Below are 113485 nucleotides of genomic sequence, written 5' to 3' on the forward strand. Positions count from 1 at the left end.
CAGACAACCTCGGCACCCAACGCCTCCAACTCCGCCGTCAATTCGGCGGCTCCGGGCGCCTCGGCACCCCGGCGACCGACCAGCAACAGATGACGCACACCCCGCTCAGCCACCAGATGCCGCGCGAACACCCCACCCAACTGACCACCAGCACCCGTCACCAACACCGTGCCCGTCGAAGACCATTCGACAACCGGCACCTCCGCCGGCGTCTCGGTCCGGACCAGCCGCGGCGCGCGCACACCCCGCGCATCGACCGACAGCTCGGGCTCCGGCACGGACAGCCACGCCGGATCGATCCCGGACACCGACTCATCCACATCCAGCAGCACGAACCGGCCCGGATTCTCCGACTGCGCCGACCGCACCAGACCACGCACCGCCGCACCCGCAAGACCACGCGTGACGACCACCAGACGCGACCCGGCGAACCGCTCCCCGGCCAGCCAGCCCTGCACCACAGCCAGCGCCCGCCGCACCGCCTCACGCACCACCCCGGCAGACACCACCCCACCACACGGCGTCAGCCCGTCCACCACCACCGTCCCCGGCACCACATCGAGCGCATCCAGGTCCTGGTGGTCGACCAGGGTCCATCCGCCGTCCGGCTCGGCACCCGACGGCACCGTGACCGGCGTCCACTCGACGCGGAAGAGGGACTCCGCCGCACCGTCCCCGGAGGCACGCAGCTGTTCCGGGGACACCGAGCGGAGGGCGAGGGAGTCGACCGAGGCCACCGGTGTCCCGGTCGTGTCGGCGAGTTGCAGGGTCACGGCATCCTGGCCGGCACGGCCGAGTCGTACCCGGACTGCGGTGGCGCCGACGGCGTGCAACGTCACACCCGACCACGAAAACGGCAACCGCCCCTGACCGGTGTCCGCCACCAGACCACCCAGCCCGATCGCATGCAACACCGCATCCAGAACAGCCGGATGCACACCAAAACCATCGGCCGCACCCCCACCGCCCTCCGGCAGGCTCACCTCCGCGAACACCTCGTCACCACGCCGCCACACCGCCCGCAGCCCCTGGAACACAGGACCGTAGACAAACCCCGAAGCCGCCAGCGACTCATACAGACCGGCCACCTCGACCGACTCCGCACCCCGAGGCGGCCACACCCCCAGATCAACCGGGAACACCTCACCCGCACCCTCCGCCAGCACACCCGTGGCATGCCGCACCCACGGCTCCTCCGCCGCGGTGCCTTCCGCTCGTGAATGGAGCGTCAGCGGGCGGCGGCCGTCGCCGTCATCGGCACCGACGGAGAGACGCAGCTGCACTCCGCCCTGTTCGGGCAGGACGAGCGGCGCCTGCAGAGTCAGCTCCTCGACGTGCCCACGGCCGACCTGTTCGCCGGCATGCAGTGCCATTTCGACGAACGCCGTGCCGGGCAGCAGCACCGCACCCATGACCGCGTGATCGGCCAGCCACGGCTGCGTCTCCACCGACAACCGGCCGGTGAACAGGAAGCCGTCCGTGTCGGGCAGTTCAACGGCGGCACCCAGCAGCGGATGATCGGCGGTCTCGAGACCCAGCCCGGCCGCGTCGGCGGGACCGCCCGCCGGGGCGGCCGAGTCCAGCCAGTACCACTGCCGCTGGAACGGGTAAGTGGGCAGTTCCACACGGCTGGCGTCGGTGGCGGCGAAGAAGGCCCGCCAGTCCAGTGGCACACCGCGGACGAACGCCATGGCCAGCGCGGACACCGGCGTCTCCGTCTCGGGACGTCCCTTGCGCAGCACGGGTGCGAACGCGCGGTCCTCGCCCGTGACGCACTCCTGGCCCATTGCCGACAGCACCCCGTCCGGGCCGAGTTCGAGGAATGTGGTGACACCCTCGGCCTCCAAGGCGCGTACGCCGTCGTGGAAGCGGACCGCCTCGCGCACGTGCCGCACCCAGAACTCCGGCTCGGTGATGTCCTCGGTGGTCACCACAGTGCCGGTCAGGTTCGACACGACCGCGATGCGCGCAGGGGCGTAGGACAGTCCCTCGGCGACCTTCCGGAAGTCGGCCAGCATCGGGTCCATGTGCGGGGAGTGGAAGGCGTGACTGACCGTCAGCCGCCTCGTCTTGCGCCCCTGCTCCTCGAAGGAAGCGGCGATGTCCAGTACGGCGTCCTCGTCACCGGCCACGACCACGGAGGCGGGGCCGTTGACCGCGGCGATGCTCACGGCGTCCGTCAGGAACGGCGCCACCTCGTCCTCGGTGGCCTGGACGGCCACCATCGCACCACCGGACGGCAGCTCCTGCATCAGCCGCCCGCGCGCCGCGACCAGCGTGCACGCGTCCTCCAGCGACAGCACACCCGCACAATGCGCGGCAGCGATCTCACCGATCGAATGACCGGAGACGAAGTCCGGCCTGATACCCCATGATTCGAGCAGCCGGAACAGCGCCACCTCGACCGCGAACAACGCGGGCTGCGTATACGCCGTCTGGTCGATCAGCTGAGCGTCATCGCCGAACACCGCTTCCTGCAGCGGCAGTTCGAACCGAGCGAAGACCTCGTCCAGCGCCTCGGCGAACACGGGGTAGGCGGCGTACAGCTCCCGGCCCATCCCCAGCCGCTGGCTGCCCTGACCGGTGAACAGGAAGGCCAGCTTGCCCGTGGTGGCCGTGGCGCGCACCAGGCCCGTGGCCGTCCCGTCCTCGGCGAGAGCCGTCAGGCCGGCGAGGAGGGTGTCCCGGTCGGTGCCGACGACCGCCGCGCGGTGGTCGAAGGCCGCCCGTCCGGTGGCCAGCGAGTAGCCGACGTCTACGGGCGAGAGGTCCGGGTCGGCCGCCATGCGGTCCCTCAGCCGCTGGGCCTGGGCGTGCAGCGCGTCGGCGGTCTTGGCGGTGAGTACCAGGGGTGTGGCCCGCGGTGCCGGCTCCGTCCGGACGGCAGGTGCCGGCTCGTCGGAGGGCGCCTGTTCGAGGATGGTGTGGGCGTTGGTGCCGCTGATACCGAAGGACGAGACCGCCGCCCGGCGGGGACGGCCGGTCTCCGGCCACTCCCGCGCCTCGGTCAGCAGCTCCACCGCACCCGCCGACCAGTCCACGTGCGGGGACGGCTCGTCCACGTGCAGGGTCCGCGGCAGCACACCGTGCCGCATCGCCATCACCATCTTGATGATCCCGGCGACACCGGCCGCGGCCTGCGTGTGACCGATGTTCGACTTCACCGACCCCAGCCACAACGGCGTGTCCTCGGCCCGGGCCTTGCCGTAGGTGGCCAGCAGCGCCTGCGCCTCGATCGGGTCGCCCAGCGTCGTACCCGTACCATGCGCCTCCACCACGTCGATCTGGTCGCCGGCCAGGCCCGCGCCCGCCAGTGCCTGCCGGATGACGCGCTGCTGGGACGGGCCGTTCGGCGCGGTGAGGCCGTTGCTCGCGCCGTCCTGATTGATGGCGCTGCCGCGTACGACGGCGAGGACCGGGTGGCCGTTCCTGCGGGCGTCGGAGAGCCGTTCCACGAGCAGCATGCCTGCGCCCTCCGACCAGCTGGTCCCGTCGGCGGCCGCCGCGAACGACTTGATGCGACCGTCGGCCGCGAGCCCGCGCTGGCGGCTGAACTCGGTGAAGGTGCCGGGAGTGGACATGACCGTCACACCGCCCGCGAGCGCCATCGAGCACTCGCCGCTGCGCAGCGCCTGGATCGCCCAGTGCAGGGCGACGAGCGACGACGAGCAGGCAGTGTCGACGGTTACCGCCGGGCCCTCGAGGCCGAAGGCGTAGGCGACGCGGCCGGAGGCGATGCTGCCGGAGTTGCCGGTGCCGAGGTAGCCCTCGACGCCGTCGGGCACAGAGGTGATCCGGGTGGCGTAGTCGTGGTACATGATGCCCGCGAAGACACCCGTCCGGCTGCCACGCATCGTGGCCGGATCGATCCCGGCGCGTTCGAACGCCTCCCAGGTGGTTTCCAGCAGCAGCCGCTGCTGCGGGTCCATCGCCACCGCCTCGCGCGGGCTGATGCCGAAGAACGCCGGGTCGAACTCGCCCGCGTCGTGCAGGAATCCGCCCTCGCGGGTATAGCTGGTTCCCTTGCCGTCCGGGTCCGGGTCGTACAGCGCCGCCAGGTCCCAGCCACGTCCCTGCGGGAACTCGCTGATGGCGTCGACGCCGCCCAGGACCAGGTTCCACAGGTCCTCCGGGGTCTGCACGCCGCCGGGGTAGCGGCAGCTCATGCCGACGATCGCTATCGGGTCGTCGTCGGTGATCGGGCCGGTGATGCCGCTCTCGGCCTGTTCGGCGTCGGTTGCGCCGCCCAGGAGCTCGGAGCGCAGGTACTCGGCCAGGGCGAGCGGAGTCGGGTGGTCGAAGACGAGGGTGGCGGGCAGCCGCTGCCCGATGGCCGTGCCGAGCCGGTTGCGCAGCTCGACGGAGGTCAGCGAGTCGAAGCCGAGTTCCTTGAAGGCCCGGCCGGCCTCGATCGTGTCCGGTGAGGGGTGTCCGAGGACCGCCGCCACTTGGCCGCGCACCAGTTCCAGCAAGGCCGCCTGCTGCTCCTCGGTGGGGCGTCCGGTGAGCTGCTGCGCCAGTTCGCCCGCGGCGGCCGTGTCCGCGGCCGCGGCCGTACGTCGGACCGGTACCCGCACCAGGCCGCGCAGCAGCGTCGGCAGCATCCCGGTGCTCGCCTGCGCCCGCAGCGCCGCCGGGTCCAGGGGGACGGGCACCAGCAGGGCGTCGGCGGCCTGTTGGGCGGACCGGCCGACCGCGCGGTCGAAGAGGGCAAGGCCCGTGTCGACGGTGAGTGCGGTGATGCCGCCCCGCTGGATGCGTTCGCGGTCGGTGCGGGCGAGTGCGCCGCCCATGCCGTCCGCGGTGTCCCACAGACCCCACGCCAGCGACACCGCCGGCAGACCCTCGGCCCTGCGATGCTCGGCCAGCGCGTCCAGGAACGCATTCGCCGCCGCGTAGCTGCCCTGACCCGCCGCACCGAACACACCGGCAGCCGAGGAGAACAACACGAACGCCGACAGATCCGCACCCCGGGTCAACTCATGCAGATTCCACGCCGCATCCACCTTCGGACGCAGCACCGCCTCCACACGCTCCGCACTCAGCGAACCGATCACACCATCGTCCAGCACACCCGCCGTATGCACCACACCGGCCAGCGGACGCTCCACCGGCACCGACGCCAGCACCGCCTCCAACGCCACCCGGTCGGCCACATCACACGCCGCCCAGACAACCTCGGCACCCAACCGCTCAAGCTCCGCCGTCAGTTCAGCAGCACCCGGACTCTCAGCACCCCGGCGACCGACCAGCAACAGATGACGCACACCCCGCTCAGCCACCAGATGCCGCGCGAACACCCCACCCAACTGACCACCAGCACCCGTCACCAACACCGTGCCCGTCGAAGACCATTCGACAACCGGCACCTCCGCCGGCGTCTCGGTCCGGGCCAGTCGCGGCACCCGTACCGCACCGTCGCGGATCAGGAGTTGGGGTTCCCCGGTGGCCAGTGCGGTGGTCAGCGCGTGCCAGGAGGTTTCGGTGCCGTCGAGGTCGGCGAGGACGAGCCGGCCGGGGTTCTCGGACTGGGCGGAGCGCACCAGGCCCCACAGCGGGGCGTGCGCCAGGTCCCGCGGGTCCGCATCCGCCACGGGTCCGATAGCTCCGTGGGTGATGAGGACCAGACGCGCGTCGGCGAAGCGGTCGTCGGCGAGCCAGGTCTGCAAGGTGTGCAGCGCGCGGGCGGTGGCGGCCCGTGCCGTCGCGGGGAGGTCCCCGGTGATGCCGGCGGGCAGGTCGAGCAGGACCGTGTGCGGTGTGGGTGCGCCCGCTTCCACAGCCCTGATCAGCGCGGACAGATCGATGTGGCGCTCGGCCCGCTCCGGACCGGCGGGACCGTCGCCGAGTACGGCCCACGGACCGTCGTCCGCCGTGCCGGCGGTGGCCGGTGTCAGCGGTGCCCAGTCGACGCGGAACAGCACGTCGTGGTGGGGGTCGCGAGCCGTGCCGAGCTGCTCCGGGGAGACCGTGCGCAGGGCGAGTCCCTCTACGACGGCGGCCGGGGTGCCGACCGTGTCGGCGATCTCCAGCGTCACCTCGCCGCTGCTCAGGGGCCGCAGCCGTACCCGGAGCGCGTCCGCGCCCGCGGCCGTGGCGGTGACGCCGCGGAAGGAGAACGGCAGCCGACCGGGCTCTCCGGTGCCGGCGGCGTCCAGCCCGAGGGGGTGCAGCGCGGCGTCGAGCAGGGCGGGGTGGAGGACGAACCGGGCGCCTTCGGTGGCGGCGTCCTCGGGGAGGCGCACCTCTGCGAAGACCTCCTCGCCCCGGCGCCATGCGGCTATCAGCCCCCGGAAGACGGGGCCGTAGCCGAATCCGGATGCGGCCAGGCCGTCGTACAGGCCCGTCACCCCGACCGGCTGGGCGCCCTCGGGGGGCCAGACGGAGAGGTCGAACGACGGGGCGGGGCCGCCCTGGGCCAGGACGCCGGTGGCGTGGCGGGACCAGGATTCGCCCGTCGCGTCCTCGGGGCGCGAGTGGAGGGTGAGCGTGCGGTGGCCCGAGCCGTCGGGGTCGCCGAGTGTCAGGCGCAGCTGCACTCCGCCGTGTTCCGGTACGACCAGCGGTGTTTCCAGGGTGAGTTCCTCGACGCGGTCGCATCCGACCTGGTCGCCGGCGCGCAGTGCCAGTTCGACGAAGGCGGTGCCGGGCAGCAGGACCGTGCCCAGGACGGCGTGGTCGGCGAGCCAGGGGTGGGTGCGCAGCGACAGCCGGCCGGTGAGCACCACCGCCCCCGATTCGGGCAGCTCCACCGCGGCGCCCAGCAGCGGGTGGTCGGCGGGGCCCAGGCCGGCCGCCGAGACGTCGCCCTGCGCGGAACCGGCGTCCAGCCAGAACGGCTGCCGCTGGAAGGGATAGGTCGGCAGGTCGGTGCGGTGTGCGCCGCTGCCGTCGAAGAGCGCCGTCCAGTCGGTGGCCGCCCCGCGGGCGAACGCCTGGGCCACGGCCGTGGTCAGCGTCGACGCCTCGGCGCGTCCCTCGCGCAGTGCGGGGACGAACACGGCGTCGTCGTGGGTGAGACAGTCCTGGGCCAGTGCGCACAGCACACCGTCCGGGCCGAGTTCGACGTAGGTGGTGACGCCCTGCGCGTCCAGGGTGCGGACGCTGTCGTGGAAGCGGACCGTCTCGCGAGCGTGCCGTACCCAGAAGTCGGGGCCGCTGATCTCCTCGGCGGAGGCGAGGGCGCCGGTGAGGCCCGGGACGAGCGGGATCCGCGGCGCGCGGTACGACAGCCCCTCGGCGACCTCGCGGAAGGCGTCCAGCATCGGGTCCATGTGCGGGGAGTGGAAGGCGTGGCTGACGGCGAGGCGCTTGGTGCGGCGGTCCTGCCGGTCGAAGGACGCGGCGATGTCCGTGACGGCGTCCTCGTCGCCGGCGATCACCACGGACCGCGGGCCGTTGACGGCGGCCACGCTCACACCCTCGGTGAGGAGGGGCGTGACCTCGTCCTCCGTGGCCTGCACGGCCACCATGGCACCGCCGCCGGGGAGTTCCTGCATCAGCCGGCCGCGCGCGGCGACCAGGGCACAGGCGTCCGCCAGCGACAGCACACCGGCACAGTGCGCCGCCGCCAGGTCGCCGATGGAGTGCCCGGCCAGCACGTCGGGTTCCAGGCCCCACGACCGGACCAGCCGGAACAGTGCCACCTCGACCGCGAACAGCGCGGGCTGGGTGCGGGCGGTCTCGTCCAGCAGGGCCTGGTCGCCGGCGAACAGGACGTCCTTCAGCGGCAGTTCGAAGTGGGCGCATACCTCGTCCAGGGCCTGCCGGAAGACCGGGTAGGCCGCGTAGAGGTCCCGGCCCATGCCGAGCCGCTGGCTGCCCTGGCCGGTGAACAGGAAGGCCACCTTGCCGTCGCCGGCCGCGCCGTGCACCACATGGGTGGTGGTGCCGTCCTCCGCCAGCGCCGTCAGGCCGCGCAGGGCCTCGTCCCGGTCCGCCGCGACGACCACCGCGCGGTGCTCGAAGAGGGCGCGGCCGGTGGCCAGGGAGTAGCCGACGTCGGCGGGTGAGAGGTCCGGACCGGCCGCCATACGGTCCCTGAGCCGCTCGGCCTGGGCGCGCAGTGCGGCAGGGGACTTCGCCGACAGCGGCAGCGGCACCGCCGGCAGCGGTCCGGCGTCGTGCGCCGCGCTGTCGTCCGCGGGCTGCGGGGGCTGCTCGACGATGGCGTGGGCGTTGGTGCCGCTCATGCCGAACGAGGAGACACCGGCGCGGCGCACCCGCCCGGTCTCCGGCCACGGCCTGGCCTCGGTGAGCAGTTCCACGGCGCCCGCCGACCAGTCGACGTGCGGGGTGGGGGCGTCCACGTGCAGCGTCTGCGGCAGGACACCGTGCCGCATCGCCATCACCATCTTGATGATCCCGGCCACGCCGGCGGCGGCCTGGGTGTGGCCGAAGTTGGACTTGACGGAGCCCAGCCACAGCGGGCGGTCGGCGGGGCGGTCCTGGCCGTAGGTGGCCAGCAGCGCCTGGGCCTCGATCGGGTCGCCCAGGGTGGTACCGGTGCCGTGGGCCTCGACCGCGTCGACGTCGGCGGCGGACAGCCCGGCGTTGGCCAGGGCCTGCCGGATGACGCGCTGCTGCGAGGGGCCGTTGGGCGCGGTCAGGCCGTTGCTGGCGCCGTCCTGGTTCACGGCCGTGCCGCGGACGACCGCCAGCACCCGGTGGCCGTTGCGCTCGGCGTCCGAGAGCCGTTCGACGAGGAGCATGCCGACACCCTCGCCCCACGCGGTGCCGTCGGCGGCGGCGGCGAAGGGCTTGCAGCGGCCGTCGGCGGCCAGGCCGCGCTGGCGGCTGAACTCGGTGAACACGTCCGGCGTGGTGATGATGGTGACACCGCCGGCCAGGGCCAGGGTGCATTCGCCGTTGCGCAGTGCCTGAACGGCCAGGTGCAGGGCGACCAGCGACGAGGAGCACGCCGTGTCGACGGTGACCGCCGGTCCCTCGAAACCGAAGGTGTAGGAGACACGGCCGGAGGCGATGCTGCTGGATCCGCCCGTGCCCAGGTAGCCCTCGACGCCTTCGGGCACCGTGTTCAGCCGGGACACGTAGTCGTTGTGCATCTGGCCGACGAACACTCCGACCTGGCCGCCACGCAGCGTCGCCGGGTCGATGCCCGCCCGCTCGAACGCCTCCCAGGAGGTTTCGAGCAGCAGCCGCTGCTGCGGGTCCATCGCCAGCGCCTCACGCGGATTGATCCCGAAGAAGGCGGGGTCGAAGTGGTGGGCGTCGTAGAAGAAGCCGCCTTCGCGGGCGTACGACGTTCCGGCGGTGTCCGGGTCGGGGTCGTAGAGGCCCTCCAGGTCCCAGCCGCGGTCCACGGGCAGGTGGGAGATGCCGTCCCGGCCCTCGGCGAGCAGGGTCCACAGGTCCTCGGGGCTGCGCACGTCGCCGGGGAACCGGCAGCTCATCGCGACGATGGCGATCGGGTCGTCCTGCGCGGCGGCGGTGGCGGCCCGGGTGGGCAGGGCGCTCGCGGCCTCGGCGCCGAGGAGTTCACCGCGCAGCCAGGCACCCAGCGCGGTGGGCGTCGGGTAGTCGAAGACCAGCGTGGCCGGCAGCCGCAGCCCGGCGGCCGCGCCGAGGCGGTTGCGGAATTCCACGCCGGTCAGCGAGTCGAACCCGAGGTCCTTGAACGCCCGGGTGGGCTCGATCGCTTCGGGCGAGGCGTGCCCGAGTACAGCGGCCACCTGGCTGCGCACCAGGTCGAGCAGGGCCTGGTCCCGCTCCGCCTCGGGCAGCCGCAGCAGCCGCTCCTTGAGCGAGGAACCGGCCGTGGTACCGCCGGCCTCGACCGCCCGGCGTGCCGGTGCGCGCACGAGGCCCCGCAGCAGCGCGGGCACGCTGCTCGCGTCGGCGTGTCGCAGCGGCGCGAGATCGAGCCGCATGGGGACCAGCAGGGCGTCACCGGCCCGGTGGGCGGCGTCGAGGAGGGCGAGGCCCTCGTCGTTCGCCAGGCCGAGCACGCCGGAGCGGGTCATGCGGGACTTGTCGGTCTCGTCCAGCTCGCCGGTCATGCCACTCGACTCGGCCCACAGGCCCCAGGCGAGGGAGGTGGCGGGCAGTCCCCGGGCCTGGCGGTGCTGGGCGAGGGCGTCCAGGAAGACGTTGGCGGCCGCGTAGTTGGCCTGCCCGGCCCCGCCGAAGGTGCCGGCGGCCGAGGAGAACAGCACGAACTCCGCAGGCTCCAGCTCACGGGTGAGCTCGTGCAGGTTGACCGCCGCGTCGACCTTGGGCCGCATGACGCGATCGAGCCTTTCCGGGCTCAGCGATCCGACGACACCGTCGTCGAGCACGCCCGCGGTGTGCACCACGGCGGTGAGCGGGTGTGCGGCCGGGATGCCGGCCAGCAGCGCGGACAGCGCGTCACGGTCGGCCGCGTCGCACGCGGCGACGGTGACCTCAGCGCCCAGTTCCGCCAGTTCGGCGGCCAGTTCCGCGGCGCCCGGCGCATCCATGCCGCGCCGGCTGGTCAGGAGCAGGTGACGGGCACCGCGTGCGGTGACCGCGTGCCGGGCGACGAGACCGCCCAGGGTCCCGGTGCCTCCGGTGATCAGCACGGTGCCGTCCGGGTCCCACTCGGCGGGAACGGTCAGAACGACCTTGCCGACGTGCCGCGCCTGACTCAGGTGGCGGAAGGCGTCGGGCGCCCGCCGCAGGTCCCAGGCGGTGATCGGCGGCGGGGTGAGCGCGCCGGCGGCGAACAGCTCCAGCAGCTCGGTGAGCATTTCCTGGATGCGGTCAAGGCCCGCCTCGACGAGGTCGAAGGCCTGGTAGGACACCCCGGGATGGGCGGCGGCCACCTCCTCGGGCGTCCGTACGTCGGTCTTGCCCATCTCGACGAAGCGGCCGCCGCGCGGCAGCAGCCGCAGTGACGCGTCGACGAACTCCCGGGCCAGCGAGTCCAGGACGACGTCGACGCCGCGGCCACCGGTGGCCTCGCGGAACGTCTCCTCGAAGTCCAGGGTGCGGGAAGAGGCGATCCGGTCCTCGGCCAGCCCGAGGCCGCGCAGCGTCTCCCACTTGCCCTCGCTCGCCGTGGCGTACACCTCGACGCCCCAGTGCCGGGCCAGCTGCACGGCGGCCATGCCCACACCGCCCGCGGCGGCGTGCACCAGCAGCGACTCCCCCGGCTGGAGGCCGGCGAGGTCACGCAGAGCGTAGTACGCCGTCATGAAGACGATCGGCACGGCCGCCGCCTCCGCGAACGTCCAGCCCTCGGGCATGGGCGCGATCATCCGCCGGTCGGCCACCACGAGCGGACCGAAGCCACCGGGCAGCATGCCCATGACCCGGTCGCCGGGGGCGAGATCGGTGACTCCGGGGCCGGTCTCCACGACGACACCGGCGCCCTCGCTGCCCATCAGGCCGGCGTCACCCGGGTACATGCCGAGGGCGTTGAGCACATCGCGGAAGTTCAGGCCGGCCGCCCGGACCGCGACCCGGACCTCGCCCGGACGCAGCGGCCCGGACGCCTCCGGACACGGGACGAACGTCAGGTTCTCCAGGGTGCCCTTGTCCCGGATGTCCATCCGCCAGGCGGGCACCCCGGCAGGGGGCACCAGGTTTCCGCCGGACGCCACCCTCGCCAGCCGTGGTGCGTGGACCGTGCCGCGCCGCACCGCGAACTGCGGCTCGCCGGACGCGAGGGCGCCGGGCAGCGCCTCGTACGATCCCGCCTCGGTGTCGAGGTCCGCCAGGACGAAGCGGTCGGGATTCTCCGACTGCGCCGAGCGGACCAGACCCCACACCGGGGCGTGCGCCACGTCCCGCACGCCGGCGTCGGACTGCGTCGCCACCGCCCCGTGGGTCACGAACACCAGGCGGGACGAGGCGAACCGCTCGTCCTCGAGCCACGCCTGGACCAGGCTCAGCGTCTCATGGGTGGTCCGGCGCGCGGCACCGGCCGTGTCATCGGCGGCGGATCCGCCCATGGGCACGAGGACGTACTCGGCAACGGCGGTGCCCGCGTCGGCCACCGCCCGCAGCGCGGTCAGGTCCGCGTAAGCGGCGTACGGCAGCGGCAGCGCGGAGTCGCCGAGTACGGCACAGTGCTCCGTGGCTTCGGGCGCCGCCTCGGGCAGCGGCACCGTGGCCCAGTCCAGGCGGAAGAGCGACTCGTGGTGCCCGGAGCGGGCACCGGCCAGCTGGTCGGCGGAGACCGGGCGCAGGGTCAGGCCGGCGACGGAGGCCACCGGCTCGCCGTTCATGTCCGCCAGTTCCAGCGTCACCGCGTCGGCGCCCGCCGGGGCGAGCCGGACCCGCAGCGCGCCCGCGCCGACGGCATGGAGGGACACGTCCCGCCAGGAGAACGGGAGACGGCCCTGTCCGTCGCCGCCGTCCTGCACGAAGGTGGCGTGCAGCGCGGCGTCGAGCAGTGCCGGGTGCAGGCCGAACAGTCCGGCGTCGGACTGCCGGTCCTCCGGCAGCCGGACCTCGGCGAAGACCTCGTCCCCGCGCCGCCAGGCCGCCCGCAGCCCCTGGAAGACCGGCCCGTAGCCGAATCCGCCTGCGGAGAGGTGTTCGTACAGGCCCGTGACGTCGACGGCTTCGGCGCCCGCCGGAGGCCATGCGGAAAGGTCGACGGAGGACCGCTGGGCGCCGGAGACGGCCAGCAGGCCGCCGGCGTGGCGCGTCCACGGCTGGTCCGCCGGCGCGTCCTGCGGCCGCGCGTACAGGTCCACCGGCCGTCGTCCGTCGTCGTCCGGCGCGCCGACCACCAGCTGCAGCTGTACGGCACCCCGCTCGGGCAGCACCAGCGGCGCCTCCAGCGTCAGCTCCTCCAGCCGGTCACAGCCGACCTGGTCCCCCGCCCGGACCGCCAGCTCCACGAACGCCGTACCCGGCAGCACCACCGCACCCATCACCGCGTGATCCGCCAGCCACGGCTGCGTGTCCAGGGACAACCGACCCGTGAACAACAACCCGTCGGAATCGGCCAGCGCCACCGCCGCACCCAGCAACGGATGCCCGGCCGCCTCCAACCCGGCCGACACCACATCACCCACCCAGCCCGCCGGCGCCTCCAACCAGAAACGCCGGTGCTGGAAGGCATACGTGGGCAGATCGACGCGTCGGGCGCCGGTGCCGGCGTAGTAGGCCTGCCAGTCCACCGCGATGCCCCGGGAGTGGGCCTGCCCGAGAACCGTGGTCAGGGTCTCCGGCTCCGGACGGCCCGCACGGAGCACCGCAACGAAGGCGTGGTCCTCGCCGGTGACGCAGTCCTGCGCCATCGCCGAGAGCACACCGTCGGGGCCGAGCTCGATGAACGTGGTGACGTTCTGGGCCTCGAGCGTGCCGATGCCGTCGTGGAAACGGACCGCCTCACGCACATGACGGACCCAGAAGCCGGGGTCGGTGATCTCCTCGGCGATCGCGAGAGCGCCGGTGAGGTTCGAGACGAGCGGAATACGGGGGGCCTCGTACGACAGACCCTCCGCGACCTCGCGGAAGGCCTCCAGCATCCCGTCCATGTGCGGGGAGTGAAAGGCGTGACTGACCGTCAGGCGCTTCGTCTTGCGGCCCTGCTCCTCGAAGCGGGCGGCGATCTCCAGTACGGCGTCCTCGTCACCCGCGACCACCACGGAGGCCGGACCGTTGACGGCCGCGATGCTCACGGCGTCGGTCAGGTACGGGGTGACCTCGTCCTCGGCGGCCTGGACGGCCACCATCGCACCACCGGCGGGCAGCTCCTGCATCAGCCGGCCACGCGCCGCGACCAGCGTGCACGCGTCCTCCAGCGACAGCACACCCGCACAATGCGCCGCCGCGATCTCACCGATGGAGTGACCGGATACGAAGTCCGGCCGGATGCCCCACGATTCGAGGAGGCGGAACAGCGCCACCTCGATCGCGAACAGGGCGGGCTGCGTGTAAGCCGTCCAGTCGATCAGCTGAGCGTCATCGCCGAACACCGCCTCACGCAGCGGCAGTTCGAACCGAGCAAAAACCTCGTCCAAGGCCTCGGCGAACACGGGATAGGCGTCGTACAGCTCCCGGCCCATCCCCAGCCGCTGGCTGCCCTGCCCGGTGAACAAGAACGCCGACTTGCCGCCGGCAGGGATGCCCTGCACGAGTCCGGTCGCGCCGCGCCCCTCGGCCAGCGCCTCAAGCCCCGCCAGCAGACCGTCACGGCCACCCGCCACGACCACCGCACGCCGCTCCAGAGCAGCCCGCGTCGTCGCCAACGAATACGCCACATCAACCGGTTCAAGACCACTGTCCTCGGCGACACGGTCAAGCAACCGCCGCGCCTGCGCCCGCAGCGCCTCCTCGGTCCGGCCCGACAGCACCCACGGCACCACCGGCAGCGGTACGAGGGCGTCCTGTGTCCGCTGGGCGGTGTCCGCCTCGGAAGGCTGCTCGATGATCGCGTGGGCGTTGGTACCGCTCACGCCGAAGGAGGAGACCGCGGCCCGGCGGGCCCGGTCGTTCTCCGGCCATTCCCGGCTCTCGGTCAGCAGCTCCACGGCGCCCGCCGACCACTCCACGTGAGTCGAAGGGGTGGCCACGTGCAGGGTCCGCGGCAGGACGCCGTGCCGCATCGCCATGACCATCTTGATGATGCCGGCGACACCCGCGGCGGCCTGGGTGTGGCCCAGGTTGGACTTGATGGAACCGAGCCACAGCGGCCGGTCCTCGGGACGCTCCTGCCCGTAGGTGGCGAGCAGTGCCTGCGCCTCGATCGGGTCGCCCAGGGTCGTACCGGTGCCGTGCGCCTCCACCGCGTCGACCTCCGCGGCCGACAGCCGGGCGTTGGCCAGCGCCTGCCGGATGACGCGCTGCTGGGACGGGCCGTTGGGCGCGGTCAGGCCGTTGCTCGCACCGTCCTGGTTCACCGCCGTACCGCGAACGATCGCGAGCACGGGGTGGCCGTTGCGGCGGGCGTCGGAGAGCCGCTCGACGAGGAGCATGCCGGCGCCCTCCGACCAGCCGGTGCCGTCGGCGTCGTCGGAGAAGGACTTGCAGCGGCCGTCGGACGCGAGGCCGCGCTGGCGGCTGAAGTCGACGAACGTGTCGGGCGCGGCCATGACGGTGACGCCGCCGGCCAGGGCGAGCGTGCACTCGCCGGTGCGCAGCGCCTGCGCGGCCAGGTGCAGGGCGACCAGCGACGAGGAGCAGGCCGTGTCGATGGTGACCGCGGGACCTTCCAGGCCGAGGGTGTAGGCGACTCGCCCGGAGGCGACGCTGCCCGCGGTGCCGGTGCCCAGATAGCCCTCCAGCCCCGCCGGTACGGCGGGCAGGCGGGTGAGGTAGTCGTGGTACATCACGCCGGCGAAGACACCGGTCCGGCTGCCGCGCACCGAGGCCGGGTCGATCCCGGCCCGCTCGAAGGCCTCCCAGGCGGTCTCCAGCAGCAGCCGCTGCTGCGGATCCATGGCGAGGGCTTCCCGCGGGTTGATACCGAAGAAGTCCGGATCGAAGTCGGCGGCGTTGTGCAGGAAGCCGCCCTCACGGGTGTAGCTGGTGCCCGCGCGTTCCGGGTCGTCGCTGTAGAGCGCGTCGAGGTCCCAGCCGCGGTCGGTGGGGAACGCGGAGACGGCGTCACCGCCGTCCAGGACCAGCCGCCACAGGTCTTCGGGCGTGCTGACGCCACCGGGGTAACGGCAGCTCATGCCGACGATCACGATCGGGTCGTCGTCCGCGGCGGTGGCCACCGCCGCACCGCGGGCCGCGCTGTCGGCGTCCGGGCCGAGGATCTCGGTGCGCAGGAAGGAGGCGAGGGCGACGGGCGTCGGGTAGTCGAAGACCAGGGTGGCCGGCAGGCGGACGCCGGTGGCCGTGCCGAGCCGGTTGCGCAGCTCCACCGCCGTCAGCGAGTCGAAGCCGAGCTCCTTGAACGCCCGGCTCGCATCGACCGCTTCCGGCCCCGGGTATCCCAGGACGGCGGCGACCTGGGCGCACACCAGGTCGGTCAGCAGGCGGTCGCGTTCTGTGGGGGCGAGGGCGAGCAGCCGCTCCGTGAGCCCGCCGACGGCGGTGGCGCCCGTGGCGCTCACGACGCGACGCGCCGGGGTGCGGACCAGGCCGCGCAGCATGGCGGGCACGGCCGCGGGGTCGGCGTCGCGCAGGGAGGCCAGGTCCAGATGCATCGGTACGAGCGACGCTTCGCCCACCGCGAGGGCGGTGTCGAGCAGTGCCAGGCCCTCGTCGGAGGAGAGTGCGGCGACACCGGCACGGGTGATGCGCTGCAGGTCGGTGTCGTCGAGGCCGCTGGTCATGCCGCTGCGTTCGGCCCACAGGCCCCAGGCGAGGGCGGTCGCCGGGCGGCCCTCGGCGCGGCGGCGCTGGGCAAGGGCGTCGAGGAAGGCGTTGGCGGCCGCGTAGTTGCTTTGGCCGGGGCCGCCGAGGGTGCCCGCGGCGGCGGAGAACAGCACGAACGCCGACAGGTCCAGGTCGCGGGTGAGGTCGTGCAGGTTGAGCGCCGCGTCGACCTTGGCGGGCAGGACCCGGTCGATGCGGTCCGGGGTGAGGGAGTCGACGACGCCGTCGTCGAGCACGCCGGCGGTGTGCACGACGGCCGTCAGCGGGTGGTCGGCGGGGACGCCGGCCAGCAGCTCCGCCAGGGCGGTGCGGTCGGCCGCGTCGCAGGCGGCCAGCGTGACCTCGGCGCCCAGTTCCCGCAGCCCGGCCACGAGGTCCGCGGCACCCTCGGCGTCGGGGCCGCGGCGGCTGGTCAGCAGCAGGTGCCGTACGCCGTGTCCGGTGACGAGGTGGCGGGCGACGAGGGCGCCGAGGGTGCCGGTGGCGCCGGTCACCAGTGCGGTGCCGTCCGGGTCCAGGGCGGGGGCGATGTGCGCGGGGTCGGCGGCGACCCGGGCGAGCCGTGGCACCGTCACGGACCCGTCCCTCAGGGCCAGTTGGGGTTCTCCCATGGCCAGGGCGGAGGGCAGGGCCAGTCGGGACGCTTCCGTGTCGTCGAGGTCGACGAGTACGAAGCGGTCCGGGTGCTCGGACTGGGCCGAGCGCAGCAGGCCCCACAGCGGTGCGTGCGCGAGGTCGGGCACGTCGCTGCCGGGCTGGGCGGCGATCGCGCCGCGGGTGACGAAGACCAGTCGGGAGTCGGTGAAGCGGTCGTCGGCGAGCCACGTCTGCACCAGGTCGAGGGCGCGGTGCAGCGCAGCGCGGACCGCGGCCGGCAGCGACTCGGGGGCGGCGGGCACCGGTTCGGTGGTGTCGGTCGTGAAGGGCACCACGACGGCCTCGGGCAGCGGCGCCCCGGCGTCCAGGGCCCGGCCGAGCGCGGTCAGGCCCGGGTGGGTGACGGCGGTCGGCAGCGCCTGGGCGAGCCCGGCGAGGAGTCCGTTGCCGGTGTCGGCGTCCGTGCCGGGCGCGGAGCCGCCGGTGTGGAGCAGCGCCCACTGGCCGGCTGCCACGGTTGTCGTGGTGGGCAGCCGCGCGTCGCTCCACTCTGCGCGGAACAGCGCGTCGTGGAAGGTGCCGCGCGCGGCGTGGGAGCGGACCTGGTCGGGCGAGACGGGGCGCAGCAGCAGCGAGTCGATGGAGGCCACCGGAGTGCCGCTGTCGTCGGCGAGGGTGACGGCGACGGTGTCGCGTCCGGCCGGCGACAGGCGGACGCGCAGGGACGCAGCCCCCACCGCATGAAGGCGGATGCCGCCCCAGGAGAAGGGCAGCCTGCCGTGTTCGGTCTCCGTCAGCAGGCTGCCGATGCCGACGGCGTGCAGGGCGGCGTCCAGCAGGGCCGGGTGGATACCGAACAGCGCGGCGTCCTGCCGGGCCTGCTCGGGAAGACCGACCTCGGCGAAGACCTCGTCGCCGCTCTGCCAGGCGGCCTTCAGGCCCTGGAAGACCGGCCCGTAGGCGAATCCGGAGTCGGTGAGGTGGTCGTAGAGTCCGTCGATCTGCACCTCGGTGGCGCCGCTCGGGGGCCACTGGGCGAGGTCGTCGGGGGCGGCCGGGGTGTCCTGGGTGAGCACACCGGTGGCGTGCCGGGTCCAGGTGGTCTCGGCCCAGGGGTCGTCGCCATCCTCCGGCCGCGAGTGCAGGGTCAGCCGGCGGCGGCCGGTCTCGTCCGGCGCCCCGACCGCGAGCTGCAGCTGGACGCCGCCGTGTGGCGGCAGCACCAGGGGGGCTTCGAGGGTGAGTTCCTCCAGCAGGTCGCAGCCCACGTGGTCGCCGGCGCGCAGCGCGAGCTCCACGAAGGCGGTTCCCGGGAGCAGCACGGTGTCCATGACGGCGTGGTCGGCCAGCCAGGGGTGGGTGCGCAGCGAGAGGCGGCCGGTGAACAGCAGCCCGTCGGCGTCGGCGAGGGCGACCGTCGCGCCGAGCAGCGGATGGTCGGCGGCGCCGAGTCCGGCGGAGGTGACGTCGCCCACCCAGGAGGCCGGCGGTTCCGGCCAGTACAGCTCGCGCTGGAAGGCGTACGTGGGCAGGTCGACGCGCCGGGCGCCGCGACCGGCGAAGACCGCGGCCCAGTCCACGCGCGTGCCCCGGACGTGTGCCTCGGCCACGGCGGTCGCCAGCGCCTGCGGCTCGGGGCGGTCCTTGCGCAGGGTGGGGGCGAAGGCGGCGCCCTCACGCGTCACGCAGTCCTGTGCCATGGCGGTCAGCACACCGCCCGGCCCGAGCTCCAGGTAGACGGTGACGTCCTGCTCCTCCAGGTACCGCACGCCGTCGAGGAAGCGGACCGCCTCGCGCACGTGCCGCACCCAGTAATCGGGCGCGCACATCTCCTCGGCGGACAGCGAGGCACCGATGAGGTTGGAGACGACCGGAATGACCGGGGGATGGAACGTGACACGCTCCGCGACCTCGCGGAACGCCTCCAGCATGCCGTCCATGTGCGGCGAGTGGAACGCGTGGCTGACCGTCAGGCGACGAGTCTTGCGCCCCTGCGCCTCGAAGCGGGCGGCGATCTCCAGTACGGCGTCCTCGTCACCGGCGACCACCACCGAGGCGGGGCCGTTGACGGCCGCGATGCTCACCCGGTCGGTCAGGTACGGGGTGACCTCATCCTCGGCCGCCTGCACCGCCACCATCGCACCACCGGACGGCAACTCCTGCATCAAACGGCCACGCGCCGCCACCAGCGTGCACGCGTCCTCCAGCGACAGCACACCCGCACAATGCGCCGCAGCGATCTCACCGATCGAATGACCGGAGACGAAGTCCGGCCTGACGCCCCACGATTCGAGGAGCCGGAACAGCGCCACCCCGATCGCGAACAGGGCGGGCTGCGTGTACGCCGTCTGGTCCAGGGTTCCGGGCTCATCGCCGAACATCGCATCGCGCAGCGGCAGTTCGAACCACGCGAGAACCTCGTCCAGGGCCTCGGCGAACGCCGGATACGTCTCGTACAGCTCACGGCCCATGCCCGCGCGCTGGCTGCCCTGACCCGAGAACAGGAACGCCACCTTGCCCTCGTCGGTGACGCCCTGGACGGCACCGGGCGGCGTGTCACCGGCGGCCAGGGTGCTCAGGTCACGCAGGAGGGCCTCGCGGTTCTCGCTGAAGAGGACCGTGCGATGGTCGAGGGCGGCGCGGGTGGTCGCGAGCGAGTGGCCGAGGTCCAGCAGGTCCAGCCCGGTGTCGTCCGCCGCGCGCCGGTGGAGCCGTTCGGCCTGGGCGGGCAGCGCCTCGGCACTGCGGGCGGACAGCAGCAGCGGCAGGGGCTGCCGGCGGGCGCCGGGCGCGGACGGCGCGCCGGCCGTGGCGGTGTCCTCGACGGCGTCTGTGGAGGCGTTCCCGACGGCGCCGGCCGCGGTGTCCTCGACGGGTGCCTGCTCGATGACGGTGTGCGCGTTGGTGCCGCTGACGCCGAAGGAGGAGACGCCAGCGCGGCGCGGCTGGCCGGTCTGCGGCCACGGCTGTGCCTCGGTCAGCAGCGCGACCTGTCCGGCCGTCCAGTCGACGTTGGCGGACGGCTGGTCGACGTGCAGGGTCGGCGGGAGCACTCCGTGCTCGATCGCCTTCACCATCTTGATGATTCCGGCGACGCCGGCGGCGGCCTGGGTGTGGCCGATGTTGGACTTGATCGAGCCCAGCCACAGCGGCCGGCCCTCGGGCCGGTTCTGTCCGTAGGTGGCGATCAGGGCCTGGGCCTCGATCGGGTCGCCCAGGGTGGTGCCCGTGCCGTGTGCCTCGACCGCGTCGACCTGGGCGGGGGTCAGCCCGGCGTTGGTCAGCGCCTGGCGGATGACGCGCTGCTGGGACGGACCGTTGGGTGCGGTCAGTCCGTTGCTCGCGCCGTCCTGGTTGATCGCCGATCCGCGGACCACCGCCAGCACGGGGTGGCCGTTCTTCCGGGCGTCCGAGAGCCGCTCCACCAGGAGTACGCCGACGCCCTCGCCCCAGCCGGTGCCGTCGGCGCCCTCGGCGAACGGCTTGCAGCGTCCGTCGGGGGCGAGGCCGCGCTGCCGGCTGAACTGGACGAACGAGCGGGGGCTGGCCATGACGGTCACGCCACCGGTCACGGCGAGGGTGCACTCGCCGTTGCGCAGCGCCTGGACGGCCAGGTGCAGGGCGACGAGCGAGGCGGAGCAGGCGGTGTCGACGGTGACCGCCGGGCCTTCCAGGCCGAAGGTGTAGGACAGCCGGCCGGAGACGACGCTGGCCGCGTTGCCCGTCATCAGGTAGCCCTCGACGCCCTTGGGCACCTGCTGCAGGATCTCCGGGTACGTCTGGCCGTTGGTGCCGATGAACACGCCGGCCCGGCTGCCGCGCAGGGTCCCCGGGTCGATCCCGGCCCGCTCGAACGCCTCCCAGGCGGTCTCCAGCAGCAATCGCTGCTGCGGGTCCATGCCCAGGGTCTCGCGCGGGCTGATGCCGAAGAACGCCGCGTCGAAACGTCCGGCGTCGGTGAGGAAACCGCCCTCACGGGTGTAGCTGGTGCCCTGCTGGTCGGGATCCTCGTCGTAGAGCGACTCGATGTCCCAGCCGCGGTCGGTCGGGAACCCGGATATCGCGTCGCCGCCGGAGGCCACGAGCTGCCACAGGTCCTCCGGAGACTCGACGCCTCCGGGGAACCTGCAGCTCATGGCAACGATCGCAATCGGCTCGGGTTCCCGCGACTCGACCTCGCGAAGGCGTTGCCGTGTCTGGTGCAGATCGGCCGTTACCCGCTTGAGGTAGTCGAGGATCTTGTCCTGATCCGCATCCGCCATTGGAAAAACCTCACCCATGCTTCTCGTCACGAACGACGCGCTGCCAGTGCGCGCACGCTGTAGTGCTAAATTCCGAGCTCGTTCTCGATGAAGGCGAAGACCTCGTCGGGCGTCGCCTCTTGGAGCCGGCCCGCCACCGCTTCGCCGTCCGGTGCGGACCCGGGCTCGGTCTCCTCCCACTTCGTGAGCAGGGCCCGCAGCCGCGCCGTGATGTCGGTCCGTGTCTCCGCGTCCGGGTCCAGCACCGACAGGGCGGACTCCAGCCGTTCCAGTTCAGTGATGCCGGGAGCCGCGGCCGCGCCGCCGTCCTGTGTGATCTCGGCGCGCAGGACGTCGGCGAGCGCCGCGGGGGTCGGGTGGTCGAAGACCAGGGTGGCCAGCAGGCGCAGTCCGGTCGCCGCGTTGAGCCGGTTGCGCAGTTCGAGCGCGATCAGGGAGTCGAAGCCGAGTTCCTTGAAGGCGCGTGACGCACCGACCTCGGCGGTCGAGGGGTGGCCGAGTGCCGCGGCGGCCTGCGTCCGGACCAGTTCGAGTACCACGAGGGACTGCTCCGCCCGGGACATTCCGGCGAGCCGCTGCCGGAGTGCCTCGGCCGCCGACGGCGCGCTTCCCGTGGCCTCGTCGGAGGCGCTGGTCCGCTCGAGCAGGCGTACCTCGGGCAGCTCACCGATGAACGGGCTGCGGCGTACGGCGGTGAAGCCGGGCGCGAAGCGGTCCCACTGGATGTCGGCCACGGCGACCGTGGTCTCGTCGTGGTCCAGCGCCTGCTGCAGCGCGCGGATCGCCAGCCGCGGGGTCATGGCCGGCACTCCGCCCCGGTCGAGCCGGTCGCCGATGGCGCCGTCGGCGGCCAGGCCGCCGTCGCCCCAGCGTCCCCAGGCGATCGAGGTGGCGGGCAGACCCGCGGCGCTGCGGTGCTCGGCGAGGGCGTCCAAGTAGGCGTTGGCCGCTGCGTAGTTGGCCTGTCCGGCGTCGCCGAGGGTGCCGGCCACACCGGAGAACAGCACGAACGCGGAGAGCTCGAGATCGCGGGTGAGCTCGTGCAGGTTGCGTGCAGCGTCCGCCTTCGGTCCGAGGACGGTGGCGAAGCGGTCCGGCGTGAGGGCCTCGAGGACACCGTCGTCGAGGACGCCGGCGGCGTGGACGACGGCGGTGAGCGGCCGGTCGGCGGGGACGGCGGCGAGGAGTCCGGTGAGGGCGGTGCGGTCGGCGACGTCGCAGGCCGCGACGGTCACTTCCGCGCCCAGAGCGGTGAGTTCCTCGCGCAGTTCGCCGGCGCCGGGGGCGTCGGGGCCACTGCGGCTGGTGAGCAGCAGATGCCCGGCACCGTTGCGGGCCAGCCACCGGGCCACGTGCGCGCCCAGCGCGCCGGTACCACCGGTGACCAGCACCGTACCCCCGGGCCGCCAGTTCCGGGCGGGTGCGGAGTCGGCCAAGGGGGCGCGGGCCAGGCGGCGGGCGAACACCCCGGTGGTGCGGACCGCGAGCTGATCCTCCCCGCCGTCGCCGGCCAGCACGGCGGTGAGCCGCGTCAGCGACCGCTCGTCGGGGGTCTCGGGCAGGTCGACCAGACCGCCCCAGCGTTCGGGGTGTTCCAGGGCCGCGGTGCGGCCGAATCCCCACAGCAGGGCCTGTTCGGGGTCCGTCACGGTGTCGCTGCCGCCCACGCCGACCGCGCCGTGCGTGGCGCACCACAGCGGGGCGTCGACGCCGGTGTCGCCCAGCGCCTGCAGCAGGGCGAGGGAGCCGTGCAGAGCCTGCGGGTGGGGAGCGGAGGCCAGCAGGGAGAGGACGCCCGAGACGCCGTCGACGGTCTCTTCGCCGAGCCGGTCGGCGAGCACCTTGCGTTCGGGGTGGGCCTCGGTCAGGACCAAGGTGCGTACCGTCGCTCCGCGTTCGGCGAGCGCGCGGCCCGCCGCCGCGGCCCACTGGCCGTCGGCCGCTGTCCCGGGCACCACCAGCAGCCAGGTGCCGGTCAGTCGTGCCGGACGCTCGTCGGCAAGCCGTGTCCAGGTGACCCGGTAGCGCCAGTTGTCGACCGTCGACCGGTCGCGGCTCTGCCGCCGCCAGGACGAGAGCGCGGGCAGTACGGGGCCGAGGGGCTCCGTGTCCGCGAGTTCCAGCGTGTCGGCCAGCGCCTGCAGGTCTTCGCGTTCGACCGCTTCCCAGAAGGCAGCGTCGGCCGGGTCGGCCGAGGCCACGGGAACCGTCTCCAGAGGGGAGGCCTCGGGCCAGTAGTTCTGGTGTTGGAAGGCGTAGGTGGGCAGGTCGACCCGGCGGGCACCGGTCCCGGCGAACACCGCCTTCCAGTCCACCGACACACCCTGCACGAACGCCTCACCCAACGACGCCAGGAAACGCTCCACGCCCCCGTCATCACGGCGCAGCGTCCCCACCACGGCAGCCTGTCGGCCCGCGTCCTCGACGCTCTCCTGCACCCCCATCGCCAGCACCGGATGCGCACTGCACTCCACGAACGCACCGAAACCCTGCTCCACCAGCACCCTTACAGCACCGTCGAGTTCCACCGTGCGACGCAGGTTGTCGAACCAATACCCCGCCGCGAGCTCCGGACCCTCCACCCACCGGCCGGTCACCGTGGACAGGAACGGCACCCGTGCGGGCCGCGGCACGATACCGTCCAGCAGCTGCAGCAACTCCTCACGCAGCAACTCCACCTGCGCGGAGTGGGAGGCGTAGTCCACCGGCACCCTGCGGGCCCGGATCCCTTCCGCCTCACACGCGGCCAGCAGCTCCTCCAGCGCCCGCGGCTCACCCGAGACCACCACCGACGACGGCCCGTTCACCGCCGCCACCGACACCCGCTCCTCACCCCAGACGGCGATCCTCTCCCGCACCGCCGCCACCGGCAGCGCCACCGACACCATCCCGCCACGCCCGGCCAAAACCCGGCCGATCGCCTGGCTGCGCAACGCCACCACCCGTGCGGCGTCCTCAAGACTCAAGATGCCCGCGACACAGGCGGCGGCGATCTCCCCCTGGGAATGGCCGAGCACGGCGGCGGGCTCCACACCCGCCGACCGCCACAACTCCGCCAGGGAGACCATCACCGCGAACAGGGCGGGCTGGACCACATCCACCCGCTCCAACGACGGCGCACCCGGCACCTGCCGCAGCACATCCACCAACGACCAGTCCGTGAGGGGGTCCAGCGCCGCCGCGCACTCATCGATCCGGGCAGCGAACACGGGTGAAGCGTCCAACAACGCGGAGGCCATGCCTACCCATTGCGACCCCTGTCCGGGGAACACGAACACCCCCTTGCTCCCCGTGCCCGACCCCTGCACGAGCCCGGGCAGTGCTCTCTCCTGGGTCAGTGCCTGCAGTCCGCTGACGAAGCCGGCTCGGTCGCGGCCGACCACCACGGCCCTGTGGTCGAGCACGGAACGGGTGAGCGCCAGGGAGGAACCGATGTCGGCGGGCTCCAGGTCGGTGTGCTCCTCCAGATGGTCCAGGAGCCGCTGCGCCTGGTCGCGCAGCGCCGTCTCGGTCCTGCCCGACAGCACCCACGGCAGCACCGTGCCGTCCGTGAGGGGCAGGGTGGTGTCGCCGTGCGGGTCGTCGGAGTGCTCCGCCTGGTCCTGCGGAGCTTCTTCGAGAACGGCGTGGGCGTTGGTGCCGCTGAAGCCGAAGGAGGAGACGGCGGCTCGGCGCGGCCGGCCGGTCTGCGGCCACTCGGTGCTCCGGGTGAGCAGCTCGACGGCTCCGGTGGACCAGTCGACGTGCGGGGTCGGCTCGCTGATGTGCAGGCTCGGCGGGAGCACACCGTGCCGCATCGCCAGCACCATCTTCATCACACCCGCCACACCCGCGGCCGCCTGGGCGTGTCCGATGTTGGACTTCACCGAGCCCAGCAGCAGCGGACGGTCCTCGGCACGGTCCTGCCCGTAGGTGGCGAGCAGCGCCTGGGCCTCGATCGGGTCGCCCAGGCTCGTACCGGTGCCGTGCGCCTCCACCGCGTCGACGTCCGCGGCCGACAGCCGGGCGTTGGCCAGCGCCTGCCGGATGACGCGCTGCTGGGAGGGGCCGTTGGGCGCGGTCAGGCCGTTGCTCGCACCGTCCTGGTTGATCGCCGATCCGCGGACCACCGCCAGCACGGGATGGCCGTTCTTACGGGCGTCCGACAGCCGCTCCACCACCAGCAGGCCGACGCCCTCGGCCGGGCTGAAGCCGTCGGCGTCGGCGGAGAACGCCTTGCAGCGGCCGTCCGCGGACAGTCCGCGCTGCCGGCTGAACTCGATGAAGGTGCCGGGTGTCGACATCACCGTGACGCCGCCGGCGAGCGCGAGGGAGCACTCGCCGTTGCGCAGCGCCTGCACCGCCAGGTGGAGGGCGACGAGCGAGGCCGAGCACGCGGTGTCCACCGTCACCGCCGGACCCTCCAGCCCGAACGTGTAGGCGACACGGCCGGAGACGACGCTGCCCGCCGTGCCCGTGGCCAGATGGCCCTCGTATCCGGTGTCGGAGGCCTGCATGACCATGGAGTAGTCGGAGCCGTTGGTTCCGACGAAGACACCGGCCTGGCTGCCGCGCAGCGTCACCGGGTCGATCCCCGCCCGCTCGAACGCCTCCCACGACGTCTCCAGCAGCAGCCGCTGCTGCGGATCCATCGCCAGCGCCTCACGCGGCGAAATCCCGAAGAACCCCGGATCGAAACGCGTCGCCTCCCGCAGGAAACCACCCTCACGCGTGTACGACGTCCCCTGCGCGTCCGGATCCGGATCGTACAACCCCTCCACGTCCCAACCCCGGTCCACCGGGAACCCCGACAACGCATCCCCACCCGAGACCAGCAACCGCCACAGATCCTCCGGCGACCGCACATCACCCGGGAAACGACAACTCATCGCCACAATGGCGACGGGCTCGTCGTCTGCGACGCCGGCCACGGCCGGCAGCGGGGCCGCGATCGCGCCGGTCGTACCGGACAGCTCGCGGCGCAGATGCCCGGCCAGAACGGTGGGGGTGGGGTAGTCGAAGATGAGGGTCGGCGGGAGCTTCAGCGCGGTGGCGGCCCCGAGGCGGTTGCGCAGTTCGACGGCGGTGAGCGAGTCGAAGCCGAGCTCCTTGAAGGCCCGGCCCGACTCGACCGCCTCCGGACCCGCGTAGCCGAGGACGGATGCCACGGCCGTGCGCACCAACTCCAGGATCGCGCGCTCCTGTTCGGCTTCCGGCCGGCCCGCGAGCTGCTGGAGCAGCGCGCTGCCGCCGGCCGCGTCGGCCTCGGTGTCCGCACGCATGCCGTCCATCACGGCGCGTGCCTCGGGCAGGTCGCCGAGCAGGGGGCGCGGCCGGCCGGAAGTGAAGGCGAGGACGAAGCGCTTCCACTCCATGTCGGCGACGGTCAGTGCCGTCTCGTCCCGGTCCAGGGCCTGGCCCAGGGCGGTGACCGCGAGTTCGGGCGCCATCTCGAGCACGCCGTGGCGGCGCATACGGTCGCCCACCGCGCCTTCGGCCATGCCGCCGTCGCCCCACGGTCCCCAGGCCACGGACGTCGCCGTGAGCCCGGCGTCGCGCCGGTACTGGGCGAAGGCGTCGAGGAAGGCGTTGCCGGGCGCGTAGTTGCCCTGGCCGGGGGCGCCGAAGGTGGCGGCGAAGGAGGAGAACAGCACGAACGCCGACAGGTCCAGGTCCCTGGTCAGTTCGTGCAGATGCCGGGTCGCCTCGACCTTGACCCGCAGGACCCGGTCCAGCTGGTCCGGCGTGAGTGCCTCGATGACACCGTCGTCGAGTACGGCCGCGGTGTGCACCACGGCCGTCAGCGGCCGGTCCTCCGGTATCGCGGCGAGCAGTTCACCGAGGGCGGTGCGGTCGGCGACGTCGCAGGCCGCGACGGTCACTTCCGTGCCCAGGGCGGTGAGTTCCGCACGCAGTTCGCCGGCGCCGGGGGCGTCGGGGCCACTGCGGCTGGTGAGCAGCAGATGCCCGGCACCGTTGCGGGCCAGCCACCGGGCCACATGCCCGCCCAGCGCGCCGGTACCACCGGTGACCAGCACCGTCCCCCCGGGCCGCCAGTCACGGACCGCCGGGGTGCGGTCCAGCGGGGCCCGCACCAGCCGTCGTACGAACACTCCCGCAGGCCGCAGCGCGAGCTGATCCTCGTCACCGGCCGCCGCGAGCACATCCGCCAGACGCTTCAGCGACCGTTCATCGGCCTCGCCCTCGCCACCGGCCGCGGACGGCAGGTCGAGCAGACCGCCCCACCGCTCACCGTGCTCCATCGATGCCACCCGGCCCAGGCCCCAGACCAGCGCCTGCTCCGGATCGTCGAGTGTGTCGCCCTTGTTGACGGAGACCGCGCCGCGGGTGGCGCACCACAGGGGTGCCGTGACCTCCGCGTCGCCGAGGGCCTGCACGAGGGCGAGGGAGTTGTGCAGGGGCTGCCCGGCGTCCAGGGCGAGCAGCGACAGCACACCGCTGACGGGCTCCCCCTCGCCGAGCTCCTCGCGCAGCAGGGCGGCCAGCGTTTCCCGGTCGGTCGTGACCGGCGTCAGCACCCGCACCGTGGCGCCGCGCGCGGTGAGGGTACGAGTGACGCCCGCCGGCCATGCACCGTCCGCGTCCGGCGCGACGACCAGCCAGGTTCCGGAGAGGCGTGGGGCCGTCGAGTTGTCCGGCAGCGGCTTCCAGGTGACCCGGTACCGCCACCCGTCGAGGGTCGACGTCTCACGGCTCTGCCGCCGCCAGGACGACAGCGCGGGCAGCACCTCGCTCAGCCGCTGATCCCCGTCGACCGCCAGCTCGGCAGCCAGCGTCTCCCAGTCCTCCCGCTCCACCGCCTCCCAGAAGCGGGTTTCGACGGAGTCGCTGGGGATGGTGTCCTGTGCGGCCGGGGCGGCTCCTGATTCAAGCCAGTAGTTCTGGTGTTGGAAGGCGTAGGTGGGCAGGTCGACCCGGCGGGCACCGGTCCCGGCGAACACCGCCTTCCAGTCCACCGACACACCCTGCACGAACGCCTCACCCAACGACGCCAGGAAACGCTCCACGCCCCCCTCGTCCCGGCGCAGCGTCCCCACCACAGCAGCCTGCCGGCCCGCGTCCTCGACGCTCTCCTGCACCCCCATCGCCAGCACCGGATGCGCACTGCACTCCACGAACGCACCGAAACCCTGCTCCACCAGCACCCTTACAGCACCGTCGAGTTCCACCGTGCGACGCAGGTTGTCGAACCAATACCCCGCCCCGAGCTCCGGACCCTCCACCCACCGGCCGGTCACCGTGGACAGGAACGGCACCCGCGCGGGCCGCGGCACGATACCGTCCAGCAGCCGCAGCAACTCCTCACGCAACAACTCCACCTGCGCGGAGTGGGAGGCGTAGTCCACCGGCACCCTGCGGGCCCGCACCCCATCCGCCTCACACGCGGCCAGCAGCTCCTCCAGCGCCCGCGGCTCGCCCGAGACCACCACCGACGACGGCCCGTTCACCGCCGCCACCGACACCCGCTCCTCACCCCAGACGGCGATCCTCTCCCGCACCGCCGCCACCGGCAGCGCCACCGACACCATCCCGCCACGCCCGGCCAAAACCCGGCCGATCGCCTGGCTGCGCAACGCCACCACCCGTGCGGCGTCCTCAAGACTCAAGATGCCCGCGACACAGGCGGCGGCGATCTCCCCCTGGGAATGGCCGAGCACGGCGGCGGGCTCCACACCCGCCGACCGCCACAACTCCGCCAGGGAGACCATCACCGCGAACAGGGCGGGCTGGACCACATCCACCCGCTCCAACGACGGCGCACCCGGCACCTGCCGCAGCACATCCACCAACGACCAGTCCGTGAGGGGGTCCAGCGCCGCCGCGCACTCATCGATCCGGGCAGCGAACACGGGTGAAGCGTCCAACAACGCGGAGGCCATGCCCGCCCACTGCGAACCCTGACCCGGGAAGACGAACACCGTCTTACCCCCCGCGCTCACCCCCTGCACCACACCCGGCGCCACCGAACCCGCCTGCACGGCAGCAAGCCCCGCACGCAACCGCGAAGCCTCACCACCCACCACCACCGCACGATGCTCCAGACCCGCACGGCCCACCGCCAGCGACACACCCACATCCACCGGACGCACACCCTCATGCGCGTCCACCCACGCCAGCAACCGCCCCGCCTGCTCCCGCAACGCCGCCGCACTCCTGCCCGACAACGCCCACACCACACACCCACCAGCCACCAGACCCGGCTCCCCCACCGACCCCGGCCCCGACCCCGACCCCGACCCCGACCCCGGCTCCAACCCCTCCTCCACCGGCGCCTGCTCCACCACCACATGCGCATTCGTCCCACTGAAACCGAAGGAGGAGACGGCGGCTCGGCGGGGTTCGCCGGTCTCCGGCCAGGGAACGGTGTCGGACAACAGTGAGACCGCGCCGGCCGACCAGTCGACATGGGGTGTCGGCTCGTCGATGTGGAGGGTCCTGGGGAGGACACCGTGGTGCATCGCCTGGATCATCTTGATGATTCCGGCGACACCCGCGGCGGCCTGCGTGTGGCCGATGTTCGACTTGATGGAGCCGAGCAGGAGCGGCCGGTCCGCGGGCCGGTCCTGGCCGTAGGTGGCCAGCAGCGCCTGGGCCTCGATCGGGTCGCCCAGCGTCGTACCCGTGCCGTGCGCCTCCACCGCGTCGACCTGGTCGGCCGACAGCCGGGCGTTGGTGAGTGCCTGGTGGATGACGCGCTGCTGCGAGGGACCGTTCGGCGCCGTCAGGCCGTTGCTCGCACCGTCCTGGTTGACGGCGCTGCCGCGCACCACCGCCAGCACCGGGTGGCCGTTGCGCCGGGCGTCCGACAGCCGCTCCACCAGCAGCATGCCCACGCCCTCGCCCCAGCCGGTGCCGTCGGCGGCGGCCGCGAACGGCTTGCAGCGACCGTCGGCGGCGAGGCCGCGCTGACGGCTGAACTCGGTGAAGGTGGCCGGGCTCGCCATGACCGTGACACCGCCGGCCAGCGCCAGATCGCACTCGCCGGCGCGCAGCGCCTGCACCGCCATGTGCAGGGTGACCAGCGACGACGAGCACGCGGTGTCCACCGTCACCGCCGGACCTTCGAGCCCGAAGGTGTAGGCGACGCGGCCGGAGGCGATGCTGCCGGAGCTTCCGGTGCCGAGGAAGCCCTCGACGCCTTCGGGGATCTCGTCCAGGCGGGCCGTGTAGTCGTGGTACATGACTCCGGCGAACACGGCCGTACGGCTGCCACGCAGCGATGTGGGGTCGACACCGGCCCGCTCGAACGCCTCCCACGACGTCTCCAGCAGCAGCCGCTGCTGCGGATCCATCGCCAGCGCCTCACGCGGCGAGATCCCGAAGAGGGCGGGGTCGAAGTGGCCGGCGTCGTAGAGGAATCCGCCTTCGCCGACGTAGCTGGAGCCCGCCTTGTCGGGGTCGGCGTCGTAGAGGGAGTCGACGTCCCAGCCCCGGTCGGTGGGGAACGGCCCGATGGCATCGGTGCCGTTCAGGACCAGCTGCCACAGGTCCTCCGGGGTGCGTACACCTCCCGGATAGCGGCAGCTCATCGCCACGACGGCGATGGGTTCCTGGTTGCGCTCCTCGACCTCGCGCAGCCGCCGGCGGGCCTGACGCAGGTCGGCAGTGGCCCGCTTGAGGTAGTCGCGGAGCTTGTCCTCGTTCGCCATCGCGTCGGGTCCTTTCTCAGGACGAGCCGAGCTCGTCGTCGAGCAGGTCGAAAAGCTCGTCATCTGTGGCTGTTTCAAGATCGTTGTCTGGGTCGGCGGCGTCGTCCGCCGGCCCCTGGGCGTCGTCCCACCTGGCCATCAGGGCCTGCAGGCGCATGGTGATCCGCGAACGGGTGACGCTGTCCGGTGCCGTCTCGCCGGAGCTCAGTCCGGCCAGTGCGGCTTCGAGACGGTCGAGGTCGCCGAACACGGACGGGGCACCATCCGGCTGCGGGAGCCGCGTGCGGAGGTGACCGGCCAGGGCGCCGGGCGTGGGGTAGTCGAAGACCAGGGTGGCGGCGAGCCGCAGTCCGGTGGCCCCGCTCAGGCGGTTGCGCAGTTCCACCGCGGTCAGCGAGTCGAAGCCGAGTTCCTTGAAGGCCGCGTCCGGCTCGACCGCGGCCGCCTGCTGGTGTCCGAGCACGGCGGCCACCTGGGTGCGTACCAGATCGAGCAGGATCCGGTCCCGTTCGGCCGCGGACAGTCCGGCGAGGCGTTCGGCGAAGGTCCGCGTGTCGGAGTCGCTCGTGCCCGCGGCCGTACGGCGCCGGGGGGCACGGACCAGTCCGCGCATCAGCGGCGGCACTGTCCCGGCGCCCCCGCCGGCCGCGGCCGGCGGACGGCCGAGGTCGAGGCGGGCGGCCACCAGCAGCCCCTCCTCCAGCGCACCGGCCAGGTCGAACAGCGCCAGGCCTTCGTCGGTGCCAAGGGCGGACATGCTGCCCCTGCTGATCCGCTGCCGGCCGACCTCGTCCAGCGTGGCCGCCATGCCGTCACCCTCGCCCCACAGCCCCCAGGCGACGGACACCGCCGGAAGACCCTGGGCACGGCGGTGCAGGGCGAGCGCGTCGAGGAAGGTGTTCGCCGCAGCGTAGTTGGCCTGCCCGGGGTTGCCGAAGACACCCGCTGCGGAGGAGAACAGCACGAACGCCGACAGGTCGTGACCGCGGGTCAGCTCGTGCAGGTTCCAGGCCGCGTCCACCTTGGGCCGCATGACGCGCTCGACGCGCTCGGAGGTGAGCGCTTCGACGACACCGTCGTCCAGCACGCCGGCGGAGTGCACGACGGCGGTGAGCGGATGCTCCTCCGGGATCGCGTCCAGGACGGCGGCCAGGGCCTCGCGGTCCGCCGTGTCACAGGCCGCCCAGGTCACCGTGGCTCCCGTCTCGCCCAGCTCGGCGGCCAGTTCACGGGCGCCGTCGGCCGCCGCGCCGCGCCGGCTGACCAGCAGCAGGTGCCGCACTCCGTGCGCGGTGACGAGGTGCCGGGCCAGCAGGCGGCCGAGCGTTCCGGTGGCGCCGGTGATCAGTACCGTCCCCTCGGGGTCGAGGTCCGGTCGCGGCCGGACCTCGGTGGACGGGACCCTGGCGAGCCGCGGCACGTGGACCGAACCGGCGCGCACGGCGAGCTGTGCCTCGTCGGACGCTCCGGTCAGGACGCCGGCCAGCGCCTGGAGCGGGCCGTCCTCGCCGTCGAGGTCGAGCAGCAGGAACCGGCCCGGATGTTCCGCCTGCGCCGACCTCACCAGTCCCCACAGGGCCGAGTGGACCAGGTCGTCGACGTCCTCGTCCGGGCCGGCGGCGACCGCGCCGCGCGTCACCAGGGCGAGCCGCGTGCCCGCCAACGGGCCCAAGGAGAAGCGGTCGTCGGCGAGCCACTCATGGACCAGCCCGAGCACCGCGCTGGTCGCCTCGCGGGCCGCGGCGGCGACACCGGCGGTGCGGGCCAGGTCGGGTACGCAGGAGGAGAACACGATCTCCGGTGCCGGATCCCCGTCGGCGACGGCGTCGGCGAGCGCCCGCAGGTCGTCGTACGCGGCGACCTGTCCGCCGGCTCGCTTCAGGGCGGCACCCAGCTTCAGGTCGTCGCCGCCCGCGACGGCCCACCTCGGCAGGCCGTCCGCGGCGGGCGCGTACGCCTCACCGGCTGCGGGCAGCGGCGTCCAGTCGAGGCGCCACAGGGCGTCATGGTGACCCCGACCGGCGTGGTCGGCGACGAGCGGGCGCAGCACGAGCGAGTCCACCGAGGCGACCGGTGCCCCGGTCTCGTCGGCCAACGTCAGGGAGACGGCGTCCGTACCGGCCGGCGACACCCTCACGCGCACCGCCGTCGCGCCCTCGGCGTGCAGCCGTACGCCTTCCCAGGCGAACGGCAGCCGGGCCGTGCGAGGTTCGGCCGTGTCCTCGTCCGCCGGGAAGAAGTCGCCCAGCCCGATGGCGTGCAGGGCCGCGTCGAACAGCGCCGGGTGGAGCCCGTAGGCACCGGCCTCGTCCCGCTGTTCCCCGGCGAGCGCCACCTCGGCGAACACTTCGCCGTCGGCCCGCCAGGCGGCGCGCAGACCCTGGAAGGCCGGGCCGTAGCCGAGTCCCAGGGCGGCGAGATCGTCGTACAGCCCGTCGACGTCGACGGTCTCGGCACCGGGTGGCGGCCACTCGGGTACCGCCTGCGCGATGGCAGGCTCCAGCGGGGCACCGGCCAGGACACCAGCGGCGTGCCGGGTCCACGGCTCGTCGGCGGACGCGTCCTGAGGGCGCGAATACAGCCCAAGGGAGCGGTGTTCGGACTGGTCCGGCTCCCCTACGGTCAACCGCAGCTGGAGCGCGCCCCGTTCGGGCAGCACCATGGGAGCTTCGAGGACGAGCTGTTCGACCAGGTCGCAGCCCACCTGATCCCCGGCGCACACTGCCAGCTCGACCATCGCGGCGCCCGGCAGCAGCACGGCACCCGACACCGTGTGCTCCGCGAGCCAGGGGGGCGTGTCGAGGGACAGCCGCCCGGTGAACACGAACCCTTCGCGGTCCGGCAGTTCCGCCGCGGCACCGAGCAACGGATGCCCGGCCGCCTCCAACCCGGCCGACACCACATCACCCACCCAGCCCGCCGGCGCCTCCAACCAGAAACGCCGGTGCTGGAAGGCATACGTGGGCAGGTCGACGCGTCGGGCGCCGGTGCCGGCGTAGTAGGCCTGCCAGTCGACCGCGATGCCCCGGGTGTGGGCGTGCGCGAGGGCCGTGGTCAGGGTTTCCGGCTCCGGACGGCCCGCGCGGAGCACCGGTACGAACGCGTGGTCCTCGCCGGTCACGCAGTCCTGCGCCATCGCCGACAGGACACCGTCGGGGCCGAGCTCGATGAACGTGGTGACGTTCTGGGCCTCCAGCTCCCGGACTCCGTCGTGGAAACGGACCGCCTCACGGACATGGCGGACCCAGAAGCCGGAGCTGGTGATCTCCTCCGCGGTCGCGAGAGCGCCGGTGAGGTTCGAGACGACCGGGATGCGCGGAGCCTCGTACGACAGGCCCTCGGCAACCCGGCGGAACGCCTCCAGCATGCCGTCCATGTGCGGCGAGTGGAAGGCGTGACTGACCGTCAGGCGCTTGGTCTTCCGGCCCTGCGCCTCGAAGGAAGCGGCGATGTCCAGTACGGCGTCCTCGTCACCGGCCACGACCACGGAGGTGGGGCCGTTGACGGCGGCGATGCTCACGGTGTCGGTCAGGTACGGCGTGACCTCGTCCTCGGTCGCCTGGACGGCCACCATCGCGCCACCGGCGGGCAGCTCCTGCATCAGCCGGCCGCGCGCAGCGACCAGGGTGCAGGCGTCCTCCAGCGAGAGCACACCCGCACAATGCGCCGCCGCGATCTCACCGATCGAATGACCGGAGACGAAGTCCGGCCTGATACGCCACGATTCCAGCAGCCGGAACAGCGCCACCTCCACCGCGAACAGGGCGGGCTGCGTATACGCCGTCTGGTCGATCAGCTGAGCGTCATCGCCGAACACCGCTTCCCGCAGCGGCAGTTCGAACCGCGCGAAGACCTCGTCCAGCGCATCGGCGAACACGGGGTAGGCGTCGTACAGCTCCCGGCCCATGCCGAGCCGCTGGCTGCCCTGCCCGGTGAACAGGAACGCCGTCTTGCCCGCCACCACGGACCCGGTCACCAGGCCGGCCGCCGCACCGCGTCCCTCGGCCAGAGCCCCAAGCCCCGCCAGCAGACCGTCACGGCCACCCGCCACGACCACCGCACGCCGGTCGAACGCGGCCCTGTGGGCCGCGAGCGAGTAGCCGACGTCCACGGGGGCATACTCCTCGCCGGCGTCGAGCAGGTGGGCGCGCAGTCGTTCCGCCTGGGCCCCGAGCGCGTCCTCGGTCCGGCCGGAGAGCACCCACGGCACCACCGGCGGTGCCGCCTCGGGAGCGGGCTTGTCCGTGGCCGCGGGCGGCTGCTCGATGATCGTGTGGGCGTTGGTGCCGCTGAAGCCGAACGAGGAGATGGCGGCCCGGCGCGGGCGGCCGGTCTCCGGCCAGTCCCGGGCCTCGGTCAGCAGCGACACCTCGCCCGCCGCCCAGTCCACGTGCGGCGTCGGCTCGTCCACGTGCAGGGTCCGCGGCAGCACACCGTGCCGCATCGCCATCACCATCTTGATGACGCCCGCCACGCCGGCCGCGGCCTGCGTGTGACCGATGTTCGACTTGATCGATCCCAGCCACAACGGCCGGTCCTCGCCACGCTCCTGCCCGTAGGTGGCCAGCAGCGCCTGCGCCTCGATCGGGTCACCCAGCGTCGTACCCGTACCGTGCGCCTCCACCGCGTCCACGTCCGACGCCGCCAGACCCGCCGACGCCAGCGCCTGCCGGATCACCCGCTGCTGCGACGGACCGTTCGGCGCCGTCAGACCATTGCTCGCACCATCCTGATTCACCGCCGAGCCGCGGACCACCGCCAGCACCGGGTGACCGTTACGGCGGGCATCCGACAGCCGCTCCACCAGCAACACACCCGCGCCTTCGGACCAGCCGGTGCCGTCCGCGTCCGCGCCGAACGCCTTGCAGCGGCCGTCCGCGGCGAGCCCGCGCTGCCGGCTGAACTCCACGAAGGGCGCCGGTGTCGCCATCACCGTGACACCGCCCGCCAGTGCGAGCGAGCATTCACCGTTGCGCAGCGCCTGGACCGCCAGGTGCAGGGCGACCAGCGACGAGGAGCAGGCCGTGTCGACCGTGACGGCCGGGCCCTCCAGGCCGAAGGTGTAGGCGAGCCGTCCGGAGACCACGCTAGCGGCGTTGCCCGTGCCCAGGAAGCCCTCGACTCCCTCGGGCAGGGCCGACAGCCGGGACGCGTAGTCGTGGTACATCACACCGGCGAACACACCGGTCCGGCTGCCGCGCAGCGAGGCCGGGTCGATCCCGGCCCGCTCGAAGGCCTCCCAGGAGGTTTCCAGGAGCAGCCGCTGCTGCGGGTCCATCGCCACGGCCTCGCGCGGGCTGATCCCGAAGAACGCGGCGTCGAAGTGCGCGGCGTCGTCGACGAAGCCACCGCGGAGGGTGTAGCTGGTGCCGGTGCGGTCGGGATCGGTGTGGTAGAGCGCGTCGAGGTCCCAGCCGCGGTCGTCCGGGAACTCCGCGATGGCGTCATGGCCCTCCGCCACCAGGCGCCACAGGTCCTCGGGGGTGCGTACTCCGCCCGGGTACCGGCAGGCGAGTCCGACGATGGCGATGGGGTCGCCGTCGCCGGAGGCGGTCGTCGCGGTGTCCGGCGTGGCCGTCGCGCGGGGGTCGGTGCCGAGCAGCTCTCCGTACAGGAACTCGGCGAGGACCACGGGCGTCGGGTGGTCGAACACCAGGGTGGCGGGCAGCCGCAGACCGGTGGCGCTGCCGATCCGGTTGCGCAGTTCGACCGCTGTCAGCGAGTCGAAGCCCAGCTCGCGGAAGGAGCGGTCCGTCTCGATCAGGTGTGCGGCGTCGTAGGCCAGCACGGCGGCGACCTGGGCTCGGACGAGGTCCAGCAGCACGCTGTGCCGTTCCTCGTCGGGCAGTCCGGCGAGCCGCTGGGCGAGCGAGCCTGCGCCGGGCTGTCCGGTGCTCTCCGTGCTGCGACGCGGGCGGGCCGGGACCAGGCCGCGCAGCAGCGGCGGTACGTCGTCCGCGTGTGCGCCAAGTGCGGCGGTGTCCAGCCGTATCGGAACGAGCAGCGGCTGCTCGCCCGGTGCGAGTGCGGCGTCGAGGAGGTCGAGTCCCTCCTCGGTGGTGAGGGCGGTGACGCCGCCGCGGCTCATCCGGTCCAGGTCGGCCCGGTCCAACTCGCCGGTCATCGCGCCGGGTTCGGCCCACAGCCCCCAGGCGAGGGAGACGGCCGGGAGACCCTGGGCGCGGCGGTGGTGGGCGAGGGCGTCGAGGAACGTGTTGGCGGCGGCGTAGTTCGCCTGGCCCGGGCTGCCGAACAGGCCGGCGGCCGAGGAGAACAGCACGAACGCCGACAGGTCGTGGTCGCAGGTGAGTTCGTGCAGGTTGAGGGCGGCGTCGGCCTTGGGGCGCAGGAGCCGTTCGACGCGTTCCGGGGTCAGCGATCCTATGGTCCCGTCGTCGAGCACCCCCGCGCAGTGGATCACCGCGGTGAGCGGATGCGCCGCGGGGACGGTGTGCAGCAGGGCGGCCAGCGCGTCCCGGTCGGCGGCGTCGCAGGCGACGAGCCGGACGGTGGCTGCGCCCGAGTCGTGCAGGTCGGCCAGGAGGTCTGTCGCCCCCTCGGCGTCGGTGCCGCGGCGGCTGGTCAGCAGCAGGTGCCGTACGCCGTGCTCGGCCACCAGGTGCCGGGCCACCAGGCGGCCCAGGGTGCCGGTGGCCCCGGTGAGCAGGACGGTGCCGTCCGGGTCGAGGCGGGAGGCGTCGGCCGTCGCGGTGGCGCGGGCCAGCCGGGGTGCCAGCAATCGGCCCTTGCGCAGGGCCAGTTGTGGTTCGTCCGTGGTGAGGGCGGCGGGCAGTGCGGGGTGGGCGAGGCCATCGGAGTCGATCAGCAGGAAACGGCCGGGGTGCTCCGACTGGGCCGATCGCACCAGGCCCCATACGGCGGCGTGCGTCAGGTCGGTGACGTCCTCGCCGGGCCCTGTGGCCACCGCGCCCCGGGTGACGAAGGCGAGGCGGGACGCGGCGAACCGCTCGTCGGCCAGCCAGAGGTGGACGGCGGCGAGGGCCGCGACGGCGGCGCCGCGCACGGCCTCGGCGCGGTCGGTACCGGCGGGGGCGGGAGGGGTCAGGGGGAGGATCACGGTCTCCGGCGCGGGTGCGCCGGAGGCGATGTCGGCCACCAGGGACGCGAGATCGGCGTGTACGGAGGCGTGGATGCCGAGGCTCCGCAGGTCGTCGTCGGTACCGACGACGGCCCGGTCCCCGGTGGACGAGGCCGCCGGCACGGCGACGGGTGTCCAGTCCAGGCGGAACAGCGACCGGCGGTGACCGGCGCGGATGCCCTCGGCCGGGAGCGTCCGGAGCACCAGGGAGCCGACGGACGCGACCGGCCGTCCGGTGCCGTCGGCCACGTCCAGGGCGACGCCGTCCGGGCCGGCCTTCGTCAGCCGCACCCGAAGCGTGGAGGCACCCCCCGCGTGCAGGGTCACACCGCTCCAGGAGAACGGCAGCCGTGCCGTGCCGTCCGCGTCGTCGGCGGTGAGGGAGCCGCCCAGTCCGACGGCGTGCAGCACCGCGTCCAGCAGCGCCGGGTGGACGCCGTAGTCGCCCGCCTGTGGCCGTTCGTCCTGCGGCAGTTCGACCTCGGCGAAGACGTCTTCGCCCCGCACCCACGCGGCCCGCAGCCCCTGGAACGCCGGGCCGTAGTGCAGACCGGCGGCGGCCAGGTCCGCGTACCGTCCCTCCAGCGCGACGGGGGTGGCGTGCGGCGGCGGCCACGCCGCCAGGTCGAAGGAGGCCGCGTCGGCGCCGGTGGCCAGGGTGCCGTCGGCGTGCCGGGTCCACGGCTCCTCGGCGGCCGCGCTCTCCGGGCGCGAGTGAACGGTGACCCGGCGCCGGCCGGTGTCGTCCGGGGCGCCCAGCACGAGCTGCACGTGCACCGCGCCGTGCTCCGGCAGGATCAGCGGTGCTTCGAGGACGAGTTCCTCCAGCCGGTCGCAGCCTACCTGGCCGCCGGCGTGGGTGACGAGTTCGACGAACGCCGTGCCCGGCAGCAGCACCGAGCCCGACACGACGTGGTCGGCGAGCCACGGGTGGGTGCGCGGCGACAGCCGGCCGGTGAACACCGTCCCGTCGTCGTCGGCGAGTTCCACCGCCGCGCCGAGCAGCGGGTGCCCGGCCGCCGCCAGTCCGAGCGCGGCCGGGTCGCCGCCGGCACGGCCGGCCGGCGACGGCCAGTACCTGCGGTGCTGGAAGGCGTAGGTGGGCAGATCGACGCGGTCGGCTCCGGTGCCCGCGAACACCGCCTCCCAGTCCGGCTGTGCGCCGTGCGTCTGGGCGAAGGCGAGTGCGGCCGTCAGGGTGCCGGTCTCCGGCCGGTCGCCGCGCAGGGTGGGGGCGCAGGCGGTGCCCTCGCCGGTGACGCACTCCTGCGCCAGCGCGGACAGTACACCGTCGGGCCCGAGTTCGACGAAGGTGGTGACGCCCTGGTCCTCGAGGGCCCGGACGGCGGCGCAGAAGCGGACCGTCTCGCGTACATGCCGCACCCAGTGGCCCGGGGTGCGGATCTCCTCCGCGGTGACGAGGGCGCCGTTGAGGGTGGACACGATGGGGATGCGCGGGGCATGGAACGTCAGGCCTTCGGCGACCTCGCGGAAGGCGTCCAGCATGCCGTCCATGTGCGGGGAGTGGAAGGCGTGACTGACCGTCAGCCGCTTGGTCTTGCGGTCCCGCTCCTCGAAGGCCGCGGCGATGCCGAGCACGGCGCCCTCGTCGCCGGAGACGACCACGGACGCGGGGCCGTTGACCGCGGCGATGCTCGCGGCGTCGGTCAGGTACGGGGTGATCTCGTCCTCGGTGGCCTGCACCGCCACCATCGCGCCGCCGGACGGCAGTTCCTGCATCAGCCGGCCACGGGCGGCGACCAGCGCGCAGGCGTCCTCCAGCGACAGCACCCCCGCACAGTGGGCGGCCGCCAGTTCGCCGATGGAGTGCCCGGCGAGGAAGTCGGGGGTGAGCCCCCACTCCTGGAGCCGGCGGAACAGTGCCACCTCCAGCGCGAAGAGTCCGGCCTGGCTGTACGCCGTCTGGTCCAGGGGTTCGCGTTCGGTGCCGAACAGGACGTCCTTCAGCGGGTGTTCCAGGTGCCGGTCCAGCTCCGCGCAGACCGCGTCCAGGGCTGCCGCGAAGGCGGGGTGGGCGGCATGCAGCTCGCGGCCCATACCGGGGCGCTGGCTTCCCTGGCCGGTGAACAGGAACGCGGTACGGCCGCCCGAGGCTGCGCGGCCGCGCAGCAGGCCCGCCGCCGGTGTGCCGTCGGCCAGCGCGGTCAGGCCCGCGAGCAGGGTGTCCCGGTCGTGGCCGACGACGGCGGCACGGTGTGCCAGTGCGGCGCGCCCGGCGGCCAGCGTGTATCCGACGTCGGCCGGCCGCAGCCCGGGATGGGCGGCCAGGTGGCCGCGCAGCCGGTCGGCCTGGGCGCGCAGGGCGTCCTCGGTCCCGGCCGACAGCGGCCAGATCAGGTCCGGTGCCCGGACGGGCTCCGGCTGGGGGTGTGCGCGCGCGACGGCCGCCGGGGCCTGCTCGATGATGGTGTGGGCGTTGGTACCGCTGATGCCGAAGGACGAGACCGCGGCGCGGCGGGGCCGGCCGGTCTCGGGCCACGGGCGGGCCTCGGTCAGCAGTTCCACCGCGCCCGCCCGCCAGTCCACGTGCGGCGAGGGTTCGTCGACGTGCAGGGTCCGCGGCAGGACGCCGTGCCGCATCGCCATGACCATCTTGATGATCCCGGCGACACCCGCGGCGGCCTGCGTGTGACCGAAGTTGGACTTGACGGAGCCCAGCCACAGCGGCCGGTCCTCGGCATGCTCCTGCCCGTAGGTGGCCAGGAGCGCCTGCGCCTCGATCGGGTCGCCAAGGCTCGTACCGGTGCCGTGCGCCTCCACCGCGTCGACGTCCGCGGCCGACAGCCGGGCATTGGCCAGCGCCTGCCGGATCACCCGCTGCTGCGACGGACCGTTCGGCGCGGTCAGGCCGTTGCTCGCACCGTCCTGATTCACCGCCGTACCGCGGACCACCGCCAGCACGGGATGGCCGTTCTTCCGGGCGTCCGACAGTCGCTCCACCAGTAGCAGGCCCACGCCCTCGGACCAGCCGGTGCCGTCCGCGCCCGCAGCGAAGGCCTTGCAGCGGCCGTCCGCGGCGAGGCCGCGCTGGCGGCTGAAGCCGACGAAGGTGCCGGGCGTCGCCATGACGGTGACGCCGCCGGCCAGGGCGAGCGTGCACTCGCCGGTGCGCAGCGCCTGGACGGCCAGGTGCAGGGCGACCAGCGACGACGAGCAGGCCGTGTCGATGGTGACCGCGGGGCCCTCCAGGCCGAAGGTGTAGGACACCCGGCCGGAGGCGATGCTGCCGGTGGCGCCCGAGCCGAGCGAGCCTTCGGCGACGCCGGGAGCCTGCTCCAGCAGCGAGGCGTAGTCGTGGTACATCACGCCGGCGAAGACGCCGGTCCGGCTGCCGCGCAGGGACGCCGGGTCGATGCCCGCGCGTTCGAACGCCTCCCAGGCGGTCTCCAGCAGCAGTCGCTGCTGCGGGTCGGTGGCGAGAGCCTCGCGCGGGCTGATGCCGAAGAGCGCGGGGTCGAAGTCGCCCGCGTCGTGCAGGAAGCCGCCCTCGCGGGTGTAACTGGTGCCGGGGTGGTCGGGGTCGGGGTGGTAGAGACCGTCGACGTCCCAGCCCCGGTCGGCCGGGAAGGGGGTGATCCCGTCGAGGCCGGCGGCGACCGCCTGCCACAGGTCCTCGGGGGTACGGACCCCGCCCGGGTAACGGCAGCTCATCGCGACGATCGCGATGGGCTCGTGGTCGTCGGCGACCACCGCGGCGGCCGTCTCGGCCGTGCGCGTGCCGATGATCTCGGCGTGCAGGTGCCGGGCGAGGACGGCGGAGGTGGGGTGGTCGAAGACCAGGGTGGCGGCGAGCCGCAGTCCGGTGGCCCCGCTCAGGCGGTTGCGCAGTTCCACCGCGGTCAGCGAGTCGAAGCCGAGTTCCTTGAAGGCCGCGTCGGGATCGACCGCGCGCGGGCCGTGGTGGCCGAGGGTCGCCGAGACATGCGTGCGCACCAGGTCCAGCAGAAGGCGTTCCTGCTCGGCCTCGCCGAGGCCGGCCAGGTCCTGCGCGAGCGAGGAGGCACCGGTGCCGGTGCCGTGGGGCTCGGCGGTCCGGCGGGCGGGGACCCGGACCAGGCCGCGCAGCAACGGCGGCACAGTGCCGGCGGCAGCGTCGGCGCGCAGCGCGGTCAGGTCGAGCCGGGCGGGAACCAGCAGGGCTTCGCAGGACGAGGCGGCCGCGTCCAGGAGCCGCAGGCCCTCGGCCGCGGGCAGGCCGCGCACCCCGCCGCGGTTCATCCGCTCGACGTCCGAGGCGTCCAGGCCGCCCGCCATGCCGCCGTCGGCGTCCCACAGCCCCCAGGCGAGCGACACCGCGGGCAGGCCCAGGGCGCGCCGGTGGTGGGCGAGGGCGTCCAGGAAGGTGTTGGCGGCGGCGTAGTTGGCCTGGCCGGGGCTGCCGAAGACGCCCGCGGCCGAGGAGAACAGCACGAACGACGACAGGTCCATCTCCTGTGTCAGCTCGTGCAGATGGAGTGCCGCGTGCACCTTGGGGCGCAACACGCGCCCAAGCCGCTCGGTGGTCAGCGAGCCGACGACACCGTCGTCCAGCACCCCGGCGGTGTGCAGGACGGCGGTCAGCGGATGTGCCTGGGGAACGCCGGCCAGTACGGCCGCAAGCGCGGCGCGGTCGGCGACGTCGCAGGCGGCCCAGGTGACCTGGGCGCCCGCCTGTTCCAGTGCGGCGGTCAGCCCGGTCGCGCCGGCGCCGCCGCGGCGGCTGACGAGCAGCAGGTGGCGTACCCCGTGCTCGGCCACCAGGTGGCGGGCGACGAGGCCGCCCAGTGTGCCGGTGGCGCCGGTGACGAGGACCGTGCCGTGGGGGTCGTAGGGCCGCGTGCTCGGGTCGGTGACGGCCGCGCGGGCCAGCCGCGGTGCCCGCAGCCCTCCCCCGCGCACGGCGATCTCCGGCTCGCCGCAGGCCAGGGCGGCCGGAAGCGCGGTGGAGGAACCGTCCAGGTCGACGAGGACGAAGCGCTCCGGGTGCTCCGACTGCGCCGAACGCACCAGCCCCCACAGGGCGGCGTGCGTCAGGTCGCCGGCCGTCTCGCCGCTGCCCGCGGCCACCGCGCCACGGGTGACGAAGACCAGCCGGGCGTCGGCGAACCGTTCGTCGGCCAGCCAGGACCGCAGCAGGCCCAGGGCGCGCCCGGTCGCCTCGGTCACCGCCTCGGCGCCGGTGTCCGCGTCCGGGGACGTGAACGTGGCCAGGACCGTGTCGGGCACGGTGGCCGAACCCGCGTCGAGGGCGGCTCGCAGGCCGTCCAGGTCCGCGTACCGATCCGCGTCGGCGACCGGTCCGGCCTCTCCGTCACCCAGTACGGCCCACCGGCCGGCGGGGATCACCGGGGGCACCGGGACGGCCGCCCACTCGATCCGGAAGAGCGACTCGTGGTGACCGGTGCGGACCTGATCCGGCGACACCGTGCGCAGCGTCAGCTCGTCGACGCGGGCGACGGGCCGGCCGACGGCGTCGGCGACGGTCACGGACACCGCGTCCGGCCGCCCGGTGCCCGCCAGCCGCACGCGTGCGGCCGACGCGCCGACGGCCTGCAGCGACACTCCGCTCCAGGAGAACGGCAGCCGGCCCGGGCCGTCGTCGGCCACCACTCCACCGAGCCCGAGGGCGTGCAGCGCCGAGTCCAGCAGGGCCGGGTGCAGCCCGTAGGAGCCGGCCTGCGGCCGCTGGCCGTCGCCCAGTTCGACCTCGGCGAAGATCTCCTCGCCGCGCCGCCAGGCGGCCCGCACGCCCTGGAAGTCGGGTCCGTACACGAGGCCCGCGTCGCTCAGCCCGTCGTACAGACCGTCGAGGGGCAGCGCGACCGCGCCTTCGGGGGGCCAGACCGTCAGGTCGGCGGTCCCGGCCGGCACGGTCCCCGTGGTCAGCACACCCGCGGCATGCCGGGTCCACGGCGCGTCGGCGGGCGCCTCCTCGGACCGCGAGTACACGGACAGCGAGCGCCGGCCCGACCCGTCCGGCGGGCCGACCCACAGCTGGATCTGGACCCCGGCCGTCGCGGGCAGGACCAGCGGCGCCTCGAGGGTGATCTCCTCCAGGTGGTCGCAGCCGACCTGGTCACCGGCGCGGAACGCCAGTTCCACGAAGGCAGAGCCGGGCAGCAGCACCGAGCCCATGACCGTGTGGTCGGCGAGCCACGGGTGGGTGTCGAGCGCCAGCCGGCCGGTGTAGAGGAAGCCGTCGGTGTCGGCGAGGGCGACGGCCGCCCCCAGCAGCGGGTGGTCGGCCGCGCCGAGCCCGGCCGAGGTCACGTCCCCGAGCGGGTAGCCGCTGTCCAGCCAGTACCTCTCGCGCTGGAAGGCGTAGGTCGGCAGCTCGACCTGGTGCCTCCCGGCCCCGGCGTACACCTCGCTCCACGCGATCGGCACACCTCGTACGTGGGCCTGGGCCAGAGCGGCGGCCGCACTCTCGGCCTCCGCCCGTCCCTGGCGCAGCACGGGGACGAAGGCGTGGCCGTCACCGCTGACGCAGTCCTGCGCCATCGCCGAGAGCACACCGTCCGGGCCGAGCTCGATGAAGGTGGTGACGTTCTGGGCTTCGAGCGTGCGGATGCCGTCGTGGAAACGGACCGCCTCACGGACGTGACGGACCCAGAAGTCGGGGCTGGTGAGCTCGTCCGGGGTCGCGAGGGCGCCGGTGAGGTTGGAGACGACCGGGATGCGCGGGGCCTCGTACGACAAGCCCTCGGCTACCCGGCGGAACGCCTCCAGCATCCCGTCCATGTGCGGCGAGTGGAACGCGTGACTGACCGTCAGGCGACGGGTCTTGCGCCCCTGCGCCTCGAAGCGGGCGGCGATCTCCAGTACGGCGTCCTCGTCACCGGCGACCACCACGGAGGCTGGACCGTTGACCGCCGCGATGCTCACGGCGTCCGTCAAGTACGGGGTGACCTCGTCCTCGGTCGCCTGCACCGCCACCATCGCACCACCGGACGGCAACTCCTGCATCAGCCGGCCCCGCGCGGCCACCAGCGTGCACGCGTCCTCCAGCGACAGCACACCCGCACAATGCGCCGCCGCGATCTCACCGATCGAGTGACCGGAGACGAAGTCCGGCTCGACACCCCACGATTCGAGGAGCCGGAACAGCGCCACCTCCACCGCGAACAGGGCGGGCTGCGTGTACGCCGTCCGGTCCAGAACTCCGGACTCATCGCCGAACACCGCTGCACGCAACGGCAGTTCGAACCGGGCGAAGACCTCGTCCAGCACCCGGGCGAACACGGGATGTGCGTCGTACAACTCCCGGCCCATCCCCAGCCGCTGACTGCCCTGCCCGGTGAACAGGAACGCCGTCTTCCCTGCCCTGGCCCGGCCGTGGGCCACGTTCGGGAGGGGTTGGCCGGCCACCAGTGCGTCGAGTCCGGCGAGAAGTGTGTCGAGGTCTCGGCCGACGACGACCGCGCGATGGTCGAAGGCCGCGCGGCCGGTCGCGAGGGTGCGGCCGATGTCGGCGGCGGTCGTGCCGTGGTGGGCGGTCAGGTGCGCGCGGAGCCGTTCGGCCTGGGCCCGCAGTGCCTCGGGCGTCCTGGCCGACAGCGGCCACAGGTGCGGTACGGAACCGCCGTCCGGCCGGTCCTGTACGGCGCTGTCGTCGGGCCGGTCCTCGGGAGCCTGTTCGAGCACCGTGTGGGCGTTGGTGCCGCTGATGCCGAACGAGGAGACCGCGGCCCTGCGCGGACGGCCGGTCTCCGGCCAGGTGCGCCGTTCGGTGAGCAGGGAGACCGCGCCCGCCGACCAGTCGACGTTGCGGGTCGGCTCGTCGACGTGGAGGGTCCGGGGCAGCACTCCGTGCCGCATCGCCATGACCATCTTGATGATCCCGGCGACGCCCGCGGCGGCCTGGGTGTGGCCGATGTTGGACTTGACGGAACCCAGCCACAGCGGGCGGCCGTCCTCCCGGCCCTGCCCGTAGGTGGCGAGCAGCGCCTGCGCCTCGATCGGGTCGCCGAGCGTCGTACCGGTGCCGTGCGCCTCCACGGCGTCGATGTGGGTGGGCGACAGCCGGGCGGCGGCCAGGGCCTGGCGGATGACGCGCTGCTGCGAGGGGCCGTTGGGCGCGGTAAGGCCGCTGCTCGCGCCGTCCTGGTTGACCGCGCTGCCCCGGACGAGGGCGAGCACCCGGTGGCCGTTGCGCTCGGCGTCGGACAGGCGCTCCAGGAGCAGCATGCCGGCGCCCTCGCCCCAGCCGGTGCCGTCGGCGGCGTCCGCGAAGGACTTGCAGCGGCCGTCGAGGGCGAGGCCGCGCTGACGGCTGAACTCGGTGAAGGTGCCGGGCGTCGACATGACGGTGACACCGCCGGCCAGCGCGAGCGTGCACTCGCCGGAGCGCAGCGCCTGCGCGGCCAGATGGACGGCGACGAGCGAGGAGGAACAGGCCGTGTCGATGGTGACGGCGGGGCCCTCGAGGCCGAAGGTGTAGGCCACCCGGCCCGACGCGATGCTGCCGGAGCTGCCGTTGCCCAGGAAGCCCTCGACCTCCTCCGGCACGGCGAACAGGCGGGCTCCGTAGTCGTGGTACATCACGCCGGCGAACACGCCGGTGCGGCTGCCGCGCAGTGTCGTCGGGTCGATCCCGGCCCGTTCGAACGCCTCCCAGGAGGTCTCCAGCAGCAGCCGCTGCTGCGGGTCCATCGCCAGCGCCTCACGCGGCGAGATGCCGAAGAACGCCGGGTCGAACTCGGCCGCGTCGTGCAGGAAGCCGCCCTCGCGGACGTACTCCCTGGGCCGGCCGTCGGTGTCCGGGTCCGGGTCGAAGAGGACGTCGGTGTCCCAGCCGCGGTCGGCGGGGTAGGCGGAGACCGCGTCGCCGCCGTGGGCGACGAGCTCCCACAGGTCCTCGGGGGTGTGCACCCCTCCGGGGTATCGGCAGCTCATCGCCACGATGGCGATCGGCTCGGCGTCCCGCTCCTCCACCTCGCGAAGCCGTCGTCGGGCCTCGCGCAGATCGGTCGTCGCCCGCTTGAGGTAATCGAGGTACTTCTCCTCGTTCACCATGTACGCCGTCCCCGTGGTGAGAGTGGTGGGATGTGTGCGAGCCGGAAAGCGCGGGCTCGGTGCGCGTGGGTCAGGAAAGGCCGAGCTCGTCGTCGAGCAGGTCGAAGATCTCGTCCGCGGTGGCGGAGTCGATGTCGCCGCTTCGGGTGCCGTCGGTTGCACTGTGCGTGTCGTTCCACTTGGACAGGAGCTCTCGCAGGCGGGCGTCGATGCCGGGTCGTTCGACGTCGTCGGGGCCGACCGCGGAGAGGATCGCCTCGAGCCTGTCGAGTTCGGCGTGCACGCCGTGGGCGGCCGGGGCGGCGCCGTCGCCCAGCTCTGCGCTGAGGTGACCGGCGAGCGCCGTGGGGGTCGGATAGTCGAAGATCAGCGTGACGGGCAGGCGGATGCCGGCGGCCGCGCCGAGTCGGTTGCGCAGGTCGACGGCGGTGAGCGAGTCGAAGCCCAGGTCGAGGAAGCCGCGGCCCGGGTCGACCGCGTCCGGCCCGGCGTGGCCGAGCACGGCGGCGACCTGGGCGCGCACCACGTCGAGCAGCAGGCGTTCGCGTTCGGTGCCCGTCAGTCCGGCCAGGCGCTGCTCCAGGGAGGCCGCCGTGGGTGCGCCGACCGTGCCCGGGCCGGCGGCGGCGCGCGCCGCCGGGGTGCGGACGAGTCCGCGCAGCAGCGGAGACAGGGTGCCTGCGGCGGCCTGGGCGCGCAGTCCGGCGGCGTCGGTGCGCATCGGCACGAGCAGCGGGTCCGGACGCGTGCCGGCCGCGTCGAACAGGGCGAGGCCCTCGGCCACGGCCAGTGGCGCGACGCCGGCGCGAGCCATCCTGGTCAGATCGGCCTCCGTCAGGGCGCCCGCCATGCCGTCGTCGGTGGCCCACACGCCCCAGGCGAGCGAGGTGGCCGGCAGGCCCTGGGCCACGCGGTGCTGGGCGAGCGCGTCGAGGAAGGTGTTCGCCGCCGCGTAGTTGCCCTGCCCGGCGGCGCCGAACAGGCCGGCGACGGAGGAGAAGAGGACGAACGCGGTCAGGTCCAGGTCGCGGGTGAGTTCGTGCAGGTTCCATGCCGCGTCGGTCTTGGGACGCAGTACCCGGTCGATGCGGTCCTCGGTGAGGGAGTCGAGGACCCCGTCGTCGAGGACACCGGCAGTGTGGACCACCGCGGTCAGCGGGTGTTCGCCCGGTATCGCCGCGAGCAGCCCGGCCAGCGCCTCCCGGTCCGCGGCGTCGCACGCGGCCCACGTGACGCGGGCGCCCGACGCCGCCAGTTCGGAGGTGAGTTCCGCGGCGCCTTCGGTGGCCTCGCCGCGACGGCTGGCCAGCAGCAGGTGTCGTACGCCGCGTTCGGCCACCAGGTGCCGGGCGACCAGCCGGCCGAGGGTGCCGGCCCCGGTGATGAGGACGGTGCCGGACGGGTCGAGTTCAGCGGCGGCGGTCTCCGCGGTCACCGCGGCGCGGGCCAGGCGGCAGGCGTGCGCGGTGCCGGAGCGCAGGGCGAGTTGGGGTTCGCCCGAGGCCAGGGCGGCGGCCAGCACCCGGCGTGAGGCGTCGGTGCCGTCGGTGTCGAGCAGCGTGAACCGGCCGGGGTTCTCCGACTGCGCGGCGCGGACCAGACCCCACACCGGTGCATGGACGAGGTCGGTCACGTCCTCCGTCGGCCGGGTTCCGGTCGCACCGGTGGTGACGAACACCAGGTGTGCCCGGCCGAGGCGGGCGTCGGCCAGCCAGGTCTGAACCGTCCGCAGGGCCTCGCGGGTGGCGGCCCTTGCGGCCTCGGCGGTACCGCCGGTCCCGTTCCCGGTCCCGTCGCCGGCGGGCAGCGGGACGAGCACCACATCGGGTACGTCGTCGGCGGCGGCGAGCGCGGGCAGGTCGGGGTAGTGGACGAGTCGTTCGCCGCAGAGGGTGTCCGCGTCCTCGGGGCGGCCCAGCACGGCCCAGCGTTCGCCGGCCGGAATGCCCTCGGCCGGCACCGGTACCGGGGTCCACTCGACCCGGAACAGCGAGTCGTGGCCGGCGCCGCGGGACGCGGCGAGCTGTCCGGCGTTCACGGGGCGCAGGATCAGCTCGTCGACGGAGGCGACCGGGAGTCCGGTCGCGTCGGCGACCTGCAGCGCGACACCGCCGGAGGCGCCCGGGGCGAGACGCACCCGCAGCGAGTCGGCGCCGGCGGCGTGCAGCCGGACACCGGTCCAGGCGAACGGCAGGCGGGGGCCGCCCGCGGTGCCGTCCTGGTCCGGGAGGCGTCCGCCCAGTCCGATGCCGTGCAGGGCGGAGTCGAGCAGTGCCGGGTGCAGCCCGAAGGCGGTCGCGTCGATTCCGGGGCCGTCGGGCGGCCCGATCTCGGCGAACAGGTCGTCGCCGCGCCGCCATACGGCTCGCAGGCCCTGGAAGACGGGGCCGTAGCCGAGTCCGGACGCGGCGGCGGCCTCGTACAGGCCGTCGGTGCGGACCTCGACGGCGCCCTCGGGCGGCCAGACGGCCAGGTCGAACGGTTCGCCTGCGGGCGCGGTGGCCAGCAGGCCGGCCGCGTGCCGCAGCCACGGCTGTGCGTCGGCCGCGTCCTCGGGGCGGGAGTGCACGGCGAGGGTGCGCCGGCCCGAGTCGTCCGCCGGTCCGACGGTCAGACGCAGGTGGAGTCCGCCGTGGTCGGGCAGGACCAGAGGTGTTTCGAGGGTGAGTTCCTCGACGGTGTCGCAGCCGCTCTGTGCGGCGGCGCGCAGCGCGAGTTCGACGAAGGCGGTGCCGGGCAGCAGCACGGTGTCCATGACGGTGTGGTCGGCGAGCCACTGCTGGGTCTGCAGGGACAGTCGGCCGGTGAGGACGAGGCCGCCGGACTCGGGCAGTTCGACCGTCGCGCCCAGCAGGGGGTGGTCCGCCGCGTCGAGGCCGGCCGCCATCACGTCCTCGGCGGAGAAACCGACGTCGAGCCAGTAGCGCTGCCGCTGGAAGGGGTAGGTCGGCAGCTCGACGCCGCGCGCGCCGGTGGCCGCGAAGAACGCCGTCCAGTCCACCGCCGTGCCGCGCACGTGCAGCCCGGCGAGCGCCGTCGTCACCGACTCGGCTTCCGCCCGGCCGCCGCGCAGCAGGGGCAGGAACGCGCCGTCGGTGACGCTCTCCTGTGCCAGCGCGGAGAGCACCGCGTCGGGTCCGAGCTCCACGTAGGTGGTGACACCCTGCTCCTCGAGCGCGCGTACGCCGTCGGCGAAGCGGACGGTGTCGCGCACGTGCCGCACCCAGAAGTCGGGCAGCGTCACGTCCGTCCCGGTCAGGGGGGCACCGGTGAGGCAGGAGACGACCGGGATGCGCGGCGCGTGGCAGGTGAGGCCCTCGGCGACCTTCCTGAAGTCGGCCAGCATGCCGTCCATGTGCGGGGAGTGGAAGGCGTGGCTGACGGTCAGCCGGCGCGTCTTGCGTCCCCGCACCGCGAAGGCGGCCGCGATGTCCAGTACCGCGTCCTCGTCGCCGGAGATCACCACGGACTGCGGTCCGTTGACTGCCGCGACGGCGACACCGTCGGGAAGGGTGATCTCCTCCTGCGTGGCCTGGATCGCCACCATCGCGCCACGCTCCGGAAGGTCCCGCATCAGCCGGCCGCGGGCGGCCACCAGGGTGCAGGCGTCCGCGAGCGACAGCACACCGGCACAGTGCGCGGCGGCCAGCTCGCCGACGGAATGACCGCACAGCACGTCGGGACGTACGCCCCATGCCTCGACCAGCCGGAACAGCGCGACCTCGAGGGCGAACAGGGCGGGCTGGGTGTAGTCGGTACGGTCCAGCAGTTCGCCGTCCGCCGCGAAGAGCACGTCCTTGAGCGGTTCGTCCAGGTGGCGGTCGAACTCGGCGCAGACCGCGTCCAGGGCCTGCGCGAACGCCGGGTACGCGGCGTACAGTTCGCGGCCCATGCCGGCACGCTGGCTGCCCTGCCCGGTGAAGAGGAAGGCGGTCGTGCCGTCCGTGGCCGTGCCGCGCAGCGCCGTACCCTGCGCCTCGCCGCGCGCCAGCGCCTCCAGGCCGCGCAGCGCCTGGTCGCGGTCGGCGGCGAGCAGGGCCGCCCGGTCGTCGAGGGCGGCACGGGTCGTGGCCAGGGAGAAGCCGAGGTCGGTGAGGCTGCCGTCGGGGTGGGCGAGCAGGTGGGAGCGCAGCCGGTACGCCTGGGCCTGCAGGGCGTCCGTGCCCCGTGCGGACAGCAGCAGCGGGACGACCGGCAACCCGGTGTCCGGCGCGGTGCCCGTCGGCTCCGTGGTGGCGGGAGCCTGCTCGAGGATGACGTGTGCGTTGGTGCCGCTGATCCCGAAGGACGACACGCCCGCCCGGCGCGGTCCGGACCCGGCCGGCCAGGCGCGGCCCTCGGTGAGCAGTTCCACCGAGCCCGCCGCCCAGTCGACGTGCGGGGTCGGCTCGTCCACGTTCAGGGTCGGCGGCAGCATGCCGTGCCGCATCGCCAGCACCATCTTGATGATGCCCGCGACGCCTGCGGCGGCCTGCGTGTGGCCGATGTTCGACTTGATCGACCCCAGCCACAGCGGGCGGCCCGCGGGCCGTCCCTGGCCGTAGGTCGCGATGACCGCCTGCGCCTCGATCGGGTCGCCCAGCGTCGTTCCGGTGCCGTGGGCCTCGACCACGTCGACCTGCGAGGAGGAGACGCGCGCGTTGGCGAGGGCCTGGCGGATGACCCGCTGCTGCGAGGGGCCGTTGGGGGCGGTCAGGCCGTTGCTCGCACCGTCCTGGTTGACGGCGCTGCCGGCGACGAGCGCCAGCACCCGATGGCCGTTGCGGCGGGCGTCGGAGAGCCGCTCCAGGAGCAGCATGCCGGCGCCCTCGCCCCAGCCCGTGCCGTCGGCGGCGGCCGCGAAGGACTTGCAGCGGCCGTCGGCGGCGAGCCCCCGCTGCCGGCTGAACTCGATGAACGTGCCCGGTGTGAACATCACGGTGACACCGCCGGCCAGGGCCAGCGAACACTCCCCGTTGCGCAGCGCCTGCGCGGCCAGGTGCAGGGCCACCAGGGACGAGGAACAGGCCGTGTCGACGGTGACCGCCGGCCCTTCCAGGCCGAAGGTGTAGGCCACACGGCCCGACACCACGCTGCTGGAGCTGCCGGTGCCCAGATAGCCCTCCACCTCGTCGGGGACGGCGTGCAGCCGGGCTCCGTAGTCGTGGTACATCACGCCGGCGAACACCCCGGTCCTGCTGCCGCGCAGGGACAGCGGGTCGATCCCGGCCCGCTCGAAGGCCTCCCAGGAGGTCTCCAGCAGCAGCCGCTGCTGCGGGTCCATGGCCAGCGCCTCGCGCGGGTTGATCCCGAAGAACGCCGGGTCGAACTCCGCGGCGTCGTGGAGGAACCCGCCTTCCCGGGCGTACGAGGTGCCCTGGTGGTCCGGGTCCGGGTGGTAGAGGGCGTCGAGGTCCCAGCCGCGGTCGGCTGGGAAGGCCGAGACGCCGTCAGCGCCCGCGGCGAGCAGCCCCCACAGGTCCTCGGGGGTGCGCACACCGCCCGGATAGCGGCAGCTCATCGCAACGATGGCGACGGGCTCGTCGTGGCCCGCCGCGGCAACGGGCGCCGGGACGACGGCGGAGTTCGCGGTGCCGGTCAGCTCGGAGCGCAGATGGCGGGCGAGCACGGTCGGATCGGGGTAGTCGAAGATCAGCGTGGCGGGCAGGCGCAGCCCGGTCGCCGCGTTCAGCCGGTTGCGCAGCTCGACCGCGGTGAGCGAGTCGAAGCCGAGCTCCTTGAAGGCCCGGCCCGACTCGACGGCCTCCGGGCCCGCGTGGCCGAGTACGGCGGCCACCTGGGCGCAGACCAGGGCGAGCAGCGTCCGGTCCTGCTCTTCGGCTGGGCGCCCGGAAAGCCGCTCGGCCAGGGCCTCTTCGGCACCGGCGGCGGCCGCCTCGGCCACCCGGCGCACGGGGGTGCGGACCAGGCCGCGCAGCAGCGGCGCCAGGGTGCCGGTGGCCGCCTGGGCGCGCAGGGCAGCGGGGTCCACCCGCATCGGCACCAGGGCCGGCTCGCCGAGCGTCCGGGCGGTGTCGAACAGCGCCAGCCCGTCCTCGACGGTCAGCGGCGGCAGGCCCGCGCGCCGCATCCGGGCGACGTCGGTCTCGTCCAGGCCGCCGGCCATGCCGTCCGCGACCGCCCACAGGCCCCAGGCCAGCGAGGTGGCGGGCAGTCCCTGGTCCGCGCGGTGCCGGGCGAGTGCGTCGAGGAAGGCGTTGGCCGCCGCGTAGTTGCCCTGACCCGGGCCGCCGAAGACGCCGGACGACGACGAGAACAGGACGAAGGCGGACAGGTCGAGGTCGCGGGTCAACTCGTGCAGATGCAGCGCCGCATACGCCTTCGGACGCAGCACCTCCTCCAACCGCTGCCCGGTCAGGGACCCGATGACGCCGTCGTCGAGCACACCGGCGGCGTGCACGACGGCGGTCAGCGGATGCTCGGCGGGCACGGCGGCGAGCACCGCCTCGAGTGCCTCGCGGTCCGCGACGTCGCAGGCGGCCCAGGTGACCTGGGCACCGAGCGCGCCGAGTTCGGCGGCGAGTTCCGCCGCCCCCTCGGCCGCGTCGCCGCGCCGGCCGACCAGCAGCAGCCTCCGTACGCTCGCCTCGGCCACCAGGTGACGGGCCATCAGTCGTCCCAGGGCTCCGGTGGCGCCGGTGATCAGCACGGTGCCCGCGGGGTCGTACGGCCGCGTCTGCGGCTCGGCCCCGACGGCGGCCCGGGCCAGCCGCAGCGCCCGTACGGTGCCCCGGCGGACCGCCAGTTGCGGCTCACCGCACTCCAGCGCCGCCGGCAGGGTCTGCCACGAGCCGTCTTCGTCGTCCGTGTCGAGCAGGACGAACCGGTCCGGGTTCTCGGTCTGCGCGGAGCGGATCAGACCCCACAGCGCGGCGTGCGCCGGGTCGTCCACCGTCTCGCCGGGCTCGGCGGCCACCGTCCCACGTGTGACGAAGACGAGCCGGGACGCGGCAAACCGCTCGTCCGCGAGCCAGGCCTGGGCGGCGTCGAGGGCCGCGACCGCGGCCCGGCGCACCCCGTCCTCGGTCGGGTCGCCGGCCGGCGAGCAGGGCAGCAGGACCACGTCCGGGACCTGGGCGCCGGCGTCCACGGCGGCCGTCAGCGCGGCCAGGTCCGGGTACGCGTCGGCGCGGAGACCGCCCGGTACTCGTCCGGCCGCCTCGCCGTCCGTGCCGAGCACCGCCCACCGTCCGGCGGTGTCGCCCGCGGTCGTCGGCGCGGCGGGCAGCGGGGTCCACTCCTGCCGGAACAGCGCCTCGTGGTAGGTGCCGCGGGCCTGGCGGAGCGCATCGTCCGAGACCGGACGGAGCCCGAGTGCCTCGACGGCGGCGACGGGCGCGCCGGTCACGTCGGCGATCTCCAGCCGGACCGCCTCGGCGCCCGCCGCGACGAGCCGGACGCGGACCGCGGCGGCGCCGCCGGCGTGCAGCGACACTCCCGTCCATGCGAACGGCAGCCTGCCCCGTCCGTCGGAGGCGCCCAGTCCGTCGAGTCCGATGGCGTGCAGGGCGGAGTCGAGCAGCGCGGGGTGCAGGCCGAACCGGCCCGCCTCCGCCTCGGCGTCGCCCGCCAGACTCACCTCGGCGAAGAGCTCGCCGTCCCGCCGCCAGACCCTGCGCAGCCCCTGGAAGGCGGGCCCGTAGGCGAAGCCGATGGCGCCGAGCTGCTCGTAGCGGCCCTCGACGTCCACCTCGGTGGCACCGGCGGGCGGCCACACAGCCAGGTCGAAGGAGGCCGCCGGCCGGCCGCCCGAAGCCAGCACACCGCCGGCGTGCCGGGTCCACGGCTCCTCGGCGGGCGCGTCCTCGGTCCGTGAGTGCAGGGCGAGCGGCCGGCGCCCCGCGCTGTCGGCCGCGCCGACAACCAGCCGCAGCTGAAGCCCGCCGTGTTCCGGCAGGATCAGCGGCGCCTCCAGCGTCAGCTCCTCCAGGTAGTCGCAGCCGGCCTGGTCGCCCGCGTGCAGCGCCAGCTCCAGGAAGGCGGTGCCGGGCAGCAGGACCGAACCGCCGACCGCGTGGTCCGCGAGCCACGGGTGGCTGTGCAGCGACAGCCGCCCGGTGAGCAGCAGCCCGTCCGAGTCGGGCAGCTCCGCGCAGGCACCCAGCAGGGGATGTCCCGTCTCCTCCAGTCCGATGGCGGCGACGTCACCCGCCAGGTAGGGGGGCAACTGGGGCCAGTAGCGCCGGTGCTGGAAGGCGTAGGTGGGCAGGTCGACGCGTCGGGCGCCGGCGCCGGCGTAGTACGCCTGCCAGTCCACCGCGATGCCCCGGGTGTGGGCGTGCGCGAGGGCCGTGGTCAGGGTTTCCGGCTCCGGACGGCCAGCGCGGAGCACCGGTACGAACGCATGGTCCTCGCCGGTGACGCAGTCCTGGCCCATCGCCGAGAGCACACCGTCCGGGCCCAGCTCGATGAACGTGCTGACGTTCTGGGCTTCCAGGGCGCGGATGCCGTCGTGGAAGCGGACCGCCTCACGGACGTGACGGACCCAGAAGTCAGGGTTGGTGATCTCGTCCGGGGTCGCGAGGGCGCCGCTGAGATTGGAGACGAGCGGGATGCGCGGGGCCTCGTACGACAGACCGTCGGCGACCTCCCGGAAGGCCTCCAGCATGCCGTCCATGTGCGGCGAGTGGAACGCATGGCTGACCGCCAGGCGCTTGATCTTCCGCCCCTGCGCCTCGAAGGAAGCGGCAATGTCCAGTACGGCGTCCTCGTCACCGGCCACGACCACGGAGGCCGGACCGTTGACCGCGGCGATGCTCACCGCGTCCGACAGGTACGGGGTGACCTCGTCCTCGGTCGCCTGCACCGCCACCATCGCACCACCGGACGGCAGCTCCTGCATCAGCCGGCCCCGCGCGGCGACCAGCGTGCACGCGTCCTCCAGCGACAGCACACCCGCACAATGCGCCGCCGCGATCTCACCGATCGAATGACCGGAGACGAAGTCCGGCCTGACGCCCCACGATTCGAGGAGCCGGAACAGCGCCACCTCCACCGCGAACAACGCGGGCTGGGTGTACGCCGTCCGGTCGAGCAGCTCGGTGCCGTCGCCGAACATGACGTCCAGGAGCGGCCGTTGCAGGTCTCGGTCGAGGTAGGCGCAGGCGCCGTCCAGTGCCTCCGCGAAGACCGGGTACGCCTCGTACAGCTCCCGGCCCATCCCCGGCCGCTGGCTGCCCTGCCCGGTGAACAGGAACGCCGGCTTCCCGGCGACGGGGGTGCCCTCGACCAGTGCGGCAGTGGCCTGTCCCTGAGCCAGGGTCTCCAGCTCCGCCAGGAGCCTGTCGCGGTCAGCGGTGATCAGTGCGGCGCGGCGCTCGAAGTGGGAGCGTCCGGTGGCGAGCGAGAACGCCACGTCCGCGAGGTCGAGCGAGGGGTGGCGGGACAGGTGGGAGCGCAGGCGTCCGGCCTGGTCGCGCAGGCCGTCCGCGGTCTTCGCGGAGAGCAGCAGCGGGGCCGCCGCGGCCGGTCGTGCCGGGCGGACCGCGTTCTCGTCCGCGGCGGCCTCGGGGGCCTGCTCGAGGATGGTGTGCGCGTTGGTGCCGCTGATGCCGAACGAGGAGATACCGGCCCGCCGGGGACGGCCCTCGACCGGCGTCCACTCCTGGGAGTCCGTGAGGAGGGCGACCGCGCCGCTCGCCCAGTCGACGTGCGGGGTCGGCTCGTCCACGTGCAGGGTCGGCGGCAGGATGCCGTGCCGCATCGCCATGACCATCTTGATGATCCCGGCCACGCCGGCCGCGGCCTGGGTGTGGCCCAGATTGGACTTGACGGAGCCCAGCCACAACGGCCGTCCCTCCGGGCGCTCCTGCCCATAGGTGGCGAGCAGCGCCTGCGCCTCGATCGGGTCGCCGAGCGTCGTACCCGTACCGTGCGCCTCCACCGCGTCGACGTCGGCGGCGGACAGCCCGGCACTCGCCAGCGCCTGCCGGATGACGCGCTGCTGGGAGGGGCCGTTGGGCGCGGTCAGGCCGTTGCTGGCGCCGTCCTGGTTGATGGCGCTGCCGCGGACCAGGGCGAGGACGGGGTGGCCGTTGCGGCGGGCGTCGGACAGCCGCTCGACGAGCAGCACGCCCACCCCCTCGCCCCAGCCGGTGCCGTCCGCGGCCGCGGCGAACGCCTTGATGCGTCCGTCGGCGGCCAGGCCGCGCTGCCGGCTGAAGTCGACGAATGACGCGGGAGTGGACATCACCGTGACACCGCCGGCCAGCGCCATGGTGCACTCCCCGGCGCGCAGCGCCTGGATCGCCCAGTGCAGCGCGACGAGCGAGGAGGAGCATGCCGTGTCGACGGTGACCGCGGGGCCTTCGAGGCCGAGGACGTAGGAGACACGGCCGGACAGGACGCTGGCGGCGTTGCCGGTGCCGAGGAAGCCCTCGACGCCCTCCGGGGCGGCCAGCATCAGGGACAGGTAGTCCTGCCCGTTGGTGCCGGCGAAGACGCCGACGCGCTCTCGGCGCAGCGTCGTCGGGTCGATCCCGGCCCGCTCGAACGCCTCCCAGGAGGTCTCCAGCAGCAGCCGCTGCTGCGGGTCCATCGCCAGCGCCTCACGCGGCGAGATGCCGAAGAACGCCGGGTCGAACTCGGCGGCGCCGGCGAGGAATCCGCCGTCGCGTACGTAGGTGGTGTTCTCGCCCCGGCCCTCCGGGTCGTGGAGGGCGTCGACGTCCCAGCCGCGGTCGGCCGGGAAGCCGGTGATCGCGTCCTGCCCGGCCGCCAGCAGTTCCCACAGGTCTTCGGGGGCGCGCACTCCGCCGGGGAAGCGGCAGCTCATCGCCACGATGGCGATGGGGTCGTCGGCGTCGTCGGCGGAGGTGCGGCGGGCCGGTCCCGTGGTGTCCGGGGCAGGCGCGCCGAGCAGGGCGCCGCGCAGGAAGTCGGCCAGGGCGAGCGCGTTGGGGTGGTCGAACACGAGGGTCGCGGGCAGCCGCAGCCCGGTGAGCGACCCAAGCAGGTTGCGGATCTCGACGGCGGTCAGCGAGTCGAAGCCGAGGTCGCGGAAGGCGCGTCCGGGCTCGACGGCTTCCGGCCCGGGGTGGTTGAGGACGGCCGCGACCTGGGTGCGGACGAAGTCCAGGACGAGCCGCTCCCGTTCGCCTTCCGGTGCGTCCGTGAGGCGGCGCCGGAAGGACGACGGGTCACCCGAGGCGCCGTCGGTGCCGACGACACCTTCCAGGGCGCGCCGTGCCTCGGGCAGGCCGGTGATGAACGGGTTGGGGCGCACGGCGGTGAGTCCGGGTGCGAGCCGCGCCCAGTCGATGTCGGCGACGAGCGAGAACGTCTCGTCGAGCGCGAGCGCCTTGTCCAGTGCGGTGAGTGCCAGCTCGGGGTCCATCGGTGCCAGCCCGGCCTGGCGGAGCCGCTGGGACACCACCTGGTCGGTGGCCATGCCGGCCTCGGCCCAGGCGCCCCAGGCGAGCACGGTGGCGGGCAGGCCCTGGGCCCTGCGGTGTTCCGCCAGCGCGTCGAGGCAGGCGTTGGCCGCGGCGTAGTTGCCCTGGCCGGCACCGCCGAAGGTGCCCGCGAACGAGGAGAAGAGCACGAACGCGGACAGGTCGAGGTCGCGGGTCAACTCGTGCAGCACCGTCGCGGCGGCCGACTTGGGCCGCAGGACGGTGGCGAGCCGCTGCGGGCTCTGGGCGTCCAGCACTCCGTCGTCGAGCACACCTGCGGCGTGTACGACGGCGGTCAGCGGGTGCCGCTCGGGAACCGTGGCCAGCAGCCGTGCCAGGGCGGCGCGGTCGGCGACGTCGCAGGCCGCGACGGTCACCTCGGCACCCAGTGCGGTGAGTTCGGCACGCAGTTCGGCGGCACCGGGAGCGTCCGCGCCGCGGCGGCCGACCAGCAACAGGTGTGCGGCGCCGTCGCGGGCCAGCCGGCGGGCGACCCGGGCGCCGAGCGCGCCGGTCCCGCCGGTGATCAGGGTGGTTCCGGTGCGGGGCCAGGGGTGCGCCGTCGTGTCGGTCGGGTCCGTCTGCCCGGCGCGGGCGAGGCGTCGTACGAAGATGCCCTGAGAGCGTACGGCGAGCTGGTCCTCGTCGCCGAAGCCGCCCGGGTTCGCCGGGGTGCCCATGCCACCGAGGATGTCGGCGAGCCGGGCGAGCGCGCGCTCGTCGGGCGTCTCCGGCAGGTCGATCAGTCCGCCCCACCGCTCCGGGTACTCCTGGGCGGCCGACCGGCCCAGCCCCCACACGTGTGCCTGGCCCGGGCTGCGCAGCAGGTCGGAGCGGCCCACGCTGACCGCTGTCCGGGTGACACACCACAGCGGCCCCTCGACGCCCGCGTCGCCGAGGGCCTGTACGAGCGCGGTGGTCGCCGCCAGGCCCGCCGGCACCGCCTCGTGGGCGGCGTGCGGCCGCTCGTCGAAAGCGAGCAGGGACAGCACGCCGCTGACGTCCGCGGTGGGGCCGTCGAGTGCGGCGCGGATCCGCTCGGCGATCGCCGAACGGTCGTCGGCCGCGGTGTCGAGCGCGCAGTGCCGTACGGTCACACCGCTGTCGGCGAGCATGCGTCCGGCCGCGCTCACCCAGGCGTCGTCGGCGAGCCCGGCGGGCGTGACCAGCAGCCAGGTGCCGGTCAGCGGCCGGTGCACGGTCTGTGTCAAGGGCTGCCAGGTCACGCGGTAGCGCCAGCTGTCGACCGTGTTGCGGTCGCGGTTGCGCCGGTGCCAGGCGGACAGCACGGGCAGGACGTCGCTGAGCGGCTGGCCGGCGTCGACCCCGAGGGTTTGCGTGAGCGCCGCGAGGTCCTCGCTGTCCACGACCTCCCAGAACCGCGCGCTCACCGCGTCGAGGGCCTCGGCGGAGAGGGCCTCCGGCTGGGAGAACGGGTCACGTGGCCAGTACACCTGACGCCGGAAGGCATACGTGGGCAGGTCGACGCGCCGGGCACCGGTGCCGGAGAAGAAGGCCTCCCAGTCGACCGCGACACCGCGGGCGTGCAGCCGTGCGGCGGCGGTCGCCACCGCCTGCGGCTCGGGGCGGTCCTTGCGCAGGGTGGGGGCGAAGGCGGCGCCCTCGCGCGTCACGCAGTCCTGTGCCATGGCGGTCAGCACACCGCCCGGCCCGAGCTCCAGGTAGACGGTGACGTCCTGCCCTTCCAGGTACCGCATGCCGTCGAGGAAGCGGACCGCCTCGCGCACGTGCCGCACCCAGAACTCCGGCGAGCACACCTCGTCGCGGGCCACGATCGTGCCCGTGAGGTTGGAGACGAGCGGGATGTGCGGGGCCTCGTACGACAGGCCCTCGGCAACCCGGCGGAACGCCTCCAGCATCCCGTCCATGTGCGGCGAGTGGAACGCATGGCTGACCGTCAGGCGCCTCGTCTTGCGGCCCTGCTCCTCGAAGCGGGCGGCGATCTCCAGTACGACGTCCTCGTCACCGGCGACCACCACGGAGGCCGGGCCGTTGACGGCCGCGATGCTCACCCGGTCGGTCAGGTACGGGGTGACCTCGTCCTCGCTCGCCTGCACCGCCACCATCGCACCACCGGACGGCAGCTCCTGCATCAAACGGCCACGCGCGGCGACCAGCGTGCACGCGTCCTCCAGCGACAGCACACCCGCACAATGCGCCGCCGCGATCTCACCGATCGAATGACCGGAGACGAAGTCCGGCCTGATGCCCCACGATTCGAGCAGCCGGAACAGCGCCACCTCCACCGCGAACAGGGCGGGCTGCGTGTAAGCCGTCTGGTCCAGGGTTCCGGACTCGTCGCCGAACATCGCCTCGCGCAGCGGCAGTTCGAACCGCGCGAGAACCTCGTCCAGAGCCTCGGCGAACGCCGGATACGTCTCGTACAGCTCACGGCCCATGCCCGCGCGCTGGCTGCCCTGACCCGAGAACAGGAACGCCACCTTGCCCTCGGTGGCCGCTTCCGATGCGCTCGTCATCTCTCCGGCGGCCAGCGCGGCGAGACCGGTCAGCAGTTCCTCGCGGTCGCTCGCGACGAGCACGGCCCGGCGGTCGAGCGCGGGGCGGCTGACGGCCTGGGAGTAGGCGATGTCGGTGAGAGGCACTTCCGGCCGGGTTGCCAGGTGAGCGCGGAGCCGGCCGGCCTGAGCGCGCAGCGCCGCCTCGTCCTTGCCGGACAGCACCACCGGTACGTGCGGCAGGCGCCCCGCCCCATCGGCGGCCGGCGCCGCGGTCCCGGTGGTCTCCTCGGCCTCTTCCAGAATGGTGTGGGCGTTGGTGCCGCTCATGCCGAACGACGAGACGCCGATGCGCCGCGGGCGGTCGGTGCGCGGCCACTCCCGCGCCTCGGACAGCAGCGACACCTCGCCCGCGGACCAGTCGACGTGCGGCGTCGGCTCGTTCAGGTGGAGCGTCCTGGGCAGCACGCCGTTGCGCAGTGCCATGACCGACTTGATGACACCGGCGACGCCGGCGGCGGCCTGCGCGTGCCCGATGTTGGTCTTCAGTGAGCCGAGCCAGAGCGGCTGGTCCTGCGGCCGGTCCTGGCCGTAGGTGGCAATCAGGGCCTGGGCCTCGATCGGGTCGCCGAGTGCGGTGCCGGTGCCGTGCGCCTCGACGGCGTCGACCTCCTGCGGGGTGAGCCGTGCGTTGGCCAGGGCCTGCAGGATGACCCGCTGCTGGGACGGACCGTTGGGTGCCGTAAGCCCGTTGCTGGCACCGTCCTGGTTGACAGCGGTGCCGCGAACCACGGCCAGCACCGGATGCCCCTTGCGGCGGGCGTCGGAGAGCCGTTCGACCAGCAGGATGCCCACGCCCTCGGCGAGGCAGAAGCCGTCGGCTGCGGAGGAGAAGGCCTTGCAGCGGCCGTCCATGGCCAGGCCACGCTGCTTGCTGTAGTCGATGAAGGTGCCCGGCGCCGACATCAGGGTCGCGCCGCCGGCCAGCGCCATCGAGCACTCGCCGTTGCGCAGCGCCTGGACGGCCAGGTGCAGGGCGACCAGCGACGAGGAGCAGGCGGTGTCGACGGTGAGGGCCGGCCCCTCGAGCCCGAAGGCGTACGACAGCCGGCCGGAGGCGACGCTGGCGGCGTTGCCGGTACCCAGGTAGCCCTCGAGATCCTCGGACGAGCTCAGCAGCGCGGTCAGGTAGTCGTGGCTGCTGGTGCCGACGAACACGCCGACCTGCTTGCCGCGCAGGGTCGTCGGGTCGATGCCGGCGCGTTCGAACGCCTCCCACGACGTCTCCAGCAGCAGCCGCTGCTGGGGGTCCATGGACAGCGCCTCACGCGGACTGATGCCGAAGGGACTGGGGTCGAACCCGGCGATGTCGCGGACGAACCCGCCCTGCTTGACGTAGCTGGTGCCCGGGTGCTCGGGATCGGGGTGGTAGACGGTGTCGAGGTCCCAGCCGCGGTCGGCGGGAAACTCCGTGACGACGTCCACTTCTTCGGTCACCAGCTGCCACAGGTCCTCGGGAGAGGTGACCCCGCCGGGGTAGCGGCAGCTCATCGCCACGACGGCGATGGGGTCCTGGTTCTTCGCCTCGGCCTCACGCAGGCGCTGACGGGTCTGATGCAGATCCGCCGTCACCAGCTTGAGGTAGTCCCGCAGCGTCTCTTCATTCGCCATTTAAACGCAACCCATTTACGGCAGACGGCATCGGAAAAAGGAACCAGAAATAAATCGGACCGAGAAGTGATTCAACCCGCTTCTCGTGGGCAGGCTATGGTCGCCCAAATGCCCTCGACAACCCCTGACCGCCCCCTACCCACCCCTGAGCGACCGGAGGTGAACAGGGGGGAGGGCATGAGGTACCGGCCCGCGGGAGGGTCGGGAAAAGAACCGCGGGATCAATTTCACCGCGGTTCTCGACCGAGAAGTCTGACGGACACCGAGGAAATCCGTCAATGCTCACGGGCCATACTTGGTGAAAGGCGAGTCACGCCCTGCCGAGGCCCTCGTTGATGAACGCGATGAGTTCTTCGTCGCTCGCCGCCTCAAGCTGTGACACGTCATTGATGCCACCGCCCTGCGCGGACGGGGCCTCGGCGGCCGGCGCGTCGGTGCCGTTCCACTTCCCCAGCAGCGACTGCAGACGCATGGTGATACGGGCCCTGGTCACGCTGTCCGGGCTGGCGCCGGCGAGCAGCGACTCAAGCCGGTCGAGCTCTTCCAGCACCGGTGTGCCGCCGTCCGCCTCCGGCACCACCTCGCCGCGCAGGTATCCGGCCACCGCGGACGGCGTCGGGTGGTCGAAGATCAGGGTGGGCGGCAGTTTCAGCCCGGTCGCGGCGCCGAGCCGGTTGCGCAGTTCGACTGCGGTGAGCGAGTCGAAGCCGAGTTCCTTGAAGGCCCGGTTGGCCTCCACCGCGTCGATGCCGGCATGTCCCAGTACGGCGGCGACGGCGCCGCGCACCAGGTCCAGCAGCAGGCGTTCCTGCTCGGTGGCCGACAGCCCCGCGAGCTGCTTGGTGAGCGGAACCGTACCCGTGGGGTCGTCCGCGTGGTCGGGTTGGGCGTTCTCGATGACTTCCCGAGCCTCCGGCAGGTCGTCCAGCAGGGGACGCGACCGGTCCGCGGTGAAGGCCAGCGCGAAGCGCTTCCACTCCATGTCGATGACGGTCAGTGCCGTCTCGTCCCGATCGAGGGCGTGGCCCAGGGCGGTGACCGCGAGGTCGGGCGCCATCTCCAGGATGCCGTGCCGGCGCATACGGTCGCCCACCGGGCCGGCGACCGCACTGCCGTCGCCCCACGGTCCCCAGGCAAGCGTGGTGGCCGTCAGTCCGTCCGCCCGCCGCTGCTCGGCCACTGCCTCCAGGAAGGCGTTGCCCGGTGCCTGGTTGCCCTGGCCGGGGGCGCCGAAGGTGGCGGCGAAGGAGGAGAACAGCACGAACGCCGACAGGTCCAGGTCCCTGGTCAGTTCGTGCAGATGCCGGGTCGCCTCGACCTTGACCCGCAGGACCCGGTCCAGCTGGTCCGGCGTGAGTGCCTCGATGACACCGTCGTCGAGTACGGCCGCGGTGTGCACCACGGCCGTCAGCGGCCGGTCCTCCGGTATCGCGGCGAGCAGTTCACCGAGGGCGGTGCGGTCGGCGACGTCACAGGCCGCGACGGTCACTTCCGTGCCCAGGGCGGTGAGTTCCGCACGCAGTTCGCCGGCGCCGGGGGCGTCGGGGCCACTGCGGCTGGTGAGCAGCAGATGCCCGGCACCGTTGCGGGCCAGCCACCGGGCCACATGCCCGCCCAGCGCGCCGGTACCGCCGGTGACCAGCACCGTCCCCCCGGGCCGCCAGTCACGGACCGCCGGGGTGCGGTCCAGCGGGGCCCGCACCAGCCGTCGTACGAACACTCCCGCGGGCCGCAGCGCGAGCTGATCCTCGTCACCGGCCGCCGCGAGCACATCCGCCAGACGCTTCAGCGACCGTTCATCGGCCTCGCCCTCGTCACCGGCCGCGGACGGCAGGTCGAGCAGACCGCCCCACCGCTCACCGTGCTCCATCGATGCCACCCGGCCCAGGCCCCAGACCAGCGCCTGCTCCGGGTTCTGCAGCCGCTCGGAGGGGCTGACGGAGACCGCGCCGCGGGTGGCGCACCACAGGGGTGCCGTGACCTCCGCGTCGCCGAGGGCCTGCACGAGGGCGAGGGAGTTGTGCAGGGGCTGCCCGGCGTCCAGGGCGAGCAGCGACAGCACACCGCTGACGGGCTCCCCCTCGCCGAGCTCCTCGCGCAGCAGGGCGGCCAGTGCTTCCCGGTCGGCGGACTTGACCACCAAGTGGTGTACGTCAGCGCCTCGTTCGGTGAGGGCCTGGGCCGTGCCGGTCGCCAGTGATCCCTGGCTGTCCGGGGACGTCAGCAGCAGCCAGGTTCCGGAGAGAGTCGGTACCGCCGAGCTGTCGGGCAGTGGTTTCCAGGTGACCCGGTACCGCCACCCGTCGAGGGTCGACGTCTCACGGCTCTGCCGCCGCCAGGACGACAGTGCGGGCAGCACCTCGCTCAGCCGCTGATCCCCGTCGACCGCCAGCTCGGCAGCCAGCGTCTCCCAGTCCTCCCGCTCCACCGCCTCCCAGAACACGGCGTCCGTACGGTCCGTCGGCGATGCGGGCAGTGCCGCACGGGCAGCGGGCTCGGGCCAGTAGTTCTGGTGTTGGAAGGCGTAGGTGGGCAGGTCGACCCGGCGGGCACCGGTCCCGGCGAACACCGCCTTCCAGTCCACCGACACACCCTGCACGAACGCCTCACCCAACGACGCCAGGAAACGCTCCACTCCCCCCTCGTCCCGGCGCAGCGTCCCCACCACAGCAGCCTGTCGGCCCGCGTCCTCGACGCTCTCCTGCACCCCCATCGCCAGCACCGGATGCGCACTGCACTCCACGAACGCACCGAAACCCTGCTCCACCAGCACCCTTACAGCACCGTCGAGTTCCACCGTGCGACGCAGGTTGTCGAACCAATACCCCGCCGCGAGCTCCGGACCCTCCACCCACCGGCCGGTCACCGTGGACAGGAACGGCACCCGTGCGGGCCGCGGCACGATACCGTCCAGCAGCCGCAGCAACTCCTCACGCAGCAACTCCACCTGCGCGGAATGCGACGCGTAGTCCACCGGCACCCTGCGGGCCCGCACCCCATCCGCCTCACACGCGGCCAGCAGCTCCTCCAGCGCCCGCGGCTCACCCGAGACCACCACCGACGACGGCCCGTTCACCGCCGCCACCGACACCCGCTCCTCACCCCAGACGGCGATCCTCTCCCGCACCGCCGCCACCGGCAGCGCCACCGACACCATCCCACCGAGCCCGGCCAAAACCCGGCCGATCGCCTGGCTGCGCAACGCCACCACCCGCGCCGCATCCCCAAGACTCAAGACGCCCGCAACACAGGCGGCGGCGATCTCCCCCTGGGAATGGCCGAGCACGGCAGCGGGCTCCACACCCGCCGACCGCCACAACTCCGCCAGGGAGACCATCACCGCGAACAGGGCGGGCTGGACCACATCCACCCGCTCCAGCGACGGCGCACCCGGCACCTGCCGCAGCACATCCACCAACGACCAGTCCGTGAACGACTCCAGCGCCGCCGCGCACTCACCGATCCGGGCAGCGAACACCGGCGACACATCCAGAAGCTGCGCGGCCATGCCCGCCCACTGCGAACCCTGACCCGGGAAGACGAACACCGTCTTACCCCCCGCGCTCACCCCCTGCACCACACCCGGCGCCACCGAACCCGCCTGCACGGCAGCAAGCCCCGCACGCAACCGCGAAGCCTCACCACCCACCACCACCGCACGATGCTCCAGACCCGCACGACCCACCGCCAGCGACACACCCACATCCACCGGACGCACACCCTCATGCGCGTCCACCCACGCCAGCAACCGCCCCGCCTGCTCCCGCAACGCCGCCGCACTCCTGCCCGACAACGCCCACACCACACACCCACCAGCCACCAGACCCGGCTCCCCCACCGACCCCGGCCCCGACCCCGACCCCGGCTCCAACCCCTCCTCCACCGGCGCCTGCTCCACCACCACATGCGCATTCGTCCCACTGAAACCGAACGCGGACACACCGGCCCGCCGAGCGTGACCGGTCTGCGGCCAGTCGGTGGGCCGGGTGAGCAGCTCGACGGCTCCGGTGGACCAGTCGACGTGCGGGGTCGGCTCGCTGATGTGCAGGCTCGGCGGGAGCACACCGTGCCGCATCGCCAGCACCATCTTCATCACACCCGCCACACCCGCGGCCGCCTGCGTATGCCCGATGTTGGACTTCACCGAGCCCAGCAGCAGCGGACGGTCCTCCGCCCGCCCCTGGCCGTAGGTGGCCAGGAGCGCCTGCGCCTCGATCGGGTCGCCCAGGCTCGTACCGGTGCCGTGCGCCTCCACCGCGTCGACGTCCGCGGCCGACAGCCGGGCATTGGCCAGCGCCTGCCGGATGACGCGCTGCTGGGAGGGGCCGTTGGGCGCGGTCAGACCGTTGCTCGCACCGTCCTGGTTGACGGCGCTGCCGCGCACCACCGCCAGCACCGGGTGGCCGTTGCGCCGGGCGTCCGACAGCCGCTCCACCAGCAGCATGCCCACGCCCTCAGCCGGGCCAAAGCCGTCGGCGTCGGCGGAGAACGCCTTGCAGCGGCCGTCCGCGGACAGTCCGCGCTGCCGGCTGAACTCCACGAACAGGCCGGGCGTGGCCATCACATGGGCGCCGCCGACGAGCGCGAGGGAGCACTCGCCGTTGCGCAGCGCCTGCACCGCCAGGTGGAGGGCGACGAGCGAGGCCGAGCACGCGGTGTCCACCGTCACCGCCGGACCCTCCAGCCCGAACGTGTAGGAGATACGTCCGGACATCACACTGGCGGCGTTGCCGGTCCCCAGGTGGCCGGCGAAGTCGTCGTCGGCTTCCAGCAGGGCGGAGAGGTAGTCGGAGCCGTTGACGCCGACGAAGACACCGGCCTGGCTGCCGCGCAGCGTCACCGGGTCGATCCCCGCCCGCTCGAACGCCTCCCACGACGTCTCCAGCAGCAGCCGCTGCTGCGGATCCATCGCCAGCGCCTCACGCGGCGAAATCCCGAAGAACCCCGGATCGAAACGCGTCGCCTCCCGCAGGAAACCACCCTCACGCGTGTACGACGTCCCCTGCGCGTCCGGATCCGGATCGTACAGCCCCTCCACGTCCCAACCCCGGTCCACCGGGAACCCCGACAACGCATCCCCACCCGAGACCAGCAACCGCCACAGATCCTCCGGCGACCGCACATCACCCGGGAAACGACAACTCATCGCCACAATGGCGATGGGCTCCCGGGCCCGGTCCTCGATGTCCCGCAGCCGCCCGTACGCCTCGTCGAGATCCGTCGTGACTTTCTTGAGGTATTCGCGGAGCTTTGCTTCGTTCGCCATGGGCGCTTCACCTATTCGGATGGTCGTCGAGATCGTGGCGGTGGTGGGTGCGATGCGATGGCCGGCTCATGGCTTCAGCTCGCGCCGAACCGCTTGTCGATGAAGTCGAACAGCTCGTCGTCGCTGGCGTCTTCGAGGACCGCCGTGGTCTCACCGCCGCCCTGGCCACGGCGTGCGTCGTTCCACTGCGCCAGAAGCGACTGCAGGCGTACCGCGACCCGGGCGTGTGCCGCGTCGTCGGCCATCAGCGCCGCCAGGCCGTCGGTCGCCGGCGAAGAGAACGCGTTCTCCAGCCGGTTCAGCTCGTCCAGCACGGATACCTCCGGCTCGGCCGCCTCGGGCGCGACCTGCCCGAGCAGGTGCTGCGCGAGTGCGGCCGGTGTCGGATAGTCGTAGACGAGCGTGGCCTGCAGGCGCAGCCCCGTCGCCGTGTTGAGCCGGTTGCGCAGTTCGACCGCGGTCAGGGAGTCGAAGCCCAGTTCGCGGAACGCCCGTCCGGAGCCCACCTCGTCGTGCGAGGTGTGCCCCAGGACGGCGGCCACTTGCCCGCGTACCAGATCGAGCACCGTCTGTTCCCGCTCGGCCGCCGACAGCCGCGCCAGCCGCTGCGCCAGTCCCTCGGCGCCGTCTCCGCCGCCGGTGTGGCCGTCGCCGGAGCGGCGGCGGACCGTCGTGCGCACCAGGCCGCGGAACATCGGCAGGAGGTCGCCGCTCACCGCGGCGGCGCGCAAGGTACCGAAGTCGAGCCCGAGCGGCACCAGGACGGCCTCGCCGGACGCGGTGCTCGCCTGGCAGGCGGCGTCGAACAGGGCGAGTCCCTGGTCCGCCGACAGCGGCAGAACGCCTCCGAGTGCCGCACGGGAGCGGTCGGCGGCGGCCAGCCTGCCCGCCATGCCGCGTTCCTCGGCCCACATGCCCCACACCAGGGACAGAGCGGTCAGTCCGCGGGCGCGGCGGTGGCGGGCCAGCGCGTCGAGGAAGACGTTGGCCGCCGCGTAGTTGGCCTGCCCGGCGGCGCCGAGCGTGCCGGCCGCCGCCGAGAACAGCACGAACGCCGACAGATCCAGGTCCTGGGTCAGGTCGTGCAGATTGAGCGCCGCGTCGACCTTCGCCCGCAGCACCCGGGCGACACGCTCGGGCGTGAGCTTGTCGACGACACCGTCGTCCAGTACGGCCGCGGTGTGCACGACGGCCGTCAGCGGATGCTCCGCCGGCACCGTCGCGAGGAGTTCGGCGAACGCCGCGCGGTCGGCCACGTCGCAGGCCGCCACCGTGACCTGCGTCCCCCACCGGCCGAGTTCCTCCCGGAGTTCGGCCATGCCCTCCGCGGCGGGTCCGCTCCGGCTGACCAGCAGCAGACGGCGGGCACCGTGCTCCACCGCCAGATGCCGTGCGAGCAGCCGCCCCAGCCCACCGGTGGCCCCGGTGATCAGGACGGTCCCCTCAGGATCGAACGCCGGAGCCGTCCGCTCGACGACCCGCGCCGTACGGGCAAGGCGCGGCACGTACGCGGAACCGGACCGCAGGACGAGTTCCGGCTCCCCGGACATGACGGCCCCCGCAAGAGCACCGTAGGAGGCATCGGTCCCGTCGGTGTCGAGCAGGACGATCCGGTCGGGGTTCTCCGACTGCGCGGACCGCACCAGGCCCCACACCGCCGCGTGCGCCAGGTCCGCGACGTCCTCTCCCGGGCCGGTGGCGACCGCGCCGGCGGTGAGGACCACCAGCCGGGTGCCGGCGAAGCGGTCACCGGCCAGCCAGGACTGCAGGGCGCCGAGTACCCGGGTGACGGAAGCACCGACCTGCGCGGCCAAGCGGGGCCTGTCGCCGTGGTGGCCGTCACCGCCGTCAGCGCCGTCACCGCCGTCGCCGTGCCCGCCGTGCTCGCCGTGCCCGCCGTGCCCGCCGTGAGCGGCGCGCGGTCCGGATACGCACGGCAGCAGGATCACGTCCGGAACAGCACGGCCCGCGTCGACGGCCGTCTCCAGCGACGACACGTCGTCGAAGACCTCGGCCCGGATGCCCGCCGACATGAGCGACGCCGTCACTCCTGCGTCGTCCAGTGCGCCGATGACGGCGTAGCCACCGCTCTCGGATCCGGCGACGGATGCGACGGGCGTGCGCAGCCACTCGAGGCGGAACAGCGAGTCGTGGTGGGCACTGCGGTCGCCCATCGCCGCTACGGTGGCGGCCACCTGCTCGGCGGTGAAGGGGCGCAGGACCACGGACTGTGCCGTCACCACCGGGGCACCGGCGGAATCCGTCGCGGTCAACGCCACGGAACCGTCGCCCGCGGAACCGATCCGCACCCGCAGCACGGAGGGAGCCGGGGCGTGCAGCACCACCTCCCGCCAGGCGAGGGCCAGATCACCCGCCCTGACACCGCTCGGAGCACACCGGTGAGCCGCCAGGAGCGCCGCGTCGAGCAGCGCGGGAGGCAGGGTGAACCGCTCAGCGATTCCTCGCTGGCCGCCTTCCCCCCGGTCGCCCTCCTCGTGGTCCGGAGCGAGTCGCACCTCGGCGAAGACCACTCCGTCGCGCACCCACACCTGCTGCAGCGTCCGGAAGGATGCGCCGTGCACGACCCCCGCGGCAGCCGACGCCTCGTACAGCGTGTCGACCGGCACCGCTTCGGCACCGGCAGGCGGCCAGACCGCCAACTCGGCCGCGCCGGGGAGGGTGTCTCCGGCACCCGGGGCAGCGGTGAGCGTGGCGCTCGCGTTGCGGGTCCACGGGAGGTCCGGCCGGATGCCGTCACCGGCACCGGAAGTCGCCCGCTCGGGCCGCGAGTACACCGTCAAGGTGCGGCGGTCCGACCGGTCCCGCGTGCCGTCCTCAGGTCCGGACTCGCCCAACTGCACCCGCAGTTGGACGCCACCGTGCTCCGGCAACACCAGCGGCGTGTGCACGTCCAGTTCGACCGGCACCGGACAGCCGACCTGGTCGCCGGCGTGGATCGCCAGCTCCACGAACGCCGACGCGGGCAACACCACCTGCCCCATGACCGTGTGATCGGCCAGCCATGGATGTGTCTGCAACGACAGCCGCCCCGTGAACAGGCAACCGTCCGAGTCGGGCAGCTCCACGGCGGCACCCAGCAACGGATGGTCCGCCGAGCCGATGCCGATGGACGTCACGTCGTCGGAGCCGGTGAAGACGTCGACCCAGTAGTGCCGGTGCTGGAAGGCGTAGGTGGGCAGGTCGACGCGTCGGGCGCCGGTGCCGGCGTAGTACGCCTGCCAGTCCACCGCGATGCCCCGGGTGTGGGCGTGCGCGAGGGCCGTGGTCAGGGTTTCCGGCTCCGGACGGCCCGCGCGGAGCACCGGTACGAACGCGTGGTCCTCGCCGGTGACGCAGTCCTGGCCCATCGCCGAGAGCACACCGTCCGGGCCCAGCTCGATGAACGTGCTGACGTTCTGGGCTTCCAGGGCGCGGATGCCGTCGTGGAAACGGACCGCCTCACGGACGTGACGGACCCAGAAGTCAGGGTTGGTGAGCTCGTCCGGGGTCGCGAGGGCGCCGGTGAGATTGGAGACGAGCGGGATGCGCGGGGTCTCGTAGGTCAGGCCCTCGGCGACCTTGCGGAAGGCGTCCAGCATGCCGTCCATGTGCGGCGAGTGGAACGCATGGCTGACCGTCAGGCGCTTGATCTTCCGCCCCTGCGCCTCGAAGGAAGCGGCAATGTCCAGTACGGCGTCCTCGTCACCGGCCACGACCACGGAGGCCGGACCGTTGACCGCGGCGATGCTCACCGCGTCCGACAGGTACGGGGTGACCTCGTCCTCGCTCGCCTGCACCGCCACCATCGCACCACCGGACGGCAACTCCTGCATCAAACGGCCACGCGCCGCGACCAGCGTGCACGCGTCCTCCAGCGACATCACACCCGCACAATGCGCCGCCGCGATCTCACCGATGGAGTGACCGGAGACGAAGTCCGGCCTGACGCCCCACGATTCGAGCAGCCGGAACAGCGCCACCTCCACGGCGAACAACGCGGGCTGCGTATAAGCCGTCCGGTCCAGAACTCCGGACTCATCGCCGAACACCGCCTCACGCAACGGCAGTTCGAACCGCTCGAAGATCTCGTCCAGGGCCTGGGCGAACACGGGGTAGGTGTCGTACAGCTCCCGGCCCATCCCCAGCCGCTGGCTGCCCTGCCCGGTGAACAGGAACGCCGTGCGGCCCTCACCGACCGTTCCCCGGACCACCTGCGACCCCGGCTCCCCCGCCGCCAGTGCGGCGAGCCCGGCCAGCAGGACGTCGCGGTCCCCACCGACCACCGCCGCCCGTCGCTCCAGCGCGGCCCGCGAGGTGGCCAGCGAATAGGCGACATCTGCCGGCCTCGCATCGCCGTCTGAGGCGATCCGCGCCCACAGGCGCTCGGCCTGAGCCCGCAGCGCCCCGTCGGACTTGGCGGAGAGAACCCACATGGTGCTCAACGGTGCGGCCTGGTACGGAAGGGTCTCCGTCCGGTCCGCATCTTCTGCCGGTGGCTGCTCGAGCACGGTGTGGGCGTTGGTGCCGCTCACACCGAAGGACGAGACGCCCGCCCGGCGAGGGCGGCCGGTCTCCGGCCACTCCCGGGCCTCGGTCAGCAACTCCACCGCGCCCGCCGACCAGTCCACGTGCGGCGTCGGCTCGTCCACGTGCAGGGTCCGCGGCAGCACGCCGTGCCGCATCGCCATCACCATCTTGATCACACCGGCCACGCCGGCAGCCGCCTGCGTGTGACCGATGTTCGACTTGATCGAGCCCAGCCACAGCGGCCGGTCCTCGGCACGCTCCTTGCCGTAGGTGGCCAGCAGCGCCTGCGCCTCGATCGGGTCACCCAGCGTCGTACCCGTACCGTGCGCCTCCACCGCGTCCACGTCGGCGGCGGACAGCCCGGCACTCGCCAGCGCCTGCCGGATCACCCGCTGCTGCGACGGACCGTTCGGCGCCGTCAAACCATTGCTCGCACCATCCTGGTTCACCGCCGAGCCGCGGACCACCGCCAGCACCGGGTGACCGTTACGGCGGGCATCGGACAGCCGCTCCACCAGCAGCATGCCCACACCCTCACCCCAGCCGGTGCCGTCCGCACCCGCCGCGAACGCCTTCACCCGGCCATCGGCAGCAAGACCACGCTGCCGGCTGAACTCGATGAACGCGCCGGGTGTCGACATCACGGTCACACCGCCGGCCAGCGCCAGCTCGCACTCACCACTGCGCAGCGCCTGGGCGGCCAGATGCAGGGCGACCAGCGACGAGGAGCAGGCCGTGTCCACCGTCACGGCAGGCCCTTCGACACCGAAGGTGTAGGCGAGACGCCCGGAGACGACGCTGGCCGAGTTGCCGGTGCTCATGAAGCCGTCCGTGGCCTCGGGCGAGTTGAGGACCAGGGACAGGTAGTCCTGACCGTTGGTCCCGATGAACACGCCCGCCTGGCTGCCGCGTACGGACGACGGATCGATTCCGGCGCGTTCGAACGCCTCCCACGACGTCTCCAGCAGCAGCCGCTGCTGCGGGTCCATGGCGAGCGCCTCGCGCGGGCTGATCCCGAAGAACGCCGGGTCGAACTCGGCCGCGTCGTAGAGGAAGCCGCCCTCATGCGCGTACGACGTGTTCGTCGTACCGGAAGCGGGAGAGCCCGTGGTGGGAAACGCGTCCGACCGGGAGCCGTACAGCGAGTCGAGGTCCCAGCCGCGGTCGGTGGGGAAGACGGAGATCGCGTCCCGCCCGGAGGCGAGGAGCTGCCAGAGGTCTTCCGGCGACCGTACGCCACCGGGGAAGCGGCAGCTCATGCCGACGATCGCAATCGGGTCGTCCGTCGCCTCCGCCGACCGCGCCACCGGGCCGCCGGACACCGCCTGCGTGCCGAGCAGTTCCGTCCACAGGTGATCGGCCAGCGCGGACGGAGTCGGGTAGTCGTAGATCAGCGTGGCGGGCAGCCGCAGCTCTCCTGCGGCCCCCAGGCGGTTGCGGAGCTCGACCGCCGTCAGCGAATCGAAGCCGAGCTCCTTGAACGCGCGGTTGGCGCCGACGGTCTCGGGACCGGCGTGGCCGAGCACGGCCGCGACGGTCTCACGTACCAGATCCAGCAGCAGGCGCCGCTGCTCCGTCTCGGGGAGACGGGACATGCGCTGTGCGAAGGAGGACGCGGGGACCTTGTCCGTGCCGGAATCGGCGGCGGATTCGGCGGGTGCCAGGGCGTCGCGTGCTTCGGGGAGTTCCGCCAGCAGGGGGCTTCGGCGCACGGCGGTGAAGCCGGGTGCGAACCGCTGCCAGTCGACGTCCGCGACGGCCACCACCGTGTCGTGCGAGTCCAGTGCGTGCTGCAGCGCGTCGATCGCGGCCGAGGTGGTCATGGGCGGTACGCCGCCGGCCCGCATCCGCTGCGCGAGGGTCTCGTCGGCGGCCATGCCGCCCTCGGCCCAGGGGCCCCAGGCGATCGAGGTGGCGGGCAGTCCGTCGGCGCGCCGCTGCTCGGCGAGCGCGTCGAGGTGGGCGTTGGCCGCTGCGTAGTTGGCCTGACCCGCGGTTCCCCATACGCCACTCACCGAGGAGAAGAGCACGAAGGCCGACAGGTCCATGTACCGGGTGAGTTCATCCAGATGCACCGCGGAGACCGCCTTCGCCCGCAGCACCGCCTCGAACCGCTCCGGAGTCAGCGAGTCCAGCACCCCGTCGTCCAGCACACCGGCCGTGTGCACGACCGCCGACAACGGAAACTCCTCCGGCACCGACTCCAGAAGCCGGCCCAACGCCTCCCGGTCCCCCACATCACACGCCGCCACCGTCACCCGGGCACCCAACGACCCGAGCTCCGCCTCCAGCTCCACCGCCCCCGGCGCCCCCGAACCACGACGACTGACCAACAGCACATGATCAGCACCCCGACGCGCAAGCCACCGCGCCACCTCGGCACCCAACGCACCCGTACCACCCGTCACCAGCACCGTGCCGCGCGGGGTCCAGGCGTCCTCGTGCTCGGGGCCCTGCGGTGCCCGCAGCAGCCGGCGTCCGAAGAGGGCCGAGGAGCGTACCGCGACCTGGTCCTCGTGGCCGCTGCCGGCCAGCACGCCGGCCAGCCGGGACAGTGCCCGCTCGTCCGGCGTCCGCGGCAGGTCGACCAGTCCGCCCCAGCGTCCCGGGTGCTCCAGGGCGGCCACCCGTCCCAGACCCCAGATCTGTGCCTGCACGGCATCGTGCACCGGCTCGGAGGCTGCCGTGGCGACCGCGCCACGGGTGACACACCACAGGGGTGCCGTGACACCGGCGTCGCCCAGTGCCTGGACCAGCAAGGCGGTCAGAGCGGCGCCCGTGCCGGCGTTCGGCAGCCACAGCACGCCTTCGAGCTCCGGCGCGTCGCCGACGACGTCCCGGATCAGCGCGGCCAGCGAGTGCCGGTCGGCGCCTTCGACGGGGAAGGTCAGTTGCCGGAGGCCGGCCCCGTGCCGGGCCAGTCCCTCGATGACGTCTGCCGCGGCTCCGGCGCGTGGCACCACCGTCAGCCACTCCCCGGGCAGCCGGGTCGCACCGCTCTCACGCAGCGGCTGCCAGACCACCCGGTAGCGCCACCCCGCGTCCGCCGACGGCAGGGAAGTCCGCGGCCAGTAGCGCCGGTGCTGGAACGCATAGGTGGGCAGGTCGACGCGGCGGGCTCCCCCATCGCCGAAGAACGCCCGCCAGTCCACCGCGACACCGCGCACATGGGCCTGTCCGAGCCCCGTCACCAGCGTCTCCGGCTCGGCGCGTCCCCTGCGCAGCACGGGCACGAACATCCGGTCCTCGCCGGTCACGCACTCCTGCCCCATCGCCGACAACACACCGTCGGGTCCGAGTTCGACGAAAGTCGTCACGTTGTGTGCTTCGAGGGCACGGATGCCGTCGTGGAAGCGCACGGCCTCGCGGACGTGACGGACCCAGAAGTCAGGGTTGGTGAGCTCGTCCGGGGTTGTGATCGTGCCGGTGAGGTTGGAGACGAGCGGGATGCGCGGGGCCTCGTACGACAACCCCTCGGCGACCTTGCGGAAGTCGGCCAGCATGCCGTCCATGTGCGGGGAATGGAAGGCGTGACTGACCGTCAGGCGACGGGTCTTGCGGCCCAGTTCCCCGAAGCGGGCCGCGATCTCCAGTACGACGTCCTCGTCACCGGCCACGACCACGGAGGTGGGGCCGTTGACGGCCGCGATGCTCGCGGCGTCGGTCAGGTACGGGGTGATCTCGTCCTCGGTGGCCTGGACGGCCACCATCGCACCACCGGCGGGCAGCTCCTGCATCAGCCGGCCACGCGCCGCCACCAGGGTGCAGGCGTCCTCCAGCGACAGCACACCCGCACAATGCGCCGCAGCGATCTCACCGATCGAATGACCGGAGACGAAGTCCGGCCTCATACCCCACGACTCCAGAAGCCGGAACAGCGCCACCTCCACCGCGAACAACGCGGGCTGGGTATACGCCGTCTGGTCGATCAGCCCGGCATCGTCCCCGAACATCACCTCGCGCAGCGGGATTTCGAAGTGGGCGAAGATCTCGTCCAGTGCCCGGGTGAAGGCGGGGTGGGCGTCGTACAGCTCCCGGCCCATCCCCAGCCGCTGGCTGCCCTGACCGGTGAACAGGAACGCCGACTTGCCCCGGCTGGCTGTGCTGCCGCGGATGACTCGGGGCGACGGGCTGCCCAGGGCCAGGGCCTGAAGGCCGGCCACCGCAGAGTCGTGCTCCGATGCCACGACCACCGCGCGCTCTTCGAAGGACGAGCGGCCCACGGCCAGTGAGTACCCGATGTCCGCCAGGTCCAGTTCGGGGCGCGCCGTCAGATGCGACCACAACCTGTCGGCCTGCGCCGGCAGAGCGTCGGCGTCCATCGCCGACACGAGCAGCGGCACGACCGTGGCGGCGGGGTACGACCGCGTCCGGGGAGCGTCGGTCACGTCGCCTTCGGGTGCCTCTTCGAGGATGGTGTGGGCGTTGGTGCCGCTGAAACCGAAGGACGACACACCCGCCCGGCGAGGGCGGCCGGTCTCCGGCCACTCCCGGGCCTCGGTCAGCAACTCCACCGCGCCCGCCGACCAGTCCACGTGCGGCGTCGGCTCGTCCACGTGCAGGGTCCGCGGCAGCACACCGTGCCGCATCGCCATCACCATCTTGATGACGCCCGCGACACCGGCGGCCGCCTGCGTGTGACCGATGTTCGACTTGATCGATCCCAGCCACAGCGGCCGGTCCTCGCCACGCTCCTGCCCGTAGGTGGCCAGCAGCGCCTGCGCCTCGATCGGGTCGCCCAGCGTCGTACCCGTACCGTGCGCCTCCACCGCGTCGACATCGGCGGCGGACAGCCCGGCACTCGCCAGCGCCTGCCGGATCACCCGCTGTTGCGACGGACCGTTCGGCGCCGTCAGACCATTGCTCGCACCATCCTGGTTCACCGCCGAGCCGCGGACCACCGCCAGCACGGGGTGGCCGTTGCGGCGGGCATCGGACAGCCGCTCGACCAGCAGCATGCCCACACCCTCACCCCAGCCGGTGCCGTCCGCACCCGCCGCGAACGCCTTCACCCGGCCGTCGGCAGCAAGACCACGCTGCCGGCTGAAGTCGATGAAGGTGCCCGGTGTCGACATCACGGTCACGCCGCCGGCCAGGGCCAGCTCGCACTCACCGCTGCGCAGCGCCTGGATCGCCCAGTGCAGGGCGACCAGGGAGGACGAGCAGGCCGTGTCCACCGTCACGGCGGGGCCTTCGAGCCCGAAGACGTAGGCGAGCCGTCCGGAGACCACGCTCGCCGCGTTGCCCGTGCCCAGGTGTCCCTCGAGCCCCTCGGGGTCCTCCAGGAGGAGCGAGAGGTAGTCCTGGCCGTTGGTGCCCACGAACACGCCGGCCTGGCTGCCGCGCACGGTCGCCGGGTCGATCCCGGCCCGTTCGAACGCCTCCCAGGTGGTCTCCAGCAGCAGCCGCTGCTGCGGGTCCATGGCGAGCGCCTCGCGCGGGCTGATCCCGAAGAACCCCGGGTCGAAGTCGCCCGCGTCGTAGAGGAATCCGCCCTCACGTGCGTACGAGGTGCCGGGTGCGTCGGGGTCCGGGTCGTAGAGGCGTTCGACGTTCCAGCCGCGGTCGAGGGGAAGACCGGAGACGGCGTCCGCGCCTGAGACGAGGAGCTGCCACAAGTCCTCCGGCGACCGTACGCCGCCCGGGAAGCGACAGCTCATCGCCACGATCGCGATGGGGTCGTCCGCCGGCTGCCCCGCTCGCGGCACCGGGCCGTGGGCCACGGCCCGGGTGCCGACCAGTTCGGTCCACAGGTGATCGGCCAGCGCGGACGGAGTCGGATGGTCGAACACCAGCGTCGTCGGGAGCCGCAGGTCGCTCGCGGCGCCCAGTCGGTTGCGCAGCTCGACCGCCGTCAGCGAGTCGAAGCCAAGCTCCTTGAACGCCCGCCCGGCGTCGACGTCGGCGGCGTCCGCGTGGCCGAGTACCTGGGCGACATGCGTGAGGACCAGGTCGAGGAGGAGCTGTTTCTGTTCCGCCTCGGCGAGCCCGGCGAGCCGCTGGGCCGCCGAGGACCGGGGGGCCGCGCCAGGTGCGGGGGCCGCGGCCTGTTCGGTCCGCGCCTCGGGCAGGTCGGCCAGCAGGGGGCTGGGCCGCACGGCGGTGAACCCGGTGGCGTAGCGCTGCCAGTCGACGTCCGCGACGGTCATCACGGTCTCGTCCTGGTCCAGCATCCGCTGCAGCGCGGAGATCGCCGCGTCGCCGGCCATGGGCGGGACTCCGCCGAGCGCCATGCGCTTCGCCAGCGCCTCGTCGGACGCCATGCCGGCCGCCCAGGCTCCCCAGGCGATCGAGGTGGCGGGCAGTCCGTCGGCGCGCCGCTGCTCGGCGAGCGCGTCGAGGTGGGCGTTGGCCGCTGCGTAGTTGGCCTGACCTGGAGCGCCGAGCGTGCCGCTCATGGAGGAGAAGAGCACGAAGGCCGACAGGTCCATGTGCCGGGTGAGTTCATGCAGATGCACCGCGGAGACCGCCTTCGCCCGCAGCACCGCCTCGAACCGCTCCGGAGTCAGCGAGTCCAGCACCCCGTCGTCCAGCACACCGGCCGTGTGCACGACCGCCGACAACGGAAACTCCTCCGGCACCGACTCCAGAAGCCGGCCCAACGCCTCCCGGTCCCCCACATCACACGCCGCCACCGTCACCCGGGCACCCAACGACCCGAGCTCCGCCTCCAGCTCCACCGCCCCCGGCGCCCCCGAACCACGACGACTGACCAACAGCACATGATCAGCACCCCGACGCGCAAGCCACCGCGCCACCTCGGCACCCAACGCACCCGTACCACCCGTCACCAGCACCGTGCCCTCGGGCTTCCACGTCCGTGCCGGCGGGGCACCGGCCGCGGAGGCGCGGACCAGCCTGCGGGCGAGCAGGCCGGAGGGGCGGATGGCGATCTGGTCCTCGTCGGCCGCGCCGGAACCGGCCGTCCGGGACAGGGTGCCGGCCGCACGGGACAAGGTGCCGGCCAGTCGGGACAGCGCCTGGGCGTCCACGGTCTCTGGCAGGTCGATCAACCCGCCCCAGCGTTCCGGATGCTCCAGGGCGGCCACCCGGCCAAGGCCCCAGACCGCCGCCTGTGCCGGGTCCCGGGGCCGGTCTCCGACGGCGGTCGACATCGCGCCACGGGTGACACACCACAGGGGGGCCGTGACCTGGGCGTCGCCCAGCGCCTGCACCAGTACGGCGGTCGACGTCACCGCCAGGGGGCCGTCCAGCAGCGAGATGACGCCCGTGACCGCGGACGCCTCGGTGGTGAGCCGTTCGGCCAGTGCGGCACGGTTGTCCGCGTCGGCCTGCGTCAGCAGGAACTCATGGACGTCCGCACCGCGTTCGGCCAGCCCGCCGCAGATGTCCGCGGCGGCTCCCGTCTCCGGCACGACCACCAGCCATCGGCCGGACAGCCGTGTGCCGGAGGCATCGGCCAGCGGCTTCCACACGGTGCGGTAGCACCAGCCATCCACTGTCGACCGCTCATCGCGCCGACGCCGCCAGGAGGACAGGGCGGGCAGCATGCCGTCGAGCCACGTGTCCTGCTCGACCTCGAGTTCGGCGGCGACGGCCGCCAGGTCCTGGCGCTCCACGGCCTGCCAGAACCGCGCTTCCACGGAGGCGTCGCCCACCGCGGCGGGCCGGGAAGCGGTGCCCGCGTGCTCGGGCCAGAAGCGGTGACGCTGGAACGCGTAGGTGGGCAGGTCGACGCTGCGTGCACCGGTGCCGGCGAAGAATGCCCGCCAGTCCACCGCGACACCCCGGACGTGGACCTGCGCCAGCGCCCTGACCAGCGCCTCCGTTTCGGAGCGCCCCTTGCGCAGCACGGGTTCGAACGCTTGGTCGTCGCCGGTGATGCACTCCTGACCCATCGCCGACAGCACACCGTCGGGCCCGAGTTCGACATACGTCGTCACCCCTTCGGCTTCGAGCGTGCGGATGCCGTCGTGGAAGCGCACGGCCTCGCGGACGTGGCGCACCCAGAAGTCGGGGCCGGTGATCTCCTCGGCGGTCGCGAGAGCACCGGTGAGGTTCGAGACGACCGGGATACGCGGGGCCTCGTACGACAACCCCTCCGCTACCTTGCGGAAGTCGGCCAGCATGCCGTCCATGTGCGGGGAATGGAAGGCGTGACTGACCGTCAGGCGACGGGTCTTGCGGCCCAGCTCCCCGAAGCGGGCCGCGATCCCCAGTACGACGTCCTCGTCACCGGCCACGACCACGGAGGTGGGGCCGTTGACGGCCGCGATGCTCACGGCGTCGGTCAGGTACGGGGTGACCTCGTCCTCGGTCGCCTGCACCGCCACCATCGCACCACCGGACGGCAACTCCTGCATCAGCCGGCCCCGCGCCGCGACCAGCGTGCACGCGTCCTCCAGCGACAGCACACCCGCACAATGCGCCGCCGCGATCTCACCGATCGAATGACCGGAGACGAAGTCCGGCCGGATGCCCCACGATTCGAGGAGCCGGAACAGCGCCACCTCCACCGCGAACAGGGCAGGCTGCGTGTAAGCCGTCTGGTCGATCAGCCCGGCATCGTCCCCGAACAGCGCCTCACGCAGCGGCAGTTCGAACCGCGCGAAGACCTCGTCCAGCGCCCGGGCGAACACGGGATAGGCGTCGTACAGCTCCCGGCCCATCCCCAGCCGCTGACTGCCCTGACCGGTGAACAAGAACGCCGACTTGCCACCGGCAGGAGTGCCCTGCACGAGTCCGGTGGTACTGCTTCCTTCGGACAGCGCGGTCAGCCCGGACACGAGACCGTCGCGGTCGTCCGCGACGACGACGGCGCGTACGTCGAACGCCGAGCGTCCGGTGGCGAGCGAACAGGCGACGTCGAGCGGCTCCGGCCCGGTGTGCGTGCCGAGGTGGGACAGCAGTCGGTCGGCCTGGGCACGGAGAGCGTCACTGGAGCGGCCCGACAGCAGGTAGGGCAGCACGGGCGGCGCCGGAGGGACGGTCGGCCGCTCCGGCTCTTCCGTGGGCGCCTGTTCGAGGACAACGTGTGCGTTGGTTCCGCTGTATCCGAACGAGGAGACACCCGCACGGCGCGGCCGGCCCGTCCGGGGCCATTCCCTGGACTCGGTGAGCAGTTCTATCGCCCCCGACGACCAGTCCACGTGCGGGGTCGGCTCGTCCACGTGCAGGGTCCGCGGAAGCAGGTCGTGCCGCATCGCCAGGATCATCTTGATCACACCGGCGGCGCCCGCGACGGCCTGGGTATGGCCGATGTTCGACTTCACCGAGCCCAGCCACAGCGGGCGGTCGGCGGGGCGGTCCTGGCCGTAGGTGGCCAGCAGCGCCTGGGCCTCGATCGGGTCGCCCAGGGTGGTACCGGTGCCGTGGGCCTCGACCGCGTCGACGTCGGCGGCGGACAGCCCGGCGTTGGCCAGGGCCTGCCGGATGACACGCTGCTGCGAGGGACCGTTGGGCGCCGTCAGGCCGTTGCTCGCACCGTCCTGGTTGACGGCGCTGCCGCGCAGTACGGCCAGCACGGGGTGGCCGTTGCGGCGGGCGTCCGACAGGCGTTCCACGAGCAGCATGGCGACGCCCTCGGACCAGCTGGTGCCGTCGGCGGCAGCCGCGAACGCCTTGATCCGGCCGTCGGCGGCCAGGCCGCGCTGCCGGCTGAACTCGGTGAACGCACCCGGCGTGGACATGAGCGTCACGGCTCCGGCGAGGGCCAGTGAGCACTCGCCGCTGCGCAGTGCCTGCGCGGCCAGATGCAGTGTGACCAGCGAGGAGGAGCAGGCGGTGTCGACGGTGATCGCGGGGCCCTCGAGGCCGAACGTGTAGGAGAGGCGGCCGGAGGCGACGCTGGCCGCGTTGCCGGTGCCCAGGTGTCCTTCGAGGCCGTCGGCGTCCCGCAGCCACAGGGTCAGGTAGTCCTGTTCGTTGGAGCCGACGAAGACACCGGTCCTGCTGCCACGTAGCGTGGCCGGGTCGATCCCGGCCCGTTCGAAGGCCTCCCAGGAGGTTTCCAGCAGCAGCCGCTGCTGCGGGTCCATCGCCAGCGCCTCGCGCGGCGAGATCCCGAAGAAGTCCGCGTCGAAGTACGCGGCGTCGTGCAGGAAGCCACCCTCGCGCGTGTAGCTGGTGCCCTCACGGTCGGGGTCGTCGCTGTACAGGGCATCCAGGTCCCAGCCCCGGTCGGTCGGGAAGCCCGTGATGCCGTCCCGGCCGGACACCAGCAGCTGCCACAGCTCCTCGGGGGTGCGGACCCCGCCGGGGAAACGGCAGCTCATCGCCACGATCGCGATGGGGTCGTCGGCCGCGGCACCTGTCACCGGCACCACGGCGGTCTCGGCCTGCCGGCCGAGGAGCTCACCGCGCAGGTGCGTCGCGAGCGCGGCCGAGGTCGGATAGTCGAAGACGAGCGTGGGTGGCAGCCGCAGGCCGGTCGCGTCGCCGAGGAGGTTGCGCAGTTCGACGGCGGTGAGCGAGTCGAACCCGAGCTCCTTGAACGCGCGTGCGGGTTCCACCGCCGCGGGTCCGGCGTGCCCGAGCGCGTTCGCGACCTGGGTCCGTACCAGATCCAGCATGATCCGGTCCTGCTCGGGTGCCGTCCGGCCGGTCAGCCGTTCGAGCAGGTGCGAGGCGCCGCCCGCCGCGGAGCCGACGGTGCCGGCCGCCCGGCGCCGCGGAGCACGCACCAGCCCTCGCAGCAACGGTGACATGGCGCCCGCCGCCTGGCCGCGCAGGGTAGGCACGTCGACACGCATCAGGACGAGAGCCGCCTCGTCGGTGTCCTGGGCGAGGTCGAACAGCGTACGTCCCTCGGCGGCCGACAGCGGAGGCAGACCGGCGCGGCGCAGACGGCGGATGTCCGTCTCGTCCAGTGTGCTCGCCATGCCGCCGGACTCGCCCCACAGGCCCCAGGCCAGCGAACTGGCCGGCAGCCCCTGGGCTCGCCGGTGCGCGGCCAGCGCGTCGAGAAACGCGTTGGCCGCCGCGTAGTTGGCCTGTCCGGGGCCGCCGAAGACACCGGAGGACGACGAGAACAGCACGAACGCCGACAGGTCCGCGTCGCGCGTCAGCTCGTGCAGGTGCAGGGCGCCGTCGACCTTGGGCCCGAAGACACGGTCGACACGGTTCGGCGACTGGGAAGCGACCACGCCGTCGTCCAGCACTCCGGCGGTGTGCACGACGGCGGCCAGCGGATGGTCGGCCGGGACGGATGCGATGACCTCGGCGAGCGCCTCTCGGTCGGCCACGTCACAGGCCGCCCAGGTGACGTGCGCACCGAGCGCGCCGAGTTCTGCCGTGAGTTCGTCCGCACCCGCTGCCTCGGCGCCGCGTCGGCTGACCAGCAGCAGACGCCGGACCCCGTGCTCCGTCGCCAGATGCCGGGCGAACAACCCGCCCAGCATCCCCGAAGCACCCGTCAGCAGCACCGTTCCCTCGGGGTCGTACGCCCTGGGACTCTCGATGGCGGCCCCTGCCGCGACCCGGGCCAGGCGCGGCACCAGAAGTTCCCCCGCGCGTACCGCCAGCTGCGGTTCGTCCGCGGCCAGTGCGGTGGGCAGGACACGCCAGGACGCCTCCTCCCCGTCGCAGTCGACGAGGACGAAACGGTCCGGATTCTCCGACACGGCCGAGCGCAGCAACCCCCATACGGCCGCCAGGGCCGGATCGACGTCCGCGTCCCGTTCGGCCGCCGCGACCGCACCACGCGTCACCACGACCAGCCGCGCCCCCGCGAACCGGGTGTCGGCCAGCCACGCCTGCGCCAGCTCCAGCGCCTCCACCACCGCGGCACGCACAGCGGCACCGGAGAGGGCACCCGTCGCACCGATGTGGACGAACACCTCGTCCGGCACCGGAGCGCCCAGGTCCACGGCGGCCGACAGCGCCGTCAGGTCCGCGTGAAGTCCGCTCGTCCCTTCCAGGAGGCTCGCCGGGACGCCCGCCGGGAACGAGGCCCAGCTGCCGAGCACGGCTCGACGGACACCGGCCACGGCCGCGGATTCGGTCGCCGCGGCGGCCTGGTCCCGGCCGGCCGGGAGGTTCACCCACTCCACTCGCAGGACCGACTCGTGGTACGCGACGCGTGCGGCCTGCACCTGGTCCTTGGAGACAGCGCGCAGAACGAGCGACTCCACGGTCGCCACGGGCGCCCCCGCGGCGTCCGCGACCGCCAGCCGCACAGCGTCCCCACCCGTCGGTGCGAGGTGCACGCGCAATGCCGACGCACCGCCGGCGTGCAGCGACACCCCGCTCCAGGCGAAGGGCAGCCGCCCGCCACCGGAGTCGTCCAGCACGCCCAGCCCCAGCGCGTGCAGCGCGGCATCGAGCAGGGCGGGGTGCAGCCCGAACCGTCCCGCCCCGTCCACGGCCGTCTCGGGCAGGGCGACCTCGGCGAAGACCTCCTCGCCACGCCGCCAGGCCGCCCGCAGCCCCTGGAAGACCGGCCCGTAGCGCAGGCCGGTCTCGGCCAGCTCCTCGTACAGGTTGGCCACCTCGACCGGTTCCGCACCCGCCGGAGGCCATGCGGAAAGGTCGACGGAGGACCGCTGGGCGCCGGAGACGGCCAGCAGGCCGGTGGCATGCCGGGTCCACTCCTGCTCGGTTCGGGCGTCCTGCGGTCGCGAGGCGACAGTGAGCGGCCGTCGTCCGTCGTCGTCCGGCGCGCCGACCACCAGCTGCAGCTGTACGGCACCCCGCTCGGGCAGCACCAGCGGCGCCTCCAGCGTCAGCTCCTCCAGCCGGTCACAGCCGACCTGGTCCCCCGCCCGGACCGCCAGCTCCACGAACGCCGTACCCGGCAGCACCACCGCACCCATCACCGCGTGATCCGCCAGCCACGGCTGCGTGTCCAGGGACAACCGACCCGTGAACAACAACCCGTCGGAATCGGCCAGCGCCACCGCCGCACCCAGCAACGGATGCCCGGCCGCCTCCAACCCGGCCGACACCACATCACCCACCCAGCCCGCCGGCGCCTCCAACCAGAAACGCCGGTGCTGGAAGGCATACGTGGGCAGATCGACGCGTCGGGCGCCGGTGCCGGCGTAGTAGGCCTGCCAGTCCACCGCGATGCCCCGGATATGGGCCTGCCCGAGAACCGTGGTCAGGGTCTCCGGTTCCGGACGGCCCGCACGGAGCACCGCAACGAAGGCGTGGTCCTCGCCGGTGACGCAGTCCTGCGCCATCGCCGAGAGCACACCGTCGGGGCCGAGCTCGATGAACGTGGTGACGTTCTGGGCCTCGAGGGTGCGGATGCCGTCGTGGAAGCGGACCGCCTCACGCACATGACGGACCCAGAAGCCGGGGTCGGTGATCTCCTCGGCGATCGCGAGAGCGCCGGTGAGGTTCGAGACGAGCGGAATACGCGGGGCCTCGTACGACAAGCCCTCGGCGACCTGACGGAAGGCCTCCATCATCCCGTCCATGTGCGGGGAATGGAACGCGTGACTGACCGTCAGGCGCTTCGTCTTGCGGCCCTGCTCCTCGAAGCGGGCGGCGATCTCCAGTACGGCGTCCTCGTCACCCGCGACAACCGCCGAAGCGGGGCCGTTGACGGCGGCGATGCTCACCGCGTCGGTCAGGTACGGGGTGACCTCGTCCTCGGTCGCCTGCACCGCCACCATCGCACCACCGGACGGCAACTCCTGCATCAGCCGACCACGGGCCGCGACCAGCGTGCACGCGTCCTCCAGCGACAGCACACCCGCACAATGCGCCGCCGCGATCTCACCGATCGAATGACCGGAGACGAAGTCCGGCCTGACGCCCCACGATTCCAGCAGCCGGAACAGCGCCACCTCCACCGCGAACAACGCGGGCTGCGTATACGCCGTCCGGTCCAGAACTCCGGACTCATCGCCGAACACCGCCTCACGCAACGGCAGTTCGAACCGAGCCAAAACCTCGTCCAAGGCCTGGGCGAACACGGGGTAGGCGTCGTACAGCTCCCGGCCCATCCCCAGCCGCTGGCTGCCCTGCCCGGTGAACAAGAACGCCGACTTGCCCGCCACCACCGACCCGGTCACCAGGCCGGCCGCCGCACCGCGCCCCTCGGCCAGAGCCTCAAGCCCCGCCAGCAGACCGTCACGGCCACCCGCCACGACCACCGCACGCCGCTCCAGAGCAGCCCGCGTCGTCGCCAACGAATACGCCACATCAACCGGTTCAAGACCACTGTCCTCGGCGACACGGTCAAGCAACCGCCGCGCCTGCGCCCGCAGGGCATCCTCGGTCCGGCCCGACAGCACCCACGGCACCACCGGCAGTGCCGTCGCAGTCACCGGCGTGTCATCGACCGTGGGCGCCTGCTCGATGATCGTGTGCGCGTTGGTGCCGCTCACGCCGAAGGCCGAGACCGCGGCCCGGCGCGGCCGACCGGTCTCCGGCCACTCACGGGGCCCGGTCAGCAGTCGCACCGTACCCGCCGACCAGTCGACGTCCGGCGTCGGCTCGTCCACATGCAACGTCCTCGGCAGCACACCGTGGCGGATCGCCATCACCATCTTGATGATTCCGGCGACGCCCGCGGCGTTCTGGGTGTGTCCGATGTTGGACTTCAGCGAGCCCAGCCAGAGCGGCCGGTCCTCGGGACGCTCCTGCCCGTAGGTGGCCAGCAGCGCCTGCGCCTCGATCGGGTCGCCCAACCGGGTTCCGGTGCCGTGCGCCTCGACCGCGTCGATCTGGTCGGCCGTCAGGCGGGCGTTCTCCAGTGCCTGGCGGATGACTCGCTGCTGTGCGGGTCCGTTGGGGGCCGTCAGGCCGTTGCTGGCGCCGTCCTGGTTGACGGCGCTGCCGGCGACGAGCGCCAGCACCCGGTGGCCGTTGCGGCGGGCGTCGGACAGTCGCTCGACGAGCAGCACGCCCACGCCCTCGGACCAGCCGGTCCCGTCCGCCGCCGCGGCGAACGACTTGCAGCGGCCGTCGGCGGACAGCCCCCGCTGCCGGCTGAACTCCACGAACACATCGGGGGTTGCCAGTACGGTCACGCCGCCGGCGAGCGCCAGGGAGCACTCGTTCTGGCGCAGTGCCTGCACGGCGAGGTGGAGGGCGACGGAGGACGACGAGCAGGCGGTGTCGATGGTGGCCGCCGGTCCCTCCAGGCCGAAGGCGTAGGCGATGCGGCCGGAGACAACGCTGGACGCGGTGCCGGTGAGGAGGTGGCCCTCGACGCCGTCCGGCAGCTCGTACTGGCCGGCGCCGTAGGCCTGGGAGGACGCGCCGATGAACACGCCGGTCCTGCTGCCCCGCGCGGCGGAGGGGTCGATGCCGGCGCTTTCGAACACCTCCCAGGACGCCTCCAGCAGGATCCGCTGCTGCGGGTCCATGGCCAGCGCCTCGCGCGGCGAGATCCCGAAGAAGTCCGGATCGAACTGGGCGGCGTCGTGCAGGAAGCCGCCCTCGCGCGCGTAGGAGGTGCCTTCGTGCTCGGGGTCGGGGTCGTACAGCGACTCGACGTCCCAGCCGCGATCCGAGGGGAAGCCGGAGACGGCGTCCTGGCCGTCGGCCACCAGCCGCCACAGCTCCTCCGGCGACCGTACCCCTCCGGGGAACCGGCAGCTCATGCCGACGATCGCGATCGGTTCCCGGGATGCCGCGGTGAGCTGCTGGTTCTGTCGACGCAACCGCTCGGTTTCCTTGAGCGAGGCCCGTAGCGCTTCAACGATCTTTTCGTTGGGGGTTGTCATCTTGTACTCCGCACTTCGGGCGCGTCAGGGCTGGTTGCTGTCGAGCGCCATATCGATCAGATGCTGCACGTCCAGCCCGTCGATGTCGTCGGGGGACAACCCCTGATCGCCGTCGTCGGTGGCTGGGGTCGGCTGGGGGTCGGCGAGTTCCAGCAGTGCCTCCAGCAGGCCCGCCTCTCGGATGCGGCTGAGCGGGAGGGCCGCGAGCCTCCTGCGCAGCTCGGCCTCCTGCGGGTCGCCGTCCGGCGCGGGGCCGGTGTCGCCGTCGGGCAGCAGCGCGGCCAGCAGGTGCCGGGCGAGCGCGGCGGGGTTCGGGTAGTCGAACACCAGGGTGGCGGGCAGGGAGAGTCCGGTGGCGGTCCTGAGCCGGTCGCGGAGCTCGACGGCGGTCAGGGAGTCGAAACCCAGTTCCTTGAAGGCGCGGCCGGCCTCGACGGCATCGGGCGAATCGTGCCCCAGGGCGAACGCCGCATGTGTGCGTACCAGGTCGAGCAGCAGCGTCGTACGGTCGTTCGTGTCGAGCCCGGCCAACTGCTCGCGCAGAGCTGGGGCTTCGCCCGCCGGGTCGCGGGGTGTGCCGTCGCCGTCGCCGCGCAGGGCCGCGCGTACCTCCGGCAGGTCCGCGATGAGGGGGCGGGGACGTGCGGCGGTGAAGGCTGGTGCGAAGCGTGTCCAGTCCACGTCGGCGACGGTCACGGTGGCCTCGGGGGCGCCGACGGCCTCCCGCAGTGCCGCCAGGTTGGTCTCCGGTGCCATGGGCGGCAGTCCTCGGCGGCGCAGCTGTTCCTCCGCGTCCCCTTCGGCGGCCATGCCGCCGTCCGCCCAGGGGCCCCAGGCGATGGCGGTCGCCGCCAGTCCGCGCGCCCGGCGCTGCTCGGCGAGCGCGTCGAGGAAGGCGTTGGCCGCGGCGTAGGCGCCCTGTCCACCGCTGCCCCACACGCCGGCGATCGACGAGAACAGCACGAAGGCGTCCAGCGTGTCGTCCTGGAAGAGGGCGTCCAGGTGTACGGCGCCGGTGGTCTTGGCGGCGACCACCTCCGCGAACTCCGGCAGGGCCGTCGCGGTGCCCGGGGGCTGCGACACGCCCGCGGCGTGCACGACCGCCCGCACCGGCGTGCCGTCCGCGGCGAGCTTGCCGACGAGGTCCTGGAGCGCGGACCGGTCGGCCACGTCGCAGGCCGCGATCGTCACCTCGGCACCCAGGCCGGACAGTTCGGCGGTCAGCCGGGTCGCGCCCGGGGCGTCGGCTCCGCGGCGGCTGAGCAGCACCAGCCGGTCGGCGCCGTTGCGGGCCAGCCAGCGGGCGACGTGGGCACCGAGTGCGCCCGTGCCGCCCGTGACCAGCACCGTGCCGCGCGGTGTCCAGGAGCCGGCGGGACCGGTGGTGTCCTGGGGTGCGCGTTCGAGTCGGCGCAGGTAGGTGCCGGAGGGCCGGACCGCCACCTGGTCCTCACCGCCGCCGGCGGTGAGGACGCCGACCAGCCGGTCGGCGGTCCGCTCGTCGACGGTCTCCGGGAGGTCGACCAGTCCGCCCCAGTGCTCGGGCTCCTCCAGCGCCGTCACCCGGCCCAGACCGGCGACCTGGGCCTGGAGGGCGCTGAGCAGCGGGTCGTCGGCGTCCACCGAGACCGCGCCGCGGGTGACGCACCACAGCGGCGCGCCGATGCCGGCCGACGGGAGGGCCTGTGTCACGGCGGCGGTCAGCGCCAGTCCGGCAGGGACTGCGGGGTGCCGGGGATGCGGCTGCTCGTCCAGCGCGAGCAGGGACAGCACACCGGTGACGGGTGCGGCGTCGGGCACCTCGGCGGCCGCCCGCCGCAGCCGCTCGGCCAGCGCCCCGGCGTCCTCGTCCGGCACGCCGACGGGGACACGCACGATGCCGGCCCCGGCGCGCTCCAGTGCGCTGGTGAGGCTGCCGATCCAGGGGGCGTCGGACGGTGCGGTCGGCACGATGGTCAGCCAGGTCCCGGCCATGCGCGGGGCCGCTGACTCAGGATGCTCCTGCGTCTCCGACCGCCGCTTCCACACGACGCGGTAGCGACGCTCGGCCACGGTCGAGCGTTCGCGCTGCTGGCGGTGCCACGACGCCAGCGCCGGGAGTACGGCGCGGAGCGGCTGGTCCGCGTCCACGGCCAGTTCGGCGCCGAGTTCGCTCAGGTCTTCGCGTTCGACCGCCGCCCAGAAACGCTCGTCCACGGCGTCCGGCGCGCCCCCGTCCGGCGTTCCCACGGCCGCTTCGGGCCCTTCGGACGCTTCGGGCGCCTCGGGCCAGAACCGCCGGCGCTGGAAGGCGTAGGTGGGCAGGTCGACGCGGCGGGCGCCGGTCCCCGCGAAGTACGCCTGCCAGTCGAGGTGTGCGCCGCGCGCGTGGGCGCGGCCCAGTGCGGTGGTCAGCGTCCGGGCCTCCGGCCGTCCCCTGCGCAGGACAGGCAGGCACACGGCGTCGGAGCCGTCGAGGCAGTCCTGGACCAGCGCCGAGAGCACCCCGTCCGGGCCGAGTTCGACGAACGTGGTGACCTGCTGCGCCCGGAGCGCCCGCACGCCGTCCAGGAACCGCACCGCCTCGCGGACATGCCGAACCCAGAACTCCGGTGTGTCCATTTCGCCGGGGCCCACCACGGCTCCGGTGAGACACGAGACGACCGGCGTGGCCGGCGGGCGGTAGCCGAGTCCCTCGGCGACCTTCCGGAAGTCGGCCAGCATGCCCTCCATGAGCGGCGAGTGGAACGCGTGGCTGACCGCGAGGCGCTTGGTCTTCACGCCATGTCCGGCGAGAGCGGACGCGATCCGCGACACCTCACTCTCCTCGCCCGCGACGACCACCGAAGTGGGGCCGTTGACGGCCGCGATGCCGACCTGGTCGGTCAGATACGGCGTGACCTGGTCCTCGGTGGCCTGGACGGCCACCATGGCACCACGGTCGGGCAGTTGCTGCATCAGGCGCGCCCGCGCGGACACCAGAGTGCAGGCGTCCTCCAGGGACAGCACACCGGCGCAGTGCGCCGCGGCCAGCTCGCCGATGGAATGGCCCGCCAGAAAGTCCGGCTGCAGACCCCAGGCCTGCAGCAACCGGAAGAGTGCGACCTCGATCGCGAACAGGGCCGGCTGTGCGTATGCCGTCTGGTCGAGCAGGTCGCCCTGCTCACCGAAGAGTACGTCCTTCAGGGCGGGGTCAAGCCACTGGCACACCTCGTCGAACGCCTGGGCGAAGACCGGGTAGGTGTCGTGGAGTTCCCGGCCCATGCCCAGGCGCTGGCTGCCCTGGCCGGTGAACAGGAACGCCAGTTTGCCCTCCGTCGGCACATCCTGCGCGGTGCCGGCCGGCGGCTCGCCGTCGGCCAGGGCGCGCAGTTGCCGCGCGAGCACGTCCTCGTGATCGGCATCGACGACCAGTACGGCCCGCTGCTCCAGCGCGGCACGACCCGTCGCCAGGGAATAGGCGACGTCCAGGGGGCGCAGCCCCGGCTGTGCGGCAAGCTGCCCGTGCAGCCGCTCGGCCTGCTCACGCAGTGCCCGCCCGCTGCCGGCCGACAGCGCGAAGGGCAGGACCGGCAACACCGCACCCGGAACCGCCCCGTCCTCCCCCTCCACCTCGGGCGCCTGCTCAATGATCGTGTGGGCGTTGGTGCCGCTGATACCGAAGGACGACACACCCGCCCGGCGGGGACGACCGGTCTCCGGCCACTCCCGCGCCTCCGTCAGCAGCTCCACCTCGCCCGCCGCCCAGTCCACGTGCGGCGTCGGCTCGTCGACGTGCAGGGTCCGCGGCAGCACACCGTGCCGCATCGCCATCACCATCTTGATGATGCCCGCGACACCCGCCGCGGCCTGCGTGTGACCGATGTTCGACTTGATCGAGCCCAGCCACAACGGCCGGTCCTCGCCACGCTCCTGCCCGTACGTCGCGAGCAGCGCCTGCGCCTCGATCGGGTCACCCAGCGTCGTACCCGTACCGTGCGCCTCCACCGCGTCCACGTCCGACGCCGCCAGACCCGCCGACGCCAGCGCCTGCCGGATCACCCGCTGCTGCGACGGACCGTTCGGCGCCGTCAGACCATTGCTCGCACCATCCTGGTTCACCGCCGAGCCGCGGACCACCGCCAGCACCGGGTGACCGTTACGGCGGGCATCCGACAGCCGCTCCACCAGCAGCATCCCCACACCCTCACCCCAGCCCGTACCATCCGCACCCGCCGCGAACGCCTTGCAGCGGCCGTCGGCCGACAGGCCACCCTGACGGCTGAACTCGGTGAAGGTGCCGGGCGTCGACATCACGGTGACGCCGCCGGCCAGGGCGAGCGCGCACTCGCCGTTGCGCAGGGCCTGGATCGCCCAGTGCAGGGCGACCAGCGAGGAGGAGCACGCCGTGTCCACCGTCACCGCGGGGCCTTCGAGGCCGAGGACGTAGGCGACCCGGCCGGATATGACGCTGCTCGCATTGCCGGTCATCACGTGACCGGCGACGGTGTCCGCCATGTCGTCGAGTCCGGTGTCGTAACCGCTGTACGCGGCGCCGACGAACACTCCGGTGCGGGAGCCCCGCAGCGCGCCCGGGTCGATCCCGGCGCGTTCGAAGGCCTCCCAGGAGGTCTCGAGGAGCAGCCGCTGCTGCGGGTCCATCGCCAGTGCCTCGCGAGGGCTGATGCCGAAGAACGCCGCGTCGAACCGGTCCGCGTCGTGGAGGAAGCCTCCCGCCCGGGCGGGGCCGCCGTCCGGCGCGTACGAAGCCGCGCCCGCGTCCCAGCCGCGGTCGACGGGGAAGCCGGAGATGGCGTCGCTCCCCGACTCCAGCAGCTGCCAGAGCTCTTCGGGCGAGGCCACGCCACCGGGGTAGCGACAGCTCATGGCCACGACAGCGATGGGATCGTCGCCACCGGCACGGCCCCCGAGCGGTACGGCCTCGACAGCGGCGCCGGTCGCGTTCCCGGTGCCGAGGAGCGTGTCGCGCAGATGGCGGGCGAGCGCCGAGGCGTTGGGGTAGTCGAAGACGAGCGTGGTCGGCAGACGCAGTCCGGTCGCCGTGTTCAGCCGGTTGCGCAGGTCCACGCCGGTGAGGGAGTCGAAGCCCACATCCTTGAACGCCCGTGCCGGCTCCACCGACTCCGGTCCGGAGTGGCCCAGCACGGCCGCCACATGGGTGCGCACGAGCTCCAGCAGAGTCCGCTCCTGGTCGGCGGGGAGCAGTCCACGCAGCCGGCCGGCCAGCGCCGAGCCGCCGTCGGCCGCCGTCCCGGCACCACGCCGCCGAGGGGCGCGGATCAGCGTACGGAACACCGGGGGGACCGATCCGGTGCCGGCCGCTGCGTCGCGTATCGCCGCGAGGTCCAGGCGGGCGGGGAGGAGAACGGATCGCTCACTGCGCAGGGCCCTGTCGAACAGGGCCATGCCCTCCGCCGAGGAGAGCGCGCCCATGCCGGCCCGTGCCATGCGCCGCAGGTCGGCCTCGTCCAGACCGCCGGTGATTCCGCTGGCCTCGGCCCACAGGCCCCAGGCCAGCGAGATCGCCGTCCGGCCCTGGGCGCTCCGGTGCCGGGCCAGCGCGTCGAGGTACGCGTTGGCCGCGGCGTAGTTGGCCTGTCCAGGGCTGCCGAGGACTCCGGCGGCCGCCGAGAACAGCACGAACGCCGACAGGTCCAGGTCGCGGGTGAGGTCGTGCAGGTGCCAGGCGGCGTCCACCTTGGGCCGCAGCACTCGCTCGAGGCGATCGGGCGTCAGCGACGGGAGCACGCCGTCGTCGAGCACGCCCGCGGTGTGCACCACGGCGGTCAACGGGTGCTCGACGGGTACGGACGCCAGCAGGGCAGCCAGCGCCTCACGGTCGGCCGCGTCGCAGGCGGCCACGTTCACCTCGGCACCCAACTCGGCGAGCTCGGCGGCCAGTTCCTCGACGCCGTCGGCAGCGAGCCCCCGTCGGCCGGCCAGCAGCAGATGCCGTACGCCGTGTTCCGTCAGCAGGTGCCGGGCGCACAGCGCACCGAGCGTGCCGGTTCCGCCCGTCACCAGCACCGTGCCCTGCGGGTCGATCGGGCGGGGCTGCCGCTCCGCTCCGGCCGCCACACGGATCAGCCGCGGGGCGAGCAGTCTGCCGCCGCGCACGGCCAGTTCCGGCTCCGTGCACATCAGCGCCTCGGCGGGCACGGTGCCCGCGGGGTCCTCGGCGTCCAGGTCGACCAGGAGGAACCGTCCGGGGTTCTCGGTCTCCGCGGAGCGCACCAGGCCCCAGACACAGGCACCGGCCAGGTCGGTGACGTCCTCGTCGGCCGTGGCCACGGCGCCGCGCGTGACGAAGGCCAGGCGCGAGCCGGCGAAGCGTTCGTCCGCCAGCCACGCCTGGGCCAGGGCGAGCGCCCACTGGGCCGCGGCGTGCGCGGCATGCGGGGCTTGTGCCGCCTGCGTGGTGTGCGCCGCCTGCGGCTGCGGACCGCCGGATGCCGGGGCCGGGCAGGACACGAGGATCACGTCCGGGACGGTCATGCCCGCGTCGGCGGCCGCGGTGAGCGCGGCCAGATCGTCGTACCGCTCCATGGCCGGGTCGGCCGTTTCGAGCGGGTGTGCCGCAACCAGCGCGGTGGTGACCGGCTCGGCGTCGGGGGCGACGGCCTCGGACCAGACCGGCTCGAACAGGGGCGCCAGGCCGGTGGCACGCGCGCCGTCGGCCGGGACGATTTCCGCCGCCGGACGCAGGGTGAGGCGGTCGACGCGGGCCACCGGCGCCCCGGTGGCATCGGCCGCCTCCAGCAGGAAGGTGCCGCTCGCTGCGGGTGTGAGCCGCATCCGCACCTCCGTGGCGCCCACCGCGTACAGCGCGACGCCGTGCCAGACCGCCGGTACGAGCGGGGCGCCGGAGCCGCACGCCGCGGCGAGGTGCGCGGCTGCCTCCAGCAGCGCGGGGTGCAGGGCGAAGCCGGTCGTGTCCGCGCCCTCGGGAAGCCGCACGTCGGCGCAGAGCTCGTCCCCGCGCCGCCAGACGGCACGCACCGCTTGGTACAGCGGTCCGCACTCGAGGCCGGCCGCCTCGTAATCCTCGTACAGAGCGCCGACCTCGACGCCCTGTGCATCGGCCGGCGGCCATTCCGTCAGCGTGAACGCCGGCCCCGGCGCCGCCGTGTCGAGTACGCCGGTGGCATGGCGCCGCCACGGTGCGTCCCCGTCCTCGTCGAGCCCTCCGGCGTGCGAGGAAACGGCGAAAGTCCGCCGTCCGCCCTCACCGGCGGAGTCCACCACGACCTGGACCCGCACCGCACCCTGCGCCGGCACGATCAGCGGTTCGTGGAGCGTCAGCGCCACCAGGTGGTCGCAACCGGCCTGGTCGCCTGCGTGGAGGGCCAGTTCGGCGTACGCCGCACCGGGCAGCACGGCGTTCCCGGCGAGCCTGTACTGGTTCAGCGAAGGATGGGTCTGCGGGGACAACCGGCCGGTGAACACATACGCGTCGGCACCGGCCACGGGTACCGCGGCACTCAGCAGCGCGTGACCGGCCTTCTCCAGACCGGCGGCGGTCACGTCACCGGCTCGGGAACCGGGTGCCAGCCAGTAGTGCCGGTGCTGGAAAGCGTACGTCGGCAGCTCCACCCGCCCTGCGCCAGTACCCGAGAAATAGGCCTCCCAGTCGATGCCGACACCACGCACCTGCGCCTGGGCCAGGGCCCGCGTCAGCGCCTCGGCCTCGGGACGGTTCGCCCGGAGGGTCGGCACGAAGGCGTGGTCACCGTCGCCGGTGACGCAGTCCTGCGCCATCGCCGACAGGACACCGTCGGGGCCGAGCTCGATGAACGTGGTGACGTTCTGGGCCTCGAGCGTGTGGATGCCGTCGTGGAAACGGACCGCCTCACGCACATGGCGGACCCAGAAGCCGGGGCTGGTGAGCTCGTCCGGGGTCGCGAGAGCGCCGGTGAGGTTCGAGACGACCGGGATGCGCGGGGCCTCGTACGACAAGCCCTCGGCGACCTGACGGAAGGCCTCCAGCATCCCGTCCATGTGCGGGGAATGGAAGGCGTGACTGACCGTCAGGCGCTTCGTCTTGCGGCCCTCTTCCTCGAAGCGGGCGGCGATCTCCAGTACGGCGTCCTCGTCACCCGCGACCACCACGGAGGCCGGACCGTTGACCGCGGCGATGCTCACCGCGTCGGTCAGGTACGCGGTGACCTCGTGCTCGGTCGCCTGCACCGCCACCATCGCACCACCGGCGGGCAGCTCCTGCATCAGCCGGCCACGCGCGGCCACCAGCGTGCACGCGTCCTCCAGCGACAGCACACCCGCACAATGCGCCGCCGCGATCTCACCGATGGAGTGACCGGATACGAAGTCCGGCCTCACGCCCCACGATTCCAGCAGCCGGAACAGCGCCACCTCCACGGCGAACAACGCGGACTGCGTATACGCCGTCTGGTCGATCAGCCCGGCATCGTCACCGAACACCGCCTCACGCAGCGGCAGTTCGAACCGCTCAAGGACCTCGTCCAGCGCCCGGGCGAACACGGGGTAGGCGTCGTACAGCTCCCGGCCCATCCCCAGCCGCTGACTGCCTTGCCCGGTGAACAGGAACGCCGTCTTGCCCGCCACCACCGACCCGGTCACCAGGCCGGCCGCCGCACCGCGCCCCTCGGCCAGAGCCCCAAGCCCCGCCAGCAACCCCTCACGGCCACCCGCCACGACCACCGTACGCCGCTCCAGAGCAGCCCGCGTCGTCGCCAACGAGTACGCCACATCAACCGGTTCAAGACCACTGTCCTCGGCGACACGGTCAAGCAACCGCCGCGCCTGCGCCCGCAGCGCCTCCTCGGTCCGGCCCGACAGCACCCACGGCACCACCGGCAGTGCCGTCGCAGTCACCGGCGTGTCATCGACCGTGGGCGCCTGCTCGATGATCGTGTGCGCGTTGGTGCCGCTCACGCCGAAGGCCGAGACCGCGGCCCGGCGCGGCCGACCGGTCTCCGGCCACTCACGGGCCCCGGTCAGCAGTCGCACCGTACCCGCCGACCAGTCGACGTCCGGCGTCGGCTCGTCCACATGCAACGTCCTCGGCAGCACACCGTGACGGATCGCCATCACCATCTTGATGACGCCGCCCACGCCGGCCGCCGCCTGGGTGTGTCCGATGTTGGACTTCAGCGAGCCCAGCCAGAGCGGCCGGTCCTCGGGACGCTCCTGCCCGTAGGTGGCCAGCAGCGCCTGCGCCTCGATCGGGTCGCCCAGCCGGGTTCCGGTGCCGTGCGCCTCGACCGCGTCGACTTCGCCGGCCGACAGTTGCGCGCCGGCCAGCGCCTGCCGGATGACACGCTGCTGCGAGGGACCGTTGGGGGCGGTCAGGCCGTTGCTGGCGCCGTCCTGGTTGACGGCGCTGCCCCGCACCACGGCCAGTACCTCGTGCCCGTTCTTCCGGGCGTCGGACAGCCGCTCGACGAGCAGCACGCCCACGCCCTCGGACCAGCCGGTCCCGTCCGCCGCCGCGGCGAACGACTTGCAGCGGCCGTCGGCGGACAGCCCCCGCTGCCGGCTGAACTCCACGAACACATCGGGCGACGGCATCACCGTCACGCCGCCGACCAGCGCGAGCGAGCACTCGCGTTGCCGCAGCGCCTGAGTGGCCCAGTGCAGGGCGACCAGCGAGGAGGAACAGGCGGTGTCGATGGTGGCCGCCGGTCCCTCCAGGCCGAAGACGTAGGCGACGCGGCCGGAGAGCACGCTGGTGGCGCCGCCGGTCAGCATGAGTCCTTCGAGGTCTTCGGGCGTCTCCTTCAGGTCGGCGCCGTAGCCCATCGATCCGGCGCCGACGAAGACGCCCGTACGGCTGCCGCGCAGTGACACGGGATCGATTCCGGCGCTCTCGAACACCTCCCAGGACGCCTCCAGCAGGATCCGCTGCTGCGGGTCCATCGCCAGCGCCTCACGCGGCGAGATCCCGAAGAACTCGGCATCGAATTCGGCTGCGCCGTCCAGGAAACCGCCGCCGGTGTTGTAGAAGGTGCCTTTGCGGTCCGGATCCGGATCGGCCATCGCGTCGATGTCCCAGCCCCGGTCGACAGGGAATCCGGAAACGGCGTCCCCGCCGTCGGCCACCAGGCGCCACAGGTCCTCGGGCGACCCCACGCCGCCAGGGAAACGGCAGCTCATACCGACGATGGCGATGGGTTCCCGGGCGTCCGCCTCCACCTCGTCGAGGCGGCGACGGGCCCGGCGCAGTTCAGCGGTCACCCATTTCAGATTGTCGAGAAGCTTTTCTTCATTTGCGGTAGCCACCGAAACGTCACCCCCTGGGAAGAGCCGGAAACGGCACGGAATTGTGTGCGCTCATCACGTCAGGAGCGTCCGAATTCGTTGTTGATGATGTCGAAGATGTCGTCGACCGACGCCGATTCCAGGTCGTTGCCGTCGTCCTCACCGGCGGTCGCGCTGTCGGTCTCGTTCCACTTGCGCAGCAGTTTCTCCAGGCGAGAGGTGACGCTCGCGCGTTCCGCACCGTCCGCCGCGACGGACGACAGGATGAACTCCAGTCGGTCGATCTCGGCGAGTGCGGGGAGCGCCGGTGCGCTCTGCTCGCCGAGGAGTTCGGCTCGCAGGTGTCCGGCTAGAGCGGCCGGCGTCGGGTAGTCGAAGACCAGGCTCGCGGGCAGCCTCAGGCCGCTCGCGGTCCCGAGCCGGTTGCGCAGCTCGACGGCGGTGAGCGAGTCGAAGCCGAGCTCCTTGAAGGCGCGCCCGGCCTCCACGGCGGTGGTGCCGTTGTGCCCCAGCACCGCTGCGACGTGCGTGCGTACCAGGTCCAGCAGCATGTCCTCCGCCTCGGCGCCGGACAGCGCGGACAGCCGCTGCCGCAGCGCCTCGGCGTCCTGCGCCGCGCCGTCGCCCCCTCGTTCGGCCCCGGTGCCGGTGTCCGCCTCGGCGAGCACGCGCCGTACCTCGGGCAGGTCGGCAATGAGGGGACGCGGCCGTGCGGCGGTGAACGCGGGCACGAAACGCTCCCAGTCGACGTCGGCGACCGTCACCGTCGTCTCGGCACGGTCCAACGCTCCCTGCAGAGCGCTGATCGACCGATGTACCGGCAGCACCGGCAGCCCACGGCGGCGCAGTTGCTCGGCGGCCTCGTCGTCGGCCACCAGGCCGCCGTCGGCCCAGGGTCCCCAGGCGATGGCGGTGGCCGCCAGCCCGCGGGCCCTGCGCTGCTCGGCGAGCGCGTCGAGGAAGGCGTTGGCCGCCGCGTAGGCGCTCTGGCCTCCGCTGCCCCACACTCCGGCGATCGACGAGAACAGCACGAAAGCGTCCAGTGGCCCGTCGGCGAACAGCGCGTCGAGGTGCGCCGCACCCGTCACCTTGGCGGCCATCACCTCGGCGATGTCGCCGGGACCGGTCCGGGCGAGCGGCGCGTACTGGCCGGCACCTGCGGTGTGCACAACCGCGGTCACGCGGGGCACACCGGCCAGCAGCCCTTCGAGCGCGTCCCGGTCGGTGACGTCGCACGCGGCGACCGTCACCTGGACGCCCATCCCGGTCAACTCGGCGGTCAGCGCCTCGGCTCCGGGTGCCTCGGGGCCGCGTCGGCTGGTGAGCACCAGGTGCTCGGCGCCGTTGCCGGCGAGCCACCGGGCCACGTGGGCACCAAGCGCCCCCGTGCCTCCGGTCACCAGGACCGTGCCCCGAGGCTTCCACGCGCCGGCGGCGGGTGCGGCGGGGACCTGTGTGTCCTTCTCCGACGCGTGGACCAGGCGTCGGACCAGAACTCCCGGTGTCCGCACCGCGAGCTGGTCCTCGTCGCCGGCTCCGGCCAGGACGGCGACCAGGCGCGCGGCGGCACGCCCGTCGAGGGTCTCGGGCAGGTCGACCAGACCGCCCCACCGCTCGGGGTGTTCCAGCGCCACCACCCGGCCCAGCCCCCACACCTGCGCCTGTGCGGCGCTGCGCGGCCGGTCCGACGGCGCGGTGCCCACCGCTCCCTCGGTGACACACCACAGCGGGGCGTCGACGCCGGCATCCCCGAGCGCGCGGACCAGGTCTCCGGTGCGCAGCACTCCCCGGGAGACCGCCGTGTACCGCGGATGCGACCGCTCGTCCAGCGCCAGCAGCGAGAGGACACCCTGTGGCGTCTCGCCGCCCAGTTCGGCGTGCAGGCGCTCGGCGAGGAGGGCGGGCTCCGTGCGGGTGTCGACGCCGGTGCCGGTGTCCGTGTCCGTACCCGTGTCCGTGTCCGTGAGCGTGATCTGGCGTACGGTGGCGCCCGCTGAACGCAGCGCGTCGACGACCTCGCGCACGCGGGCGTCGTCCGCCTCGGTGGCGGGTACCACGGTCAGCCAGGTGCCCGTCATCCGCGCCGCGTCCGGCTCGGCCAGCGGCTTCCAGACCACCCGGTAGCGCCAGCCGTCCACCGTGGACTGCTCCTGCCGCTGTCGGCGCCACGCCGACAGTGCGGGCAGTACATCGCTCAGCGGCTGGTCCGCGTTGATCGCCAACTCGGTGGTGAGCGCGGTCAGGTCCGCATTGTCGACGGCCTCCCAGAAGCGGGACTCGGCCGAGTGGTCCGGAGCATCGCCGCCCGGCTCCGCCACGGCGTCCACGGCGTCGTCGAGCCAGTACCGCCGGCGCTGGAAGGGGTAGGTGGGCAGGTCGACGCGGCGGGCACCGGTGCCGGTGTAGTAGGCCTGCCAGTCGACGGCGATGCCTCGGGTGTGCGCCGCGGCGAGCGCCGTGGCGAGGGTGTCGGCCTCCTGGCGGCCCGCCCGGAGCGCGGGGAGGAAGGCATGGTCGTCGCCGGTGACGCACTCCTGCGCCATCGCGGACAGGATCCCGTCCGGTCCGAGCTCGATGAACGTGGTCACGTCCTGTGCTTCGAGGGCACGGATGCCGTCGTGGAAGCGCACGGCCTCGCGGACGTGGCGCACCCAGAAGTCGGGGCTGGTGATCTCCTCGGGGGTCGCGAGAGCACCGGTGAGGTTGGAGACGACCGGGATGCGCGGGGCCTCGTACGACAACCCCTCCAAGACCTTGCGGAAGTCGGCCAGCATGCCGTCCATGTGCGGGGAATGGAACGCGTGGCTGACCGTCAAGCGTTTCGTCTTGCGGCCCTGCTCCTCGAAGCGGGCGGCGATCTCCAGTACGACGTCCTCGTCACCGGCCACGACCACGGAGGCCGGACCGTTGACGGCCGCGATGCTCACGGCGTCGGTCAGGTACGGGGTGACCTCGTCCTCGGCGGCCTGGACGGCCACCATCGCACCACCGGCGGGCAGCTCCTGCATCAGTCGGCCGCGCGCCGCGACCAGGGTGCACGCGTCGGCCAGCGACAGCACACCCGCACAATGCGCCGCAGCGATCTCACCGATCGAGTGACCGGAGACGAAGTCCGGGCGCACACCCCACGACTCCAGCAGCCGGAACAGCGCCACCTCCACCGCGAACAACGCGGGCTGCGTGTACGCCGTCCGGCCGAGCAGTTCCTCCTCCCCGCCGAACATCACCTCACGCAGCGGACGCTCGAGGTGGGCATCCAGGTGGGCGCACACCGCGTCCAGGGCGTCCGCGAACGTGGGGTGGGCGTCGTAGAGCTCGCGGCCCATCCCCGGCCGCTGACTGCCCTGACCGGTGAACAGCAACGCCGTGCGGCCGTCGCCTGCCGCGCCCCGGACCACCTGCGGGTCCGGCTCCCCCGCCGCCAGTGCGGCGAGCCCTTCCAGCAGGACCCCCCGGTCGCCGCCGACGACGGCGGCGCGCAGTTCCAGAGCCGCCCGTGACGTCGCCAGCGAATAGGCGACATCGACCGGCCGTGTCTCCGCGCCCGAAGCGAGCCGTACCCGCACACGCTCGGCCTGCGCCCGCAGCGCGTCCTCGGACTTGGCGGACAGCACCCAGGTCTGGACGGCAGGAGGTGTCGCCGGTGCCGTCGCCTCGGTGGTGTGGTCGGCGGGTGCCTCTTCGAGGATGGTGTGGGCGTTGGTGCCGCTGAAACCGAAGGACGACACACCCGCCCGGCGAGGGCGGCCGGTCTCCGGCCACTCCCGCGCCTCGGTCAGCAACTCCACCGCGCCCGCCGACCAGTCCACGTGCGGCGTCGGCTCGTCCACGTGCAGGGTCCGCGGCAGCACACCGTGCCGCATCGCCATCACCATCTTGATGATGCCCGCGACACCGGCGGCCGCCTGCGTGTGACCGATGTTCGACTTGATGGAGCCCAGCCACAGCGGCCGGTCCTCGCCACGCTCCTGCCCGTAGGTGGCCAGCAGCGCCTGCGCCTCGATCGGGTCACCCAGCGTCGTACCCGTACCGTGCGCCTCCACCGCGTCCACGTCCGACGCCGACAACTGGGCGTGGGCGAGCGCCTGCCGGATCACCCGCTGCTGCGACGGACCGTTCGGCGCCGTCAGACCATTGCTCGCACCATCCTGGTTCACCGCCGAGCCGCGGACCACCGCCAGCACCGGATGACCGTTACGACGGGCATCGGACAGCCGCTCCACCAGCAGCATGCCCACACCCTCACCCCAGCCGGTGCCGTCCGCACCCGCCGCGAACGCCTTCACCCGGCCGTCGGCAGCAAGACCACGCTGCCGGCTGAACTCGATGAACGCGCCCGGCGAGGACATCACCGTCACACCACCGGCCAACGCCAGATCGCACTCACCACTGCGCAGCGCCTGGGCGGCCAGATGCAGGGCGACCAGGGAGGACGAGCAGGCCGTGTCCACCGTCATCGCGGGGCCTTCGAGCCCGAAGACGTAGGCGAGCCGTCCGGAGACCACGCTCGCCGCGTTGCCCGTGCCCAGGTATCCCTCGATGCCGTCCGGCAGGGTCTGCGCGAACGAGTCGTAGTCCTGGCCGTTGGTGCCCACGAACACGCCGGCCTGGCTGCCACGGGCGGTCGCCGGGTCGATCCCGGCCCGTTCGAACACCTCCCAGGTGGTCTCCAGCAGCAGCCGCTGCTGCGGGTCCATCGCCAGCGCCTCACGCGGCGAGATCCCGAAGAACGCCGGGTCGAACTCGGCGACGTCGTAGAGGAATCCGCCCTCACGTGTGTAGCACGTGCCCTGCTGGTCCGGGTCGGGGCTGTAGAGGCGCTCGAGGTCCCAGCCGCGGTCGTGCGGGAACTCGGCGATCGCGTCCCCGCCGGTGGCCAGCAACTGCCACAGGTCCTCCGGGGACCGCACGCCGCCGGGGAATCGGCAGGTCATCGCGACGATGGCGATCGGATCGTCCGCCACCTCGGCTGCCCGGGACACCGGGCCTTCGACCGCCGCCCCGGTTCCCAGCAGTTCGGTCCGGAGGTGGTCGGCCAGCGCGGACGCCGTCGGATGGTCGAAGACGAGCGTGGCGGGCAGGTCGACACCGGTCGCGGCACCGAGCCGATTGCGCAGCTCCACCGCGGTCAGCGAGTCGAATCCGAGCTCCTTGAAGGCCCGTTCCGCCCCGATCGCCGCGGAGCCGTTGTGCCCGAGCACTCCGGCCACATGGGTGCGGACCAGGTCGAGGACCGTGCGTTCCTGCTCGGCGTGGGACATTGCGGCGAGCCGTTCCGCGAGCGAAGCTCCCGCACGGCTTCCGGCACTGCCTGCGGCGAGGCCGTCCGCACGGTCGAGGACCCTGCGCACTTCGGGCAGATCGCCGATGAACGGACTGGGCCGCACCGCCACCAGGCCGGGCGTCAGCCGCTCCCAGTCGAAGTCGGCCACGGTCAGCACGGCCTCGCCGGAGTCGACGGCCTGGCGCAGCGCGCGGATGGCCGGGTCGACGGCCATCGGCGGTACGCCACCGCGGCGCATCCGCTCTGCGATGTCGTCATCGGCGGCCATGCCCGCGGCCCAGGCGCCCCAGGCGATGGAGGTGGCGGGAAGGCCGTCCGTCCGGCGCTGCTGAGCGAGCGCATCCAAGTAGGCGTTCGCGGCGGCGTAGTTGGCCTGTCCGCTGCTGCCCAGAGTGCCGCTGATCGACGAGAAGAGTACGAACGCGGACAGGTCCAGATCACGGGTGAGCTCGTGCAGATGGCGTGCCGAGTCAGCCTTGGCCTGCCACACGCGCTCGAACCGCTCCGGGGTCAGCGCGTCCAGGACACCGTCGTCGAGCACACCCGCGGTGTGGATCACAGCCGTCAGTTCGGACCGCAGCGGCTCCAGCAGCCGTGCCAGCGCCTCACGATCGGCCACGTCACAGGCGGCGATCGTCACCCGGGCACCCGACGCAACGAGCTCCGCCTCCAGCTCGGCCGCACCCGGCGCCTCCGCACCCCGCCGGCTGGTCAGGACGAGGTGGCCGGCTCCGTTGCGTGCCAGCCAGCGGGCGACCTCGGCGCCGAGCGCGCCCGTGCCGCCGGTGACCAGCACGGCGCCCTCCGGGGTCCATGCGCCGTCCTCCGGAACGACCTCACTCTGCACCGGACGCTCCAGCCGACGCGCGAAGATCCCGGACGCACGCACCGCGACCTGGTCCTCGCCCCCCAGACCGGCCAGCACATCCGCCAACCGCCCCAGAGCACGCTCGTCCACCACACCCGGCGGCAGATCCACCAGACCGCCCCAGCGCGCCGGAACCTCCAGCGCCGCAACCCGGCCCAGACCCCACACACCGGCCTGCACCGCACTGCCCAACCGATCCGAACGACCCGTCGACACAGCACCCTGCGTCACACACCACAACGGCGCATCAACACCCGCATCACCCAGCGCCTGCACCAACACCGCAGACACCGACACACCAGCAGCCTCGTCCAACGCCAGCAAAGACAGCACACCGGAAACACCAGCCTCCGCGGGCACCGCCGACCGCAACACCTCGGCAACCTCATCCCGCTCCAACCCCGCCGACAGCGCCACGGTGCACACATCCACACCCCGCGCCGACAGCACCCCGGCAACCGCCCCCGCCAGACCGGCGTCCACACCCTCATCCGGCACGACCACCAGCCACGTACCGGAGACGACACCAGCCGCACGCCCGGCCACCGGCTTCCACACCACCCGGTAACGCCAGCCGTCCACCACCGACCGCTCACGCACCTGCCGACGCCACGCCGACAACGCCGGCAGGACGGCTTCCAGGGCTTCGCCGTCGGCCGCAGGCATGTCGAGAGCCTCGGCAAGTGATGCGAGATCCTCGCGTTCCACCGCTTCCCAGAAGCGCGCGTCCACCGAGTCGGCTTCGGCCGCATTCCGGCCGCCGGCGGGAACAGCCGGGATCTCCAGCCAGTAACGCTCCCGCTGGAAGGCGTAGGTGGGCAGGTCGGCCCTACGTGCACCGGTACCCGTGAAGTGCTTCCGCCAGTCGATCTCGACGCCTCGGACGTGGGCTTGGGCCAGGGCCGTGGTGAGGCTCGTCGCCTCGGGACGGTTCCTGCGCAGCACGGGGATGAACGCGTGGCCGTCCCCGGTGACGCAGTCCTGCGCCATCGCCGAGAGCACACCGTCCGGGCCGAGCTCGATGAACGTGGTGACGTTCTGGGCTTCGAGGGTGCGGATGCCGTCGTGGAAGCGGACCGCTGCACGGAGGTGACGGACCCAGAAGTCAGGGTTGGTGAGCTCGTCCGGGGTTGCGATCGTGCCGGTGAGATTGGAGACGAGCGGGATGCGCGGGGCGTTGTACGACAAGCCCTCGGCGACCTTGCGGAAGGCGTCCAGCATGCCGTCCATGTGCGGCGAGTGGAACGCGTGACTGACCGTCAGGCGACGGGTCTTGCGCCCCTGCGCCTCGAAGCGGGCGGCGATCTCCAGTACGGCGTCCTCGTCACCGGCCACGACCACGGAGGTGGGGCCGTTGACGGCGGCGATGCTCACCGCGTCCGTCAGGTACGGCGTGACCTCGTCCTCGCTCGCCTGCACCGCCACCATCGCACCACCGGACGGCAGCTCCTGCATCAGCCGGCCACGCGCCGCCACCAGCGTGCACGCGTCCTCCAGCGACAGCACACCCGCACAGTGCGCCGCCGCGATCTCACCGATCGAATGACCGGAGACGAAGTCCGGGCGCACACCCCACGACTCCAGCAGCCGGAACAGCGCCACCTCCACCGCGAACAGCGCGGGCTGCGTGTAAACCGTCCGGTCGATCAGCTCGGCATCATCTCCGAACAGGGCCTCAGCAAGCGGAAGCTGGAAGTGCCCGCAGATCTCGTCCAGTGACCGAGCGAAGGCCGGGTACTCCTCGTACAGTTCCCGGCCCATCCCCAGCCGCTGGCTGCCCTGCCCGGTGAACAGGAACACCAGCTTCCCGACGGTCGTAGAGCCCTTGACCACTCCGGCGGGCGACTCTCCGCTCGCCAGAGCGCCCAGCTGCTGCAGGAACTCCACGCGGTCCCCGGCGACCAGCACCGCCCGCTCCTCGAAGGCGGCTCGACCGATCGCCAGCGAATAGCCGACATCGGTGAGCCCTATGTCGGAGCGGTCCACCACATAATTGCGCAGCCGCTCCGCCTGGGCGTGCAGCGCTTCGGCACTCTTGGCGGACAGCACCCAAGGCACGACGCCCGGAGTCTTCGGAGTGTTGTCACCGCCCTCGACCTGCACCGGCTCATCCTCGAAAGCCGGTGCCTCTTCGATGATGGTGTGGGCGTTGGTGCCGCTGATACCGAAGGAGGAGACGCCCGCCCGGCGGGGACGGCCGGTCTGCGGCCACTCCCGCGCCTCGGTCAGCAGCTCCACCGCACCCGCCGACCAGTCCACGTGCGGCGTCGGCTCGTCGACGTGCAGGGTCTGCGGCAGCACACCATGCCGCATCGCCATCACCATCTTGATGATGCCCGCGACACCGGCCGCCGCCTGCGTGTGACCGATGTTCGACTTGATCGAGCCGAGCCACAGCGGCGTGTCCTCGGCACGCTCCTTGCCGTAGGTGGCCAGCAGTGCCTGCGCCTCGATCGGGTCACCCAGCGTCGTGCCCGTTCCGTGCGCCTCCACCGCGTCCACGTCCGACGCCGCAAGACCCCCCGACGCCAGCGCCTGACGGATCACCCGCTGCTGGGAGGGACCGTTCGGCGCCGTCAGACCATTGCTCGCACCATCCTGATTGATCGCCGAACCCCGCACGACCGCCAGCACAGGATGACCGTTACGGCGGGCATCGGACAGCCGCTCCACCAGCAGCATGCCCGCACCCTCACCCCAGCCGGTGCCGTCCGCACCCGCCGCGAACGCCTTGCACCGCCCGTCGACCGAAAGCCCACGCTGCCGGCTGAAATCGACGAACGTCTCCGGCGTGGCCATCACCGCCACACCACCGGCCAACGCCAGATCACACTCACCACTGCGCAACGCCTGAGCCGCCAGATGCAACGCCACCAACGACGACGAACACGCCGTGTCCACCGTCACCGCAGGACCCTCGAGCCCCAACGTGTACGCCACCCGACCAGACGCGATACTCCCCGCATTCCCGGTCCCGATGTACCCCTCGACCCCCTCCGGGAACTCCACCAGCCCCGCCAGATAGTCGTGATACATCACCCCCGCGAACACACCCGTACGACTCCCCCGCACCGACGTCGGATCGATCCCCGCCCGCTCCAACGCCTCCCACGACGTCTCCAGCAGCAACCGCTGCTGCGGATCCATCGCCAACGCCTCACGCGGACTGATCCCGAAGAACCCCGGATCGAACTCCCCCGCCCCATACAGGAAACCGCCCTGCCGCGTGTACGACGTCCCCGCATGATCCGGATCCGGGTGATACAACCCCTCCAGATCCCAGCCCCGATCCGACGGGAACGACGACACACCGTCCCCGCCACCGGCCACCAGCCGCCACAAATCCTCCGGAGACTCCACACCCCCGGGAAAACGACAGCTCATCCCCACAATCGCGACCAGATCATCCCCGACGACCCGGCCACCAACACCCACACCAGCACCAGTGACAGCGGCAGCGGGAACCACAGCCTGCGGACCCTCCGGCCCCACCAACTCATCCCGCAGATACCGCGCCAGATCACCCGGCGTCGGATAATCGAACACCAACGTCGCCGGCAACCGCAGCCCCGTAACCGACCTCAAGTCATTACGCAGCTCCACCGCCGTCAACGAATCAAAACCCAACTCCTTGAACGAACGGCCGGGTTCGACGAGATCGGCGCGGCTGTAGCCAAGCGCCGCGGCGACACGTTCACATACCAGGTCGACCAGGAGCCTTTCGCGATCGACGTGCGTCAGCCCGAGGAGGCGCTGGGCGAGCGAACCGCCGTCCGCGGAGGCCTCACGGTCACCGGCGGCCCGGCGTACCGGCGTCCGTACCAGGCCGCGCAGCAGTGCCGGGACCGTCCCGGTGGCCGCGGCCTCGGCCCGCAGCGCCGCCAGGTCCAATCGCATCGGCAGCAGCACCGCCTCGTCCACCCCCACCGCCGTGTCGAAGAGGGCTAGGCCCTCCTCCGACGACAGCGGCAGCACGCCACCCCGGGCGATGCGGCGCAGATCGACGTCATCCAGTTCGCCGGTCATGCCGCTGGCTTCGGCCCACAGACCCCACGCCAGCGCACTCCCCGGCAGCCCCTCAGCCCGACGACGCTGCGCCAGCCCCTCCAAGAACGCGTTCGCCGCCGCATAGTTCCCCTGACCGGCAGCACCGAAGACCGCCGCCGCACCCGAGAACAACACGAACGCCGACAACCCGGCATCCCGCGTCAACTCATCCAGCAGCAACGCCGCATCCACCTTCGGACGCAACACCGCATCCACCCGCTCAGGCGTCAACGACGACAGCACACCGTCATCCAGGACACCCGCCGCATGAACCACAGCACACAACGAATGCTCAGCCGGCACCGACGCCAACACCTCGGACAGCGCCTCGCGATCCGCCACGTCGCAAGCGACGAGCGTCGCTTCCGCGCCCAACTCACCTAGATCCGCGAGCAGTTCTCCAGCACCGTCTGCGGCCATTCCTCGCCGGCTAGTCAGCAGGAGATGTCGTACGCCGTGCTCGGCGACCAGATGCCGGGCCACCAAAGCACCCAACGTCCCCGTCGCACCCGTGACCAGCACCGTGCCCCCGGCACCCCCGGCACCCCCGGCACCCACAGCACCGAAGGACACACCTGCGCCCTCACCGGCCACCGGCACCCGCACCAGACGCGGTACCAGCACCGCATCACCACGCACCGCCAGCTCCGGCTCACCGACACTCAGCAACGCGGCATCCACCCGCACCACCGAATCATCGACATCCACCAGCACCAGCCGGCCAGGATTCTCCGACTGCGCCGACCGGAACAACCCCCGCGCCGCAGCAGCCGCCAGATCCACAACCCCCTCACCCGGAACCGCCTCCACAGCACCCCGGGTCACCAACACCAAACGGCCATCCGCAAACCGCTCATCAGCCAACCACGCCTGCACCACACCCAAAACCCGGTGCACCACACCACGCACCACACCCGCCGACACACCCGACACACCCGACACACCACCGCCGGCCTCACCGGACAGCGAAGCACCACACTCCACCACCACAACCGACGGCACCGACCCACTACCGTCCAAGGTTCGGCGGAGATCGTTCAGGTCTTGGGCCCCCTGCACCACCGGCCACTGATCACCAGCGGATTCCTGGGCCGCTGCGAGCGCCGGTGTCCGAGTCCACTCGACCTGGAAGAGGGAGTCGTGGCGCTCACCGGCGGCAGCACGCACCTGCTCCGCCGAAGCAGCCCGCAACGCCACCGACCCCACCGACGCCACCGGCCGGCCCGCACCATCGGCCACCAGCAACGACACCGCATCCGAGCCGAGCTCACCAAGCCGCACCCGCAGCGACGACGCACCCGCCGCGAACAACGACACCCCACTCCAGGAGAAGGGCAGAAGCGGGCCGGAGTCCGATTCCTTGCGGGGGTTCAGGCCCAGGGCGTGGAGGGCGGCGTCGAGGAGGGCCGGGTGCAGCCCGAAAGCACCCGCAGCATCAGCAGCCTGCTCCGGCAGCACCACCTCGGCGAACAACTCGTCCCCACGCCGCCACACACCCCGCAACCCACGGAACACCGGCCCATACCCCAGACCCGACTCCGCAAGCTCCCCATACAACCCATCAACCCCAACAGCCACCGCACCCTCCGGCGGCCACACCACAAGATCCCCCACACCCACGCCGGCACCGGAATCAGCTACGACGGACAACACACCCGTGGCATGCCGCACCCACGGCTCACCACCCACCGCATCACGCCGACGCGAAAACACCCCGAACGACCGCCGACCAGACCCGTCAGCAGCCTCCACCGACAACTGCACCCGCACACCAACGCCCTCAGGAAGCACCAACGGCGCCTCCAACGTCAGCTCCTCGACACCCCCACACCCCACACGCCCACCAGCATGCAGCGCCAACTCCACGAACGCCGTACCAGGCAACACCACCTCACCCAGCACCACATGATCCGCAAGCCACCCCTGCGCACCCGCCGACAACACACCCGTGAACAAAAACCCGTCACTGTCCGCCAACGCCACCGCAGCACCCAACAACGGATGACCCGCAACACCCAGACCGATCGACTCCGGGTCCCCGCTCACCAACGACGCGGTGTCGGGCCAGTAGCGCTCACGCTGGAACGCGTAGGTGGGCAACTGGACACGGCGAGCACCGGTCCCGGCGAAGAACGTCTCCCACTCGGCGGGCAAGCCGTGGACATGGGCCTGTGCAAGGGCAAGTGTCAGCGCTTCCGCCTCGGGACGCTCCCGCCTGAGCACAGGGAGGAACACCAGGTCGTCGCCGTCGGCGACGCACTCCTGCGCCATGGCGGACAGGACACCGTCGGGCCCGAGCTCCACGAAGGTCGTGACGCCCTCGGCTTCCAGCACCCGGACGCCGTCCAGGAACCGCACAGCCTCCCGCACATGCCGCACCCAGAACTCCGGCGAGCAGATCTCCTCGACACCCACCACGGAACCAGTGAGGTTGGAGACCACCGGAAGACGCGGAGCCTCGTACGTCAGGCTTTCGGCGACCTCGCGGAAGGCGTCCAGCATGCCGTCCATGTGCGGGGAATGAAACGCGTGACTAACCGTCAGACGCTTTGTCTTCCGGCCCTGCTCCTCGAAACGGGCCGCGATCTCCAGTACCGCGTCCTCGTCACCCGCGACCACCACAGACACCGGCCCGTTGACCGCCGCGATGCTCACCGCGTCCGTCAGGTACGGGGTGACCTCGTCCTCCGTGGCCTGGACGGCCATCATCGCACCACCGGACGGCAACTCCTGCATCAAACGGCCACGCGCCGCCACCAGCGTGCACGCGTCCTCCAGCGACAGCACACCCGCACAGTGCGCCGCAGCGATCTCACCGATCGAATGACCGGAGACGAAGTCCGGGCGCACACCCCACGACTCCAGAAGCCGGAACAGCGCCACCTCGACCGCGAACAACGCAGGCTGCGTGAACGCCGTCCGGTCGATCAGCCCGGCATCGTCACCGAACAGCGCCTCATGCAGCGGCACCTGAAGGTGATGGTCAAGGTGAGCACACACCTCGTCCAGCGCGTCCGCGAACACCGGATAGCCGTCGTAAAGCTCCCGGCCCATCCCCAGCCGCTGACTGCCCTGACCGGTGAACAGGAACGCCACCCCACCCGACTGCGGCACACCAGCCACGACCCCGGCAGCGCTTCGGCCCTCAGCCACGGCATCCAGACCCGCCAGCAATCCCTCACGATCACCAGCGACCACAACCGCCCGCTCCTCCAGCGCGGCACGACCCGTCGCCAGGGAATAGGCGACGTCCAGGGGGCGCAGCCCCGGCTGTGCGGCAAGCTGCCCGTGCAGCCGCTCGGCCTGCTCACGCAGTGCCCGCCCGCTGCCGGCCGACAGCGCGAAGGGCAGGACCGGCAACACCGCACCCGGAACCGCCCCGTCCTCCGCCTCCACCTCGGGCGCCTGCTCAATGATCGTGTGGGCGTTGGTGCCGCTGATACCGAAGGACGACACACCCGCCCGGCGGGGACGACCGGTCTCCGGCCACTCCCGCGCCTCGGTCAGCAGCTCCACCGCGCCCGCCGACCAGTCCACATGCGGCGTCGGCTCGTCCACGTGCAGGGTCCGCGGCAGCACACCATGCCGCATCGCCAGCACCATCTTGATGACGCCCGCGACACCCGCCGCGGCCTGCGTGTGACCGATGTTCGACTTGACCGAGCCCAGCCACAACGGCCGGTCCTCGCCACGCTCCTGCCCGTACGTCGCGAGCAGCGCCTGCGCCTCGATCGGGTCACCCAGCGTCGTACCCGTACCGTGCGCCTCCACCGCGTCCACGTCCGACGCCGACAGACCCGCCGACGCCAGGGCTTGGCGGATGACGCGCTGCTGCGACGGCCCGTTCGGCGCCGTCAGACCATTGCTCGCACCATCCTGATTGATCGCCGAACCTCGCACGACCGCCAGCACCGGGTGACCGTTCTTCCGGGCATCGGACAGCCGCTCCACCAGCAGCATGCCCACACCCTCACCCCAGCCGGTGCCGTCCGCACCCGCCGCGAACGCCTTCACCCGGCCATCGGCAGCAAGACCACGCTGCCGGCTGAAATCGACGAAGTTCTCCGGGGTGGCCATGATCGTGACGCCGCCCACCAGCGCGAACGAGCATTCGCCGTTCCGCAGGGCCTGGGCAGCCCAGTGCAGGGCGACCAGCGACGACGAACAGGCGGTGTCCACCGTCACGGCCGGGCCTTCCAGCCCGAAGACATAGGCGAGTCGGCCGGAGACGACGCTGGCCGCGTTCCCGGTGCCGAGGTGACCCTCGAGCCCCTCGGGCGCCTTCATCAGCAGCGACAAGTAGTCCTGGCCGTTCGTGCCGATGAACACGCCGGCCTGACTGCCGCGCAGGGTGTCCGGGGCGATGCCCGCCCGCTCGAACGCCTCCCACGCGGTCTCGAGCAGCAGCCGCTGCTGCGGGTCCATCGCCAGCGCCTCACGCGGGCTGATGCCGAAGAAGCGCGCGTCGAACTGAGTGGCGTCCTGGATGAAGCCACCCTCACGGGTGTAGGTCTTGCCGGCCTGCTCTGGGTCCGGATCGTAGAGGGACTCGATGTCCCAGCCTCGGTCGGTGGGGAACCGGGAGGTTGCGTCGCGTCCGCCGGCCAGCAGCTGCCAGAGGTCTTCCGGTGACTGCACACCACCGGGGAAGCGGCAGCTCATCGCGACGATCGCGATCGGGTCATCGGCCACGGAGAGCGCCGAGGAGCCGGGTACCGAGCTGACGACGGTCGCTCCCCGCCCGGAGTGCCCGAGCCGTCCGAGGAGTTCGTCGCGCAGGTGGGCGGCGAGAGCGGAGGCCGTGGGGTAGTCGTAGACCAGGGTCGTCGGCAGGCTCAGCCCCGTGACGGCGCCCAGACGGTTACGCAGCTCCACAGCGGTGAGGGAGTCGAAGCCCAACTCCCGGAACGCACGGTCACCATGGACGGCATCGGCACCACTGTGCCCGAGCACGGCCGCGACCTGGGCCCGCACCAGCTCCAGCAGTTCCTTCTCGCGGTCGGCGTCACCGAGGTCTGCCAAGCGGTCGGCGAGCGACGACGAGCCGCGCACGGAGTGCTGCCGGTCGTTTTCGGCGCCGGAGGCCTCCGACGACGCCTGGACGAACCGCAGTTCGTCGAGGAGTGTGCTGGGGCGTACGGCGGTGAAGCCGGACGCGAAGCGTTCCCAGTCCAGGTCCACCACACACAACGCCGGATCACCGA

Annotated in this window: 8 protein-coding genes; all 8 read right to left on the minus strand. The window is 72.9% G+C overall.

Annotated features, from left to right (window positions below):
- Positions 1-21155: SDR family NAD(P)-dependent oxidoreductase (locus tag ACWCQS_RS41035; protein WP_451009229.1), on the minus strand; the 21155-nt coding region annotated here is incomplete at its 3' end.
- A gap of 35 nt (positions 21156-21190) precedes the next feature.
- Positions 21191-30775 (minus strand): type I polyketide synthase, encoded by a 9585-nt coding sequence (locus ACWCQS_RS41040; protein WP_451009230.1) that lies wholly within the window; start codon positions 30773-30775, stop codon positions 21191-21193.
- A gap of 16 nt (positions 30776-30791) precedes the next feature.
- Positions 30792-46889: an SDR family NAD(P)-dependent oxidoreductase gene (locus ACWCQS_RS41045; RefSeq protein WP_451009231.1), complete on the minus strand. Its 16098-nt coding sequence runs from the start codon at positions 46887-46889 to the stop codon at positions 30792-30794.
- Between the two features lie 70 nt (positions 46890-46959).
- A complete protein-coding gene (locus ACWCQS_RS41050; RefSeq protein WP_451009232.1) occupies positions 46960-62430 on the minus strand; it encodes a type I polyketide synthase in 15471 nt (5156 codons plus the stop codon).
- A gap of 310 nt (positions 62431-62740) precedes the next feature.
- Positions 62741-67696, minus strand: a complete 4956-nt coding sequence (locus ACWCQS_RS41055) for a type I polyketide synthase (protein ID WP_451009233.1) — start codon at positions 67694-67696, stop codon at positions 62741-62743.
- 74 nt (positions 67697-67770) lie between these two features.
- Entirely contained in the window at positions 67771-87864 is a 20094-nt protein-coding gene (locus tag ACWCQS_RS41060) for a type I polyketide synthase (RefSeq protein ID WP_451009234.1), read from the minus strand.
- 24 nt (positions 87865-87888) lie between these two features.
- Complete coding sequence (locus ACWCQS_RS41065) at positions 87889-98145, minus strand: type I polyketide synthase (protein WP_451009236.1); 10257 nt, start codon at positions 98143-98145, stop codon at positions 87889-87891.
- A 17-nt stretch (positions 98146-98162) separates the two neighbouring features.
- On the minus strand, positions 98163-113485 hold a 15323-nt coding region (locus ACWCQS_RS41070; protein ID WP_451009235.1), incomplete at its 5' end, for a type I polyketide synthase.

This window comes from Streptomyces sp. NPDC002076, assembly GCF_053593835.1.

What these genes read in the sequence shown, in the direction of transcription:
- ACWCQS_RS41060 (WP_451009234.1), bottom strand. Translation starts at nt 87,864, where the DNA reads ATGACAACCCCCAACGAAAAGATCGTTGAAGCGCTACGGGCCTCGCTC.
- ACWCQS_RS41045 (WP_451009231.1), bottom strand. Translation starts at nt 46,889, where the DNA reads ATGGTGAACGAGGAGAAGTACCTCGATTACCTCAAGCGGGCGACGACC.
- ACWCQS_RS41040 (WP_451009230.1), bottom strand. Translation starts at nt 30,775, where the DNA reads ATGGCGAACGAGGACAAGCTCCGCGACTACCTCAAGCGGGCCACTGCC.
- ACWCQS_RS41050 (WP_451009232.1), bottom strand. Translation starts at nt 62,430, where the DNA reads ATGGCGAATGAAGAGACGCTGCGGGACTACCTCAAGCTGGTGACGGCG.
- ACWCQS_RS41055 (WP_451009233.1), bottom strand. Translation starts at nt 67,696, where the DNA reads ATGGCGAACGAAGCAAAGCTCCGCGAATACCTCAAGAAAGTCACGACG.